Origin of the sequence: Brevundimonas sp. NPDC058933 (genome assembly GCF_049315965.1) — a bacterium.
Taxonomy (GTDB): domain Bacteria; phylum Pseudomonadota; class Alphaproteobacteria; order Caulobacterales; family Caulobacteraceae; genus Brevundimonas.
In genome coordinates this window covers 881,591-994,713 of sequence record NZ_JBMOSL010000001.1, presented here as the reverse complement: position 1 = coordinate 994,713, position 113,123 = coordinate 881,591, and the positions used below count along the sequence as shown (strand labels likewise).

105 protein-coding genes and 1 tRNA gene (2 of these 106 running past the window's edge) are annotated in these 113,123 nt (G+C 66.8%); 55 read left to right on the top strand and 51 right to left on the bottom strand.

The genetic code is table 11. The annotated features are described in order from the left end of the window. Positions 1 to 466, bottom strand: partial view of an NAD kinase gene (locus ACOZBP_RS04820; RefSeq protein WP_422675263.1) — the 5' portion only. Its footprint begins 314 nt before the window's first position; only the first 466 of its 780 coding nucleotides appear in the window; it begins with the start codon at positions 464 to 466; the stop codon falls past the left edge of the window. A gap of 31 nt (positions 467 to 497) precedes the next feature. Beyond that, positions 498 to 1,643 (bottom strand): DUF2336 domain-containing protein, encoded by a 1,146-nt coding sequence (locus tag ACOZBP_RS04815; protein ID WP_422675262.1) that lies wholly within the window; start codon positions 1,641 to 1,643, stop codon positions 498 to 500. A 164-nt stretch (positions 1,644 to 1,807) separates the two neighbouring features. Here ACOZBP_RS04815 and ACOZBP_RS04810 point away from each other — a divergent pair, with 164 nt between their 5' ends. The 4 genes from ACOZBP_RS04810 to ACOZBP_RS04795 all read left to right on the top strand — a co-directional run bounded on the left by ACOZBP_RS04810 (position 1,808) and on the right by ACOZBP_RS04795 (position 7,827). Then, positions 1,808 to 2,572, top strand: coding sequence for a class II aldolase/adducin family protein (locus ACOZBP_RS04810; protein ID WP_422675261.1), 765 nt, complete (start codon positions 1,808 to 1,810; stop codon positions 2,570 to 2,572). Continuing rightward, positions 2,569 to 3,348, top strand: a complete 780-nt coding sequence (locus ACOZBP_RS04805; protein ID WP_422675260.1) for a hypothetical protein — start codon at positions 2,569 to 2,571, stop codon at positions 3,346 to 3,348. The genes ACOZBP_RS04810 and ACOZBP_RS04805 overlap by 4 nt, the downstream gene beginning before the upstream one ends. A gap of 109 nt (positions 3,349 to 3,457) precedes the next feature. After that, positions 3,458 to 4,594, top strand: coding sequence for an efflux RND transporter periplasmic adaptor subunit (locus tag ACOZBP_RS04800; protein ID WP_422675259.1), 1,137 nt, complete (start codon positions 3,458 to 3,460; stop codon positions 4,592 to 4,594). Continuing rightward, positions 4,594 to 7,827: an efflux RND transporter permease subunit gene (locus ACOZBP_RS04795; RefSeq protein ID WP_422675489.1), complete on the top strand. Its 3,234-nt coding sequence runs from the start codon at positions 4,594 to 4,596 to the stop codon at positions 7,825 to 7,827. The genes ACOZBP_RS04800 and ACOZBP_RS04795 overlap by 1 nt, the downstream gene beginning before the upstream one ends. A 19-nt stretch (positions 7,828 to 7,846) precedes the next feature. Here ACOZBP_RS04795 and ACOZBP_RS04790 read toward each other — a convergent pair whose 3' ends face one another. Beyond that, positions 7,847 to 8,374, bottom strand: a complete 528-nt coding sequence (locus ACOZBP_RS04790) for a c-type cytochrome (protein WP_422675258.1) — start codon at positions 8,372 to 8,374, stop codon at positions 7,847 to 7,849. A gap of 161 nt (positions 8,375 to 8,535) precedes the next feature. Here ACOZBP_RS04790 and ACOZBP_RS04785 point away from each other — a divergent pair, with 161 nt between their 5' ends. Both ACOZBP_RS04785 and feoB read left to right on the top strand, forming a co-directional pair. Further along, positions 8,536 to 8,808 carry a FeoA family protein gene (locus ACOZBP_RS04785; RefSeq protein ID WP_422675257.1) on the top strand — a complete coding sequence of 91 codons (273 nt, stop codon included), beginning with the start codon at positions 8,536 to 8,538 and terminating at the stop codon, positions 8,806 to 8,808. Further along, a complete protein-coding gene (feoB, locus tag ACOZBP_RS04780) occupies positions 8,808 to 10,679 on the top strand; it encodes a ferrous iron transporter B (protein ID WP_422675256.1) in 1,872 nt (623 codons plus the stop codon). Before ACOZBP_RS04785 ends, feoB begins: the two co-directional genes overlap by 1 nt. A gap of 16 nt (positions 10,680 to 10,695) precedes the next feature. Here feoB and ACOZBP_RS04775 read toward each other — a convergent pair whose 3' ends face one another. The 5 genes from ACOZBP_RS04775 to ACOZBP_RS04755 all read right to left on the bottom strand — a co-directional run bounded on the left by ACOZBP_RS04775 (position 10,696) and on the right by ACOZBP_RS04755 (position 24,151). Further along, entirely contained in the window at positions 10,696 to 11,322 is a 627-nt protein-coding gene (locus ACOZBP_RS04775; protein ID WP_422675255.1) for a TetR/AcrR family transcriptional regulator, read from the bottom strand. Between the two features lie 193 nt (positions 11,323 to 11,515). Continuing rightward, positions 11,516 to 13,255: a ShlB/FhaC/HecB family hemolysin secretion/activation protein gene (locus ACOZBP_RS04770; RefSeq protein WP_422675254.1), complete on the bottom strand. Its 1,740-nt coding sequence runs from the start codon at positions 13,253 to 13,255 to the stop codon at positions 11,516 to 11,518. Beyond that, a complete protein-coding gene (locus tag ACOZBP_RS04765; protein ID WP_422675253.1) occupies positions 13,252 to 22,419 on the bottom strand; it encodes a YDG domain-containing protein in 9,168 nt (3,055 codons plus the stop codon). The genes ACOZBP_RS04770 and ACOZBP_RS04765 overlap by 4 nt, the downstream gene beginning before the upstream one ends. Then, positions 22,404 to 23,744, bottom strand: a complete 1,341-nt coding sequence (locus tag ACOZBP_RS04760; RefSeq protein WP_422675252.1) for a filamentous hemagglutinin N-terminal domain-containing protein — start codon at positions 23,742 to 23,744, stop codon at positions 22,404 to 22,406. Before ACOZBP_RS04760 ends, ACOZBP_RS04765 begins: the two co-directional genes overlap by 16 nt. 331 nt (positions 23,745 to 24,075) lie before the next feature. After that, a tRNA-Thr gene (locus ACOZBP_RS04755) sits at positions 24,076 to 24,151 on the bottom strand. Between the two features lie 51 nt (positions 24,152 to 24,202). Between ACOZBP_RS04755 and ACOZBP_RS04750 the strand changes: the two genes are divergently transcribed. Further along, positions 24,203 to 24,553: a DMT family protein gene (locus ACOZBP_RS04750; RefSeq protein ID WP_422675251.1), complete on the top strand. Its 351-nt coding sequence runs from the start codon at positions 24,203 to 24,205 to the stop codon at positions 24,551 to 24,553. On the opposite strand, the gene ACOZBP_RS04745 is transcribed toward ACOZBP_RS04750, so the two are convergent. Next, positions 24,554 to 24,991 (bottom strand): HIT family protein, encoded by a 438-nt coding sequence (locus tag ACOZBP_RS04745; RefSeq protein ID WP_422675250.1) that lies wholly within the window; start codon positions 24,989 to 24,991, stop codon positions 24,554 to 24,556. 116 nt (positions 24,992 to 25,107) lie between these two features. Between ACOZBP_RS04745 and ACOZBP_RS04740 the strand changes: the two genes are divergently transcribed. Continuing rightward, positions 25,108 to 25,464, top strand: a complete 357-nt coding sequence (locus tag ACOZBP_RS04740) for a phage holin family protein (RefSeq protein WP_422675249.1) — start codon at positions 25,108 to 25,110, stop codon at positions 25,462 to 25,464. 70 nt (positions 25,465 to 25,534) lie between these two features. Then, positions 25,535 to 26,104 (top strand): DUF2239 family protein, encoded by a 570-nt coding sequence (locus ACOZBP_RS04735; RefSeq protein WP_422675248.1) that lies wholly within the window; start codon positions 25,535 to 25,537, stop codon positions 26,102 to 26,104. Here ACOZBP_RS04735 and ACOZBP_RS04730 read toward each other — a convergent pair. Further along, on the bottom strand, positions 26,101 to 27,555 hold the full coding sequence (locus tag ACOZBP_RS04730) for a serine hydrolase (RefSeq protein WP_422675247.1): 1,455 nt from the start codon (positions 27,553 to 27,555) through the stop codon (positions 26,101 to 26,103). The genes ACOZBP_RS04735 and ACOZBP_RS04730 overlap by 4 nt on opposite strands. 266 nt (positions 27,556 to 27,821) lie before the next feature. Here ACOZBP_RS04730 and ACOZBP_RS04725 point away from each other — a divergent pair, with 266 nt between their 5' ends. Then, positions 27,822 to 28,292, top strand: coding sequence for a phasin family protein (locus ACOZBP_RS04725; protein WP_422675246.1), 471 nt, complete (start codon positions 27,822 to 27,824; stop codon positions 28,290 to 28,292). Between the two features lie 65 nt (positions 28,293 to 28,357). On the opposite strand, the gene ACOZBP_RS04720 is transcribed toward ACOZBP_RS04725, so the two are convergent. Continuing rightward, positions 28,358 to 28,900 carry a nuclear transport factor 2 family protein gene (locus tag ACOZBP_RS04720; RefSeq protein ID WP_422675245.1) on the bottom strand — a complete coding sequence of 181 codons (543 nt, stop codon included), beginning with the start codon at positions 28,898 to 28,900 and terminating at the stop codon, positions 28,358 to 28,360. A 139-nt stretch (positions 28,901 to 29,039) separates the two neighbouring features. Between ACOZBP_RS04720 and clpS the strand changes: the two genes are divergently transcribed. Continuing rightward, positions 29,040 to 29,369 (top strand): ATP-dependent Clp protease adapter ClpS, encoded by a 330-nt coding sequence (gene clpS / locus ACOZBP_RS04715; RefSeq protein ID WP_105564763.1) that lies wholly within the window; start codon positions 29,040 to 29,042, stop codon positions 29,367 to 29,369. A 12-nt stretch (positions 29,370 to 29,381) separates the two neighbouring features. Then, positions 29,382 to 31,682 carry an ATP-dependent Clp protease ATP-binding subunit ClpA gene (gene clpA, locus ACOZBP_RS04710; RefSeq protein ID WP_422675244.1) on the top strand — a complete coding sequence of 767 codons (2,301 nt, stop codon included), beginning with the start codon at positions 29,382 to 29,384 and terminating at the stop codon, positions 31,680 to 31,682. Positions 31,683 to 31,754: 72 nt separating this feature from the next. Here the strand turns inward: clpA and ACOZBP_RS04705 are convergent, their stop codons facing one another. Further along, positions 31,755 to 32,060, bottom strand: coding sequence for a CsbD family protein (locus ACOZBP_RS04705; protein WP_422675243.1), 306 nt, complete (start codon positions 32,058 to 32,060; stop codon positions 31,755 to 31,757). A gap of 177 nt (positions 32,061 to 32,237) precedes the next feature. Here ACOZBP_RS04705 and ACOZBP_RS04700 point away from each other — a divergent pair, with 177 nt between their 5' ends. Next, the gene (locus tag ACOZBP_RS04700) at positions 32,238 to 35,300 is read left to right on the top strand and encodes a DUF3857 domain-containing protein (protein ID WP_422675242.1); all 3,063 of its coding nucleotides are present in this window, start codon (positions 32,238 to 32,240) and stop codon (positions 35,298 to 35,300) included. Here the strand turns inward: ACOZBP_RS04700 and ACOZBP_RS04695 are convergent. The 3 genes from ACOZBP_RS04695 to ACOZBP_RS04685 are packed head-to-tail and all read right to left on the bottom strand — an operon-like array spanning position 35,282 to position 38,197. After that, positions 35,282 to 36,430 (bottom strand): GNAT family N-acetyltransferase, encoded by a 1,149-nt coding sequence (locus ACOZBP_RS04695; protein ID WP_422675241.1) that lies wholly within the window; start codon positions 36,428 to 36,430, stop codon positions 35,282 to 35,284. The two genes, ACOZBP_RS04700 and ACOZBP_RS04695, sit on opposite strands and share 19 nt — an antisense overlap. Continuing rightward, positions 36,427 to 36,885, bottom strand: coding sequence for a RidA family protein (locus ACOZBP_RS04690; RefSeq protein ID WP_422675240.1), 459 nt, complete (start codon positions 36,883 to 36,885; stop codon positions 36,427 to 36,429). Before ACOZBP_RS04690 ends, ACOZBP_RS04695 begins: the two co-directional genes overlap by 4 nt. A gap of 55 nt (positions 36,886 to 36,940) precedes the next feature. Next, complete coding sequence (locus ACOZBP_RS04685) at positions 36,941 to 38,197, bottom strand: DNA polymerase IV (RefSeq protein ID WP_422675488.1); 1,257 nt, start codon at positions 38,195 to 38,197, stop codon at positions 36,941 to 36,943. Between the two features lie 126 nt (positions 38,198 to 38,323). Here ACOZBP_RS04685 and ACOZBP_RS04680 point away from each other — a divergent pair, with 126 nt between their 5' ends. Next, a complete protein-coding gene (locus ACOZBP_RS04680) occupies positions 38,324 to 38,689 on the top strand; it encodes a response regulator (protein ID WP_422675239.1) in 366 nt (121 codons plus the stop codon). 6 nt (positions 38,690 to 38,695) lie between these two features. Further along, complete coding sequence (locus tag ACOZBP_RS04675) at positions 38,696 to 40,060, top strand: PleD family two-component system response regulator (RefSeq protein ID WP_422675238.1); 1,365 nt, start codon at positions 38,696 to 38,698, stop codon at positions 40,058 to 40,060. Positions 40,061 to 40,162: 102 nt separating this feature from the next. On the opposite strand, the gene rpmG is transcribed toward ACOZBP_RS04675, so the two are convergent. After that, positions 40,163 to 40,330, bottom strand: coding sequence for a 50S ribosomal protein L33 (gene rpmG, locus ACOZBP_RS04670; protein WP_003164451.1), 168 nt, complete (start codon positions 40,328 to 40,330; stop codon positions 40,163 to 40,165). Between the two features lie 135 nt (positions 40,331 to 40,465). On the opposite strand from rpmG, the gene ACOZBP_RS04665 reads away from it, so the two are divergent. Beyond that, a complete protein-coding gene (locus ACOZBP_RS04665; RefSeq protein ID WP_422675237.1) occupies positions 40,466 to 41,023 on the top strand; it encodes a hypothetical protein in 558 nt (185 codons plus the stop codon). 3 nt (positions 41,024 to 41,026) lie between these two features. Here ACOZBP_RS04665 and ACOZBP_RS04660 read toward each other — a convergent pair whose 3' ends face one another. From ACOZBP_RS04660 to rnr, 3 genes are all read right to left on the bottom strand, one after another. Next, positions 41,027 to 41,440: a DUF5990 family protein gene (locus ACOZBP_RS04660; protein ID WP_422675236.1), complete on the bottom strand. Its 414-nt coding sequence runs from the start codon at positions 41,438 to 41,440 to the stop codon at positions 41,027 to 41,029. Between the two features lie 4 nt (positions 41,441 to 41,444). Continuing rightward, positions 41,445 to 42,155, bottom strand: a complete 711-nt coding sequence (locus ACOZBP_RS04655; RefSeq protein ID WP_422675235.1) for an NUDIX hydrolase — start codon at positions 42,153 to 42,155, stop codon at positions 41,445 to 41,447. 178 nt (positions 42,156 to 42,333) lie between these two features. After that, entirely contained in the window at positions 42,334 to 44,661 is a 2,328-nt protein-coding gene (gene rnr, locus ACOZBP_RS04650; protein WP_422675234.1) for a ribonuclease R, read from the bottom strand. Positions 44,662 to 44,775: 114 nt separating this feature from the next. On the opposite strand from rnr, the gene ACOZBP_RS04645 reads away from it, so the two are divergent. Continuing rightward, on the top strand, positions 44,776 to 46,179 hold the full coding sequence (locus ACOZBP_RS04645; protein WP_422675233.1) for a pyridoxal-phosphate dependent enzyme: 1,404 nt from the start codon (positions 44,776 to 44,778) through the stop codon (positions 46,177 to 46,179). A gap of 4 nt (positions 46,180 to 46,183) precedes the next feature. Next, entirely contained in the window at positions 46,184 to 47,347 is a 1,164-nt protein-coding gene (locus ACOZBP_RS04640; RefSeq protein ID WP_422675232.1) for a cystathionine gamma-synthase, read from the top strand. Positions 47,348 to 47,361: 14 nt separating this feature from the next. Here ACOZBP_RS04640 and ACOZBP_RS04635 read toward each other — a convergent pair whose 3' ends face one another. The 6 genes from ACOZBP_RS04635 to ACOZBP_RS04610 form a co-directional block, all read right to left on the bottom strand. Beyond that, on the bottom strand, positions 47,362 to 47,622 hold the full coding sequence (locus tag ACOZBP_RS04635) for a hypothetical protein (protein WP_422675231.1): 261 nt from the start codon (positions 47,620 to 47,622) through the stop codon (positions 47,362 to 47,364). Positions 47,623 to 47,723: 101 nt separating this feature from the next. After that, entirely contained in the window at positions 47,724 to 47,936 is a 213-nt protein-coding gene (locus ACOZBP_RS04630) for a cold-shock protein (protein ID WP_184272626.1), read from the bottom strand. 267 nt (positions 47,937 to 48,203) lie between these two features. Then, the gene (locus ACOZBP_RS04625) at positions 48,204 to 48,416 is read right to left on the bottom strand and encodes a cold-shock protein (RefSeq protein ID WP_003167329.1); all 213 of its coding nucleotides are present in this window, start codon (positions 48,414 to 48,416) and stop codon (positions 48,204 to 48,206) included. A gap of 170 nt (positions 48,417 to 48,586) precedes the next feature. Continuing rightward, positions 48,587 to 48,832 (bottom strand): hypothetical protein, encoded by a 246-nt coding sequence (locus ACOZBP_RS04620; protein ID WP_422675230.1) that lies wholly within the window; start codon positions 48,830 to 48,832, stop codon positions 48,587 to 48,589. A 52-nt stretch (positions 48,833 to 48,884) separates the two neighbouring features. Further along, a complete protein-coding gene (locus ACOZBP_RS04615; RefSeq protein WP_422675229.1) occupies positions 48,885 to 49,592 on the bottom strand; it encodes a TorF family putative porin in 708 nt (235 codons plus the stop codon). A gap of 29 nt (positions 49,593 to 49,621) precedes the next feature. Continuing rightward, positions 49,622 to 50,548 (bottom strand): NAD(P)H-dependent flavin oxidoreductase, encoded by a 927-nt coding sequence (locus ACOZBP_RS04610; protein WP_422675228.1) that lies wholly within the window; start codon positions 50,546 to 50,548, stop codon positions 49,622 to 49,624. Between the two features lie 271 nt (positions 50,549 to 50,819). Between ACOZBP_RS04610 and queF the strand changes: the two genes are divergently transcribed. The 3 genes from queF (at position 50,820) to ACOZBP_RS04595 (ending at position 53,264) form a co-directional block, all read left to right on the top strand. Continuing rightward, positions 50,820 to 51,281 carry a preQ(1) synthase gene (gene queF, locus ACOZBP_RS04605; RefSeq protein WP_178828914.1) on the top strand — a complete coding sequence of 154 codons (462 nt, stop codon included), beginning with the start codon at positions 50,820 to 50,822 and terminating at the stop codon, positions 51,279 to 51,281. A gap of 64 nt (positions 51,282 to 51,345) precedes the next feature. Further along, entirely contained in the window at positions 51,346 to 52,395 is a 1,050-nt protein-coding gene (locus ACOZBP_RS04600) for a hypothetical protein (RefSeq protein ID WP_422675227.1), read from the top strand. 44 nt (positions 52,396 to 52,439) lie between these two features. Beyond that, positions 52,440 to 53,264, top strand: a complete 825-nt coding sequence (locus tag ACOZBP_RS04595; RefSeq protein WP_422675487.1) for a DUF817 domain-containing protein — start codon at positions 52,440 to 52,442, stop codon at positions 53,262 to 53,264. A gap of 173 nt (positions 53,265 to 53,437) precedes the next feature. On the opposite strand, the gene ACOZBP_RS04590 is transcribed toward ACOZBP_RS04595, so the two are convergent. Further along, entirely contained in the window at positions 53,438 to 54,034 is a 597-nt protein-coding gene (locus ACOZBP_RS04590; RefSeq protein ID WP_422675226.1) for a nitroreductase family protein, read from the bottom strand. A 45-nt stretch (positions 54,035 to 54,079) separates the two neighbouring features. Here ACOZBP_RS04590 and ACOZBP_RS04585 point away from each other — a divergent pair, with 45 nt between their 5' ends. From ACOZBP_RS04585 to ACOZBP_RS04575, 3 genes are all read left to right on the top strand, one after another. After that, a complete protein-coding gene (locus tag ACOZBP_RS04585) occupies positions 54,080 to 54,709 on the top strand; it encodes an NUDIX domain-containing protein (protein ID WP_422675225.1) in 630 nt (209 codons plus the stop codon). Between the two features lie 26 nt (positions 54,710 to 54,735). Beyond that, the gene (cysE, locus tag ACOZBP_RS04580; protein ID WP_422675224.1) at positions 54,736 to 55,557 is read left to right on the top strand and encodes a serine O-acetyltransferase; all 822 of its coding nucleotides are present in this window, start codon (positions 54,736 to 54,738) and stop codon (positions 55,555 to 55,557) included. 92 nt (positions 55,558 to 55,649) lie between these two features. Beyond that, on the top strand, positions 55,650 to 55,859 hold the full coding sequence (locus ACOZBP_RS04575; RefSeq protein ID WP_105564438.1) for a DUF3126 family protein: 210 nt from the start codon (positions 55,650 to 55,652) through the stop codon (positions 55,857 to 55,859). Positions 55,860 to 55,954: 95 nt separating this feature from the next. Here ACOZBP_RS04575 and ACOZBP_RS04570 read toward each other — a convergent pair whose 3' ends face one another. After that, positions 55,955 to 56,560 carry a hypothetical protein gene (locus ACOZBP_RS04570; protein ID WP_422675223.1) on the bottom strand — a complete coding sequence of 202 codons (606 nt, stop codon included), beginning with the start codon at positions 56,558 to 56,560 and terminating at the stop codon, positions 55,955 to 55,957. 82 nt (positions 56,561 to 56,642) lie between these two features. Between ACOZBP_RS04570 and ACOZBP_RS04565 the strand changes: the two genes are divergently transcribed. From ACOZBP_RS04565 to ACOZBP_RS04555, 3 genes are all read left to right on the top strand, one after another. After that, the gene (locus ACOZBP_RS04565; RefSeq protein WP_422675222.1) at positions 56,643 to 57,509 is read left to right on the top strand and encodes a 50S ribosomal protein L11 methyltransferase; all 867 of its coding nucleotides are present in this window, start codon (positions 56,643 to 56,645) and stop codon (positions 57,507 to 57,509) included. Between the two features lie 172 nt (positions 57,510 to 57,681). Continuing rightward, positions 57,682 to 59,508 (top strand): aminopeptidase P family protein, encoded by a 1,827-nt coding sequence (locus tag ACOZBP_RS04560; protein WP_422675221.1) that lies wholly within the window; start codon positions 57,682 to 57,684, stop codon positions 59,506 to 59,508. 72 nt (positions 59,509 to 59,580) lie between these two features. Then, positions 59,581 to 60,567: an aldo/keto reductase gene (locus ACOZBP_RS04555; protein WP_422675220.1), complete on the top strand. Its 987-nt coding sequence runs from the start codon at positions 59,581 to 59,583 to the stop codon at positions 60,565 to 60,567. Between the two features lie 60 nt (positions 60,568 to 60,627). Here the strand turns inward: ACOZBP_RS04555 and ACOZBP_RS04550 are convergent, their stop codons facing one another. Genes ACOZBP_RS04550 through ligA form a run of 3 tightly spaced genes read right to left on the bottom strand, consistent with a single transcriptional unit; the run spans position 60,628 to position 64,046 of the window. Further along, positions 60,628 to 61,050, bottom strand: a complete 423-nt coding sequence (locus ACOZBP_RS04550) for a DUF2147 domain-containing protein (protein WP_422675219.1) — start codon at positions 61,048 to 61,050, stop codon at positions 60,628 to 60,630. Positions 61,051 to 61,110: 60 nt separating this feature from the next. Continuing rightward, a complete protein-coding gene (locus tag ACOZBP_RS04545) occupies positions 61,111 to 61,713 on the bottom strand; it encodes a 3'-5' exonuclease (RefSeq protein WP_422675218.1) in 603 nt (200 codons plus the stop codon). A gap of 14 nt (positions 61,714 to 61,727) precedes the next feature. After that, positions 61,728 to 64,046, bottom strand: coding sequence for an NAD-dependent DNA ligase LigA (gene ligA, locus ACOZBP_RS04540; RefSeq protein ID WP_422675217.1), 2,319 nt, complete (start codon positions 64,044 to 64,046; stop codon positions 61,728 to 61,730). A 142-nt stretch (positions 64,047 to 64,188) separates the two neighbouring features. Here ligA and ACOZBP_RS04535 point away from each other — a divergent pair, with 142 nt between their 5' ends. Further along, the gene (locus ACOZBP_RS04535) at positions 64,189 to 65,151 is read left to right on the top strand and encodes a M28 family peptidase (RefSeq protein WP_422675216.1); all 963 of its coding nucleotides are present in this window, start codon (positions 64,189 to 64,191) and stop codon (positions 65,149 to 65,151) included. Further along, a complete protein-coding gene (locus ACOZBP_RS04530; RefSeq protein ID WP_422675215.1) occupies positions 65,148 to 65,696 on the top strand; it encodes a hypothetical protein in 549 nt (182 codons plus the stop codon). Before ACOZBP_RS04535 ends, ACOZBP_RS04530 begins: the two co-directional genes overlap by 4 nt. Positions 65,697 to 65,853: 157 nt before the next feature. On the opposite strand, the gene ACOZBP_RS04525 is transcribed toward ACOZBP_RS04530, so the two are convergent. Continuing rightward, positions 65,854 to 66,318 (bottom strand): peptidylprolyl isomerase, encoded by a 465-nt coding sequence (locus ACOZBP_RS04525; protein WP_422675214.1) that lies wholly within the window; start codon positions 66,316 to 66,318, stop codon positions 65,854 to 65,856. Between the two features lie 80 nt (positions 66,319 to 66,398). Between ACOZBP_RS04525 and ACOZBP_RS04520 the strand changes: the two genes are divergently transcribed. Then, the gene (locus ACOZBP_RS04520; protein WP_422675213.1) at positions 66,399 to 67,121 is read left to right on the top strand and encodes an RlmE family RNA methyltransferase; all 723 of its coding nucleotides are present in this window, start codon (positions 66,399 to 66,401) and stop codon (positions 67,119 to 67,121) included. Between the two features lie 130 nt (positions 67,122 to 67,251). Here the strand turns inward: ACOZBP_RS04520 and ACOZBP_RS04515 are convergent, their stop codons facing one another. Further along, positions 67,252 to 67,797, bottom strand: coding sequence for a DUF2061 domain-containing protein (locus ACOZBP_RS04515; RefSeq protein WP_422675212.1), 546 nt, complete (start codon positions 67,795 to 67,797; stop codon positions 67,252 to 67,254). A gap of 140 nt (positions 67,798 to 67,937) precedes the next feature. Here ACOZBP_RS04515 and guaB point away from each other — a divergent pair, with 140 nt between their 5' ends. The 7 genes from guaB (at position 67,938) to ACOZBP_RS04480 (ending at position 75,813) form a co-directional block, all read left to right on the top strand. Then, on the top strand, positions 67,938 to 69,395 hold the full coding sequence (gene guaB / locus ACOZBP_RS04510; RefSeq protein WP_422675211.1) for an IMP dehydrogenase: 1,458 nt from the start codon (positions 67,938 to 67,940) through the stop codon (positions 69,393 to 69,395). A gap of 69 nt (positions 69,396 to 69,464) precedes the next feature. Continuing rightward, entirely contained in the window at positions 69,465 to 69,857 is a 393-nt protein-coding gene (locus ACOZBP_RS04505; RefSeq protein WP_422675210.1) for an MAPEG family protein, read from the top strand. Between the two features lie 12 nt (positions 69,858 to 69,869). Then, complete coding sequence (locus tag ACOZBP_RS04500; RefSeq protein WP_422675209.1) at positions 69,870 to 71,303, top strand: RsmB/NOP family class I SAM-dependent RNA methyltransferase; 1,434 nt, start codon at positions 69,870 to 69,872, stop codon at positions 71,301 to 71,303. Next, entirely contained in the window at positions 71,300 to 72,034 is a 735-nt protein-coding gene (locus tag ACOZBP_RS04495) for a 5'-methylthioadenosine/S-adenosylhomocysteine nucleosidase (protein WP_422675208.1), read from the top strand. Before ACOZBP_RS04500 ends, ACOZBP_RS04495 begins: the two co-directional genes overlap by 4 nt. Further along, positions 72,031 to 73,593, top strand: coding sequence for a glutamine-hydrolyzing GMP synthase (guaA, locus tag ACOZBP_RS04490; RefSeq protein WP_422675207.1), 1,563 nt, complete (start codon positions 72,031 to 72,033; stop codon positions 73,591 to 73,593). Before ACOZBP_RS04495 ends, guaA begins: the two co-directional genes overlap by 4 nt. 290 nt (positions 73,594 to 73,883) lie before the next feature. After that, on the top strand, positions 73,884 to 75,137 hold the full coding sequence (locus ACOZBP_RS04485; RefSeq protein WP_372692914.1) for a tyrosine-type recombinase/integrase: 1,254 nt from the start codon (positions 73,884 to 73,886) through the stop codon (positions 75,135 to 75,137). A gap of 136 nt (positions 75,138 to 75,273) precedes the next feature. Then, a complete protein-coding gene (locus tag ACOZBP_RS04480; protein WP_372692901.1) occupies positions 75,274 to 75,813 on the top strand; it encodes a hypothetical protein in 540 nt (179 codons plus the stop codon). 259 nt (positions 75,814 to 76,072) lie between these two features. On the opposite strand, the gene ACOZBP_RS04475 is transcribed toward ACOZBP_RS04480, so the two are convergent. Next, a complete protein-coding gene (locus ACOZBP_RS04475) occupies positions 76,073 to 76,354 on the bottom strand; it encodes a helix-turn-helix transcriptional regulator (protein ID WP_228184604.1) in 282 nt (93 codons plus the stop codon). A 215-nt stretch (positions 76,355 to 76,569) separates the two neighbouring features. Continuing rightward, a complete protein-coding gene (locus tag ACOZBP_RS04470; protein ID WP_422675206.1) occupies positions 76,570 to 77,976 on the bottom strand; it encodes a hypothetical protein in 1,407 nt (468 codons plus the stop codon). A 146-nt stretch (positions 77,977 to 78,122) separates the two neighbouring features. Here ACOZBP_RS04470 and ACOZBP_RS04465 point away from each other — a divergent pair, with 146 nt between their 5' ends. Beyond that, on the top strand, positions 78,123 to 79,871 hold the full coding sequence (locus ACOZBP_RS04465; protein WP_422675205.1) for a ParB/RepB/Spo0J family partition protein: 1,749 nt from the start codon (positions 78,123 to 78,125) through the stop codon (positions 79,869 to 79,871). Further along, complete coding sequence (locus ACOZBP_RS04460; protein WP_422675204.1) at positions 79,871 to 81,844, top strand: NAD(+) synthase; 1,974 nt, start codon at positions 79,871 to 79,873, stop codon at positions 81,842 to 81,844. The genes ACOZBP_RS04465 and ACOZBP_RS04460 overlap by 1 nt, the downstream gene beginning before the upstream one ends. A gap of 114 nt (positions 81,845 to 81,958) precedes the next feature. On the opposite strand, the gene ACOZBP_RS04455 is transcribed toward ACOZBP_RS04460, so the two are convergent. The 6 genes from ACOZBP_RS04455 to lspA all read right to left on the bottom strand — a co-directional run bounded on the left by ACOZBP_RS04455 (position 81,959) and on the right by lspA (position 88,432). Further along, on the bottom strand, positions 81,959 to 83,896 hold the full coding sequence (locus ACOZBP_RS04455) for an FTR1 family protein (RefSeq protein ID WP_372692907.1): 1,938 nt from the start codon (positions 83,894 to 83,896) through the stop codon (positions 81,959 to 81,961). Positions 83,897 to 84,033: 137 nt separating this feature from the next. Further along, complete coding sequence (gene lpdA / locus ACOZBP_RS04450; protein WP_422675203.1) at positions 84,034 to 85,446, bottom strand: dihydrolipoyl dehydrogenase; 1,413 nt, start codon at positions 85,444 to 85,446, stop codon at positions 84,034 to 84,036. Positions 85,447 to 85,509: 63 nt separating this feature from the next. Further along, positions 85,510 to 86,769 carry a cytochrome P450 gene (locus tag ACOZBP_RS04445; RefSeq protein ID WP_419756332.1) on the bottom strand — a complete coding sequence of 420 codons (1,260 nt, stop codon included), beginning with the start codon at positions 86,767 to 86,769 and terminating at the stop codon, positions 85,510 to 85,512. A 110-nt stretch (positions 86,770 to 86,879) separates the two neighbouring features. After that, the gene (locus tag ACOZBP_RS04440) at positions 86,880 to 87,284 is read right to left on the bottom strand and encodes a MerR family transcriptional regulator (RefSeq protein ID WP_372692915.1); all 405 of its coding nucleotides are present in this window, start codon (positions 87,282 to 87,284) and stop codon (positions 86,880 to 86,882) included. An 84-nt stretch (positions 87,285 to 87,368) separates the two neighbouring features. Beyond that, positions 87,369 to 87,911 (bottom strand): MAPEG family protein, encoded by a 543-nt coding sequence (locus tag ACOZBP_RS04435; RefSeq protein ID WP_372692910.1) that lies wholly within the window; start codon positions 87,909 to 87,911, stop codon positions 87,369 to 87,371. Next, positions 87,908 to 88,432, bottom strand: coding sequence for a signal peptidase II (lspA, locus tag ACOZBP_RS04430; RefSeq protein WP_372692911.1), 525 nt, complete (start codon positions 88,430 to 88,432; stop codon positions 87,908 to 87,910). Before lspA ends, ACOZBP_RS04435 begins: the two co-directional genes overlap by 4 nt. 204 nt (positions 88,433 to 88,636) lie before the next feature. Here lspA and ACOZBP_RS04425 point away from each other — a divergent pair, with 204 nt between their 5' ends. Beyond that, a complete protein-coding gene (locus tag ACOZBP_RS04425; RefSeq protein WP_422675202.1) occupies positions 88,637 to 89,119 on the top strand; it encodes a hypothetical protein in 483 nt (160 codons plus the stop codon). A 223-nt stretch (positions 89,120 to 89,342) separates the two neighbouring features. On the opposite strand, the gene ACOZBP_RS04420 is transcribed toward ACOZBP_RS04425, so the two are convergent. Then, positions 89,343 to 89,678, bottom strand: coding sequence for a hypothetical protein (locus tag ACOZBP_RS04420; protein ID WP_422675201.1), 336 nt, complete (start codon positions 89,676 to 89,678; stop codon positions 89,343 to 89,345). A 141-nt stretch (positions 89,679 to 89,819) separates the two neighbouring features. Here ACOZBP_RS04420 and ACOZBP_RS04415 point away from each other — a divergent pair, with 141 nt between their 5' ends. The 9 genes from ACOZBP_RS04415 to ACOZBP_RS04375 all read left to right on the top strand — a co-directional run bounded on the left by ACOZBP_RS04415 (position 89,820) and on the right by ACOZBP_RS04375 (position 101,094). After that, positions 89,820 to 91,073 carry a TolC family protein gene (locus tag ACOZBP_RS04415; protein ID WP_040349348.1) on the top strand — a complete coding sequence of 418 codons (1,254 nt, stop codon included), beginning with the start codon at positions 89,820 to 89,822 and terminating at the stop codon, positions 91,071 to 91,073. Next, the gene (locus ACOZBP_RS04410) at positions 91,073 to 92,281 is read left to right on the top strand and encodes an efflux RND transporter periplasmic adaptor subunit (protein ID WP_040349349.1); all 1,209 of its coding nucleotides are present in this window, start codon (positions 91,073 to 91,075) and stop codon (positions 92,279 to 92,281) included. Before ACOZBP_RS04415 ends, ACOZBP_RS04410 begins: the two co-directional genes overlap by 1 nt. 11 nt (positions 92,282 to 92,292) lie before the next feature. Continuing rightward, positions 92,293 to 95,514, top strand: coding sequence for an efflux RND transporter permease subunit (locus ACOZBP_RS04405; protein ID WP_419756330.1), 3,222 nt, complete (start codon positions 92,293 to 92,295; stop codon positions 95,512 to 95,514). Continuing rightward, positions 95,511 to 96,113, top strand: a complete 603-nt coding sequence (locus ACOZBP_RS04400; RefSeq protein ID WP_372695266.1) for a cation transporter — start codon at positions 95,511 to 95,513, stop codon at positions 96,111 to 96,113. Before ACOZBP_RS04405 ends, ACOZBP_RS04400 begins: the two co-directional genes overlap by 4 nt. Next, positions 96,110 to 96,808 carry a methyltransferase family protein gene (locus ACOZBP_RS04395; RefSeq protein ID WP_419756328.1) on the top strand — a complete coding sequence of 233 codons (699 nt, stop codon included), beginning with the start codon at positions 96,110 to 96,112 and terminating at the stop codon, positions 96,806 to 96,808. The genes ACOZBP_RS04400 and ACOZBP_RS04395 overlap by 4 nt, the downstream gene beginning before the upstream one ends. Positions 96,809 to 96,958: 150 nt before the next feature. After that, the gene (locus tag ACOZBP_RS04390) at positions 96,959 to 99,025 is read left to right on the top strand and encodes a heavy metal translocating P-type ATPase (protein WP_419756383.1); all 2,067 of its coding nucleotides are present in this window, start codon (positions 96,959 to 96,961) and stop codon (positions 99,023 to 99,025) included. Next, a complete protein-coding gene (copM, locus tag ACOZBP_RS04385) occupies positions 99,022 to 99,465 on the top strand; it encodes a CopM family metallochaperone (protein WP_419756327.1) in 444 nt (147 codons plus the stop codon). Before ACOZBP_RS04390 ends, copM begins: the two co-directional genes overlap by 4 nt. Positions 99,466 to 99,579: 114 nt before the next feature. Next, positions 99,580 to 99,891 carry a hypothetical protein gene (locus ACOZBP_RS04380; RefSeq protein WP_422675200.1) on the top strand — a complete coding sequence of 104 codons (312 nt, stop codon included), beginning with the start codon at positions 99,580 to 99,582 and terminating at the stop codon, positions 99,889 to 99,891. Beyond that, positions 99,892 to 101,094 (top strand): acyltransferase family protein, encoded by a 1,203-nt coding sequence (locus tag ACOZBP_RS04375; RefSeq protein WP_134581248.1) that lies wholly within the window; start codon positions 99,892 to 99,894, stop codon positions 101,092 to 101,094. Positions 101,095 to 101,107: 13 nt separating this feature from the next. Here ACOZBP_RS04375 and ACOZBP_RS04370 read toward each other — a convergent pair whose 3' ends face one another. Continuing rightward, positions 101,108 to 101,611, bottom strand: coding sequence for a Fur family transcriptional regulator (locus ACOZBP_RS04370; RefSeq protein WP_419756325.1), 504 nt, complete (start codon positions 101,609 to 101,611; stop codon positions 101,108 to 101,110). Positions 101,612 to 101,801: 190 nt separating this feature from the next. On the opposite strand from ACOZBP_RS04370, the gene ACOZBP_RS04365 reads away from it, so the two are divergent. Continuing rightward, entirely contained in the window at positions 101,802 to 103,961 is a 2,160-nt protein-coding gene (locus tag ACOZBP_RS04365) for a heavy metal translocating P-type ATPase (RefSeq protein ID WP_419756324.1), read from the top strand. A gap of 19 nt (positions 103,962 to 103,980) precedes the next feature. Here ACOZBP_RS04365 and ACOZBP_RS04360 read toward each other — a convergent pair whose 3' ends face one another. Then, on the bottom strand, positions 103,981 to 104,409 hold the full coding sequence (locus ACOZBP_RS04360) for a DUF411 domain-containing protein (RefSeq protein WP_134581245.1): 429 nt from the start codon (positions 104,407 to 104,409) through the stop codon (positions 103,981 to 103,983). A 946-nt stretch (positions 104,410 to 105,355) separates the two neighbouring features. Between ACOZBP_RS04360 and ACOZBP_RS04355 the strand changes: the two genes are divergently transcribed. Then, complete coding sequence (locus tag ACOZBP_RS04355; protein WP_008261099.1) at positions 105,356 to 105,754, top strand: four-helix bundle copper-binding protein; 399 nt, start codon at positions 105,356 to 105,358, stop codon at positions 105,752 to 105,754. Positions 105,755 to 105,794: 40 nt separating this feature from the next. Here the strand turns inward: ACOZBP_RS04355 and ACOZBP_RS04350 are convergent, their stop codons facing one another. Beyond that, positions 105,795 to 106,199 (bottom strand): MerR family transcriptional regulator, encoded by a 405-nt coding sequence (locus ACOZBP_RS04350; protein WP_040349355.1) that lies wholly within the window; start codon positions 106,197 to 106,199, stop codon positions 105,795 to 105,797. Between the two features lie 62 nt (positions 106,200 to 106,261). Between ACOZBP_RS04350 and ACOZBP_RS04345 the strand changes: the two genes are divergently transcribed. From ACOZBP_RS04345 to ACOZBP_RS04335, 3 genes are read left to right on the top strand one after another with little or no spacing between them, the layout of a single operon-like run. Then, on the top strand, positions 106,262 to 106,648 hold the full coding sequence (locus tag ACOZBP_RS04345; RefSeq protein ID WP_419756323.1) for an MFS transporter permease: 387 nt from the start codon (positions 106,262 to 106,264) through the stop codon (positions 106,646 to 106,648). After that, positions 106,645 to 106,863, top strand: a complete 219-nt coding sequence (locus ACOZBP_RS04340) for a GDCCVxC domain-containing (seleno)protein (RefSeq protein WP_083793340.1) — start codon at positions 106,645 to 106,647, stop codon at positions 106,861 to 106,863. The genes ACOZBP_RS04345 and ACOZBP_RS04340 overlap by 4 nt, the downstream gene beginning before the upstream one ends. 35 nt (positions 106,864 to 106,898) lie before the next feature. Continuing rightward, on the top strand, positions 106,899 to 107,258 hold the full coding sequence (locus ACOZBP_RS04335; protein WP_419756322.1) for a bleomycin resistance protein: 360 nt from the start codon (positions 106,899 to 106,901) through the stop codon (positions 107,256 to 107,258). Between the two features lie 52 nt (positions 107,259 to 107,310). Here the strand turns inward: ACOZBP_RS04335 and ACOZBP_RS04330 are convergent, their stop codons facing one another. From ACOZBP_RS04330 to ACOZBP_RS04300, 7 genes are all read right to left on the bottom strand, one after another. Then, entirely contained in the window at positions 107,311 to 107,535 is a 225-nt protein-coding gene (locus ACOZBP_RS04330) for an ammonium transporter family protein (RefSeq protein ID WP_419756321.1), read from the bottom strand. A 10-nt stretch (positions 107,536 to 107,545) separates the two neighbouring features. Next, positions 107,546 to 107,932 (bottom strand): copper resistance CopC family protein, encoded by a 387-nt coding sequence (locus tag ACOZBP_RS04325; protein WP_278069300.1) that lies wholly within the window; start codon positions 107,930 to 107,932, stop codon positions 107,546 to 107,548. Positions 107,933 to 107,949: 17 nt separating this feature from the next. Next, positions 107,950 to 109,143 (bottom strand): copper resistance protein B, encoded by a 1,194-nt coding sequence (locus tag ACOZBP_RS04320; protein WP_419756320.1) that lies wholly within the window; start codon positions 109,141 to 109,143, stop codon positions 107,950 to 107,952. Beyond that, positions 109,140 to 110,951, bottom strand: a complete 1,812-nt coding sequence (locus ACOZBP_RS04315) for a copper resistance system multicopper oxidase (RefSeq protein ID WP_008264371.1) — start codon at positions 110,949 to 110,951, stop codon at positions 109,140 to 109,142. Before ACOZBP_RS04315 ends, ACOZBP_RS04320 begins: the two co-directional genes overlap by 4 nt. Positions 110,952 to 111,079: 128 nt before the next feature. Further along, positions 111,080 to 111,649: an RNA polymerase sigma factor gene (locus ACOZBP_RS04310; protein WP_008260971.1), complete on the bottom strand. Its 570-nt coding sequence runs from the start codon at positions 111,647 to 111,649 to the stop codon at positions 111,080 to 111,082. Between the two features lie 9 nt (positions 111,650 to 111,658). Further along, complete coding sequence (locus ACOZBP_RS04305) at positions 111,659 to 112,099, bottom strand: Spy/CpxP family protein refolding chaperone (RefSeq protein WP_008264166.1); 441 nt, start codon at positions 112,097 to 112,099, stop codon at positions 111,659 to 111,661. Beyond that, on the bottom strand, positions 112,096 to 112,374 hold the full coding sequence (locus ACOZBP_RS04300) for a hypothetical protein (protein WP_040349357.1): 279 nt from the start codon (positions 112,372 to 112,374) through the stop codon (positions 112,096 to 112,098). Before ACOZBP_RS04300 ends, ACOZBP_RS04305 begins: the two co-directional genes overlap by 4 nt. Positions 112,375 to 112,502: 128 nt before the next feature. On the opposite strand from ACOZBP_RS04300, the gene ACOZBP_RS04295 reads away from it, so the two are divergent. Next, positions 112,503 to 113,123, top strand: partial view of an acyltransferase family protein gene (locus tag ACOZBP_RS04295; RefSeq protein ID WP_422675199.1) — the 5' portion only. Its footprint extends 534 nt past the window's final position; the window shows 621 of its 1,155 coding nt (coding positions 1-621); its start codon is at positions 112,503 to 112,505; its stop codon lies beyond the right edge, outside the window.

The following is a 113,123-nucleotide window of genomic DNA, read 5'->3' as shown; positions in this document are numbered from 1 at the left end:
CGGGCGTGGCGACCATGCAGCCGTCGCAGCTCAGCTCCTCCAGGCGCACCTTGTCGTTGATGCTGATGCGCAGCTTGGCGCTCTGGCGAGTCTGTCGCAGCAGGGAGACCTCGTTGATGGCCAGGCCGCTGTGGACCTCGCCGCTTTCGACCCAGGCGTCCATCTGCAAGGGGTGGATGACCGTGCGGTCGGCCTCGGCGAGGCGTTCCAGAAGGTCGTCTTCCTCATAGTCGTTCATCAGGAACCCGACCGAGCCCCGGTTCATGCCGTAGACCGGGGTTCGGCGCTGCAGGTTGTTATGCAGGGTCTCCAGCATGAAGCCGTCGCCCCCGAGTGCGATGACGACGTCGGCTTCCGTCACGGGGACGGAACCGTAGCGTTTGCTCAGCCGCTCGCGCGCCGTTTCGGCTTCGGGGCGGTCGCTGGCGACAAAGGTCAGGGCGAGTGGGGCTGAGGAGGTTTTCACGAAGTCACGCAAGCGGAGCGGATCGCCCGTGTCAAACGGAAGCGTGGTCTGCATCGGCCATCAGCAACCGAAATTCATAGGCGGCCTGATCGGCGGAGCGCTCGGCCAGGCGCCAGGCCGAGCTGTCGGGATCGCGCGGGAAGCCTTTGTTCAGCTTGCGGATTTCAGTCAGAATGGCGGGAAATGCGGCGCGATCCAGCCCGACGGCGATACAGGCCAGGAAGAGCGGCCGGGCCGTGTCGCCGTCGAGCGCGCGACGAACCTGCGTCACTTCGAACCGTCCGAGCATCGCCAGGCCATGGGCGAAGACCCCCAGCTTTTCCTCTCGCAGGGCGCGGATCAGATAGGCGGGGCGCAACTGTCCGGCCGCATGCAGCTTGGCCGCCAGACGCGCATCCGAATCTTCCGGGGGCGCGTCCCAGTCAACGGCGCCGACCTGACCTCCTGCGGTCTCGCCTGCCGTGGTCCGGGCAACGGATCGGACGGCTTCCGCCAGTCGATCCGGGTCGATTGTGAAACGGTCGCTGATCGCCTGGCGCAGGGCGTCGCCGACCCACTGGTAAAGACGGAGCGCCAGAGCCTCGTCCAGGGAGGGGTGACGCGTCAACGGCGCGCGCAGGGCGGCCAACTGACGCGAATGGCCGACCAGGTCGGCGAAGACGGAGGCTTCGATCTGGGCGGTTCGATTCGTAGCCAGAGCCGTCATCACCGCAGGGTCAGCGCCCGCGATAATGGCGCGGGCCACCGCCGCTCCGATGTTGGGGCGCAACGCGACCTGAATCTGATGCTCGATCGAGCAGTCAGACAGAAGTTGCAGCAGGTCTTCGTCCAGCAGCAGCGGGCTGGCGGCGATCACAGGACGGGCGATCTCGATTTCGTCTGCCGCCAGCATGCGCACCAGGGCGGCGGGCGCCCATTCCACCCTGGCCAGCCGCTGAGCCAGGACCTGGCGGATTTCACGTTCTGCGCTGCGGGTCAGGGCGATGAAAATGTCGGCCAGGGCCTCGGGAGCGCCGCCGTGAGCGCCCGCAGACTCGTAGAGCCCCGCCACGCCCATCAGCAACCGGTTCTGATCGTCGGGAGAGCGCTTCTTGGCGAGGTCCAGCAACTGGTTCAAACCTGACAGGGGAACGGCTTGCGACGCGTGCGTCAGGTCTGGCGGAACGACTGTGGACACCGGCGGCTCCGCGTATTGAAGGACGGCCGCCCGGGCCGCGCCGCATAGTCATCCGGCGCGCGTGAAAACAGGGTTAACGAAAAGCTTCCGGGTCGAACGCGGGTCGCTTGACGCGACGCCGGAGCGGGGCGAGGTTCAACAGAACAACGATAAGGGAGGTCGTCATGGCGGATGGATCGGCGTCATCGCTGCAATCGCGAGTGTCGGAGGCCGAGTGGCAGGCGCGGGTGGAACTGGCCGCCCTCTACCGACTGGTGGCGCTTCACGGCTGGGACGACATGATCTTCACCCATATCTCGGCGCGCGTGCCGGGACCTGAGCATCATTTTCTGATCAATCCCTACGGCTGGTATTTCGACGAAATTACAGCCTCTTGCCTGGTAAAGGTCGATCTGGATGGCGTCATCGTTCAGGAGACGGCCAGTTTCATCAATCCAGCGGGGTTCACCATCCATTCGGCGGTGCACGCCGCGCGCGACGACGCCAAATTCGTCGTCCATCTTCATACGGTGAACGGCGTCGGCGTGGCGGCGCAGCAGCATGGTCTGTTGCCGATCAGCCAGAACGCCTGCCTGTTGCAGCATCAGGTGGCCTATCACGGCTATGAAGGACTGGCGCTGAACCATGACGAGCGTGAGCGGCTGGTGGCCGATCTGGGCGACAAGCCGCTGATGTTGCTGCGCAACCACGGCACGATGGCGGTGGGTGAGACGGCCGCTCAGGCCTGGGTCGGGATATTCTTTCTGGAACGGGCCTGCGCCCAGCAGGTGGCGGCCCTGTCAGGCGGACGCGAGCACGTGCTGATGGCGCCGGACGCTGCTCAGGCCGAGACGAAGGACCAGGGGCGAGGCATCGGTTTCATCTCTTCGCTCGCCTGGCCGGGCGCCCTGCGCCAGCTCGAGCGAAAATCACCGGGCTACGACGTGTGAGGGCGGTCGGGGGGCTGATCATCATTGGGGTGCTGGCGGGAGCTTCATCGCCCACGCTCGCCGGCAGCTGGAATCTGCCCAAGGGGCAGGGGCAGGCCATCGTCAAATACGAGGACATACGTGCCGACGAGCGCTTTGGCTCGGATGGCGGGACCGAGAGCCTGCCGACCGAGCGTGTCGACCGGGCGGCGTCGCTTCTCGTCGAGTACGGGCTGACGGACCGACTGACGCTGCAGTTCAAGGGCGAATGGCAGCAAGGGCGCGACGACTACGTTGAATATGAGGGGCAGGGCCCCATCGAGATCGGGGCGCGCTGGCAGGCCTATCGTGACGACGCCAATGTCGTGGCCGTCTACGCAGGCTACGCTCGAAACGGCGAAGGCCGAAATGCAGGCTATGCGCCGCCTGGCGTGGGCGACAGCGACTGGGAGGTGCGGCTGTTGGCCGGTCGCTCCATCGACGGCTCTGGTTCGAAATGGATGCCGCAACGCAGTTTTGTCGAGGCGCAGGTTGCGCGACGATGGCGTCAGGGCCTCCCGGACGAGGTTCGGGTCGATCTGACGGCGGGCGCTCATGTAGGCGAGGACTGGATGCTCATGGCGCAAGGATTTGGAGGCGCCGTGGACGGGGATGGCGCGCGCTGGCTGTCGGTGGAAGTCACGGCCGTGCGCGACTTTGGCGTCTGGAGTCTTCAGGGGGGATGGCGGCAGGCCCTGGCGGGGCGCGACACCCCCGTGGCGGGCGGACCGGTCATCGGCGTGTGGCGACGGTTCTGATCCGCTTTTCGCGACGGAAACCAAACAGCCGGCCGTTACAGATACTTTATTTGCGTAACGACCATGACCCGCTAAGCGGGACCGCTTGTTGTCGGGGAGACTGCGTCGCGTGTTCAAACGCCATTTTTTCATTATCGCGGCGGCGTGTCTGGTAGGGCTGATGGTCCTGGCGGCGGTGCTGAAGATCACCCTGACCGACGACAGCAAGGGTGGCGCTGGCGGTCCGGGGCGCGGCGGTCCCGGCGGCGGACGCGGTCAAGCGGTGGCCGAGGCGATCGCGACCCCGCGTGAGTTTGCTGACCAGATCCGGGTGCTGGGCGTGGCGCGCAGCAAGCGCTCGGTCAACATCACCTCGAACTCGACCGAGCTGATCACGCGCGTCATGTTCACGGACGGCCAGAGGGTCGCGGCCGGCACGCCTCTGGTCGAACTTCAGGCGCGAGAGGAAGACGCCGATCTGATCCAGGCTCGCGCGCAACTGGCTCAGGCCCAGCGCGAGTACGACCGATTCAAGATTCTGGCCGAACGCGGCGTGGCGCCGCGCGTGACCGCTGAAACCGCCGAAACGGCCCTTCAGACCGCCCGCGCCGCTGTGGCTGCGTCAGAAGCCCGTCGCGGCGATCGCGTGTTGCGCGCGCCCTTCGCAGGGGTCTTGGGTCTGACCACGGTAACCCCGGGAACCCTGATCTCGCCCGGATCGATCATCACCACCCTGGACGACACCAGCGCCATTCGCGTCGATTTCCCGCTGCCGGAACGCTATCTGGGCGTGCTGGAGATCGGTACGCCGCTGAGCGCCACGGCGGACGCCTATGCCGACGAAACCGTCTCTGGCCGCATCGCCTTGCTGGACACGCGCGTCAACGAGCAGACCCGCGCCGTCATCGCCCGCGCCGAATTCGCCAATCCCGGCAATCGCATCCGTCCCGGCATGATGATGCGGGTCGCCGTGCAGCAGGGCCGTCGTCAGAGCCTGTCGGTTCCCGAAGCCGCTGTTCAGTATGAAGGGCAGGGCGCCTTCGTTTATCGCATCGCGCGCGGCGAAAACGGCGCGACCGCCCAGCGTGTCGAGGTGCAGGCGGGCGCGGTCGAAGGCGGCTTCGTCGAAATTCTGTCGGGCCTCGACAACAACGACCGCGTGGTTGCGTCCGGCCTGAACCGTATCCAGCCGGGCGCGCCTGTCACTGTCGGCGGCGCGGGCCAGCAGAAGGTCGCCCCGGGCGCGGCCACGGCGGCCCGCAAATGATGCTGTCCGATGTTTCGGTCCGTCGTCCGGTTTTCGCGGCGGTCGCGGCCATTGTCCTGTGCGTCATCGGTCTGGCGGCCTTCTTCTTCCTGCCGGTCCGCGAACTGCCGGACGTCGATCCTCCGGTCGTTTCCGTCAGCACCTCCTACGCCGGCGCCTCGGCCGAGGTGATCGAGAGCCGGATCACTGAGCCGATCGAGCAGCAGATCGCCGGCATCCAGGGCGTCGAGCGCATCAACTCGACCAGCCGCGACGGCCGTTCCAGCGTCAACATCGAGTTCTCGCTGGACCGTAATATCGACGACGCCGCCAACGACGTGCGCGACCGGGTTTCGCGTGTTCAGGGCCGTCTGCCGGATCAGGCTGATCCGCCGGAGGTGGCCAAGGCCGATTCCGACAGCCAGCCGATCATGATCATGTTCCTGCGCTCCACGACGATGAATCGTCTGGAGCTGACGGACTATGCCGACCGCTACCTGGTCGACCGTTTCGCCACCGTGCCCGGCGTGGCCCAGGTGAACATCTTCGGCGAGCAACGCTACGCCATGCGCATCTGGCTGGACGCCGCCGCCATGGCGGCGCGCGGTCTGACGGTCAACGATGTCGAGACGGCCCTGACCAACCAGAATGTCGAACTGCCCGCCGGTTCGCTGGAGTCGGCGCAAAAGGATTACACCGTCCGCGTGGCGCGCACCTATGCGCGGCCGGCCGACTTCGCCCAACTGCCCATCGGCACGCGGGGTTCGGCGTCGACGGCGACGGGCGCCCAGAGCTCGGGCACGCTGGCGGCCGCCACCACGGCCATGACCAACGGCGTGACCGGCGCCCTGTTGGGCAACGCCGCCTATGTCACCCGCCTGGGCGACATCGCACGGATTGAGGAGGCGCCGGCTGAGGACCGCCGCCTGTTCCGTGGCAATGGCATTGACCAGATCGGCCTGGCCATCACCCGTCAGGCCCAGTCCAACGACCTGGCGATTTCCGAGGGCGCTCGCGCCCTGATGGAGCAGGTGACCCCGACCCTGCCGCCGGGCACGACGCTGGAAGTCGGGTCCGACAACTCGGTCTTCACCTCCCACGCGATTGACGAGGTCTGGATCACCATCGGCATTTCAATGGCGCTGGTGGCCCTGGTCAACTTCATCTTCCTGGGCAGTCTGCGGGCGGCGATCATCCCGTCGGTGGTGGCGCCCATCTGTCTGCTGGCGACCTTTATCGTCCTGGCCCCCCTGGGCTTCTCGCTGAACCTGCTGACCCTGTTGGCCCTGGTGCTGGCGATCGGTCTGGTGGTCGACGACGCCATCGTCGTGGTCGAGAACATCCAGCGTCGTCTGGATCATGGCGAGCCACCGCTGATCGCCGCCGAGCGCGGCGCGCGTCAGGTCTTCTTCGCCGTCGTGGCGACCACCGTGGTGCTGCTGTCGGTGTTCGCCCCGCTGCTGTTCCTGCCCGGATATGTCGGTCGTCTGTTCGTGGAACTGGCGGCGACCATTGCGGCGGCTGTGGCCTTCTCGGCATTCCTGGCGCTTACCCTGTCGCCGATGATGGCCTCCAAGATCCTGAAGCCGGCTCACACTGGCGGCTGGGTGGCGCGTCGTGTCGACCGGGCCATGGATGCGCTGAAGAACTCCTACGCCAACTCGCTCAACGCCCTATTGGGGCGTCGCATCGCCTTGGGCGGGGTGATTGGTCTGATCGTTCTGGTCGCGGCCGGAGCAACGGGCATCTTCCTGCATCTGCCGAATGAGTTGGTGCCGAATGAAGATCGGGGGCGCGTGACGTTGCGGATCGCCGGCCCCGAAGGCGCGGGCTTCGACTACACCCGCAGGATCATGCTGGGGCTCGAGCCCATCCTGGCCGAGTATCGTGACAGCGGCGAAGCGGCCAACTTCCTGATCTCCGCGCCGGGTTTCGGGGGTTCAGGCTTCAGTTCGGGCAGTGCGGTCCTCAACCTGGCCGACTGGTCCGAGCGCAAGCGTTCGGCCGATGAGATCGCTCAGGAGTTGAACGGCAAGCTGCGCAGTCAGACGGACGCCCAGGTCAACGCCTCCACCCCCGGCGCCTTCCAGCGCGGCGGCGGCAACTCCAACTCGGTCGAGATGATCGTGACGGGTTCCGAGTACGGGCCGATCTACAACTGGTTGCAGCCCATTCTTGCTGCGGCCCTCGAAAATCCGGGCCTGTCGCGGCCTCGCCTCAACTATGAGCCGAATGCGCCGCGCCTGCTGGTCGATGTCGATCCGCAAAAGGCGGCGGCCCTGGGCGTGTCGTCGCAACAGATCGGCCGTGCGCTGGAAACCATGTTCGGTTCGCGTCGCGCCACGACCTACATCAAGGGCGGCCAGGAATACGACGTCATCTTGCAGACCGACCGCGACAACCGTCGCAGCGTGGCTGATCTGGAGGCTCTCTATGTCTCGACCGGCGCGGGCCAGTTGGTGCCGCTGTCGGCGGTGGTCACCACCCAGACCTCGGGCGACACGCCTGATCGTCGACGGCTGGACCGCCAACGGGCGATTACCTTGCAGGCCGATCTGAACCCCGGAACGACCATTGACGACGCCGTGGCCTTCCTGAACGCAGAGGTCGCCAAGCAGCCTCAGGGCGTCGGCACGATCCGCTGGGGCGGGGCGGCGCGCGATCAGCAAGAGGCGGGCAGCGCCGTGGGCTGGGCCTTCGCCCTGGCCCTGCTGCTGGTCTTCCTGGTGCTGGCGGCGCAGTTCGAGAGCTGGATCACCCCGGCGGTCATCATGCTGACCGTGCCTCTGGCGGCGGCGGGCGGGCTGTTCGGTCTGCTGATGGCGGGCTCCAGCCTGAACATCTACAGCCAGATCGGCCTGATCATCCTGATCGGGGTGGCGGCCAAGAACGGCATCCTGATCGTCGAGTTCGCCAACCAGTTGCGCGATCAGGGACGGACGATCCGCGAGGCGATCATCGAATCCGCCAGCCTTCGTCTACGCCCGATCATCATGACCTCGATCGCCACCGCCTTCGGCGCCCTGCCGCTGATGCTGTGGCAGGGCGCCGGCGCCGGCAGCCGTCAGACCATCGGCGTGGTCATCTTCACCGGGGCGATGTTCGCCACCATGCTGACCCTGTTCGTGGTGCCGGTCATCTATGGCGTCCTGGCCCGCTTCACCAGGTCGCCGGAATACACCGCCCGCAAGATCGAGGAATGGGAGGCCCAGGAAATCGCCGAGGGCAAGACGCCGGACATGACGCCGGGTTAGGTGGCTCTGGGCTTGATCGTCAGGAAAGCGGGGCCGTCGCGGAAGCGGCGGCCTTCGCCGTTTCCGGCTTGAAGCCCGTCTCGACCTTCAGGAAGGCGATGACGTCGCGGCGGTCCGTGGCGTCGGGCAGGCCGGGATAGGTCATCTTGTTGCCGGGCAGGAAGGTGCGCGGGTTCTGCAGCCAGTGATCCAGCTTGTCCGCGTCCCAGCTGAAGCCCGCCGTCCGCATGGCGTGAGAATAGCTGAACTTGGCGTCGGACCCGGCCGCACGGCCAAAGACGCCATAGAGGTTGGGGCCCGTCATGTTCGGTCCACCCGGCGTGATCGTGTGGCAGGATCGGCAGCGGGCGAAGACGCGGCGGCCGTTTTCCAGATCACCGGCGCTGTAGGGAGCGGGCAGCGTCGCCAGCATCGCGACCTTCTCGGCCTCGGTCAGGGCGGGGGGCGGCGGGGCCTTGGGCGTTCCGGTCGCAGGCGGGGTGTTGTCGCCGCACCCCGAGAGGCCCATCGAGACGACGACAGCGGACAGGATCGAAATATTGCGCATAGCGGGCTCCATCGTATGACCTCCTTAAGCTGGACCGCGCGACTTGCCGATGGGCATTTGGTCCCAAGGGCGCGCGTTATCGCCACTGGACGCGCAAGGCGTGCGGCTGATAGTCGCTTTCATAAAGTATGAACGGCGCGACCGCCGTCGTAATGAGCGCCATGACCGACACCATCAAACTCAGCCAGGCCCGACGGGGTGATCGCGGCGTCATCGTTCAGGTCGGCGTCCAGGGCCACCACCATGAGCATGAGGCCGAACTGGAGCGTCGCCTGCTGGAGCTCGGCTTCGTCGAGGGCGCCCAGGTCGAACTGCTGCACGAAGGCCTGTTCGGACGCGATCCCATCGCCATCAGGGTGGACGACATGCGTGTCGCCCTGCGTCGGCATGAGGCGGCCAGTCTGACCATTCGTCTTGATGGGGGAGCCCTCTGATGGACATGGCCGTTCGCACCGCCCGTATCGCCCTGGTCGGCAATCCTAACAGCGGCAAGACCGCCCTGTTCAACGCCCTGACCGGCGCGCATCAGAAGGTCGCCAACTACGCCGGCGTGACCGTCGAGCGTAAGGAGGGGCGGATCACCGCCGCCGATGGCCGCACCCTGTCGGTGCTGGACCTGCCCGGCACCTATTCCCTGCGCGCCCGCAGTCTGGATGAGGAAGTCACCCGTGACGCGGTCCTGGGGACCCTGCCGGGCGAAACGCCGCCGGACGTGGTCATCTGCGTCGCCGACGCCACCAACCTGCGGCTGGTGCTGCGTCTGGCGCTGGAGCTGAAGCAGGTCGGACGGCCGATGGTGCTGGCCCTCAACATGTACGACATCGCCCAGCGTCAAGGTCTGAGGATTGACCTGGAGAGGCTGTCAGCCGAGATCGGCGCGCCGGTGGTTACGACGGTGGCGACCCGCAAGCGCGGCATCGCCGAACTGGTCGCCGCCGCTCAAGGACAGGCTGATCTGGCGGTGGGCGAGACCCACAGTGAATGGCACGCGCCGTCCGCCGCCGAAATCCGCGTCGCGCACCGCGAGGCCGAGCGCATCGTCAAGGCGTGCGTGCGTCCGCCCGAACGGCCGGATACCCTGACGGGCAAGATCGACAGCGTCCTGCTGCATCCGGTCGCCGGTCTGGCGATCCTGCTGGGCGTCCTGTTCGTCATGTTCCAGGCCGTCTTCACCTGGGCCACACCCGCGATGGACGGCATTGAGGCTCTGTTCGCCCTGGTCGGCGGCTGGGTGGCGGCGGTCGTGCCAGACGGCCTGCTGCAAAGCCTGATCGTGGACGGCCTGATCGGCGGGGTCGGCAGCGTTCTGGTCTTCCTGCCGCAGATTCTGATCATCTTCTTCTTCATCATCGTGCTGGAAGATTTCGGCTACATGGCCCGCGCGGCCTTCCTGATGGACAAGATCATGGGCGGGGCGGGGCTGCATGGCCGCGCCTTCATTCCGCTGTTGTCCAGCTTCGCCTGCGCCATCCCCGGCATCATGGCGACGCGGGTGATCGAGGCGAAGCGCGACCGCCTGACCACCATCCTGATCGCGCCGCTGATGACCTGTTCGGCGCGCATTCCCGTCTATGTCCTGATCATCGCGGCCTTCATCCCGAACGAGACGGTGTGGGGCTTCGTCAGTCTGCAAGGGCTGGTGATGTTCGGGCTGTACGCCAGCGGCATCATCAGCGCGCTTCTGGTCTCGGTGGTGATCCGCAAGGTCTTCTGGCGCGGCGCGGTCGAGCCCTTCATGATGGAGCTGCCCGCCTACAAGACGCCTGACATCAAGAGCGTGCTCTTCAATCTGTGGCTGCGCGCCAAGATCTTCATGCGTCGCGCGGGCAAGATCATCCTGCCGTTGATGATCATCGTCTGGGCGCTGTCGACCTTCCCCTATCCGCCGGAAGGCGCGACGGGACCGGCCATCGACTATTCGTTCGCCGGCATGATCGGCAAGACGCTGCAGCCTATCTTCGCGCCCATCGGCTTCAGTTGGCAGATGGTGGTGGCCCTGGTGCCCGGCATGGCCGCACGCGAAGTGGCCGTGGCGGTTCTGGGCACGGTCTACGCCGTCGCCGGCGCCGAGGAAAATGTCGGCGCCCTGGCTTCGGTCCTGTCCGCCGACTGGTCGTTGGCCACGGGTCTGGCCTTCCTGGCCTGGTATGTTTTCGCGCCTCAATGCCTCCCGACCATCGGCGTCGTGCGCCGCGAAACGGGCTCGCTGAAGTGGACCCTGATCATGGTGGGCTACATGTTCGGCCTGGCCTACCTGGGCGCCTTCATCGTCTACCATACCGCCGTAGCGCTCGGCGGCGGGTGAGAGGCCGACGGGGTCTTCAGCGTCCGGTCGTCAGCTTGACGACAATGTGCGCGGTCGTGTCGATAATGGCCTCCGCCGTGTCGGCGCGCCGCATCAGGGCGAAGCCGGCGGCGACCGATTCGACCAGGTTGGCCGTTTCATAGGACGTCAGGCGCGGGTTGAGGCCTTCGGGATGATATCCGCTGGCGCGCGCCTGGGCGATGCGCCGCTCCAGCGCGAGGTGAAGCCGTCGCAGTCGTCGGATGCGGCTCTCGGCGAAGGCGGGCTCGCCCTTGTCGGCCAGCATGTGTTCAACCCGCAGGACGGGCCCGTGCTCGTCCCAAAGGGCCAGGACCTCGGTGACATAGGTGCGCACCGCCTCAAACGCTCGGTCGCCAGACCAGTCGGCGTGGATGTGCGACGACAGCCGCTGGAAATCCTCGCCAGCCTCCTCGCACAGCACCAGAAGCGCTTCCTCGACGGATTTGAAATAGGTGTAGAAGGTCGGCGCCGACACTTGAGCGGCCTGCGCCACGTCCGCTGCGCGGATCTCTCCCAGGTGCCTCTGGGTCAGAAGGCCGCGGAGGGCGTCGACAATGGCGCGACGGGTGCGCGCGCCGCGTTTGCCGATCTTGTGGCCCAGCTTGTTGGTCGTCTCTGACATGGGAGAAGTGAGGCGGCCGGAGAGGGGAGGTGCGGACGAACAAGCCCGTTTGCTGGGGAGTGAACCCTGCGATCACCGCGTTTCACAGCCTTTCGCCGCCCTGGTCAAGCTCAAGGCTCGCGCGTGAGGCTCAACGTCAGCGGTCACGACCGCGCATCCGTCCGGGGGCTGACGATCGGATCGCCTGTCCGTCTCAGAATCCCATTGAAACCACGACGGCGGCCAGGGTGTGTCGATCATCGGCGCCGGGCGCGCGGCGCAGTTGGTGGCCGACTTCGAACTGGACGGCGAACGCGTCTTGGAAATTGTAGTGGATGTTGAAACCGACGCTGGCCAGTTCGGCGCCTGACTGAAGCAGGTCGGGAAAGGCCGTCCTCTGATCGACGTCCGCGTAGTCGAAAAATACGCCGAGTTGCAGACTGTCCCGAACAGGACTGTCGCGCTCCAACAGACGTACGAAGCTGAAGGCCGGCGCACGCAACTCCGTGCTCAGCAGGTAACCCTGACTGCCCAAGGCCGTGTTGCTGTCATAGCCGCGTACCGTCCCCAGCCCCCCGGCGCCGATCTGCTCGCTGTAGGGCAGGTTGGTGCTGGCGATCTGCGCCAGGCCGCGCACGATCCAGGTGACGTCGCCAGGCAGGCGGGTGGTTCGCGTGACCGTCAACCGATCATAGCCATAGGTCGCGTCGGAACCGGGCACGAGCGCTCGAATGTCTTCATCCCCGTTGTGCACGGTGACATTGCCTGGAGAGAAGACCGCGAGGTTCTCGATCTCCGTGCTTCCCCAATCGTCCGGAATCGACAGGCTGTAGATGAAGGGAAACTGCACAATCTCCACATTGGTGCGAAGTAGCCGGAATCCTTGGAATTCCAGATTGTTGTCGACGTTCTTGTAGTCCAGTCCGATCTGATAGGTCTGGCTGGCGCGGCCGATATCTTCCAGCCGGTGCGAGAATCGGCCGCTAAGCTGGGCTGAATGGCCCTCGCTGCCGAATCCGAATGCGATCTCGGGCTTCTGTTCCGCATAGGCGCCGAACAGAAGCAGGCGGGTGCCGCCGTGCATGGGAATGACGTCGCTGAACGAGTGCGACTGATACCGACCCGTGAAACTGCGTGTGTACTGATAGGAGAAGATCTGGCCCGCGCCGAAAAGATTACCGGCGTTGAAGCCTATGTTCCATTCGGCCCTGCCCAGGTTGGGAACGCCCTGGTTGTCATAGCCGCCGTAGACGCGGATGGGACGTTCGTCCTTCGCCTCGACCACGACGTCGCTATAGCCGGTGATTTCGCCGGGCTGGACCACCGCGTCGACCGCAAGGAAGGGGTTCTGGTTGAAGTCGTCCAGCGCCCGACGCATTCGAGGCAGGGTCAGAACCTCGCCCGGCTGGAGATTGCCGTAGCGCCTGATCAGGCTGTCCGAGAAATGATTGGCGCCCGAGACCCGGACCTCGCCCAGTCGGTATTCCGTCACGACGATCTGGACGATGCCGTTCTGGATATTCTGTTCCGGAACGCTGACTTCGAGAAAGGGGCGTTCGGAAGCGACGTAGGTTTCACGGACGGCCGCCGTGATCTGTTCCAGGGTCGATCGGGTCAGGGGGCGGCCGAGAAAGGGCGCCATGTCAGCGGCGAACCCTGGGCTTGAAAGGAGGGGCAGGCCCGGCGCAGCGACCTCGCCGTTCGGCACGTAGGACGCATCTACGCCCCGGGGCTCGAATGAGGCCAGGCCGGGCACAAAGACCAGTCCGTTGAGGGCGGGGGCAAGAACCGTCGGATCGTTCGCGGGAGGGGGCGGCGGGGCCGGGGCCTGCACCTGCGGGCTCGGTCGCGGCGCCGGAGGGACCGGAATGACGCGCTCGAAATCCTGCGCCCAGCCGACGGCGGGCGTCGCCATGAACGCGGCGGCCGACAGGAGTAGGATTTTATGTTTCAAGGCTGCAATCCGCCGAGGTTGATGGTTGCGGGCGGGGCCTGGAATCTCAGCGTCCAGCGCTTGTCCCGGTCGCCCTGGATGAGCACCTGATCGGTGGAATTCAGGACTGGAGCGCCGCTGGCTATTGTCTCGCTCGTTGGAGATTGCTCGATCGTCATTGGCGTGATCACCACCCCTAGATCGCCGAAGCCGTTGGTCCGGCCGAGATACAGCCCCTCTTCCGACGGATAGGGGATGAAGGTGCGAGGATTGCCGATGGTATAGGCGAGTTCCAGCGTCAGGCAGGCTTCGGATGGATCCGTCAGGCAGTCCGGCGCGATCGGTCCGGTCGACGACGTGATTTCCCCCGGACCCTCCGCCGTCGTCGGCAGGATGTAGTTGGACAGCAGGGTGCCGCTGTCGGCGACGAAGTTCGGATCGCTCAGTTGCGCGGTGACCGTTCGGGAGCCGGACGCCGCGCTGTCGTACTGGCCGACCGTCTGGGTGATGGCCGCGCCCTCGCCGGGAGCGAAGCCGGCCGTCGCATAATTCTCGGGCGTGAGCGTAGCGGTCGTTGTCCCGTCGAAGCGCTTGGATGGATAGCCGACGATGGATGCGGTCAGGATCGCGCGGTCGATCGTTCCGCCGCCGGCGGCCGATGTCGGCAACACATAGTTGGACAGAAGCGTGCTGGACCCCGCAGCGAAGTCAACGCCCGTCAGCGTGGCTGATACGCCGCGAGACCCCGCGTCCTTGCCGTCGTAGAGACCTCGATCCCGTGTGACCGAAACGACGTCGCCGCCCACCAGTCCGGTCAGCAGGAAGTTGGACGACTGGAGATAGGCCGTTGTCGTGCCGTCGTACGGCCGGCGAGGGTCGCCGATGATCGCCGCCACGAGAGCGGCAGGGTTGATCTGGCCCGCTCCGGACGCGCTTGTCGGCAAGACGTAGTTGGACAAAAGGGTGCCGGACCCTGCCGTGAAGTCGCTCGCGCCGAGGGCGGCCGTGACCGTGCGCTCGCCGGCGTTCCTGGAGTCGTAGACGCCCACGGTCCGGGTGATGGTCGCGCCCTGTCCTGCGACAAAGCCGTCGAGGGTATAATCGGCCGAGGTCAGCGTCGCACCGGCCGTGCCGTCATAGGTCTTGATCGGGCGGCCCGTGATGATCGCGGTCAGCATCGCCTGGTCGATCACGCCCGTTCCCGAAGCGATCGTCGGCAGGATGTAGTTGGAAAGCCGGGTCGATGCGGTCGGCGAGAAGTCTCCGTTGGCGAGCGTGGCTGTCACGGCCCAGGTCCCTGCGTTCGGCGACGCATACCGGCCGCTGGCCTGGGTCACCGAGCTTCCTTCGCCCGCCGCAAAACCGGAAAGGACAAAGTTCGAAGGCGTGAGCAGGGCCGCCGTCGAGGCGTCATAGGTCTTGCGGACGCCGACCAGCATGGCGGTCAGCTGCGCGGGCGTGATGGTCCCGAGGCCGACCGCATTCGCGGGGACGGCGTAGTTGGAGATCAGGGTGCCGGCGTTGGGCGCAAAATTCTCTGCAGCCAGATCTGCCGTGACGAGGTGCAGGCCGACGTTGGGGTCGGCATAGGCCCCCGATGTCTGGGTCACGGACGCCCCCTGGCCATCGAGGAAGCCGGTGACCCTGAAGTTGTCCGCACCGAGCAGGGCGGTGGTCAGCCCGTCGTAGGTCTTCGTGGGATTGTTGGTGATGACGACGTTGAGCGGGGCCGGCGTGATTGTTCCCGTGCCCGTCGCCACGGGCGGCAAGATGTAGTTGGACAGCCTGGTGCCGGGATCGGCCACCAGATCGGCGCTGCCGAGCGCGGCCAGGACGCCCCGCGTTCCGGCATTGGCTGAATCGTACAGTCCGCGCGTTTCGGTGACGGTTGCGCCCTGTCCGGCGACAAAGCCGCTGAGCTGGAAGTTGGATGCCGACAAGGTGGCCAGCGAATTGGCGTCGTAGACCTTGGTCGGGTTGTTGATGATCGCCGCAATCAGTTGTCGGGCCGTAATGATCCCCGGTCCTTCGGCGGTGGTAGGAAGGATATAGTTGGAGAGCAGCACGCCGCTTCCGGCGGAAAAATCGCCGCTGTCGAGCGTTGCCGTGATGTTGCGGACGCCGATATCGGGTGCTGCGTACATGCCTGCCGTCTCGCCGACCGTGACGGTCTCGCCCGGCGCCAGGCCGACAAGGCGGAAGTTGGCTTCCGCCAGCGTGGCCAAGGTCGTGGCGTCATAGATCTTGGTCGGCACGCCGATAATCCTGGCCAGCAACTGGGCGGGGTCGATCGTGCCCGCGCCAGATGCGGTGGTGGGCAGGATATAGTTGGACAGGAGGGTGCCGCTGTCCGCTGTGAAGTCACCGGCGAGGAGTGTCGCGGTCACGGAGCGCGAGCCGGCATTCTTCTGGTCGTAAAGGCCTTCAGCCTCGACCACTGTGGCGTTCTCGCCCGCGATGAAGCCGTTGAGCTGATAGTTGGCGCTGGTGAGGACAGCGCGGGTCGTGCCGTCGTAAGATTTCGTCGGGTTGTTGATGATCGCAGCGGTCAGGGCCTTGGGATCAATCGTTCCCGCGCCCGATGCGGTGGTCGGCAGCACGTAGTTCGACGCCAGCGTTCCACCGCCGAAACTGAAGTCGCCGGTGGAAAGCGTCGCGGTGACCAAACGGGGGCCTGCGTTCGGGGAATTGTAGAGGCCGTCGGACTGATCGACCGTGACGCTGTCGCCGGTGACGACGCCCAGAAGTTGATAGTTGCCGCTGTTCAGGAAGGCGGCGACGCCACCGTCGTAGATCTTGCTCGGATTGTTGATGATGGCGGCGATCAGCGCCTTGGGAGTGATTGTGCCGGCCCCGGTCGCGAGGACCGGCAGACTGTAGTTCGCCAGCAGGGTGCCGGTATCCGCCGTAAAGTCGGATGATCCCAGCGTGGCGACGACCGTGCGCGAGCCGGCGTTCGGAGAATCGTACTGGCCGCTGGCCTGAGTGACGGTCGCGCCCTCGCCGGCGATGAAGCCGGTCAGCTCATAGTTCCCGCCCGTCAGGACCGTCGCGCGTGTGCCGTCGTAGGTCTTGGTCGGATCGCCGATGATCGCGGCGGTCAACGCCTTCTGCGTGATCGTTCCCGCTCCCGATGCGCTGGTTGGCAGAATGTAGTTGGAAAGCAGGGTGCCGCCGTCGGCGGTGAAATCGCCTGCGCCCAGGTTCGCGGTGACCGTGCGGCCGCCGGCGTTCTTGCTGTCATAGGTTCCGACGGTCTGTGTAACAGCGGCGCCTTCGCCTGCGATGAAGCCGTCGATCTGGAAATTGCCGCCCGTCAGGATCGAGGCTGTCGCGCCGTCGTAGACCTTGGCAGGATTGTTGATGATGCTCGCGGTCAACGACTTGGGATCGATCACCGCCGAGATGCCCGTCGGCTGGATCAGTACGTAGTTCCCGGCGTCAACGCCTGTCAGCACGTAGCCGCTGGCGTTGACCAGGTAGCTGCCGACGTTTGCCGAGGGGAAGCTCGCGGTCGAGGCGGCGCTGTCGACCCCGAGATCGTCTGTGAGCAGCGTGCCCGCCACGACAGTCCCGCCATTGTCCAGCGTGAGATTGACCGTGCCGTCGTAGATCTTGGTCAAGGCGAGGACGCCATCCAGCGTGACGCTGGCGCTGGTGATCTCGCCGATGGTGTCTGTCAGGCTCGACGTGATCGAATAGTTGCCGGCGTCGGCGCCCGCGATCGCCAGGCCGGACAGGGACACGCTCTTGTTGATGCCCACATTCTTGTCGGCATAGCTTCCGCTGATGCCCGAGGTGTCGACCGTCACCACGTCGCTGCCGACCACCCCGCCCAAGGTGTAGGCCGACGCCGCTGTCGGCAGGTTGGTCAGGGCGTTGTAGACACGCTCGACCCGCAGCAGGGTCAGCAGGGCCTGGGTGATGTTCGCCGTCAGGTAGGTGGGTTGTGAAAGGATGTAGTTGCCGGCGTCCGCGCCGCCCAGGGTGTAGCCCGTCGTCGTCACAGGCTTCGCCACGCCGACGTTTCGGTCGTTGAACTGGCCGACGGTGGTCAGGACGAGGTTCAGATCGTCCGATCCCAACCGGCCGCCCAGGGTGGTGGCGGCGTTGTCGATGATCGCCGCCGTGTTCCCGTCGTAGACCTTGCTCTGTGCGACCGCGCCGATGACCGATGCGGGGGCAGGGGTGATGGCGCCGGCGCCGCTAGCGGATACCGGCAGGATGTAGTTGCTCAGCAGGGTGCCGGCGCCTGCGGTGAAGTCGCTTGAATCCAGAATGGCTGTGACCGTGCGCGAACCGGCGTTCTTGGTGTCGTAGACGCCTGCCGTCTCGGTGACCGTGGCGCTTTCGCCCGCGACGAAGCCGCTCAGGCTGTAGTCTGCCGATGTCAGCGTGGCCGTGGTCAGGGTGTCGTAGACCTTGGTCGGGTCGCCAATGATTGCGGCCAGCAGCTGCGCTGGCGTGATGACCCCTATCGGCGCCCCGACGACCCCGGGGGCGACGAAATAGTTTCCGGCCTGCGACCCCGTGAGGGCCAGGCCGTCCAGCGTCACATTGATGCCGCCCGAGACGACGCCGCCGCTCAAGGCGCCGCCGACGTTCTTGTCGCCATAGAAGCCGCTTATCGCGGCGGTGTCCGCGACTACGGCGTCGCCGCTGTAGACGCCGGTGAATCCGTAGGCCGAGCCCGCTGTGGGCAGGCCCACCGTGCCGTCGTAGACCTTGGTCACAGAGGTCAGGGTGATCGGCGCCGGGGTGATGTCGGCGGTCAGGCCCTGAGGCTGGATCAGGGTGTAGTTGCCCGCGTCCGCCCCTCCGATGGTGTAGCCGGATGCGGTCACGCCGATGCCGGTTCCCGCATTGGCGTCGACGAAGTTTCCCGTGGCGGAGCCCGTGTCGAGATCCACGACATCGCTGCCGAGCACGGTCTGCAGCCCGGCGCCCGTGCTATCCAGGACGGCGGCTGTCGTCTGGTCGTAGACCTTGTTCTGGGCGGTGACGCCGATAACCAGCAAATCAGCGGGCGTGATGACGCCGATGGCCTGCCCGAAGATGTCCGGCGAGATGATGTAGTTGGCGGCGTCAGCCCCCGTGATCTGGAGTCCGGCCAGGTTGATGACCTTGCCGCCGATGACGGTGTCGCCGCTCAGGGCGCCGCCGACGTTCTTGGTGTCATATCCCCCGGTGATCGTGCTGGTGTCGACCGTCACCGTGTCGCCGGTGAAGACGCCCGACAGGCCATACCCGCTGCTGGCGGACGGAAGGGCGGTGGTGGCGTCATAGATCTTGCGCACCCAGGCCAGCGAAAGGTTGGCTTGCGTGATGTCCGCGAACAGTCCGACCGGTTGAAGCACCGTGTAGTTGGCGGCGTCGGCGCCTGCGATGGCGAATCCGGCCGCCGTGACGGGGATGGCGGTTCCCACGTTCTTCGTGGCGAACGCTCCGCTGGCGCCGCCCGATACGACGCTGACCGCGTCGGCGCCGAGCACGCCGGAAAGGGATGCGGACCCGGTGTTCAGAAGGGCCAGGGTGGTGGCGTCGTAAACCTTGTCATTAGCGGTGACGTTGATCACCTGCACCTGGGCTGGCGTGATGGTTCCGGTGCCGCTCGCAGATGTCGGCAGGACGTAGTTGGCGAGATTGGTCGAGCCCGTGCCCGTGAAGTCGCCCGCGCCCAGCGTGGTCGTTACGGAGCGCGCCCCGACGTTCTTGGTGTCGTAAAGGCCTGCGGTCTGACTGACGGTCGCCCCTTCGCCAGAGACGAAGCCCAGCAGCTGGTAGTTGTTTGCGCCCAGGAGCGCCGCCGTCGTGGCGTCGTAGATTTTGGTCGGGTTGTTGATGATGGCGGCGTAGAGGGCGGCGGGATTGATCGTGCCGGCCCCGCTGATGCTGGTGGGGAGGCTGTAGTTCGACAGCAGCGTGCCGGCGCCCGCGACGAAATCCGACACGACCAGATCGGCGGTCACGATGCGCGCTCCGGCGTCGGCGGAATCGTATCGACCGTTCGAGGACTGGGTGATCGTCCCGCTCTCGCCGGCGATGAAGCCGCTCAGACTGTAGTTGCCGGCGGTGAGGTTGGCCGTCGTCGCGCCGTCGTAGGTCTTGGTCGGATTGCCGATGACGGCGCCGGTCAGCGCTCGCGGGATGATATCGGCCACGACGCCGGAGGGCTGGCTCAGCGAATAATTGCCCGAACCTGGTCCTGTCAGGGCGAAGCCGTTGATCAGAACCTGAAGATCGACGCCCACGTTCGTCTGGCGGAAGGCGCCGGATGCGCTTGTGGAGCCGAGCCCGACAAGGTCGCCCGCCAGAACGCCCTGGAGGCTGACGGCGGACAGATCGAGGCTGGCGGTCGTCGTCCCGTCATAGAACTTGTCGAGGGCCACGACATTCGCGACCGTGAGGCCGCGCGGCGTGATGTCGGCGCTCAGGTTCGCCGGCTGATTGAGAATATAGTTGCCGATATCCGCACCGGACACGGTAAAGCTGCTGGTCGAGACGGCAATATCGTCGCCCACATTCGCCGTGGCGAAGACGCCCGTCGAGGCGCCCACGTTCAGCAGGACGTCATCGCCCGCGACCACCCCGAACAGATCGGCCGAACCTGTGTTCAGAAGGGCCGTGGTCGTGGCGTCGTAGGTCTTGTTCTGGGCCGTGACGTTCAGGACGAATAGGGGGGCCGGGACGATCGTCCCGGGACCGAAGGCTTCAATCGGAAGGATGTAGTTCGACGCCTTGGCCGTGCCGAAGATGAACTGCGAGGGCGCCAGCGAGGCCAGGATATTTCGCGCGCCTGCGTTGCGGCTGTCGTAGACGCCGGTAACGACCGGAGAGATCGACACGGTCTCGCCCGCCACCAGGTTGTTGAACTGGAAGTTGCTTGGACCCACAAGCGCGAGCGTGGACCCGTTATAGATCTTCGTGGGGTCTCCCACGATCGAAACAGAGAAGGGCCGGCGCAGAATCGTCCCCAGACCGGTGGCGTCGGTGGGCAGATTGTAGTTGTCCAGGTTGGTGCCCGGATTGGCGATCCAGTCGCCAGAGTCGAGGAAGACCAGAACCGACCGCTGTCCCGCGTCCGCAAGGTCGTACTGGCCGACGGTTTCGGTGATCGTGGCGCCTTCGCCCGGGATGAAGCCCGACACGGTGTAGTCGGTCGGCGTGAGCGTCGCGATCGTGTTGCCGTCATAGGTCTTTGTCGGGTTGCCGGTGATCCCGGCGAAGATCCCTATGTTCGGCGTGATCCGCGTGATGGTTCCCGGACCCTGGGCGTTCGACGGCAGGACGTAGTTGGCGATGTTGGTGCCGGGATCGCCGTTCAGATAGGAGGCGTCGATCGCGGCCGTGATATTCCACACGCCGGCGTTTGACGAGGCGTACTGGCCCGCGGTCTGGGTGACGGTCGCCCCCTGGGTCCCGATAAAGCCGCTGACCGTGAAGTTCGAGGGCGTCAGGCTGGCGTTGGCGTTGCCGTCATAGCCCTTTGTCGGGTTGTTGATGATGGTGATGGACAGGATCGCCGGGGTGATCTCGCCCATGCCTGTAGCGGAGGTGGGCAGGATGTAGTTCGACAGGAGCGTGTTGGTCGCCGCGATGTAGTCCTGCGGCGTGAGGTCCACGTTCACGGCCCAGACGCCCACGTTTGCCGAGGCATAGGTCGCCCCGGCGGCCTGGAAGATCGAGATGCTTTCGCCGGGCGCCAGGTTGCTGAAGGTGAAATCGGTCAGGCCCGGGCGAGCCAGATTTGTGCCGTCGTAGATCTTGGCGGGATAGCCGGTGAGATCGACAGCAAGAGGACGGGCTGTAATGTCCGCGCTCAGCGGTCCGGTGCTGAGTTGCAGGTCATAGTTGCCGGCGTCCGGCCCGGTCAGGCTGATGCCGCTGATCGTGACGGGGATGTTCGCGCCGACATTCTTCGAGGCGAAAAGGATGGAGCCGCCGGGCGAAGCGACAGGGGTGATGCTGTCACCCTGGAAAAGGCCGGCGGCCGTGATGTTGGACAGGTCGACGGTCGCGGTCGTGGTTCCGTCGTACACCTTGTCGTTGGCTGTAATTCCGCTGATCACCAGATTGGCCTTGGTGATGTCGGCGGCGAGGCCGGAAGGCTGGGCGACGACATAGTTGCCCGCGGCGGAACCTGTCAGGCTGAAGCCGGTGGCGGCGACGGCGATGTCGCTTCCGACGTTCTTCGTGGCGAACGTGCCCGCAGCCCCGCTCGCATCCAGCGTCACATCGTCGCCTGACAAGGCGCCGAAAACGCTGACCCCGCTCGTGTTCAGCGTCGCGGTCGTGGTTGAATCATAGACCTTGTCGTTGGCGATTATGCCGCTCAACAAAAGCTGCGCGGGGTTGATCGTCCCGGCGCCGCTGGCGGATGTGGGCAGGACGTAGTTGTTCAGATCGACGCCGGCGCCGACGGTGAAATTGGTCGGGGCCAGCGAGGCTGTGACCGTGCGGGCGCCGGCGTTGACGGAATCGTAGGCGGCCGATGAGGCGCCGTTGATGGTCAGGGTCTCGCCCGCCGCCACGCCCGAGACGTCGAAGTTCGCGGTCGTCAGCGAGGCGGTGGCGGTTCGATTGTAGGTCTTGGTGGGATTGCCGATGATCGCGGCGGTCAGGATGGCCGGGGTGATGTCCCCTAAGCCTGAGATGGGGCTATTGACGGCATAGCCGTAGACAGGGATTCCGCCGTTCGTCGCCTGGAAATTGCTGCCGGTGATCGCGATTCCCGTGCCCGCATTCTTGCTGGCGTATGCGCCGTCCAGCGTCCATTGGTCGCCGCCGAGCAGGCCGGTGACGGTGGTGTTCGAACTGTTCAGGAAGGCGGTTGTCGTGCCGTCATAGCTCTTGGTGACCGCCCCGATCGTAACGTTGGCTGTCGGAGCGGCGCGGAAGAGGACGGCGTCGCCCGTCGTCGCCGCAGTGCCCGTGAACGCATACTGGTAGAAGTCCGGAACCAGCCCGCCCAGAGTCGCCGAGGCGGGGTCGTCGACCAGAACGAACCAGTTCGATGACGACGATATTGCGCCTGCGCCCGCCTGATTGTCGAAGGACGCCGCTGCTATGCCCACGCCCCCTGAGGCGGCGAGCGATCCTCCCGGAGCGATGGTCACGGTTCCCGCGACGCCGGCCAGTGCGGGAAGCCCCGTCTGAATGACCGAGGCCGTCACCGGCGCGGCCACGACGACATCCCCCCCGCGCTGAATGTGAACCAGCCGCCGCCGGAAATGGCGGCGTTGATGTCGAGGTTGCGGAAGGCGTTGAGCGTCAGGTCGCCTGCGCCCGTCCAGATGATGGGAGCCGCGACGGTAATGTCGCCAGCGCCGCCCGAGCCGCTGGCCGTCTCCTGAACCACGTTCGAACCGGCGTCGAGGCTGGCCACCATGGTAGAGGCGGCGGCGGCGTCGATGACAAGGTCGGTGGGGTCGAGCAGCCATTCTCCGCCCGCACCCGGCAGAATGGTCGCGGCGCCGATTTCGACCTTCAGGCCCGAGGTCTCGATGCGCCCCGGACCACCTGGCCCGCCGGCCAGAATAGAAACGCCGTCCGAGATGACGGTCTTGTCCGCCAGGTCGCGACCTTCGCCATAGGAGGATACGCCGATCAGGATCTCACCGCCCGCCGCGCCGCGCGCGTCGAGCACGGCGCCGGAAGCCAGGACGACGTCGCGGCCGTTGATGCCGATCTGGCCGCCGCCGCCGTCGATGCGGGTCGACGCCAGCCCGCCCTGCACGATGATCTCGCCCTTGGGGGCGGTCAGCCAGAGTTGGCCGTCGATGGTGCTGGAACCGGTGGCCTGGATCAGACCGTCGCGATTTCCGGCCAGGGTGTAGATGTTGCCGCCCGCCGCTTGCAACGAAACGGCTGCCGCGCGGATTCGCCCGTCCTGGGTGATGTCGCCGCCGCCCGTGCCGGTCGAGACGTAGAGGCCCCCGTCCTTGTCGTTGGTGCTGGCCAGCAACACGTCGTCGGCGGTCGCCAGTGTGGCGCGACCGTTGGCGGCCTCGATCGTGCCATGGTTTTCGATCGAGCGCGCGATCATCACCACGCTGCCGGATTTCGAGACGATGCTGCCCCGGTTGACGATCCCGCCCGCCGTTGATCCGGATACGGGGAGCGGACCGCCGGACAGGAAGGCGTCCATGTCCATCTGACGCGTGGAAGCGACGAAATCGCCGCCGGCGATGACCCGACCGCCGGCGCCGACGATCACCCCGTGCGGGTTCATCAGATAGACGGAGCCGGTCGACGACAACTGCCCGTCGATCTGGGAAATCTGGCCGCCGAGCACGCGGTTCAGCGTCGCTCCGTTTCCATTATCGATGGTGACGCTGTGGCCGGCGGCGATGGAGAAGGCGCGCCAGTCTATCACCCCTCTGGCGGAGCCCTGTCTGATCGCCAGGCTGGTGTCGGACGGTTGACTGATCACGCCCTGACCGGCGACGAACACGCCTCCCGTCGGCAGCGGCGCCTGCACCTGGGCCGACGCCCCCTGTGCGGACGCCAATAGTGCAAGCCCCAGGGTGGCGCTGGCTATCCTGAACGAACCCAGTAACCATAGTCCGCGAACATTCAGGGCCGTACTGCCAAGCCAGAAACGTCTGGGTGCGATTGACGGCTGCATGCTCAAGTCTCGCCTCACGATACTGGGCGATGCTATCCGACCCTCATTCTGGGTCTATCAGGTCAATCCCGGACGTCCGGTCGATAGATGAAGAACGGGGCGTCGACGCGACTCTCATCGTCGCCATGCATGGATGCTCATGAGGAAGGCGCGTTTCGGCCACCCTGGATCATCCGGAGGCGACGTCCAGGCCCAACTGGCGGTTCTGGGGGAATGGTGCCGGCTGCAGGAATCGAACCCGCGACATCCAGTTTACAAAACTGGCGCTCTACCAACTGAGCTAAGCCGGCCGTTCGCGCCTTATGCTGGCGGAATCTCTCGGACGCAAGCACAGTCCGCACATGCCGATGACGCCCTACCTCACGCCGATCATTTTGCTGGCCTTGTCCAACGTCTTCATGACGTTCGCCTGGTACGGCCACCTGAAATTTGGATCTAAGCCCTTGTGGATCGTGGTGATCCTGAGCTGGGGAATCGCCTTCTTCGAATACTGCCTGGCTGTACCCGCCAATCGTATCGGCCATCAGGTCTATTCGGCGGCCGAGCTGAAGACCATGCAGGAGGTGATCACCCTTGTGATCTTCGCCGTCTTCTCGGTGCTCTATCTGGGCGAGAAGCTGACCCTGAATCACCTGGTCGGCTTCTCCCTCATCGCAGGCGGGGCCTTCTTCATCTTCAAGGGGCCGCTCTGATCACTCCAGTTCGGCGGCGATCCGGGCGGCCAGGGCATTGAGCTGGTCCGCGTCGGCCATGGGCGCGTGGCCGTGGCCCTTCATGGCGCGGTCGGCCCAGCGCGGGATGATATGGAAATGCAGGTGGAAGACGGTCTGGCCGCCAGCCTCGCCGTTGAACTGCATCAGGCTCAACCCTTCGGGCTTCAACGCCTTTTCGACGGCGCGGGCCGTGCGCTGGACGGCGGCGGTCAGCTTGACGAGGGCTTGGGGTTCGATCTCCAACAGGTTGCGCGCCTGGGAGGTCTTGGACACGACCAGCACATGACCGTCGGACTGGGGAAAGACGTCCATGAAGGCCAGGACGTCATCGTCTTCCCACACCTTCACGCAGGGGATCTCGCCGCGCAGGATCCTGGCGAAGATGTTGTCGGGGTCGTAGGCGCCATGAAGGCTCATGGGGAGGCTCCGTCAAAGGTGTCGGCGCAAGGCTAGCAGGGCAGGGCGGATTTCGCACGGGAGCGAAACGCGATCTGATGCGCTATATGGTCAAGGTTCATCGGAGATGCCCTTCCATGCTGCGTTTCATCGTTCAGGCCATCGTCACCGCCCTGGGTCTTTGGCTGTCGGCCCGGGTCGTGCCCGGGGTGGACTTCACCTCTACCGGGTCCTTGGTCGCGGCGGCGGTGATCCTGGGGTTGGTCAACGCTATCGTGCGGCCGATCATGGTGGTCCTGACGCTGCCGCTGACGATCGTCACCCTGGGCCTGTTCCTGCTGGTCGTGAACGCGGCGATGATCGGTCTGACCGCCTGGTTCCTGGGAGGCTTCGCGGTGGACGGTTTATGGGCCGGGATCGGCGCGGCTGTTGTGACGGGCGTGGTCAGCTGGATCGCGGCCTCGCTCTTTGGCGAAGGCGAACGCGCACGCTAAAATAAGCCCGGATAATATTGACGCGTTTTTCCATCCGGATAAATCCTCGTGGCCTGTTAAGGAGACGATGATGCTGACAGAGAGTTGCACCGCTTTTTCTGGCGATCGCGTGCTCGCTTCGGGCGCGCCGTCCCGGGTCGTGGCGGCGGTCAAGGCTGCACATGACGCCGGCGAAGCGGTGCTGGTTTTCGACGACGCCGACGCTCGTATCGTCGAATTCGATCTGCGTGGCGATCCGGGCGATGTTCTGGCGCGGCTGCCGTCAGAGACGGTGCCAAAGCGCGGGCCGGGACGCCCCAGGCTGGGTGTGACGGCCCGAGAGGTCACCCTGCTGCCAAGACATTGGGCCTGGCTGGCGGCGCAGCCTGGCGGCGCATCGGTGGCGCTGAGGAAGCTGGTCGAGAACGCTCTGCGCGTCGCCGACGGCCCCGATCAGGTGCGTCGAAGTCGGGAGGCGGCCTATCGGTTTATGACCGCCGCAGCCGGGAACAGGCCGGGCTACGAAGAGGCGACCCGCGCCATGTTCGCGGGGAGCAAGCACGCCTTTGACGCCTCGGTCGAAACCTGGCCGGCCGACGTGTCCAACTACGCCCGGCGTCTGGCCGAGGGCAGTTGGAACAATGATCAGGGGGCCGACTAGCTCGGGCGAACGATCATGCAGGTGACGCGGCGCTCGCCCAGCGCCTGGCATGCGGCCTCGGCCGCGGCTTCAGTCATGCCGGTGAAGCGCGATCGATACCAGCCATCGGCGTTCTGGACGTCACGTTGCGCATCCGAGAATTGGGCCCGGAAGCGGCGGCTGACGTCGTTCAGCCAGTTGCGGGCCACGGCTTCGTCGCGGAAGGCGCCGACCTGAACGGTCCAGCGGCCTGCGGATTGACGGGCCGTCTCGCGCGTCGATGCGCGCACAGGTGCGGCGGTTGAGCTTGCTCGCCGCGCGGCGGTCGTCGCCGTGCCGCCATTCAGTGAGGCGGTCAGGCTTTCCGGCGTGCGAGGAGCCTCGGCGCGCTGCACCGGCGCCGTGGCGCGGGGCGTGCTTGCGGCCGCGCGAGCGGATGGCGGCGGGGTCACCTCGGTCGGAAGGCTGGCGGGGGGCGGGCCGGCGACATAGGCCACCGCAGTCGGGCCCTGAGCCTCGCCATCCTCATCCGCAGCGGATGCGTATTCGACCGGGGGGCTGGGATCGGCGCTGATGCCGTAGCCGCGTTGCTCGAAGAAGGTCTGCGCCACCTGGATGCGTTCACCCTGGCCGCGGCGGCGCTGGACCTCGAAGCCGGTGTCCATCAACTCGGCGACGTGGTCGTTGCGGCTCTTGGTCGAGCGACCGCCCATGACGATGGTGATGATCCGCTTGCCGTCCCGAACCGAGGAGGCGGCGAGGTTATAGCCAGAGGCGTTGGTAAAGCCGGTCTTGATGCCGTCGTAGCCCCGGCCGGTGGCCAGCAGGCCATTGGTGTTCCGGTAGTCTCGACCGTTGAAGTACCAGTCGTGCAGACCAAGGTAGCGGTAATATTGCGGGTAGTCCCGCATCACCGCGCGGCTGAGGATCGACAGATCGCGGGCGGTCGTCGCCTGGCGCGTGTCGGGCAGGCCGTTGGCGGTGGTGAAGCGGGTGTGGTCCATGCCCAGTTCCCGGGCCTTGGCCGTCATGCGGGCGGTGAACTGAGCCTCGGAGCCGCCGATGTGCTCGGCCAGCACTACGGCCATGTCGTTGGCGCTGCGTACTGCGGTGGCCTTCATGGCGTCTTCGAGGCTGATGGACTGGCCGGCGGCGAGGCCCAGCTTGGACGGCGGCTGCGAAGCGGCGCGGGGTGAAACGGTCAGATTATCCGTCAGCTTGATCTTGCCAGCTTCCAGCGCCTCAAAGGTCAGATAAAGCGTCATGACCTTGGTGATCGAGGCAGGATAGCGCCGGGCGTCGGCGAAGCGCGAGAACAGCACCTCCCCGGAGGCGGCGTCGACCACGATCGAGGCGTAGCGCGAGTTGTCGGAGGACTGGGCGACTGGCGGCGGTGCGCCGAGGGCGGGCGTAAGAACCACGCCGCCCAGAACAAGGGCGGCCAGGAAGCGACGGCGGAATGCAGCGTTCATGGTCAATCTACTAGCCTCGTCACTGTGGCGCGAAGACGACCCTGATCCCCGCGCATTACAAAGGCTAACATCGGAGCAGCGGGTTTCGAGAGGGTTAACAAGCTGTCAACGGAGTTGTGATCGGGACAGATGGAGCGGGGTGAACAGCGATCATATGTTGCGTTGCACAATTTTCACTTGAAGTCATTTCGCACTTGCACCATATGACCCTTGTCGCGATGGACGCCGTTCGCCGCGAGATCCTTTTTCGCTTCAGGAGAGTCCCAATGGCTGACGCCGCCGAGACTGTTAAGAAGACCGCCGAACAGACCACCGCCAAGGTTCAGGCCCAGGCAGAGAACATTCAGGCCGCTGGCGCCAAGGCCTTCCGCGAAGGCGTGGACAAGTCCGTCGCTTCGCTGACCCAACTGAACGCTCACGGCAAGAAGAACCTCGAGGCCGTGGTCGAGTCGGCCGCCGCCGCCCAGAAGGGCGCCGAGGCCCTGTCGCAAGAGACGCTCGCCTTCTCCAAAAAGAGCTGGGAAGACGGCGTCGCCGCCGCTCAGTCGCTGAGCCAGGCGCGCTCGGTCCAGGAACTGGTGGAACTGCAGACCTCGTGGGCCAAGTCGGCCGCCGAGGCTTATCTGGCCCAGTTCGGCAAGACGACCGAGATCCTCACCGCCTCGGTGAAGGACAGCTTCAAGCCGATCAACGAGCGCGTCACCGCGACCGTCGAGAGCTTCCAGGCCTCCCGCTAGGCCTGACGAGTTTCAGTAGGCGTACAATCAGGCCCCGGCGGAAACGCCGGGGCCTTTTTGCGTCCTCAGTGCGCAGCGTCGGATGCGGGCGCGTGGTCGATGCTGAAGGCGCGGGCCAACCGCCAATGGCCGTCTTCCAGCCGCCACAGCATGGAGAAGCGGGCGCGACCGACCAGGGTTTCCGGCCCGTCGCCCTGACGCTCATAGAAGAGATGACTGGCCTCCTCGACGGCGCCGACGCCGGGGATGGCGAAGACGCGCATCGAGCCGGGCACGAGTTCGCGGCGTGAACGCCAGGCGTCGGGGGCTTTTCGCGCTTCGCAGCCCTTGGCGTAGTCGGCGACGAAGACGGCCCGTGTCGCCGTCAGCCCGCCTCGGTCGTGGTAGAATTCCAGATCGTCTGTCACCAGATCAGCCAGGACCGCCGGATCGCAGCGGTCGAACATGGTGCCGAACAGAATTGTGTCGCGCTCGGCGATGATCGGCATCAGCTTCGCCTCGTCCGGGATGACGGGCGCAGCGGCAGGGGTCTGCGCCAGAGCCAGTGCGGCGATAAGTCCAGCGATCAGGGTCATGGGGGCGTCCATCGAGGCGAGTTCGAGGCTCATTGGTGCGATCCCGGCTCGTCGATGTCCCGAGAATCTTTGGTTAGCTGGGCTGCTCACGCACCCTGTGACTGGACGCCCCTACAAATCAGGCCATCATCACCTATCTGAGCTATCGACTCCCCCCGAAGACGGACAACGAATGCCTACGAGACGGCCAGGTGAACAAGGCGGAGGCGCAGGCGCCGCCGTCGTCACCGAGACAAAGCCGAAGCTTCAGCGGCCCTCGCTTTATCGAGTGCTGATCCTGAATGACGACTACACGCCTATGGAGTTCGTCATCTATGTGCTGGAGCGGTTCTTCCAGAAGAGCCGCGAAGACGCGACCCGCATCATGCTGCACGTGCACCAGCATGGCGTCGGGGTCTGCGGCGTCTTCACCTACGAAGTGGCCGAAACCAAGGTCGCCCAGGTGGTCGAGACGGCGCGCCGTCACCAGCATCCTCTGCAATGCACGATGGAAAAAGACTGAGAGGATCCTCCCATGCCCTCCTTTTCTCGTCCTCTCGAAGAGACCCTGCACCGCGCGGTCAGCTATGCGAACGAGCGTCGGCACGAGTACGCCACGCTGGAACACCTGCTGCTGGCCCTGATCGACGATACGGATGCGTCGGCGGTCATGGCGGCCTGCAACGTCGATCTCGGCGCACTGAAGAGCGCGCTGACCCTCTATGTCGACAACGACCTGGCCGCCCTGGCCACGGCCGACGGCGACGACGCCAAGCCCACGGCGGGCTTCCAGCGGGTGATCCAGCGCGCGGTCATCCATGTCCAGTCGTCGGGCCGCGAAGAGGTGACGGGGGCCAATGTCCTGGTCGCCATCTTCTCGGAACGCGAGAGCCACGCCGCCTATTTCCTGCAAGAGCAGGACATGACGCGCTATGACGCGGTCAACTTCATCGCCCACGGCATCGCCAAGAAGCCGGGCGCGACCGAGACCCGACCGGCCAAGGGTTCGCCCGAGGAGGCCGAGGACGCCGCCGCCGTCAAATCGGGCGGAGAGGCCCTGGAGGCCTATTGCGTCGACCTGAACGAGAAGGCCCGCAAGGGTAAGATCGACCCCCTGATCGGCCGCCACGCCGAGGTTGAACGCTCGATCCAGATCCTGTGCCGTCGGACCAAGAACAATCCTCTGCTGGTCGGCGATCCCGGCGTCGGCAAGACGGCCATCGCCGAGGGCCTGGCGCGCAAGATCGTCAACGGCGAGGTGCCCGAGGTTCTGAAGGACGCCACCATCTATTCGCTCGACATGGGGGCGCTGCTGGCCGGCACCCGCTATCGCGGCGACTTCGAGGAGCGTCTGAAACAGGTGGTCAAGGAACTGGAGACGCACGAGAATGCGGTCCTGTTCATCGACGAAATCCATACGGTGATCGGCGCCGGCGCCACCTCGGGTGGAGCTATGGACGCTTCCAACCTGCTGAAGCCGGCTCTGGCTTCGGGCAGCCTGCGCTGCATGGGTTCGACAACCTACAAGGAATATCGCCAGCACTTCGAGAAGGACCGCGCCCTGGTGCGTCGCTTCCAGAAGATCGACGTGAACGAGCCGACGGTCGATGACACGGTGAAAATCCTCAAGGGTCTGAAGACGACCTACGAGACCCACCACAAGCTGCGCTACACCGACGCCGCCATCCGCACGGCCGTCGATCTGTCGGCCCGCTACATCACCGACCGCAAGCTGCCGGACAAGGCCATCGACGTGATCGACGAGGCGGGGGCGTCGCAGATGCTGCTGCCGGAATCCAGGCGCAAGAAGGTCATCGGCCAGAAGGAGGTCGAGGCCGTCATCGCCAAGATGGCCCGCATCCCGCCGAAGTCGGTGTCCAAGTCGGACACGGAATCCCTGCGCGAGCTGGAGGCCGATCTGAAGCGGACGGTCTATGGTCAGGAACAGGCCATCGATCAGGTCTCCTCGGCGATGAAGCTGGCGCGGGCGGGTCTGCGCGATCCGAACAAGCCCATCGGCGCCTTCCTGTTCAGCGGCCCCACCGGCGTCGGCAAGACCGAGGTGGCCAAGCAACTGGCCGCCACGCTTGGCATCGAGATGCAGCGCTTCGACATGTCGGAATACATGGAGCGCCACACGGTCAGCCGCCTGATCGGCGCGCCTCCGGGCTATGTCGGCCATGACCAGGGCGGCCTGCTGACCGACGCTGTCGATCAGCACCCGCATTCGGTGGTCCTGCTGGATGAGATCGAGAAGGCCCACCCTGACGTCTACAACATCCTGTTGCAGGTGATGGACAACGGCGTCCTGACCGACGCCATCGGCAAGAAGGTCGATTTCAGGAACGTCATCCTGATCATGACCACCAACGCCGGGGCCGCCGACAACGCCCGCGCCTCCATCGGCTTTGGCCGGGGCAAGGTCGAGGGCGAGGACGACAAGGCCATCCAGCGCCTGTTCGCGCCGGAGTTCCGCAACCGCCTGGACGCCATCGTGGCCTTCAAGCCCCTGGGCGCCGAGACGATCCGCTCGGTGGTCGGCAAGTTCATGATGCAGCTGGACGCCCAACTGGCGGACCGCAACATCACCATCGAACTGACCGACGAAGCCACCGACTGGCTGGCCAAGAACGGCTTCGACGAGCTGTATGGCGCACGGCCTCTGGCCCGCGTCATTCAGGAACACATCAAGAAGCCGCTGGCCGACGACATCCTGTTCGGCCGCCTGACGCGCGGCGGACACGTCAAGGTCGAGCTGAAGGACGGCAAGATCGCCTTCGACATCACCCCGACCAAGGGCGCGGCGGTGAAGGAAGAGGAAGAAGAAACGGCCTGACTTCGATCAGGCTCCAAAAGAAAGGCCCGGGCATAACGCCCGGGCCTTTTTTGTCTGTGTTGCAGGCTTGCCTTAGCGGCGACGGCCCAGGCTGCTCAGCAGCACGGCCGCCCCGGCGAGGATGCCGGTGGTCAGCAGGGGTTTGCGACGAGCGAAATCCAGACCCTTGCGCGCAGGGTCCCGCAGGTCGGCCGGGGCCTTTTCGACCATGCCGTCCAGGCCGTCGATGACCCGGCCATAGGCGTCCAGCGCCTTGCCCTTGACCTCATTCAGCTTGCCTTCGACCTGCAGCTTGCTGTCGCCGGTCAGGCGGCCGAGGCCGTTCTGGGTCTTGCCCTGAAGTTCGGTTGCGACGCCTTCGATACGTTGATCGGTCATGGTGATTCCTGATGTGAGGAGGAGACTCACCTCCCAAGCGCATCGCTCTGTCGAGAGTTCCAATCCGCGCCAATCTGTCCTGCACAAGTTCTGGCGTTTCGCTTGTTGGACCCATGGCGCTTTGGTTGACCCATGCTACACGAGGACGACTATCGTTTCGATCCGGGGGGATCCGCCTTGTTTTTCCGTATGATGGTTTCGGCTGCCGCGCTTCTGGCGGCCTCTTCGGCGTGGGCTGGCGATCAGGTGGTCGTGGCGCCGACGGCGGGTTGGATTCGTTCGGCCGAGATCGATGCGCCTCGGGCCGTCGAGGAGACGGAGATCGGCTATCGCTATCGTCTGTATGACGCTCAGACTCGTTTCGAGGAGGGCCTGCGTCATTCCTATGTGCGCTATCGTATTCTGATGACCTCGCCGCAGGGCCTGGGCGACGGCGGGGTGATCGCGCTGGACTGGTCCGCCGACCACGAAGACCTGACGGTCCATCATGTCCGCGTCATTCGCCAGGGCGTGGTGATCGAGGTGCTGGACACCCAGCCTTTTGAAGTCCTGCGCCGTGAAAGCGGCTTCGAGAACTCGATGGTGCTGGGACTGCTGACTGCAGCGCTTCATCCGGCGGATCTGCGCGTAGGCGATGAACTGGATGTCGCCTTCACCGTCAGTCGGAAAGAGCCGGTTGCAGGCGCGCGCCCTGAAACCCTGATCAGCGCAGCCCTCAACACGCCGGTCGAACAGCTGCGGGTGACCGCTTCCTGGCCAGAAGCCTGGAACATGCAGGTCAAGTCCGCGCCGGGGTGGACCGTCCCGGCGCCGCGTCGCCGCGGGGGGTTTGAAGAGATCGTGGTCGATATGACGAACGTCGAGCCCTATTTCGTCCCGACCGACGCGCCGGCTCGCTTCTTCAGCGCTCGCGAGCTGGAGCTGTCCACCTATGGGGGGTGGGGCGATTTGGCGGCTTTGATGACGCCGCACTACGATCGAGCGGCCACTTTGTCTGACGGTTCCCCACTGTGGGCCGAGATCGCCCGTATCAAGGCGGCTCACGGGACCCAGCGCGATCAGGCTCTCGCGGCGCTGCGGCTGGTGCAGGACCAGGTGCGGTATCTTGCGGTCCTCATGGGGGAGGGCGGCTGGGTTCCGACGAATGCTGATGAAGTCTGGCGGCTGCGTCAGGGCGATTGCAAGGGCAAGACGGCTTTGCTGATGGCCCTGCTGCGCGGCCTCGGCATCCAGGCCGACGCTGCTCTGGTGACGACGACCGACGGCGACGGTCTGGAGGAAGGCCTGCCCCGTCTGCATGCCTTCGACCATGTTCTGGTTCGAACCCAGCTGGAAGGCGAAGAATATTGGCTGGATGGCACGCGCGCGGGGGATCGGGTGCTGGAACGGACGGCCTTTGCACCCTATCGCAACGCGCTGGTCCTTACGCCGGGTGCGGACGGGCTGGACGTCATCCCCCCGCTGCCTCAATCCACCCCCGTTAACGAGGTGGTGGAGATGGTGGACGCTTCGGCCGGGCTGTTCGCGCCCGCCGTACTGACCATGAAGACCATCATGCGAGGCGAGGCGGGAAGGCAGGCTGCGGCGACCATGCAGGGCATGGGGCCTGCGGCGCGCCAGCGACGGCTGGATACCCTGCGTGAGACGCTGGACGAGAAAATGAAAGAGGCGGTCGTGAGCGCCGCCTATGACGAGGCTGAGGCCGCCTATGTCATCACCGTCACTGGCAAGATCCCCGAGCTGCTCGGTTACGGCGTGGTCACGCCCGCCTATCTGCGTTTCAACGCGCCGGCTCTGAACAAGCGCACCGGTCTGGTTCTGCCCGATGTCCCCCACGTCACCGACTATCCCACCGCCTCGGCCGGAAGGGTTGAGTATCGCCTGCCGGAAGGCATGAGTTACAGTGTCTATGGCGGGCAGCTGACCTTTGACGCCATCGGACTACGGTTCAGTCGCCAGGCATCGATCGAGGGCGCGCGCATGACGGGGTACGCTACCGCCTCGGCGGCCGCCTACGAGATCCCGCACGAAGCCTATGAGAAGGCCCGCCTGACTGTTGATCCGCGTTTCGCGAAGCAGGCGACGATCTCGGTGAACGGCGTCTACGAACCCACGCCTGGCGATCGCGCCGCCTGGGCGGCGGAGGAGCTGGAAACTGATGCCGCAAAGCGAGCAGCAGCCTTCGAGGTCAGGGTTCGCGAACTGTCGGCCCTGGGTCTCTACGACGAAGCGGCAAGGGCGGCGGACCGTGCGATTGAGACGACGGCAGATCAGTCGGCCGTATGGGCTGCGCGGGCTGGTCTTCGGATTACGCGCGGGGACTTCGACGGCGCCGAAGCCGACCTGGATCAGGCCGAAGCGCTCGACCCCGCCAATGAGAGCCTGGCCTATGGGCGACTGAGCCTGGCCAGGGGAAGGGGCGACGCCCGGGAAGCCATCCTGGCCTATACGCGCCTGCTGCGCGTAACCCCGGGCGACGTCAATCTGTTGCAGGCACGAGCGTTTGCCTACTTCGGCGCGGGCCTGCCGGATCGCGCGGTCGCGGACATGGATGCTGCGCTGAAGGCTGCAGGCGACGACGCCAAGCTTTTGACCAAGGCGCAGAAGGTCAGTCTTCTGGGGCTCATCGGACGCGCTGAAGAGGCGGAAACCCTGTCTGTTGCGGTGCTGAACGAAGCGCCGGACCAGGTGTCCATTGTGGAATCGCGGATCGACTGGTTGCTGGAACAGAAGCGCGGCGCGGAGGCCGCGGTCCTGGTGCAGGGTCTGCAAAAGCGGGATCCGGGCGAAGTTGAATCAGCGACCCAGACCATGGTGGCCGGCCTGGCGGCCGCCGGCGATGCAGACGCGGCCATCGCCATGGCCCAAGCCTTCATCGCGTCGAACCCGGATCATCCCGACATGCTGAATGCGGGCTGCTGGATGCTGGCCTTGGCGGGCGTCGGCCTGGACCAGGCGGAGGCCTGGTGCGACGCTGGTCTGGCGGCGCAGCCCCTGTCGGGCGCCATCGCCGACAGCCGGGGACGTCTGCGGCTTCAGCAGGGGCGGCATGAAGAGGCCCTTGCCGACTTTGACTATGCGCTCAGTCGCCAGGCGGTCATGTCCCCCGCGCGCTATGGACGCGGTTTGGCTCTCATCTCCCTTGGTCGTGAAGAAGAGGGGCGAGCGGACCTGGCGTTGGCGCAGGGGCAGAGCCCGAGCGTTTCCCGCCTGTTCCGGACCTATTCGGGCACGCGATAAGGCGACAGGTCCAGCGTCATCGCCGCCATTTCCGCCTCGACCGCGGGGCGCTCGTTGTCGAGGTAGCGGGCGACCGGATCACGCAGGGCAGGGTCTGCGATCCAGTGCGCGGAATAGACGGGGGAGGGCAGGTAGCCGCGCGCGATCTTGTGCTCGCCCTGGGCCCCTGCCTCGACGCGGGACAGGCCGTGCGCGATGGCGAAGTCGATGGCCTGATAATAGCAGAGCTCGAAATGGAGAAATGGCACCTCCTCCAGCGCGCCCCACTGACGGCCATAGAGGGCGTCGCGGCCGATGAAGTTCAGGGCCCCAGCGATGGGCGTCTCGTCCCTGAAGGCCATGACCAGGGCGATACGGTCGGCCATGGTCGCGCCGACGCGGGCGAAGAAGTCGCGCGTCAGATAAGGCCGGCCCCATTTGCGGTCGCCGGTGTCCAGGTAGAAGTCGAAAAAGGCGTCCCAACGGGCCTCGGTCAGATCGGCGCCGGTCAGGACGCGGATGTCGAGCCCGGCCTGCGCCTCGCGCCGTTCGCGCCGGATGGTCTTGCGCCGATTGGACGACAGGACGGATAGAAAGTCGTCGAAGGTCTGATAGCCATCGTTGCGCCAGATGAACTGGATGTCGCGGCGCGGCAGCAGGCCCGCCTCGGTCATGGCGCGCCACTCAGGCTCGGTCGGGAAGTTGACGTGCAGGGACGAGACGCCCAGCCGCTCGACCAGGGTCAGCGCGCCTTGCAGCAGGGCCTCGCGCACGGTGGCTTCGTCCGTGCCGGGCGCGCTGAGGAAGCGCGGCCCCGTCGCGGGCGTAAAGGGCACGGCGCCCAGCAGCTTGGGGTAGTAGCGGCCGCCAGCACGTTGGTAGGCGTCGGCCCAGCTGTGGTCGAAGACGTATTCGCCCTGGCTGTGCCCCTTCAGATAGAGGGGCATGGCGCCGATCACGGCGCCGTCCTCGTCATGCAATGAGAGGTGGCGCGCCGCCCAACCCTGGGACGGGACGGCGCTGCCGGACGCCTCGCAGGCGTGCAGGAAGTCGTAGCAGACGAAGGGATCGCCGGTCGGGGCCGCGCAGGCGTCCCACGCGTCCCGGCCTATATCGGCGATCCCGTCGTGGACCTGAAGCGTGAAGCTCACTTCACCTCGATGATGGCGTCGATTTCCACGGCGAAGCCGAGCGGCAGCTTGTAGACGCCGACGGCCGAGCGGGCGTGCTTGCCCGCGTCGCCGAAGACTTCGACCATCAGGTCCGAGCAGCCGTTGATGACGGCGGGGATGGCGATGAAGTCGGGTCCAGCCTGGACGAAGCCGCCCAGTTTGACGATGCGGACGACGCGATCCAGGTCGCCGTCGACGGCGGCGTTGATCTGGGCCAGCAGGTTGACGCCGCACAGCCGGGCGGCCTCGGCGGCCTGCTCCGGGGTCACATCGACGCCGACGGTGCCCTTGATCCCGCCGTTTGCGTCGTTCGACAGCTGGCCCGAGATCAGGACCTGATTGCCGGTGCGGACATAGGAGACGTAGCTGGCGACCGGCTTGGCTGGCTCGGGCAGGGTGATGCCGAGTTCGGCGATGCGGGCGTGGATGCTCATGTCGGAGACTCCGTTGAGGGGATTGTGCGGGGTGTAGCGCGCCAGACGGGCGGCGTCATCCGGGCTTCTTGAGGGCGCGGCCCGCGACCACGGCGGCGGCGCCGAATTTCTCGCGCAGGGCGTCTATGGCGGTCTCGGTCTTCAGGGCGCGGGTCTCAGGTGTCGCGAACAGGCCGGCGGGGGCGGCGCCGGCCTCGGCGATCTCGGCCAGACCGATTCCGATCAGGCGATAGGGCTCGCCCAGTTCCGGCTTGAGCAGGTCGCGCCCGGCGGAAAACAGCACCCGCGCCGTCTGCACCGGCTCGGCCAGGGTGATGCGGCGAGTGACGATTCTGAAGTCGGCCTTGCGAAGTTTCAGCACCACGACCCGGCTGGCCACGCCGTCGCGCCGCGCCTTGGACGCCAGCTTCTCGCACAGGGGCCAGAGCTCGGCCTCCAGCGCCTCGGCCGTGGTCAGGTCGTCGTTGAAGGTGGTCTCGGCGCTCATGCCGCGCCGGTCGTGGTCGGGCCGCACCGGGCGGGCGTCGCGCGCGTGGCTGAGGTCGTAGAGGCGCAGGCCCGTCTCGCCATAGCGCCGGATCAGTTCCTTGACGTCGGCGGCGGCCAGATCGCCGACCGTGGCGAAGCCGTCGGAGCGCAGGGTGCGGCCGAACACAGGGCCGACGCCGGGCAGGATGTTGACCGGCCGCGAGGCCAGCAGGCCCTTCGCTTCAGTCGCGCCGATGACGGAGAAGCCGCGCGGCTTGTCCAGTTCGGAGGCGATCTTGGCCAGGAAGCGGTTGGGGGCCAGGCCGATCGAGACGGTCAGCCCGGTCTCTTCCTCGATCCATTTCTGCAGCCGGATCAGCTGAAACGCGGGCGGGCCGCCGTTGAGGCGTTCTGTGCCCGACAGGTCGATCCAGGCCTCGTCCAGCGACAGGGTCTGAACCAGGGGCGTCAGCTTTTCGATCGCGCCGACGATGCGCTGGCTCTCAGTCACGTATTTGCGGAAGTCGGGCTTGATGACCACGGCGTCGGGGCAGGCCTTCAGCGCCTTGTACATGGGCATGGCCGAGCCGACGCCGTGCAGGCGGGCGACGTAGCAGGCGGTCGAGACCACGCCGCGCTTGCCCCCGCCGATGATGACCGGCTTGTCGCGCAGTTCCGGCCGGTCGCGCTTCTCGACCGAGGCGTAGAAGGCGTCGCAGTCCAGATGGCCGATGGTCAGGTCGCCCAGTTCATCGTGAGCGATCACCCGGCGCGAGGCGCACGAAGAACACCGCTCGACCTTGCGGTCGGCGGTCCACAGGCAGTCGCGGCAGATGGCCTTCAGGCCCAAATGGAACTCCGGTTCGTCAGCTTCACCTCAACTTAAGACTGCGTGCGTCACAGTGCATCCGAAGAAGGCGAAAAGCCCTGCGCAACTGCGCGATTTATTGGCGAAACAGCCGGGTGGCGGATGTCCAAGAAAATCCTCATCGTCGAGGATAACGAGCTGAACATGAAGCTTTTTCATGATCTGCTTGATTCCCAGGGCTACGAGACCCTGCAGACCCGCGAAGGGCTGCAGGCGCTCGCGATCGCACGCCAGCACCGTCCCGACCTGATCCTGATGGACATCCAGCTGCCGGAGATATCGGGGCTGGAAGTCACCAAGTGGCTCAAGGACGACGAAGAGCTGAACCATATTCCGGTCATCGCCGTTACAGCCTTTGCCATGAAGGGCGATGAGGAGCGGATCAGACAGGGTGGTTGCGAGGCCTATATTTCCAAACCCATTTCGGTGGTGTCGTTTCTCGAGACGATCCGCAAGCATCTGGGTTAGGGCGTCATGAGCGCGCGCATCCTGGTGGTGGACGATGTCGAGACCAATGTCCGACTGCTCGAAGCCAAGCTCACCATTGAATATTACGACGCCCTGACATGCGGTGACGGGCTGACTGCAATCGCGCTGGCGACCTCGGAACAGCCCGATCTTATTCTGCTCGACGTCATGATGCCGGGCATGGATGGTTTTGAGACCTGTCGCCGTCTGAAGGAAGAGCCGAAGACCCGGCATATTCCCGTCGTGCTGGTGACGGCGCTGGATGGGCGGCATGACCGCATCCGGGGGCTTGAGGCCGGCGCCGACGATTTTCTGACCAAGCCGCTGGACGACGTCATCCTGATGGCGCGCGTCAAGAGCCTGACCCGCTTGAAGATGGTCATGGATGAACTGCGCGAGCGCGAGGAAAGCGGGCGGCGCGTCGGCGTCGACACCGCCGGTGTGGCCCGGTTGAAGGGCTCAGGCGGGCGGGTTCTGGTGGTGGATGACAATGCCTTGCAGGCCGCCAAGGTGGCGCAGGAACTGGCGGTCGAGCATCGCCCTGTGATCGAGGCTGACCCGATAGCGGCGCTGGAGGCGGCGCGGGGTCCCGTTGATTTGATGATCGTCAATGTGACGTCCGAAGGATTTGATGGTCTGCGCCTGATCGCTCAGGCCCGTTCCAAGGAGCCTACGCGCCGGTTGCCGATCCTGGCCCTGGTGGATTCCCAGGACCGGCCCCGGCTGCTGAAAGCTCTTGAGCTTGGCGCCAGCGACATTCTGACCCGCCCGGTCGATCCGGAAGAACTGTCGGCGCGCGTGCGGACCCAGGTGCGGCGTAAACGCTACGGCGACTTCCTGCGCGAAAAGCTGGATCACAGCCTGGAAATGGCCGTCACTGACGCCCTGACCGGCCTGCATAATCGTCGCTACATGTCGAATCAGCTTCAGGCCCTGGTGGCGCGCACCAATCGCGGCGGCGAGCCTGTGGCGGTGCTTGTGCTGGACATCGACCACTTCAAGGCGGTCAACGACGGCTTCGGTCATGACGCTGGAGACGAGGTCCTGCGGGAATTTTCAGTGCGGCTGGCGACGAACGTGCGTGCCGTGGACCTGCCTTGCCGATTCGGCGGCGAGGAATTCGTGGTCGTCATGCCTGGAACGACGCTGGAGGACGCCCATAGGATCGCCGAGCGGATCAGGCGCGATGTCGGCGCCGCGCCCTTCCGCGTCATGGAAGGAAACGCCCATCTGAACATCACAGTCTCAGTCGGCGTCGCCGCCACGACGGGCGTGGACGACACCCCGGAAGCGCTTTTGAAACGGGCGGATGAGGGCGTTTACGAAGCCAAGGCGTCCGGACGAAACAAGGTCGTCGCCCGCGCGGCGTGACCCGCCATTCTATTGATCGCACAACGAAAAACGCCCGACTGAAAAGCCGGGCGTTTTGAATTCTGCAATCAAGCGAACCCGAAGGTTCAGGCGGTTAGACCCTTACTTGATCTTGCCTTCCTTGAACTCGACGTGCTTGCGGACGACCGGGTCGTACTTCTTGACGACCATCTTTTCGGTCATCGTACGGGCGTTCTTCTTGGTCACGTAGAAGAAGCCGGTGTCAGCGGTGGAGTTCAGGCGGATCTTGATGGAAGCCGGTTTGGCCATCGGAATTACCTTTGCGACGGCGAAAGCCGCATGAAACGAGAGGCGCGGAACATACTCAGGCGCGGACTAAAGTCAACGCCCGCGATGTCACGTTGAGGATTGGCTTCTAGCGACTAGGCTGTCGGAATGAAAGCCATGACCTCGATCGCCCTAGCGGCCGCCGCCCTGACCCTGTCGTCCCTGCCGGTGTCGGCACGGGCGGACACGCCTCAGGACGCCTTCTTCAAGAACCTGAGCGCCCTGTGCGGCCAGAGATTCGAGGGCAGGGTGGTCACCACCGACGCCGCCGATTCTGATTTCGCCAGCCAGCGGCTTCTGATGCATGTGCGCGACTGCTCGGCGGAGGAGATTCGCATTCCCTTCTGGGTCGGGGCTGACCGGTCGCGCACCTGGGTGGTGACGCGCACGGCGACGGGCCTGCGGCTGAAGCACGATCACCGCCACGACGACGGCACGACCGACGTCCTGCACTGGTACGGCGGCGACACGGCGGGGCGCGGCACGGCCGAGCGTCAGGAGTTCCCGGTCGATCAGGAATCGATCGACCTGTTCAATGCGAATGACGCCAAGGTTTCGACCACCAACGTCTGGGCGATGGAGGTCCATCCCCGGCAAATGTTCGCCTATGAACTGCGTCGCGCCAACCGTCATTTCCGCGTCGAGTTCGACCTGAAGACGCCGGTCGCACAATAGGGGTTAGAGGGCCTTCCACGGGGTCAGAGGGCGGACGGTGGCGCAGGCCGGACCGCCGTCCTTGGCTCGACCGGGCAGGCGGACCTCCAGCGTGCGACCCTGGCGTGCGGCGTCCAGCAGGTCGGCGGGGATGTCGTGGACGTCGATCTTGGCGCGGCGGCTCCATGTGGGGCCGGGAAAGCCCGCGTGGGTTCCGATGCCGATATAGACGAAGCGCCGTTCTGGTCCCTCGCGTCGCACGAAGGGGCCGGTCAGGCGGTTGTCGTCGTTGAGCGTGACGGAAGCTTCCAGCGACAGCGAGGCCTCGGTCGCGGTTGCGGCGTCAATGGGTTCGCCATCCTTGCCCTGCAGGCTGTAGCAGACGCCCGGCACGGGATCCTGGATGGTCAGGCGCAGGGTGATGATCTGCTTGGCCACGGCTTCAGTCCCTGTGTTCGACCACATGCTGGCCGCGCACCATGCGCACGAAGGGCAGGGGACGGTCGGGGTGCGTCAGCCGCTCGGCCATTTCACCAAGCACAAAGCGGGTGATGGCTGGCAGGTCGAGCGCGCGGGCCTCGTCCAGCGGCAGCCAGGCGATCTCGTCCAGTTCGCCGGAGCCCTCGATCTGGTCGGGATCACGAAGGGCCTCGACCGGAGCCATGAAGAAGCGGGCGTCGAAGCGGCGCGTGCGGCCCGGCGGGGTGATGGCGCGGGCGATATAGGACAGGACCGACAGGTCGGGCAGGGCGCCCGCCTGGCGATATTCGCGCCACGGTCCGGCGACGGAAGCGGGCGGTGCGGGGCGGCCCAGGATCAGGCCGGTCTCCTCGAACGTCTCCCGCACGGCGGTCAGGGCCAGGGCGCGGGCGCGGCGGGCAGGCATTTCGGCCTCCAGCCGCCGGGCGACGTCGGACGACAGTTCGCCCGTCGCGGCGGCGGTGAAGTCGGATCGGTCGATGCGCCCGCCGGGGAAGACCCATTTCGACGCCATGAAGACATGGCCGGGCGCGCGTCGGCCCATCAGCACCTCGGGCCGATCTCCGCCGCGCGTCAGGATCAGGGTGGCGGCGTCCTTGGGCTTCTGGCCGCCGCCGGTGCGCGGGGCGTCGGCCAGGTCCTGAGCGGCGTCGAAGGGGGCAGCGGGCTTCATGAGCGCTGGTCCCGGTTTCCTTCTCCCCTCGTGGGAGAAGGTGGGCGCCGGAGGCGCTCGGATGAGGGGGAGGTGTCCACGCGCGCGACGGTCGAGGGGGAAGCAGGCCGCCCCCTCATCCGTCTCGCTTCGCGAGCCACCTTCTCCCACGAGGGGAGAAGGATGAAGACACCTTGATTCACTTGCGCTTGCCCTTGCGAACCCCCTTCAACCCGCCGGAAGGCTTGACGCCGTTGCGGGGCTTGGGACCGCCGGGGCGACCCTTGCCGCGCTTGGGCGGGCCGTCGCCGCCGCCTCGATCATTTCGGCCACGGATACCGTAACGCGGGGCCGGGGCGTTGGGGTCGCGCGGGTCCGGCTCGGAGATCATCTCCAGCACCAGACCGCCGGTGACGGGCGTGGCCTCCATCAGCTTGACCTCCACCCGGCGGCCCAGCGTAAACCGCTTGCCGGTGCGCTCGCCGACCAGGGCGTGGGCGCGGTCGTCGTGGGTGAAATACTCGCTGCCCAGGGTCGAGACCGGCACCAGGCCGTCGGCGCCCGTCTCGTCCAGCCGCACGAACAGGCCGAAGCGGGTGACGCCGGTGATCCGCCCGCTGAAGGTGGCGCCGACGTGGTCTTCCAGGAAGGCGGCGATGTAGCGGTCCATGGCGTCGCGCTCGGCCGCCATCGAGCGGCGCTCGGTGCTCGTCACCTGCTCGGCGATGGCCGTCAGTTCGGCGATCTCGCGGTCCGTCAGGCCGTCCGAGCCCAGGTTCAGGCCGCGGATCAGGCCGCGGTGAACGATCAGGTCGGAATAGCGCCGGATGGGCGAGGTGAAGTGGGCGTAGCGGTCCAGGTGCAGGCCGAAGTGGCCGACGTTGTCCGGCGAATAGACCGCCTGCATCTGGGTGCGCAGAACGACTTCGTTGACCACCTCGGCGTGGGGGCCGTCGCGCGTCTCGTCCAGCAGCTTGTTGAAGCGCCTGGTGGTCGGCGCTTCGCCCTTGTTCCAGGGCTTTCCGATGGTGTGCAGGAAGTCGGCCAGGTTGAAGATCTTCTCCTGGCTGGGCGCTTCGTGGACGCGGTAGATCAGCGGCGTGCGCGTCTTCTCCAGCGTCTCGGCGGCGCAGACGTTAGCCTGGATCATCATTTCTTCGATCAGGCGGTGGGCCTCCAGCGACTTGCGCGGCTCGATGGCGGCGATGCCGCCGCCGGGAGCCATGATGACGCGGCGCTCGGGGCTTTCGATGGCCAGGGGGCTGCGGCGCTGGCGGCCCTTCAGCATGGTCGAATAGGCGTTCCACAGCGGATAGAGGATGGCGTCCATGATCGGACCCGTCGTGTCGTCCTGCTGGCCGTCGATCGCCGCCTGGGCCTGTTCGTAGCTGAGCTTGGCCTGTGACCGCATCAGGCCGCGCAGGAACTTGTGCCCGGTCTTCTTGCCGTCCTTGTCGAAGATCATGCGCACGGCCATACAGGCGCGGTTCTCGCCCTGTTTCAGGCTGCACAGGCCGTTGGACAGGACTTCCGGCAGCATGGGCTCGACGCGGTCGGGGAAGTAGGTCGAGTTGCCCTTGTCGCGCGCCTCGCGATCCAGCGCCGAGTTGGGACGGACGTAGGCGGCCACGTCGGCGATGGCTACCCAGACGATCCAGCCGTCGGGGTTCTTCGGGTCCGTATCGCGCTCGGCATAGACGGCGTCGTCGTGGTCGCGCGCGTCAGCCGGGTCGATGGTGATGAAGGGAACCTCGCGCAGGTCCTCGCGCCCTTTGAGCGTCGGCAGGGCCTGATCCTCGGCCTCGCGCTCCACCTGGTCCGAGAAGCCGGTCGGCAGGCCGTGGGCGTGGATGGCGATGATGGAGGCGGCGCGGGGATCGTCCTCGCGGCCGATGCTCTCGAGAATCTTGCCGCGCTTGGGGCCGTAGCGATGGTCGCCCTTTTCGATCGAGGCCAGAACCAGGTCGCCGTCACGCAGATCGCCCGCCTGAGCATTGGGGATCAGCAGGACGTCCTTGGAGCGCTTGTCCACCGGCTCGACGCGGGTTTCACGCGCCGACTTGCGGATCACGCCCAGGACGCGGTTGGTCCCGGCGTCCAGCCGCTTGACCAGCCGGGCCTCCCAGCCGTCGGCGCCCTGCGTGAACTTGACCAGCAGGCGGTCGCCCAGGCCGGGCGCAGGCGTCTTGCCCTCGCGGTCGGGCAGCAGCAGGGCGCGTGGCGCGTCCTCGCCGCCCTTGACCAGTTCGACGTAAAGCTCGCCGTCCGCGTCGCGGTCCACCACGTCGGCCACGCCCACGGCGGGCAGGGCGCCGGCTTCGGCAAAGCCCTTGCGGCCGCGCTTGCCCAGGACGCCTTCGGCCTCCAGCGTCTTCAGCATTTCGCGCAGCTGGCGGCGTTCGATGCCCTTCAATCCGAAGACGCGGGCGATGTCGGCCTTTTCGGCCTCGCCGGCTTCGCGCAGGAAGGCGATCAGGGTGTCTCGGTCGGGCAGGCCCGCGGCGGGGCGTTTCGGCGTCTTGGTCATTGCGTCCTATGTAATGCGCTTCTGGGCAAATAGGTGAAAACTTGCGTGATTTGACCGCGAGGTCGGCGACGCCCAGCTTCCGCCCCTAAACACGCTGTTTTCGGAGCCTTCCGCATGTCGATGTCCGACGCCCCTGTCCTGATCCGCCCGGTGGGCTCGCTGCTGGACCTGATCGGCAAGACGCCGATGGTCGAGGTGACGCGGATCGACACCGGCCCCTGCCGCCTGTTTCTGAAGCTGGAGAGCCAGAACCCCGGCGGCTCGATCAAGGACCGCATCGCCCTGTCGATGATCGAGGCGGCGGAAAACGCGGGCTGGCTGAAGCCGGGCGGCACCATCGTGGAAGCCACGGCCGGCAACACCGGTCTGGCCCTGACCCTGGTCGGCAAGCAGAAGGGCTACAAGGTCCTGCTGGTCATCCCCGACAAGATGTCGAAAGAGAAGATCCAGCACCTGCGGGCCATGGGCGCCGACGTGCGCCTGACCCGTTCGGACGTGCCGCACGGCCACCCCGAATACTACACCGACATGGCCGAGCGCCTGGCCCAGCAGATTCCGGGCGGCTACTTCGTCAACCAGTTCGCCAACGACGCCAACACGGCCGCCCATTTCAAGACGACCGGCCCCGAGATCTTCGAGCAGATGGAGGGTCAGATCGACGCCTTCGTCGCCGGCATCGGCTCCGGCGGGACGATTACGGGCAACGCCCAATACTTCAAGTCGCAGGGCTCGAACGCCAAGATCATCCTGGCTGATCCGGTCGGCTCGGCCCTGGCCGGCCTGATCAATGAGGGCGTGGCCGGGCCGGACGGCAGCTATTCGGTCGAGGGTATCGGCCAGAACTTCATGCCGGACACCGCCGACGCCGATTTGATCGACGTGGCCTATTCGATCCCGGACTCGGAGGCGATCGCCACGGTGCGCGACCTGCTGCTGAAGGAAGGCATCCTGGCCGGGTCGTCGTCCGGCACACTGATCGCCACAGCCCTGCGCTGGTGCCGCGAGCAGACGGAGCCGAAGCGGGTCGTGACCTTCGTCTGCGACACCGGAGCCAAGTACCTGTCCAAGGTCTATAACGACGCCTGGCTGGCCGATCAGGGCCTGACCCAGCGCGAACTGCACGGCGACCTGTCGGACCTGATCACGCGCAAATACGCCAATGGCGACGTGGTGGTGATCGGCCCCGACGACACCCTGGACACCGCCTTCAAGCGGATGAAGGGCGACGGCGTGTCGCAACTGCCGGTCATCCAGGACGGCCGCCTGGTCGGCATCCTGGACGAGAGCGACATCGTCCACATCATGAACACCGACGAGATCACCCGTAAGGACCGCTTCGCCAAGCCGGTCTCCTCGGCCATGACGCGCGACCTCGACACGCTTCAGGTGACGGAATCCCTGGACGCCTTGATCCCGATCTTCGACCGCGACCGCGTCGCCATCGTGCTGGACGGCGAGACCTTCGTCGGCCTGATCGCCCGCACCGACCTGATCAACCACCTCAGCCTGAACCGGTAAGCCCATGTCGGACCTGAAGAACAGCCAGGGGTTCTCGACCCGCGCCATCCACGCCGGCCAGAAGCCCGACCCGACGACGGGCGCGGTGATGACGCCGATCTACGCCACCTCGACCTACGCCCAGGAAAGCCCGGGCGTGAACAAGGGTTATGAGTATGCGCGTGGCAAGAACCCGACGCGCGAGGCCTTCGAGGCCTGCATCAATGATCTGGAAGGCGGGGTTCAGGCCTTCGGCTTCGGTTCGGGCATGGCGGCGACCTCGACGGCGCTGGAACTGCTGGACGCCGGTTCGCACATCGTCACCGGCGACGACCTCTATGGCGGCTCGTGGCGGCTGTTCGAGCGGGTGCGGCGCCGGTCCATGGGGCTGGACTTCAGCTACATCGACCTGACCGACCTGGCGGCGGTCGAGGCGGCCATCACGGACAAGACGCGGATGCTGTGGGTCGAGACGCCCACCAATCCCCTGATGAAGCTGGCCGACATCGCGGCCCTGTCGAAGATCGCCAAGGCGCACAAGCTGATCCTGGTGGTCGACAACACCTTCGCCACGCCGTGGAGTCAGCAGCCGCTGGCGCTGGGCGCTGACGTGGTCATGCATTCGGCGACCAAGTACCTGAACGGCCACTCCGACATCGTCGCCGGGGTTCTGGTGGCCAAGGACGCCGAGATGGCGGCCCAGCTGAAGTTCCTGCAGAACTCCATCGGCGGGGTCATGGGGCCGTTCGACGCCTTCCTGGCCAACCGGGGTCTGAAGACCCTGGGTCTGCGCATGAAGGCGCACAACGAGAACGCCATGGCTGTGGCCCGCTGGCTGGAAGACCGGGCCGGTGTCGCCAAGGTCATCTATCCGGGCCTGATCAGTCACCCGCAGCACGAATTGGCGGCGCGTCAGATGAACGGGCGTTTCGGCGGGATGGTCACGGTGCTGATCGACGGCGATCTGGAGCGGACCAAGCGGGTGCTGGAGCGGGTGCGCGTCTTCACCCTGGCGGAGTCGCTGGGCGGGGTCGAAAGCCTGGTGAACCACCCGGCGATCATGACCCACGCCAGCGTGCCCAAGGAGGTGCGCGAGGCCGGCGGCGTCACCGACAACCTGATCCGTCTATCGGTCGGGGTCGAGGACGTGGAAGACCTGATCGCTGATCTGGATCAGGCCCTCAGCTGAAGCAACCCGGGGGATCAGGCCGTCTTGTCGGGCAGGGCGGTCTGATGGCCTGTCGCGGGCGGCAGCTTCTTCTTGGGGGCGGCGCGCTTGCGCACGACGACGGGCTTGGGCGTGGCGGCGATTTCGGCCAGGCGGGCGTCGATCAGCGGGATGATGTCGGAGGCGGTGGTGATCTGAACGGGCGAGCCATGCTCGACCAGGCGAGCGGCGTTGGCGCGCAGGGCCTTCAGGTCGCCTTCGTTCAAAGTCGGGATTCTATCGGCCAGGGAAGTCATGGGCGTCTCCAGATGGCGTCAGGGCCGGCGCGCATGCGGCCGGCCCCTCAGCGAGTAGAAAGCGATCTCGGCGGCCTGACGGCCGCCGACCAGGGCTGAAATCAGTCAGCAGCCTGAAGACGGCCGGCGGATTCTTTACCGCTGCGGCTGTCGCGTTCGATTTCGTAAGAGACCTTCTGGTTTTCGTTCAGCGAACCGAGCGAAGAAGCTTCAACGGCCGTGGCGTGGACGAAGACGTCCTTGCCGCCGTCATCCGGCTGGATGAAGCCGTAGCCCTTGGTGGAGTTGTACCATTTGACAGTGCCGGTAGCCATTTTCAGGACTCCCCGTTTGAGTGACCGCAGGAAGGATATCCTGATGGCCTGTCGGGTCTGAATGGGATCGGCTTTGGACCTCGGTGCGCGATGCAAAGGGCAGCAGCGTTTCGCAGAGAGATCGACAAGAGGAAGGTGGGCGCTTTGCCGCCCATTAGCAAGGGCAGGGGCGTAAAAGGCTCATTTGGCCGCACAAACGAAAACGGCGGCGACAGCCGAAGCCGTCGCCGCCGTTCGAAATCCGCGCCGAATGAACGGCGCGAGAAATCAGCCTTCGGTCTTCAGTTGACCAGCCGATTCCTTGCCCGAGCGACGGTCGCGCTCGATTTCGTACGAGACCTTCTGGTTCTCGTCGAGGCCACGCAGGCCGGCAGCTTCGACAGCCGAGATGTGCACGAACACGTCCTTGCCGCCGTCATCGGGTTGGATGAAGCCGTAGCCCTTGGTGGAGTTAAACCATTTAACAGTGCCGGTAGCCATTTTCAGGACCTCCGCTAGTCGTTGGCCAAAAGGAACATCCCTTCGGCCTGTCGGGTCTGAATGGATCGGCCTAGTCCTCGGTGCGCAGAGCAAAGGGGCAGCAGCGTTACGCAGAGAGATCGACGGCGATAAAATGGACGGCAATTGCGTCCGACGCAAGACCCCTTGGTTCAGGCGTCTTCTTCTTCTTCTTCGAGCTCCCCCTTGACGGAGGCGGCGGCGTCGCCCGCACCCCCGACGTAGTTCTCCTGGCACCGCTTGCGCAGGGCGGCGGTGATGGTGCCGCCATACAGGCTGTCCTGGATGCGGTCGTAGCCCTCGCTTTGCAGGGCCTGCTTGACGTCGCTGACCGTGCGGCAGGCGCCGCTTTCAGCCAGTTGATATGCACGTTCTAAGGTCGTCGGACGGAAAGTCATGCCTATAACCTAGGGACTTTCCGCCGATTAGCCACCGATGATCGCCAGAAAGTCAGAAGGCGAAATTGACCCCGGCCACCAGGGCGCCCTTGTACTGCTCGCCCGGAACGTCGGCGTCGGTGTCGTGCCAGCGCAGATCCAGCTCGACCTTGGGCGTCAGGGCGTAGGAGCCGCCGACGTTCCAGCCGGTGTAGTCGACGCTGTTGTCCTGATCGCGGTAGCCGACCTCGGCCGAGACGTTCAGCTTGTTGGTGAAGTCCCAGCCGCCGCGCAGGGCGACCCAGGTGAAGGCTTCGGTCGAGCCGGTGCTGTCGGGGGAATACTGCAGTCGGAGGCGCGCGCTGGCCGGGCCGATCGAGCGCTTCGTGTCGGCGGTGAACTCCCAGGCGTCGTGGTCGTAGCCGGGATCGGCGTCAAAGCGGTTCTTGTGGGCGACGCTGAGATCGAAATCGAAGCCGGCGAACTCGGGCCGCAGGCCCAGGGCCAGTTCGGATTCGAGGTTGGAGCCGCCCGCGTCGATGGTTTCCAGGCTGCCCGAAGCGTAGAACAGGCCGCTGGCGTTGGCCCATTCCGCACCGCCATAGACGAAGGGCTCGCCGTCGGACTTGGAGGTGTCCTTCGAGCGGTTGTCGGTCGCCGCCCCGGCCGAGAAGGACCACTTGCCTCCGCTCAGGCCCGCGTCCTGAGCGTGCGCCGTGGAGGCCAGCAGGACCAGGGGGGCGGCGGCGAGCAGGGCGGCGTTCGTCAGGGTGCGGAGCATGGGGGCCTCGTGAATGCGACGAGCCGCTCCTAGAGCCGCTTCTTGTCGAATTTATCACAGGCCTGTGAAAACTCGTCCGCCAACCGCGCGACAAGCTGGGCCGTAGTCGGGCTGTCGTGGATCGAGCCGGAGCCCTGGCCCGCGGACCAGACGGTCTTCCAGGCCTTGGCTTCCTCGCCCATGTCCAGCTTGTGTTCGGGCAGGGATTTCGGATCGATCTTGTTCTCGACCAGGGAGGGGGTCAGGAAGTTGGCCGGGATGCCCGAGACGGCGGGGGTATAGGTGATGTCGGCCGAGCCCGAGGCGACGATCAGGTCCTTGTAGTGCGGCTGGGCCGCGCTCTCGGTCGTGGCGATGAAGCGGGTGCCCATATAGGCGAAGTCGGCGCCCATCATCAGGGCTGCCGCCACGTCCTGACCGGTCGAGAGACAGCCGGCCAGGATGATGGTCCCGTCATAGAAGCTGCGGACCTCGTTGATCAGGGCGAAGGGGTTGACCACGCCCGCGTGGCCCCCCGCGCCATTGGCGACCAGGATCAGGCCGTCCACGCCCGCCTCGGCGGCCTTCCGCGCATGGCGGACATTGGCGATGTCGTGGAAGACCACGCCGCCGTAACCGTGCACCGCGTCCACCACGTCGCGCACGGCGCCGAGCGAGGTGATGATCAGCGGCACTTTTTCTTCGACCGAGACCATCATGTCGGCCATCAGGCGGGGATTGGTCGGATGAACGATGTGGTTGACGCCATAGGCTGCGGCGTCAGGCTTCAGCCGCGACTTGATATCCTGAACCCAGTCCCGATAGCCCTCGGTCGTGCGCTGGTTCAGCGAGGGGAAGGTGCCGATCACGCCCGCATTGCAGGCCTCGACCACCAGATCCGGGCCGGACACCAGGAACATGGGCGAGGCGATGACCGGCAGCTTGAGGCCGGACTGCAGGGAAGCGGGAATGGCCACGGATCGTTTCCTGGGATGGTTTCTGCGGGTTGTTTTAAGGGACGCTAACCGGGTGTCGCGGGGGAAGGCAATCGCTCAACTTTCTTCTCCCTCAAGGGGAGAAGGGCAAAAAAACAGAGTCCAATTCGTCTGAATCGTCTGAAATCCCCCTCGGGCCCATCCGTCCGCGATCCGCATCCTACCACGCCGGGAAGGGGCGCCAGGTCGATTGTGGAAACGCCAGCGCGGCGGCAGGATTTTCTTTGGCGGTGCAAGCGCCTAAATGGCGGGCATGACGCACTATACCGACAGCCTGTCCCAGCTCGGCGCCCAGACCGCCGCCCCGACCAATCCCGAAGAGGCGGTGCTGGAGCGGGTGCCCAATCCGCACGCCGACACGCTTTATGTGGCGCGCTTCACCGCGCCCGAGTTCACCAGCCTGTGCCCGGTGACGGGCCAGCCCGACTTCGCCCACATCGTCATCGACTATGTGCCCGGCGACTGGCTGGTCGAGTCGAAGTCGCTGAAGATGTATCTGACCAGCTTCCGCAACCACGGCGCCTTCCACGAGGACTGCACCGTCGCCATCGGCAAGCGCCTGGCCGACCTGCTGCAACCGAAATGGCTGCGCATCGGCGGCTACTGGTACCCGCGCGGCGGCATCCCCATCGACGTCTTCTGGCAGACCGGCGCGCCCATTGAGGGCGTTTGGCTGCCGGATCAGGGCGTCGCGACCTATCGCGGGCGGGGGTGAGGGGCACTGCTTCGGTTAGGGCCTAATAGGCGCTGTAATTTTTCCGAAATCTGGGGGGAGAGGAATGTTTCGGGCAAAGACCGTTTTTGTAATCGGGGCCGGTGCCAGCTTTGAGGTCGGCCTTCCAGTGGGCGATGATTTGCTCAAAACGATCGTAGATCTTACTCATTTTGAGTTCGATATCGGTCGTCAAACTAAAGGCGATCCTAATATCGTCGCTGCCTTGAAGATTGTCCTTAATGAAGGTGGTGGGGTAGAGCGATTAAACGCTCATCTCAGGGCGGGGCGGCAGCTAGGTCGGTCTGCCCTGCAAGCGCTATCTATTGATAATGTCATAGATGCCCTAGAGAACGATGAGATCGAACTTCTAGGAAAATTTGGAATTGCGAGAGCTATATTGAAATCTGAGGCAGATAGTCCTCAGTTTAGGGTTAATGCTGATACTCGCTCCGTCGATCTTAGAAAATTCAAAGATACTTGGTATTCCAGTTTAACAAAATTGCTGACGGAACAGGTCAAAAAAAGCGAAATTGATTCGCTCTTTGACAACTTACAAATTGTAAACTTCAATTACGACCGTTGTTTGGAACATTATCTACAGTATTCACTCTCAGACTATTATGGTGTTGGTGTTGATGATGTGCGAAACGTCATGGCGAATTTAACTGTTCATCGCCCGTACGGTCTTGTTGGGCGACTGCCTTGGCGGCAAGGTGACGGTCCAGGTGTCGAGTTTGGGCAGGGGGCGGCCCAGCAACTTGCAGAGGTCGTACCGGAAATCCGTACATTTACCGAGCAAGTTGAGGAAGGGGATCGGTTGAACGCAATCCGAGGCGCTATTGCCGACGCGGATCGGATTGTTTTCTTAGGATTTGCCTTCCATCGACAGAATGTTGCGCTGATCTCCAGTGAAGTGAGCGACCATGCTCAGATTTTGGCTACAGCTTTGGGGATATCATCTAGTGACCGGGCCGTGATTGAGAGCGAGTTAGCTGAGGCTTTTGGGTTTGCAGGAGATAGGAACGCTTCAAGTCGGGTGAACCTTGCGGTCGCCACTTGCAGCGAGCTGTTTAAAGATTATTGGCGCACTTTGACTGCGGCAGCGCCAGAGTGACCCCATCCCCCCGCCTCCCGCTCGAAGCCTGGGGCCGCCGCTTGATGGCTCGCGCGGAGGCGTGGGCGGATCAATCGCGGTGGCGGGGGTATGCCTATGAGTTCCTGTGGTTCGGGCTGAAGCAGGGGTGGGCCTGTCTGTTCGGCGGGGCCATGCTGGGGCTGCTGGTCGGGACGCATCTGCTGTGGCCGGTCATCTGGCCTGAAGGCGGGGCGCCGGTGGCGCGCTATGACGTGCTGGTGATCGGGGCGCTGATCATTCAGGGGCTGATGCTGGCCTTCCGGCTGGAGAGCTGGGAGGAGGCGCGGGTCATCTTCCTGTTCCACATCGCCGGGACGATCATGGAGCTGTTCAAGACCTATCACGGGTCGTGGCTGTACCCTGAGGACTCGCTGTTGCGGATCGGGGCGGTGCCGCTGTTCTCGGGCTTCATGTATGCGGCGGTGGGCAGCTATATCGCGCGGGTGCAGCGCATCTTCCATATCCGGGTGAGGCGCTATCCGCCGCTGTGGACGACCTGGGTTCTGGCGGCGGCCATCTATGTCAACTTCTTCGCCCATCACTGGCTGCCGGACGTGCGGATCGCGCTGTTTGCGGCGACGGCGCTGCTGTTCGGGGGGGGCTGGTTCTACTTCACCGCGGACCGGCGGCGGCGGTCGATGCCGCTGCTGCTGGGCTATGGGCTGGTGGCCCTGTTCATCTGGTTCGCCGAGAACCTGGGGACGTTTGCGCGGGCCTGGGTCTATCCGGGGCAGGAGGGCGGGTGGGAGATGGTCAGCCTGAACAAGCTGGGGGCGTGGTTCCTGCTGATGATCATCTCGGTGGTGCTGGCGTCGCTGGTGCACCGGCCGGAGGAGGAGGAGCGCTGACCTTCTCTTTCGTCATCCTCCGACGAGCGGAGCGAGATCGGGGGACCCAGCGGCGCCGAAGGCGACCTATACTGCAAGCGTGACGCGTGGAGCTTTCGCCCTGACGGGCGCCGCTGGGTCCTCCGGTCTGCGCCGCTGCGCGGCTTGCCGGAGGATGACGGAAGAGGGGGGCGTTAGGCCCTGCGCTCGACCTTGTGCGCCATGTTGGGGCGGGGGCGTTCCAGCGGGGGCTCCGTAACGGTGCCCAGGTGAATGAAACCGGCGATGGTCTCGCCGTCCTGGACCCCGAACAGGGCGACGGCGGCGGGGTCGTAGGCGTACCAGTCGGTGATCCAGCTGGCCGAATAGCCCAGGGCGTCGGCGGCGTGTTCGATGTTCATGCAGACGGCGCCGGCGGACAGCTGCTGCTCCCAGACCGGGACCTTGTGGCCCTGGATCGGGGTCGAGACGACCATGACGGTCAGGGGCGGATTGGCCAGCTTGGCCAGGACGGCCAGGTCCTTGTCGACGCGGCCCTGGCTTTCGGCCAGGACGGCGAGGGCTTCGGACAGTTCGGTGCGGCTCTGCGGGCCCAGAACCACGAAGCGCCAGGGGAAGAGCTTGCCGTGGTCGGGGGTGCGGGCGCCGAGATGCAGGATCTGCTCGATCTCGGCCTCCGACGGGCCGGGAACGCTCAGAAGTTGGGCCGAGGCCGAGCGGCGGTTCGCCAGGCGGGCCAGAACTTCGTCGGAGCGAACAGGCAGGGGCAGGGCGGCGCTGAGGTCGGTCATGCCGTCTAGCTAGGATTTCATCGCGCTCGGCGCCATAGCGGAGGGATGCACGATATTCCCGACATCAAGCCCCGCTGGGCCGAAGACCTGCCCGAACCGCCGAAATGGGTCAGCCACGGCGAGAGCCTGCTGGTGGATACGCCGTGGATGCGGGTGACGCGGCATCCGGCCACGGCACCGACGGGGGCGGCCGCCGACTATCAGGTGGTGCGGCCCAAGAATGTGGGGACCGGGGTCCTGCCGCTGCATGAGGACGGGACCGTGACTCTGGTCGGCCAGCACCGTTTCGCCCTGATGCGCTATTCCTGGGAGATGCCCGAGGGCGGGGCGCCGATGGACGAGGACCCGTTCGACGCCGTGCGCCGCGAACTGGCCGAGGAGGCGGGGCTGGCGGCGGAACACTGGCGCGCGGCCCTGGATGTCGACCTGTCCAACTCGATCACCGACGAGCGGGCCATGACCTGGGTGGCCTGGGGGCTGAGCGCGGTTCCGGTCGACCCGGACCCGACCGAGGTGATCGTGGCGGCGCGCGTGCCCTTCCGCGACCTGCTGGCCGAGATCGAGCGCGGGGCGGTGCGCGACAGCCTGACGGTGGCGACGGCCTACAAGGCCTATCATATGGCGCGGGAAGGCGAACTGCCCGCCGCGCTGGCGCGGGCCATGCTGGGGGCGTAGGATTGTCGTCTGAGAACGGAGGGCCGATGGGCAAGCTCGAAATCGTGCCGCAACAGCCGGACCTGTGGGCGCAGCTGCGCGCCGCAGCCGAGGACGCTGCGCGCGAGGAGCCGCGTCTGGCCTCGCAACTGAATGCGGTGGTGCTGGCGCACAATGATCTGGCGGGCGCGCTGAGCTTCCAGATCGCGCGCAAGCTGGGCGATGCGGAACTGGGCGCCATGTCGTTGCGCGAGGTGGCGCTGTCGGCCTTTGCGGCCGATCCGGGCATTCTGGCGGCGGCCGAAGCCGACCTGAAGGCGGTGCAGGATCGCGACCCGGCGATCCGGTCGCTGTTGCAGCCCTTCATGTATTTCAAGGGATTCCAGGCGCTGCAGGCCTGGCGCGTGGCCCATTGGCTGTGGGGACAGGGGCGCGACACCCTGGCGTTTCACTTCCAGAGCCGGATTTCGGAGCTGTTCCAGCTGGACATCCATCCGGCGGCGCGGATCGGCTCGGGCGTTTTTGTCGATCACGGCACGGGCATCGTCATCGGCGAGACGGCGGTGGTGGGCGACGAGGTGTCGATGCTGCACGCCGTGACCCTGGGCGGGACCGGGGCCGAGCGCGGCGACCGTCACCCCAAGATCGGGCGCGGCGTGTTGCTGGGGGCCGGCGCCAAGGTGCTGGGCAACATCACGATCGGCGACTACGCCAAGGTGGCGTCGGGCTCGGTGGTGCTGAAACCTGTGCCGGCCGGCTGCACCGTGGCCGGGGTGCCGGCGCGGGTCGTGGCCTGTCCGACCGACGCGACGCCGGCGCGGACCATGGATCATACCTTGGCCGACATCGCTTACGACTATGTGATCTGAGGCCGCCGCCTGTGGACGCCCGATACGCGGGCTTCCCATGAGGGGGCGCGTTCTTTAGGTTCCGCCGTCAACGACACCAACGAGGCTACCCCGTGAAAGAATCTGACCTGAAGCGCGTCGAGACGCACCTGAAGCGCACCTTCAACCACGGCGGCATCAAGGTGAAGGCCCGCAAGGTCGCCGACTCCGCCGAAGTCTACGTCGATGACGAGTTCATCGGCGTGGTGTTCGAGGACGAGGACGAGGCCGGCTCGTTCATGTTCGAGATGGCGATCCTGGCCGAGGACCTGCCGCAGGACTGAGGCCGAGCGTCCAGGGTTTCTCTGGGGCGGGCAATGAAAAAGGCCGGAGGGGCGAACCCTCCGGCCTTTTGTCGTTTCAGAACCTGAAGCCGGCGCTAGAGGCCGAACAGGCGGGCGAAGAAGCCCTTCTTCTTTTCAGGCTGAGGCGCAGCGGCGGCGGGCGCCGGTTGCGGCGCCGGAGCAGGCTTGGGCGCTTCGACCGGCTTGGGGGCAGGGGCGGGCGCAGCGACGACCGGAGCAGCGGCCGCCGGGGCGGCTGCGGGCTTGGGGGCCGCGACCGGCTTGGCGGCGGGCTTGGGCGCAGCAGCGGCCTTGGCGGGCGCAGCCTTCTTTGGCGCGGCGGCTTTCGGAGCGGCAGCCTTCGTCGCCACGGTCTTGGCGACGGCAGGCTTTGCGGCGGCCGACTTCGGCGCGGTCTTGGCCGGAGCGGTCTCGGGCTTGGCGGCTTTCGGCGAGGCGGCGGTGCTCTTCACCGCAGCGGCCTTGGGAGCCGCAGCCTTGCTGGCCGGCGCAGCCTTTGCGGCGACGGGCTTGGCTGCAGCCTTCGCCGGCGCCTTGGCGACAGCCGGCTTCGCGGCCGGCTTGGGCTTGGCGGCGGCTTTCGGCGCCGCAGCGCTCGACTTTGCCGCCGGTTTCGGCTTGGAAGCGGCAGGCGCCGCTTTCGGCGCAGCAGTTTTCGATTCAGACGGTGCTTTAGCCATGGATACCCCGACCCCTAAATGGACACGGGCGATCCGCACGCCCGCACTCGTTGCGATTCGTCATCATAACGGTGTTTGAGAAATGTCCGAGTCCGCTCTTCAGGTAATCGCACGCGGCGAGCGCAAGGCCGCCGAGGCCGCCGCCGCCGCGATCGACGCCAACCCCGTGCTGGAGAACGCGACCTACTCGATCCTGGAAGAGGACGAGGACAAGGGCGTCTGGCGCATCGACGCCTTCCCGACCACTGATGAAGAAGCCGAAGGCGTCGCCGCCATCCTGCGCGCCCAGGGCGAGCTGGAAGTGATCGTCGAGAAGCTGGCCGACGCCGACTGGCTGGCCATGAGCCTGTCGGGCCTGCCGCCGGTCGAGGCCGGACGCTTCTTCGTCTATGGCGCGCATGATCAGGGCAAGATCCCCGAGGGCCGGGTCAATCTGAAGATCGACGCCGGCGCCGCCTTCGGCACCGGCCACCACGGCACGACGGTCGGCTGCCTGGAAGCCTTCGACAATCTTCTGGCGACCGAGACCTTCGAGAAGGTTCTGGACGTCGGCTGCGGCACAGGCGTGCTGGCCATCGCCGCGGCGCGCACGGGCTCGCCCATCGCCGTCGGCACCGACATCGACGAGCCCTCGGCCCGCATCGCCAACGAGAACGCCCAGATCAACGACGCCAAGTGCGAATTCTATTTCGCCGACGGCCTGAGCGATCCGCGCATCGCCCAGCACGCCCCCTATGATCTGGTCTTCGCCAACATCCTGGCTGCGCCCCTGGTCTTCCTGGCTCCCGAGATCGGCGCCGCGCTGAAGTCGGGCGGCGTCGCCATCCTGTCGGGCCTGCTTCGCACGCAGGAGGAGCGGGTGCTGGAAGCCTATCTGCCGCTGGGCTTCGTGGTCGAGCAGACGATCCACCATGACGCGTGGACGGCGCTGCAACTGCGTAAGAAGTAGACGCGACCTTCTCCCTCCCCGTTTTGGGGAGGGTGGCCGAGCCGAGAGGCGAGGTCGGGTGGGGGCGCTTCGGCCGATCAAGCGTCACGCCCGGTATCGCCTGGCCCTCCCCACCCGGTCGCTGCGCGACCACCCTCCCCATGAAGGGGAGGGAGATGATACGGATGCATTCATGCGCCAGACATTCGACGAAACCACCGATCCGTCCTTCGGGGCCAAGCACCTGCCTCTGCTCCGCGCCGAGATGGCCAAGCAGGGCCTGGACGGCCTTCTGATCCCGCACGAGGACGAGCATCAGAACGAATACCTGCCCGACGCCAGCGAGCGTCTGGCCTGGGTCAGCGGCTTCACCGGCTCGGCCGGGGCGGGCGTGGTGCTGATGGACCGTGCGGCGGTCTTCGTCGACGGCCGCTATACGGTTCAGGCCAAGGCCCAGACGGACGCGGCCCTGTTCGAGCGGGTCGAGCTGAACAAGCTGGCCGCCTGGCTGGAGGGCCTGAGCGCCGGTTCGGTGATCGGCTATGACCTGCGCCTGCACAGCCCGGATGCGCTGGCGACGTTGCGCGCCGCCGTCGAGAAGGCCGGGGCGACCCTGAAGGCGGTCGAGCCCAATCCCATTGATCTGGCCTGGGGCGACGCCCGCCCGGCCCAGCCCCAGGCGCCGGTCGTGCCGCACGACGACCGCTATACCGGCGAGAACGCCGCGTCCAAGCGCACCCGCATCGGTCAGGCCATCAAGGCCAAGGGCGCGGAGGTGGCGGTGCTGACTTCGCCGTCGTCGCTGGCCTGGCTGTTCAACATTCGCGGCGGCGACGTGATCCGCACGCCCCTGCCGCTAGGACAGGCGGTGGTGAAGGCCGACGGCACGGCCCAGGTCTTCCTCGATCCCGCCAAGATCACCAACGAACTGCCCGGCTGGCTGGGCGACGCCGTGACGCTGGAGGCGCCCGAGGCGCTGCCCGCCGCGCTGGACGCCCTGTCGGGGCAAAAGGTGCTGATCGACCCGGCGGTGTCCTCGGCCTGGTATTTCGACCGGCTAGAAGCGGCGGGCGCCAGCATCGTTCGCGGCATGGACCCCTGCGCCCTGCCGCGTGCGCAGAAGAACGATGTCGAGATCGAGGGCAGCCGTCAGGCGCACATCCGCGACGGCGCGGCCCTGACCCGCTTCCTGCACTGGGTCGATACGGTGGCTCAGGCCGAACTGCCCAACGAGAGGGCGGTGGTCGAGGCGCTGGAAGGTTTCCGCGAGGCGACCGGGATGCTGAAGGACCTGTCCTTCGACACCATCGCCGGGGTCGGGCCGAACGGCGCCCTGCCGCACTACAAGCCGGTCGGGGCCAAGATCCGTCCGATGGAGGCGGGCAGCCTGCTGCTGGTGGACGGCGGCGGTCAGTATCTGGACGGGACCACGGATGTGACCCGCACCATGGCCATCGGCGAGGGCACGGCGGATCAGCGCCGCATGTTCACCCTGGTCCTGAAGGGCCACATCGCCATGGCGGTGATCCGTTTCCCCGCCGGGACGACGGGGCATCAACTGGACGCCGTCGCGCGCCAGCCGCTGTGGAACGCGGGCTTCGACTTCGACCACGGCACCGGCCACGGCGTCGGCTCCTATCTGGGCGTGCACGAGGGGCCGCAGCGCATCGCCCCCTACGTCAACACCCAGCCGCTGCTGACCGGCATGATCCTGTCGAACGAGCCGGGCTACTACCGCGAAGGCGAGTGGGGCATCCGTATCGAGACGCTTCAGGTCGTGACGGCGCCGGAGCCGATCCCAGGCGGCGAGCGGCCGATGCACGGCTTCGAGCAACTGACCCTGGCGCCGCTGGACCGCAGGCTGATCGACGCCAGCCTGCTGACCGCCGATGAGCGGGCATACGTGGACGCCTATCACGCCGAGGTCCTGGCCAAGGTCGGGCCGCTGCTGGCGGACGGCGTGCAGAAGGACGAGGCGGCGCTGGCCTGGCTGAAGGTGCAGACGGCGCCCTTGAACTAGGACTTGACGGCGCCATCTGGTGATGGTCGGCGGGACCGCCGCCGACCTCCTCACATCAGAAGGAATGCGCTCATGAAGACGCGCACGCTGGGCCTTGGCGGCCCCGAAGTCTCGGCCATCGGTCTGGGCTGCATGGGCATGAGCGCCTTCTATGGCGGCTCGAACGAGGGGCAGTCGATCGACGTGATCCACCGCGCGCTCGATCTGGGCGTGACCCTGTTCGACACGGCCGAAATCTATGGCCCGCAGACCAACGAACTGCTGCTGGGCAAGGCGCTGAAGGGACGGCGGGACGAGGCCTTCATCGCCACCAAGTTCGGCATCAACTACAATGCTGAGCGGACCGCTCTGGCGGTTGACGGCTCGCCCGCCAACGTCCGCCGCGCCATCGAAGGCAGCTTGAGCCGTCTCGGCGTCGATCACGTCGATCTCTATTATCTGCACCGCGTCGATCCCGACACGCCGATCGAGGAGACGGTCGGGGCGATGGCCGAACTGGTGACGGAGGGCAAGGTGCGCTTCCTCGGCCTGTCTGAAGCGGCGCCGGCCACGATCCGCAAGGCCCATGCGACCCACCCGATCACGGCGCTTCAAACCGAGTACTCCCTCTGGAGCCGCGAGCCGGAGGACGAAATCCTCGCTACCGTCCGCGAACTGGGCATCGGCTTCGTGCCCTACAGCCCCTTGGGCCGAGGCTTCCTGTCGGGCGAGATCCGGTCGATCGACGATCTGCCGGCTGACGACTTCCGCCGCACCAACCCGCGCTTCATGGGCGAGAACTTCCAGAAGAACCTGGACCTAGTGGCGGCTGTCAGCGCTATCGCCGCCGACAGGGGCGTGACGGCGGCGCAACTGGCCCTGGCCTGGGTTCTGGCGCAGGGCGAGGACCTGGTCCCAATCCCGGGCACGCGCCGGGTGGCGACGCTGGAGCAGAATATCGCCGCGACCGAGATCAGACTGACGCCGGAAGATCTGTCGCGGATCGAGGCGGTCTTTCCCAAGGGCGCGGCCTCGGGCGAACGCTACGCCGCCGCGGGGCGGTCGGCGCTGAACCGATGATGCGAAGACGCCTCCCTCGTGATCACGAGGGAGGCGTCTCGTTTGGGCCAGGCGCCTTGATTACTGGATCCGGGTCCAGGTCTGGGTCTTGCATAGGGGGGCGACGATGCAGCCGCGCAGACGCAGGCTGTTGTCGTTGGTCATGGTGATGGTGCCGCGATAGGTGCCGCCGTCCGCCGGATTGTAGACCGAGCCGCCGCGCCATTCGGTCGGGCCGCCGGTGAAGCCGGTCAGCATGGGCAGGTTGCGCAGGGTGCGATTACGCTGGCTGGCGTCCTTGTTGTTCTCGTCGCGGGCGGTGGGCTCGCGGCGGATATGGTCCGAGGTCACCAGAGTCCCGCACAGGGCCTGACCGCAGCGGGCGATACGCACCTGACCGCCATTGGTCGGCGTCTGCCAAAGGCCGGTCGGATCAGCCGCCAGAGCGGGCGAGGCCAGAGCGGCCAAACTTGCCGCAAGGGCAAGAAAGAGCGGAGATTTCATTGTTGTTTCCTCGCGTTATGGAGCGAGGCTGATCCTGTTTAGCGACAGAATCAAGGCGTCTCAGCGCGGCCGCTTGGGCTTGGCCGAGGAGCAGGGGCTGTAGCCGCCCGTGTGCAGACGTCCGAGGCTGATCCCTGTGGCCTTGGCCAGCGAAGCGGCGCAGACGGCTTCGTGCAGCCGCAGGGTCGCCAGCGCCACCGAGGCGCAGGCGAAGGCGTCTTCGGCGGCGTCGTGGTGTTTGAACTGGATGCCCAGCTCGGCGCACACATTGTTCAGCTTGTGCGAGGCGAAGTCCGGCCAGGTGATCTGGGCCAGCTTGACCGTGCAGAGGTAGTCGAACTCGGGATAGGTCAGGCCGTAGTGGTCGCAGGTCCCGCGAATGACGCTGACGTCGAAGGCGGCGTTGTGGGCCAGAACGGTTCGGCCTTGCAGGCGCGGGGCGATGGCGGCCAGGACGGCCGGAAACTCCTCGGCGTCCTCGACCTGCTCTGGGCCTATGCCGTGGAAGGCGATGTTGAAGCGGGCGAAGCGCATGCCCGGCGGGCGGATGTAGTGGTGCTCGACGGACTCGATCTTGCCGTCGTTGATCCAGGCGAGGCCGATGGAGCAGGGGCTGGCGCGTTGCTCGTTGGCGGTTTCGAAGTCGATGGCGACGGCTTGCATCAGGCGATCATCATTCAGGCAATGAGGGCCAACCACTCGTCCTCGGTCAGGACGGCGACGCCGTGTTTCTCGGCGTCCTTCAGCTTGGACCCGGCGCCGGGACCGGCGACGACGTAGTCGGTCTTTTTCGAGACCGAACCCGAGACCTTGGCCCCCAGGCTTTCGGCGCGGGCCTTGGCTTCGTCGCGGGTGAAGCGTTCCAGCGAGCCGGTGAAGACCACGGTCTTGCCCGCCACGGGGCTGTCGGTCGCAGGGGCGGCGACGTCCTCCACCGTGTCCAACTCGGCCAGCAGGGCGTCGACGACTTCGCGGTTGTGCGGCTCGTGGAAGAAGTGTGCCAGGGCCTCGGCGGCGACGGGGCCGACGCCGGAGACGCCCGCGATCTGGTTCAGGATCTCGGATGGGCCTTCGTTGCGCGCCACGGCGGCCCAGCGGGTCAGGTCGGCCCAGTCAGCGGAGATTTCCGCCAGCGAGCGGCGCGCGGGGGCGGCCATGCCGGGGAAGGCGAGGGCGATCTTCTGGTCCATCGGCGCGACGGGCCAGGGATCATCGGCAGGCGGCGTCGCCTCGGCCATCAGGGTCAGGACGCGCGGCGAGATGGCGTGGGTCGCGGCCAGCCTCTTCCAGTCGTCGCTGGCCAGACCGTTCGAGGCGGCCATGCAGGCGTCGCGGAAGGCGGTCCAACTGCCGAAGGCGCGCGAGAGGACGAGCGAGGTCTGCTCGCCGATGTCCGGCACGCCGAGGCCGAAGATCAGGCGGTCGAGGCTGATGGTCCGGCGGGCGTCGATCCCGGCGATCAGGTTGCGGACGCTGGTCTCGCCATAGCCGTCCTCATGGCGCAGCAGGGCCAGCTTTTCCTCGTCGCGGGCCAGGCGGAATATGTCGGCCGGCTCCTTGATCCAGCCGCGCGCGTGGAAGGCGATCAGCTGTTTTTCTCCAAGCCCTTCAATATCGAAGGCGCGGCGGCTGACGAAATGCTTTAACCGCTCGACGATCTGGGCGTCGCAGATCAGGCCGCCGGTGCAGCGGCGTTTGACCTCGTCGCCCTCGCGCACGGCTTCCGAGCCGCAGACCGGGCAGACGGTGGGGAAGGCGAAGGGGACGGCGTCGGCGGGGCGCAGGTTTTCGACCACGCCGACGATCTGGGGGATGACGTCGCCGGCGCGTTGCAGGATGACCGTGTCGCCGATGCGCACGTCCTTGCGGGCGATCTCGTCCTCGTTGTGCAGGGTGGAGTTGCGCACCACCACGCCGCCGACGGTGACGGGGTGCAGGCGGGCGACCGGGGTCAGGGAGCCGGTGCGGCCGACCTGGATGTCGATGCCTTCCAGAACGGTCGTGGCCTGTTGCGCCGGGAACTTGTGGGCGATGGCCCAGCGGGGGCTGCGGGCGATGAAGCCAAGGCGCTGCTGCCAGTCCAGACGGTCGACCTTATAGACCACGCCGTCGATGTCGTAGCCGAGGCGGGCGCGGTCGGTTTCCAGGCCGCGATAGACCGCGATCAGGCCTTCGGCCCCCTCGACGCGGGTGGAGCGGTCGTTGACCTGAAAGCCCCAACTGCGGAAGGCCTCCAGCGCATCGTGTTGCGTCTCGGCGAAGGGCGCCGAGGTCTCGCCCCAGGCGTAGGCGAAGAAGGTCAGGGGGCGCTTGGCCGTGATCCTGGAGTCCTTCTGACGCAGCGAACCGGCGGCGAAGTTGCGCGGGTTGGCGTAGGTGCGGCGGCCTTCCGCTTCCGCAGCGGCGTTGAAGGCGTCGAAGGCGTCGTTGGGGGCATAGACCTCGCCGCGGATCTCGATGACGTCGGGCCAGCCCGAGCCGGTCAGGGTCTGAGGGATGCTGTCGAGCGTGCGCAGATTGGCGGTGACATCCTCGCCGGTCTTGCCGTCGCCGCGCGTGGCCCCCTGGACCAGAACCCCCTTCTCATAGCGCAGGCTGGCCGACAGGCCGTCGATCTTGGGCTCGGCGACGAAGGCGATGGGCTCGTCGCCCGGCAGTTTCAGGAAGCGGGCGATGCGGGCGACGAAGTCGCGCACCTCGCCTTCGTCGAAGGCGTTGTCCAGCGACAGCATGGGCACGCCGTGGCGAACTTCGGCGAACTGGGCCGAGACGGGGGCGCCGACGCGCTGGGACGGGGTGACGGGGCTGGTCAGGGCAGGGAAGGCGGCTTCGATCGCCAGGGCGCGGCGCTTCAGCTCGTCATAGTCGGCGTCGGAAATCTCGGGCGCGGCGTCGGCGTAGTAGAGGGCGTCGTGGCGGGCCAGTTCGGCCGACAGCTGCGCCAGCTCCTCGCGGGCCTGGTCTTCGGTCAGGGGTTCGACGGGAGTTTCGGGCATGGGAATCGCGCAGTCAGCCTTGTTCAGTCGCGCTGTTTAGCACCGGCGGCGGCAGGATCGCAGCGCCCATGACAGAAACGTAATCTGACGCAGGGCGCGACGCTCGCTAGCGTCCCCCCGACTGATTTGCCCGGAGTTCTCCATGCGTCCCGTTCTCGCCAGCCTGACCGCCATCGCCGCCGCCCTGACGCTGGCCGCCTGTGAGACCACGACGCCGACCGAGACCGCGACCCCGCCTGCTGCGGCTTCGCCCGCCGACTATGCCCAGTTGATGGACGATCTGCGTATCCTGTCGGCAGACGACATGCAGGGTCGCGACACCGGCTCCGAAGGCGGCGCCAAGGCGCGGGAATACATCGTGGGACGCCTCGAGGCTCTGGGCGTCCAGCCGTCGCCGATGGGGCGGTTGCAGCCGTGGGAGATGCAGGGCCGAACGCGCGAGGGCGTGAAGACCTTCAATGGCGTCAACATCATCGGCGTCATCCCCGGCACGCGGGTCGCTGACAAATACATCGTGGTGACGGCCCACTATGACCACGTGGGCGTCAATGACGGGCAGGTCTTCAACGGCGCCGACGACAACGCCTCGGGCGTGGCGACCATGCTGGAACTGGCCAAGCGGCTGAAGGCCAATCCGCCCGAGCATAGCGTCCTGATCGTCGCCCTGGACGGAGAGGAGCGCAGTCTGCTGGGCGCCAAGCACTTCGTCGAGGCGCCGCCGGTGCCGCTGTCGTCGATCTCGATGAACCTGAATTTCGACATGACGGCGCGGGCCGACAGCGACGGCAAGCTGTGGGTGACGGGCACCTATCAGCATCCCTATTTCCGCCCGGTGCTGGAGCGGATCGCGCCGCGCGGGGCCGTGTCGCTGGCCTTCGGCAAGGACACGCCCGAGGACAAGGGCGCCGACAACTGGGTCGAGGCGTCGGACCACGCCGCCTTCCACCGCGCGGGCCTGCCCTTCCTCTATTTCGGCGTGAACTATCACGAGGATTATCACCGTCCGACCGATGATTTCGACAAGGTGGTTCCGGCCACCTTCCAGTCCTCGACCGAACTGGCGATCGAAGGGTTCCGCGCCCTGGATCAGTGGCTGGATCAATGATGAAGCGGACACTGACGGCTGGGGCTCTGACAGCCCTGATGGCGCTGTCGGCCTGCGACCGGCCGGCGACCGCGCCTGAACCGGCGGCGGCGTCCAGGGCAGCAGCCTTCGCCCACGACCTGCCCGAGGATGTGTCGGGCTATTACATCCCGACCGAAGAGGTGCGGATCGACAACTGGCGGCTGCACCACGTCTTCATGGGGCAGGCGCCCGACTTCATCGCCTGGGAGGGAGGGGAGCGTCCGGCGGGCTTTGCGCCGGTGATGATCGAGTTCGAGGACATGGTCGGCCCGCCGCTGGAAAGCGGGAACCGACGTCGGCTGCGGCTGATCCCGGCGGGTTATGATGTAACCGAGAGCCGGGTGCGGGTTCAGGCCCTGTCGGGGGGCTTGGGCGCGGTGTCGTTCGACGGAAAGCTCGATCAGGGCGCGCTGGCGACGGCGCGGCGCAATCTGGGAGACAGGGGCGTCGTCCTGAAGGGGACGCTCAAGGTCGGAAGCCGGACCTTTAACAACGTGTCGATGCGGTGGTGGGCAGGGGACTGAGGTCCGATGCTCTTTCCTCCCTGTCACGCAGTGATGGGGAGGTGGCGCGGCTGCGATAGCGGCCGTGACGGAGGGGGCGTCTCAACGGCTGTCGTTTGCGCCGCCCCCTCCACCACTATCGTGGTCCCCCTCCCCACAGAGTGGGGAGGAAAGTCGTTTAGGCGACGGTCGCCTTGACGATCTTGCCCGGAGCGCGGGGCGGCTCGCCCTTGGGCAGGGCGTCGACGTGATCCATGCCTTCGATCACTTCGCCCCAGACGGTGTACTGGTTGTCGAGGAAGCGGGCGTCGTCGAAGCAGATGAAGAACTGCGAGTTGGCGCTGTTGGGATCCGAGGTGCGGGCCATCGAGCAGACGCCGCGGACGTGCGGCTCCTTCGAGAACTCGGCCTTCAGGTTCGGCTTCTTGGAGCCCGAGGTGCCGGTGCCGGTGGGGTCGCCGCCCTGGGCCATGAAGCCCGGGATGACGCGGTGGAAGACGACGCCGTCGTAGAAGCCTTCCGAGGCCAGTTCGGAGATACGCTCGACGTGGCCGGGGGCCAGGTCGGGGCGCAGCTTGATGACGACATTGCGTTCTTCGCCGTCGCCGGTGTCCAGGGTGAAGGTCAGGGTTTGGTCGGCCATGAGGCTCTCCTTGCGTGGGTGTGGGCTAGAATTGTGCGTGGGTCATAGCGGCTGAACGCTGTCACGGCTATGTGGGAAGCATGACTGACGACGAAAAGCCCTCCGAGAAACCTCCGGAACGCCGCCGGATGGTTCGCCCGCCCACGGGCGGCACCGCCGCCGGGCGCGGCCTGGGCCAGAAGATGAAGACGGCCGACACCAAATCCATGTCGAGCCAGCAATGGATCAAGCGCCAGCTGTCGGACAAGTGGTCCGAGCGCGCGCGCGCCGAGGGCTGGCGCAGCCGCGCGGCCTTCAAGCTGCTGGAGATCGACGACCGTTTCCGCCTGATCAAGAAGGGCTCGCGGGTCATCGACCTGGGCGCGGCCCCCGGCGGCTGGATCCAGGTCTGCCTGGATCGTGGCGCGTCGGCAGTGGCCGGCGTGGACCTGCTGATGATCGAGCCGATCCCCGGCGCGACCCTGATCCAGGCCGACTTCACCCATCCCGGCGTGGATCAGCAGATGATCGACGCCATCGGCGGGCGGCCCGATCTGGTGCTGTCGGACATGGCGCACAACACGGTGGGGCACCGTCAGACGGATCACCTGAAGATCATCGCCCTGATCGAGATCGCCGCCGACTTCGCCATTCGCACGCTGAAGCCGGGCGGGAATTTCGTGTCCAAGAACTTCCAGGGCGGCGACGCCGGCGGGGTGCTGGCGCGGCTGCGCGAGGAGTTCGAGACGGTGAAGTACGTCAAGCCGGAATCGAGCCGCAAGGGCAGCGCCGAAGTCTTCCTGGTGGCGTTGAACAAGCGGTAGACCGTTTCGCGTCATCCCGGCCGGAGCCTCGCATCGCGAGGCGCAGAGCCGGGACCGCCCAAGGTTCTGACGTCTGCGTTTGTTGCGGTCCCGGATGGCGGCTGCGCCGCTTCCGGGATGACGGCAGGGGTCAGGCCGCCGCCGCCTCCGCCGCCCGACGCGCCTTCTTCGCCTCGATCCGGGTCCAGATGCGGTCGTGCAGGGTGAAGAAGACCGTCTGCACCAGCGGCTCCACCGTGCCGATGGCCAGAGCCAGGCGCCAGTCGCGGGTCAGGGCGAAGGCGACCAGAACCGCGACCGTGAAGTGCATCAGACCATAGGTCACGGTCTTGAAGGCGACCTGTTTCAGGCTGCGGGGCAGGGCGTGGCTATGGCCGTGATGGCCGTGGTGGTTGTGCGCGCGGTTCTGCTCGCGGGCGTTCATCAGCTCCAGACGGGCGGTGACGGCCTCGGCCGTCTCCTCCACCCCGGAGAGCATTCGACGCTGCTCGATCCGGTGCCAGACGCGGTCGTGGATCGAATAGGCGAAGGTCTGGAAGATGGGCTCGACCACGCCGACGGCGAGGGCGATGCGCCAGTCGCGCGTCAGGGCGAAGGCGACCAGGATGGCGACGATCAGGTGCATGAGGCCGTAGCTCGCGATCTTGAGCGCGAGACGGCGAGCTGTGCTGATCAAGATGCGAACCATTATCGAAACATGTGGCGGCTGCGGCTCAGGTTCAAGGCAATTCCTCTTATTCCTCTGATAGCTCCCGCTTGGGGTTGCGGTTCCCCGTCATCGGGCGTTATACGCGGCCCGCAAAACGGAGACTCCCCATGGAGATACGCGAAGGCCTAACCTTCGACGATGTTTTGCTCGAACCCGGCCCGTCCGAGATCATGCCTGCGATGGCGGATGTCTCGACCCAGCTGACGCGCAACATCAAACTGAACATCCCGCTGCTGTCGTCCGCCATGGACACGGTGACCGAAAGCCGCCTGGCGATCGCCATGGCGCAGGCCGGCGGTCTGGGCGTGCTTCACCGCAACATGACCATCGAGGAGCAGGCTGAGCAGGTCCGCACCGTCAAACGCTACGAAAGCGGCATGGTCATCAATCCGGTGACCGTCTCGCCCGACACCACCCTGGGCGAGGTTCGCCAGATCGTCGCCGCCAAGAAGATCACCGGCTTCCCGGTGGTCGATCCGGCGACGGGCAGGCTGGTCGGCATGCTGACCCACCGCGACATGCGGTTCGAGAGCGATCCGTCGATCAAGGCCTCGGCCCTGATGACCACGGGCGATCTGATCACGGTGCGCGAAGGCGCCGGTCGTGAAGAGGCGCGCAACCTGCTGCGCACCCGCAAGATCGAACGCGTCATCGTCGTGGACGAAGACTATCGCGCGGTCGGCCTGATCACGATGAAGGACATCGAGAAGGCCCAGGCCTTCCCGAACGCCGCCAAGGACGAGCAGGGCCGCCTGCTGGTCGGGGCCGCCTCGACCGTCGGCGACGCCGGTTACGAGCGCGCGATGGCCCTGGCCGAAGCCGGCTGCGACGTGGTGGTGATCGACACCGCCCACGGCCACTCGGCCTCGGTGGCTCAGGTGGTCGAGCGCATCAAGCGCGAGAACAACCGCCTGCAGATCATCGCCGGCAACGTCGCCACCTATGACGCCACCCGCGCCCTGATCGACGCGGGCGCTGACGCCGTGAAGGTCGGCATCGGCCCGGGCAGCATCTGCACCACCCGCATCGTCGCGGGCGTGGGCGTGCCGCAACTGACCGCCGTCATGGACGCCGCCCGCGCGGCCAAGGACAGCGGTTCGCCGGTCATCGCCGACGGCGGCATCAAGTACTCGGGCGACCTGGCCAAGGCCATCGCGGCGGGCGCCTCGGTCGCCATGATGGGCTCGATGTTCGCCGGCACGGACGAGAGCCCCGGCGAGGTCTTCCTGTACCAGGGCCGGTCCTACAAGTCGTATCGCGGCATGGGCTCGGTCGGGGCCATGGGCGCCGGCTCGGCGGATCGCTACTTCCAGAAGGAAGTCTCGTCCGAAAAGCTGGTCCCCGAAGGCATCGAAGGGCAGACGGCCTACAAGGGTCCGATCTCGCCGGTTCTGCACCAGATGGTCGGGGGCTTGCGCGCCTCCATGGGCTATGTCGGCGCCGCCACGATCAAGGACTTCCAGGACCGCGCCCGCTTCGTGCGCATCACCAATGCGGGCCTGCGCGAAAGCCATGTCCACGACGTGATGATCACGCGCGAGGCGCCGAACTACCGTCAGGGCTGACCCTGATCCGCTCCCGGTCTTCGGATCGGGAGCGGTTTTGTCTGTGACTGAATGCGGAGGGGCTAGGACGTGACGACCGAACTGACCTATCTGGCGACGACGCTGGTTCTGGCCCTGGTGCAGATCTTCTTGCCGGCCGGGGCGCGGACGCTGGAGTTCGGCTCCAAATGGAACGCCGGCGCCCGCGATCAGACGCCTATTTCGAAGAACCCCGTCGTCGGTCGCCTCGAAAGAGCCCAGACCAACCTCTACGAGACCCTGCCGCTCTTCATCGGCGCCGTCCTGATCGCCCACGTTACGGGGGCGGAGAGTGCTCTGACCCTGTGGGGCGTGGCCCTCTATTTCTGGGCGCGCGTCGCCTATATTCCGCTCTACGCCCTTGGCGTGCCCTATATCCGGTCGCTGGTCTGGCTGGTCTCGCTCGCGGGACTGATCATGATCCTCACGGCCCTTTTCATCTGATCCGAGACCCGATTGACCCCTGCAGCCCGCCTCGCCGCCGCCGCCTCCGTCCTCGACAGCATCGCCCACAGCCGCCAGCCGGCCGAGGTGGTGCTGAAGGCCTGGGGCGCCGCCAACCGTTATGCGGGGTCCGGGGATCGTCGCGCCATCGCTGACCGCGTCTACAAGGTCATCCGTGCGCGCAGCCGTCTGGTCTGGGCCATGGGCGGGCGTGAGGACGGTCGCGCCCTGGTCATCGGCTCGCTGTCGCTGATCGACGCCCTGCCGCTGGAAGAGATCGAACTGCTGCACTCGGGCGAGGGTTATGGCCCGCGTCCGCTGTCGAAACAGGAGCGGGCCCGCATCACCTCGGCGCCGGGCGAGCTGCCCGGTTGGGTCGCCGCCGGCCTGCCTGAGTTCGTGGTCGAGGACTTCAAGATCACCTTCGGCGATCGCTGGACCGAGGAAGCCCACGAACTGATGGCGCCGCGCGCGCCCATCGACCTGCGCGTCAACGTCGCCAAGACCACGGTCGCGGGCGTCGAGGCGGAGCTGACCGAGGCCGGCCTGTCCCCCGCGCGCACGCCTTGGTCGGCCGTAGGCCTGCGCCTGTCGGCCGAGCCGCCGCCCAACGTCCAGGCGCTGGAGGCCTTCAAGCAGGGCCATATCGAAATTCAGGACGAAGGCAGTCAGGTCGCCTGCTGGCTGACCGGCGTCGAGCCCGGCATGACCGTCGTCGACTATTGCGCCGGCGGCGGCGGCAAGACCCTGGGTCTGGCCATGCTGGGCCAGCCGGTCGTGACCAAGGCGCCCAAGGCTGAAGCCGAGGCCGCGCCGGTCGCCGTCTGGTCGCCGGTCGGCGGGGAGGGCGCTGCGCCCCAGCCCCAACACAAGCCCAAGGCCAAGCCGGTCGAGATCACCAGCACCATCCGACTGTTCGCCTATGACGTGGTGCAGAAGCGTCTGGACAACATCCGTCCGCGCCTGGCCCGCGCCGGCGTCACCGCCGACCTGCGCCTGCTGGGCCAGAACGGCGGCGGGGTCGAGGACCTGGTGCGTCAGGCCGACGTGGTTCTGGTCGATGCGCCGTGCAGCGGGTCCGGCACCTGGCGCCGTCGTCCCGAGGACGCCTGGCGTCTGAAGCCGTCAGAGGTCGAGCGCCTGCACGCCCTGCAGGTCCAGATACTGGACCGCGCTTCGGCCCTGGTGAAGCCGGGCGGGCGTCTGGTCTTCGTCACCTGCTCCATGCTGCGCGGCGAGAACGAAGCCACGGCCGACGCCTTCGAGGAAAACCACCCCGAGTTCGCGCCGGTCCCGGTGGCTGAGGCCCTGAACGCCGCGACCCTGACCGATGCGGCGCGCGAGCGTCTGGGCAAGCTGGCGGCGGGCGGTCATCGCCTGCGCCTGTCGCCCGCCTCGACGGGCACCGACGGCTTCTTCGCCGCCGTCTATGAGCGGACGGCGTGAGCGAGGGCCGTTCCGAAGACATCTATGGCCTGACGGTTTTGCCCGTCATGGCGGCGCCGGCTGAGTACGGCGCCGCCCTTCAGGCGCGGATCACGCCTCTGATCACCGGGATCGGCCCCGTCGAGGCGGCCATCGCCCTGACGGCGGCCCTGACGCGGCTGGAAGCCGAGGACGTTTTGCCGGACCTGATCGTGTCACTGGGCTCGTGCGGATCGCGCGACCTGGGCCATGCGGCGGTCTATCAGGCCTCGTCCGTTTCCTATCGTGACATGGACGCCAGTTCGCTGGGCTTCGAGAAGGGGCGCACGCCGCTGCTGGACCTGCCCGCCGTCCTGTCTCTGCCTTGCCCGATCCCTGGCGTGCCGACCGCGACCCTGTCGACCGGGGCCAATGTCGTCTCGGGCGCCGCCTATGACGCTATCGACGCTCAGATGGTGGACATGGAGACCTTCGCCCTTCTGCGCGTCGCCCAGACGTTCGGCGTGCCTCTGGTCGCCCTGCGCGGCGTCAGCGACGGCAAAAGCGAGCTGACCAAGCTGGAAGACTGGACCTCGACCCTGCACCACGTCGACGAGAACCTGGCCGCCGCCTGGGACCGTCTGGCCGAGGTGCTGACGACGCAGGGATTGGCGGCCTTGGCCCACGTCCCCGCCTCGCGACTTGATCCCGACGTCTTCACCCGTCAAGAACCCGCCCCATCAACGCCCGCTTCGGATTCTGAGCCCTCATGACCGCCCCTCACACGCATGAAGCCGTTCTCATCGTCGATTTCGGCAGTCAGGTGACGCAGCTGATCGCCCGGCGCCTGCGCGAAGCCGGCGTCTATTGCGAGATCCATCCGTTCAACAAGGCGGGCGAGGCGCTGAAGACGGTGGCGCCCAAGGCCATCATCCTGTCGGGCGGTCCCAACTCGACGACGGACGCCGACAGCCCCAGGGCGGACCACGCCCTGTTCGAGGCCGGCGTGCCGGTGCTGGGCATCTGCTACGGCGAGCAGACCATCTGCGCCGAGCTGGGCGGCAAGGTCGAAAGCGGCCACCATCGCGAGTTCGGCCGCGCCGAGATCGTCATCACCCGTGAAAGCCCGCTGTTCGCCGGCATCGGCGCCGTCGATCACCGCGAGACCGTGTGGATGAGCCACGGCGACCGCGTCACCGCCATCCCCGAAGGCTTCCACGTCATCGCCACCTCGGAAGGCGCGCCCTATGCCGCCATCGCCAATGAGGAGCGCAAGATCTACGGCGTGCAGTTCCACCCGGAGGTGATGCACACCCCGCGCGGCGCCGTGATCCTGAAGAACTTCACCCACGGCATCGCCGGCCTGACCGGCGACTGGACCATGGCCGCCTATCGCGACGAGCAGATCGCCAAGATCCGCGAACAGGTCGGTTCGGCCAAGGTGGTCTGCGGCCTGTCGGGCGGGGTGGACTCCTCCGTCGCCGCCGTCCTGATCCACGAGGCTATCGGCGATCAGCTGACCTGCGTCTTCGTCGACACCGGCCTGCTGCGCAAGGACGAGGCCAAACAGGTCACGGAACTGTTCCGAGAGCACTATAACATTCCGCTGGTGCACGTTGATGCGTCGAAGGAATTCCTAGGCGAGCTGGCCGGGATTTCGGACCCGGAAACCAAGCGTAAGACCATCGGCCGCGTCTTCATTGAGATCTTCGACCGCGAGGCGGGCAAGATCGACGGCGCCGAGTTCCTGGCCCAGGGCACCCTCTATCCCGACGTGATCGAGAGCGTCTCGGCCTCGGGCGGCCCGTCGGCGGTGATCAAGAGCCACCACAATGTCGGCGGCCTGCCGGACTTCATGAAGCTGAAGCTGGTCGAACCGCTGCGTGAGCTGTTCAAGGACGAGGTCCGCGCCCTGGGGCGCGAACTCGGCCTGACCGACGCCTTCGTCGGACGCCACCCCTTCCCGGGGCCGGGCCTGGCCATCCGCATTCCCGGCGAGATCACGCCGGAAGCGGTCGCCACCCTGCAAGACGCCGACGCCATCTATCTGGACGAGATCCGCAAGGCCGGCCTGTATGACGACATCTGGCAGGCCTTCGCCGTCCTGCTGCCGGTCAAGACGGTCGGCGTCATGGGCGACGCCCGGACCTATGAAAAGGTCCTGGCCCTGCGCGCCGTCACCTCGACCGACGGCATGACCGCCGACTTCTACCAGTTCCCCTGGGACATCCTGGCCAAGACCGCCACGCGGATCATCAACGAGGTCCGCGGGGTCAACCGGGTCGTCTACGACGTGACCTCCAAGCCGCCGGGGACCATCGAGTGGGAATAGTCCCGACCCTTCGGTAGCATTCGGTATCGCTTCCGAAACAGCCTCTAAAGGCCTGACAACATTGTGAATTCTGTCGAGACCCTTCGGAGCCATTCGGAGGGTCTTTTTCCGTTTTGTCGGACTGCGCGACGGTACGCGGCTGCATTGATCTGGCGGACTCGGGCTCATACCGTTGTGACATCGGGCCCCGCCCTGACGGTATTTATTCCCAGCAAGTCGTTGAGATAACTAGGAAAAAACCGTCTCGGCGTGACCGAATTCGAGGATCGACGGACAGAGGCGATTATACCGTGCTTACCGACACCGCACTGAAGAATTTGCGTCCGAAAGCAAGGGCTTACAAGATTACCGACAGGGACGGCATGTACGTCTATGTCTCGACGGGCGGCGCAATCTCATTCCGCTACGACTATCGCTTCAACGGCCGTCGAGAGACCTTGACGCTCGGTCGCTACGGTCGGGCCGGACTGACGCTGGCCCAAGCCCGCGAGCGGCTTATCGAGGTGAAGAAGGCGATCGCGGACGGGGTGTCGCCCGCAGTCGAAAAGCAGCGCGCCAAACGTCGCCTGAAGGAAGCTCAGGATTTCGCACAGGTCGCCCAAGGCTGGATGGACCGCGCGCCGATGGCGGACAGCACCCGCGACATGCGCCGGGCCATCTTCAATCGGGACGTTCTGCCAAAGTGGAAGAACCGCCTGCTGAGCGAGATCACACCTGACGACCTGCGGGCGCACTGCAAGACGATTGTGGATCGCGGGGCGCCCGCCACGGCGATCCACGTCCGGGATATCGTCAAACAGATCTACGGCTGGGCCATCCTCCACGGTGAGAAGATCGACAACCCTGCGGATGACGTGGGTCCGGCTTCGATCGCCACCTTCCGACCGCGCGATCGGTCACTCAACCCAGCCGAAATCCGGATCATGCTGATGCTCTTGGGTGAGGTGGCGACCCTGCCGACCATCAGGCTCGGCTTGAAGTTCATCCTGCTCAGCATGGTTCGGAAGAGCGAACTTCAGGACGGGGTCTGGACCGAGGTGGATTTCGACATTGCGGTCTGGTCGATCCCGGCTGCGCGCATGAAGCGCTCACGCCCTCACAACGTCTACCTCTCCACCCAGATGCTCGACATCCTCGTCGCTCTGAAGACCTGCGCCGGCAACTCGAAATACATCCTGCCGTCGCGCTATGACGCCGATGCGCCGATGTCGCGGGCGACTTTCAACCGCGTCACCAGTGCGATCGCTGAAAGGGCCGGAAAAGGTAACCTTCCGCTCGAGCCCTTCACCGTGCACGACCTGCGGCGGACGGCCTCGACCCTGCTGCACGAGATGGGCTTCAACTCGGACTGGATCGAGAAAGGGCTCGCTCACGAAGAGCGATCTTCGCGAGGCGTCTACAACAAGGCGGAGTTCGAGACCCAGCGCCGCCACATGGCGCAGGAATGGTCGAACGCCGTGGACGCCTGGGAAGCGGGCCGCGCCTACACGCCGGTTCTGACCGTGTCAGAGGTCAGCGCACCGCGTTTTGATCCGAAATTTTGAAATGCGTCGGGATGCCAGCAGAAAATGCAGGAAGCAGGACATGATCGACGCGCGGGATAAGGCTGCCGCCACCAAGCGCACGGCCGTCCGGCCGGGACTGCGCAAGCGGTCGCCGGACCTGTTGGGACTGTAGGCCATGGCCGGGCCGTATTTTCCGCCGCTGGAAGTCGCGGGGCAGACGCTCGCGTTCGACCATCTCGAGCCCTTCGTGCTGGAGATGGCCACCCAGTCGCGTCCGAACGGCGTGAAGATCGATGTCCGGTTCAGCAACCACTGCTTCAGTGAAACCTTCGACGCCGCCCAGCACGACGAAACTGCGGTCACGGTCTGGGATGGTCCGAGGCGGCGCGTCTTCTGTCCGATCCGCTATGGGCTGTCGCAGGCGCTCCCGCATATCCTGAAGGGTCTGCCGACGGCGCACGTCTATCAGACCCCGGAGGCGAACTTCCTGCGGATCGGCGTGCGCAACGACGGCGGAGCAGGGGACTACAGGGTCTTCTTTCGGGTCAAGCGCGGCGCCGACGCCGGCGTCGATCTCAAGCTCTTCGTGGAAAGCGCCTACAGCCCGGAGCCGGCGCAGGCGCTCGCCATCGCCCACATGAGCAAGGTTCGTTTCGCCGTCCTGATCGACAAGACGCTGAAAGGCGAGAAGCTGAAGTTTCACCGCAAAAGATAAGGGCGCCTGGAGGCGCCCTTATCAGAAGTCACTCGGTAGCCGCTTCCGGGATCGAAATCCCTATCTCGCTCACGCGTGGACCTCCGAAGAGGCGGGTGAGGCTGTTTCAACCGATCTGGCCTCGGGACGACATATAGCTCGCGGGGGTGAAGAAATCAATTATCGGCCATGGACGCCCCTGTCCCGTCGTCCGGGGCTCAACCATCCCCGGCTGAAGCAAGCTATGACCCGCTCGCCGCTTTCTGAATCGAGGCGCGGCTTACAGGTGCGGTCGGGAGGCGCTCGCCCCGTGGTGGACGGGGCGTGATCGGCGCAGGCGCACATCCGGAGCCTTGGCCGGCGTGACGGGGGTGCGGCGGCGTTTTTCCAGCCAGGACTGCACCTCCGACAGATCCCAGACCACGCATCGCGGCGTCAGTCGGAAGCGTTTGGGGAATTCTCCGCGCTGCTCCATCTCCCAGATGGTGCTGTCTGCGAGTGGCACCATCTGGCGCAGTTCCGGTTTCTTGATCGTTCGCGGGAGGGAATCTGAGCGGGCCATCTTTCGATCTCCATCGGCTATCCAGTCCGATAGAATCGAACCGAAACGCACCGAAGGCGAAACCCGACAGGATGCGATGTGACGTTTGCGGGACGAACCCGCCCGGACACTTCATCGCCGACCGCCGTAGACGAGGCCGCACCACACGCCGTTTAGGTCGAGGTTCAGCCGCCAAATCGTCGATGTGACGGCGGCAATCGGAACCTGACGGGGGGCTACCTGCCCGGCCTGATCGCACGGACCTTCTGAGCGAGACTGGGCCGGCCTGCCGCCGCTGCGCCGTCGACGAAGGCGTCCAGAAGGTTGGTCTTGCTGAAAACGTCGTCCAGACGCCCCATGGGTCTCCCAGAGACGCCGTACGTGCGCTGGGTTTGCTCGAGATTGGCGTCGTAGTGTTCGCCGTCTTCGCGGTTGCGCCCCAGGTAATACACCGTCTCAAGATCGGCGAGTTCCTCCGATGTCAGAAGAGCGGTCATCGCGGCATTCAGGCTCTGACGCCTTTGCTGATGCGTGGCGATAGCCTCCGGGTCCCGAGGGAAGAATGACGATCCGAGATCCGCTGTTCGGTCCTTGACAGGGTGAGCCTCTGCCCAAGCCGAAAGCGCTGCGACCGCCTTGTCGTCACTGAGGTGCTTCAGGGAGGTCTCAATCCCGACGAGCGTCGCCAGCGGACGCGAGTTTCGAATGGTCGTCAACGCTTGGCTGAACTTCCGACTCCCGAGACCAAAGCTCTCCATGACCTTTGCCTTGCGGTCGGAAAATTCGGCGTCGCCCCACCCGGAATGGGGCCCCACCATCGCCGCGACCCGCTTGAGATCCTCTCGTGAACACTCGCCGGTGTGTGCGCCGGTCAGGCGCTCCTGCTCGAGCTCCAGCACGCGGATCTTCATCTGACCCAATAGCGCTTCCAACGCTTCGATACTGGTCCTGATATGCGGGAGATTGACGACCGCGAAGCCGCCCAGGCTTTTCACGCCGGCACAGTTGCTGGCGTAACGCAGTTCCTGTCCGTCGTCGTCCACGGCCGCCAGGCTCGCCACATAGGGTTCGAGCTGAGCCACCAGATCCACGATCCGCGCGTCTCCGACCTTGGCGTCCCTCAAATGCGTCCACTGGGAGCGGATGTCGTGGTCCGGCTTGTGACGCTCGGCGACCATGCCGGCGTCATGCAGCCGGTTTATCGCGAACTTCAGGGACAGTTCGATCGCATGTCGGCAGTTGTACAGGATCGGCATGGCGAGAGAGTCCCGACTGCCGAACATCTTCTTGTCGATGACGGCCACAACGAGTTCGCGCGCAGCCTCGATGTAGCCGTCGATATAGGCCTCCTCGCTGCCCTGAACGCCGATACAGGCGTTCCAGAGCCCATCGGGGATCGTCTCGAAGAAGGGGTCGGGGTTTGGAGCAGGTTCGGGCTGGGCGACGTCGGTCATGAAATCCGAATGGGCCAACGTCGGCAAGTCGGCAAGCGCGCCGAATGTCGTATCGCAATCTTCGCTCCATCGAATACGACGATGCCCCTGAAGCGCTAAGGGCTCCGCCCTCGCGCGGGCCAGGGTGAAGCGGCTGCGCCGCCGGACCGGCCGGTCTCCCCGACCTTCCGCGCCGGCGATCGTCATCATGATCATCATCAAGGTCAGGCTTGTGCAGGTCGGGCGATCCCCCTCCGGCCGGTCCGCCCTGGCCCTTGCTACCCCGGTCTCGCCGACGGGCAGGGTTTCAGGCGCGCAGTTCGCGTGCCTGCAACCCATGCCCAAAGGAGGCAGACATGACTGCTCAATCCATCGAAACCGTCGCGACCGAGGCGACCGTCCCCGCGCATGGCGCGGAGATCACCGTGCCGCTGAACCGGCTCAAGCCTTCGCCGAAGAACGCGAGGAAGACGCCGCACAGCCCGGCGACCATCGAGGCCTTCGCGGCCTCGATCAAGGCAAAGGGGGTGTTGCAGCCGCCCGTGGTCGAGATCGAGCGGGACGGGGAGGGCGCCCCGACCGGAAACTACCTCGTAACCATCGGCGAGGGGCGCCGTCAGGGGCTTCGGCTGCTGGCCAAGCGCAAGGCGATCAAGCGGACCCATCCGGTGCGGGTGATCGTGGACGCCGAGAACGACGCCCATGAGATCAGCCTCGACGAGAACATGACCCGCGAGGCCATGCATCCCGCCGACCAGTTTGAGGCCTTCCAGCGGCTGGCCGCCGAGAAGGGCTACGGCCCCGAGGAGATCGCCGCCCGGTTTGGGGTGTCCGCCCATGTGGTGCGTCAGCGTCTCCGGCTCGGGTCAGCGGCTCCGGAGTTGATGGCGGCCTACCGGGCCGGGACGCTGGCGCTGGACCAGCTGACCGCCTTCTGCGTCAGCGAGGATCAGGACCGGCAGCGGCAGGTGCTGGAGCAGATCGGTCCTCATACCCCGGCCTACGCCATCCGCCGCGCCATGACCGAGGCCAAGGTGAAGGTCGATGATCGGCGCGTCCGCTTCGTCGGCGTCGAGGCCTATGAGGCCGAAGGCGGCGGGATCCTCCGCGATTTGTTCACCGAGGATGGCGGCGGCTGGCTGGAGGACGTGGTTCTGCTGGACCGGCTGGTCAGCGAGAAGCTGGCCGGGCTGGCTGACGAGGCGCGCGAGCGGGAAGGCTGGAAATGGGCGGAACCCGCCCTGGACTATCCTGACGTCTCGGCCTTCGGGCGGGTCTATCCGGTGGCGGTCGAACGGTCGGAGGCGGACGCCGCCGAGATCACGGCCCTGTCGGAGGAGTATGACCGGATCGTCTCCGAGGCGGGCGCGGAGGGGCTGTCGCCCGAAGCGGACGCGCGGCTGGAGGAGATCGACAAGGCCTTGCAGGCCTTCGGCCCTGACTTCGACTATGCCGCCGAGGCCAAGGCGCGGGCGGGGATCGTGGTGATGCTCGGCCACGACGGTCTGGCCCGTTTCGAGCGCGGACTGGTCCGGGCCGAGGACGCGGTGGCGCCGCCCCCGGAAGAGGACGCGGTCGAGGACGACGGTGGCGATGCCGACGCCGAGAGAGGCGGCCGCGCGCCGGAGCCGGAAGAGGTCGGGAGCGCCCTGTCCGACCGGCTGGTCATCGACCTCACGGCCCACAAGACCATGGGCCTGCGCGACGCGGTGCAGGCCGATGTGGGCGCAGCGCTGGCGACCGTGGTCCATGCCTTGGCGCTGCAGGTTTTCTATCCGGGATATGGCCTCTGGACGCCGCTTCAGCTTCGACTGTCCGTCAGCGGTCTGGAGCGGCTGGCGCCTGGGGTGGAGGACGGGCCTGCCGGTCGGCGCGTTCGGGGCCGGTGTGAGGCTTGGGGCGCGCGACTGCCCGAGCGGGCCGAGGACCTGTGGGGCGTGGTGTTCGAGTTGGCGCCATCGGACCAGTTGGACCTGATGGCCTGCTGCGCCGGGGTCGGCGTCTACGCCGTGCGCGATCCGCACGACCGGCGACCCGGCGCCTTGGCGCAGGCCGAGACGCTGGCGACGGTGGTCGGCCTCGACATGACCGGGGGACCGCGTTGATGGTTTTCCCGGAGCTCGGCCTGTCGGGCTATTCCATCGACGACCTGTTTCTGCAGCGGGCGTTGCTGGACGAGGTCGAGCGGCAACTCGTGAACCTCGTGGCCGAAAGCCGCGATCTCCACCCGGTCATACTGGTCGGCGCGCCCCTCCGTCGTGAGGGACGGCTGTACAATTGTGCGGTGGCTATGCACCGGGGGCGGATCCTTGGCGTGGTGCCAAAGGGCCATCTGCCCAACTACCGCGAGTTCTATGAAAAGCGATGGTTCGCCTCCGGGCGGGATGTGGAAGGCGAGATTACGATCGGGGGCGAGACCGTTCCATTCGGAATGGATCTGCTGTTCCAGGCCGACGACGTCGATGGCCTGATCTTTCATGTCGAAATTTGCGAGGATGTTTGGGCGCCCGCGCCGCCCAGCGACTTCGCCGCGCTCGCCGGCGCGCTGATTCTGACGAACCTGTCGGCAAGCAACATCGTGGTGGGAAAAGCCGACACGCGGCGAAGACTTTGCGAACTGCAGTCCGGCCGCTGTTGGGCGGCCTACATCTACTCCGCGGCCGGGTATGGAGAATCGACGACCGACCTGGCCTGGGACGGACAGGCCTGTATCTACGAGCTGGGGGCGCAGCTCGCGGAGACCGAGCGCTTCAGCCTGGGGTCCCAGATGGCCGTCGCGGACATAGACGTGGAACGGCTGCAGCTGGAACGTATGCGTACCGGCACCTTTAACGAGGCCGCGATCGCCAACGGGATGCCCGACCGGCGCTTTCGCCGGGTGACCTTCCATCTTGATCCGCCAGTTCACAACCTCGGCCTGCAACGACGCATCGACCGTTTTCCCTTTGTGCCCAACGATCCCTCCCGCCTCGACCAGGACTGCTACGAGGCGTTCAACATACAGTTGAGCGGGCTGGCCAAGAGGCTTGAGGCGACCGGAACAGCCAAGATCTGCATCGGCGTGTCCGGAGGGCTGGATTCCGCGCACGCCTTGATCGTCGCGGCCAAGGTCTTCGATCTGCTTGGACGTCCGCGCACGGACATTCTCGGGATCACAATGCCCGGCTTCGGCACGAGCGCGAGGACCAAGTCTAACGCCTACGCCTTGATGAACGGGCTCGGCGTGACCGTCGAGGAAATCGACATCAAGCCGCTCGCCCAGCAGATGCTGCAGGACCTGCGCCATCCGTTCGCGAGGGGCGAACCTGTGTACGACACGACGTTCGAGAATGTGCAGGCCGGGCTCCGGACAGACCTCCTGTTCAGGGCCGCCAATCAGCGGAACGGCATGGTGCTCGGCACCGGCAACATGTCCGAGCTCGCGCTCGGCTGGTGCACCTACGGCGTCGGCGACCAGATGAGCCACTACAACGTCAACGGCTCGCTCCCGAAAACCCTCATTCAACACCTCGTCCGTTGGACAGCGGCGAACCGCCTGTTCGACCCCGCGGTGTCCGACGTCCTGCTCGACATCCTGGCGACAACGATTTCACCGGAGCTCATCCCGCAGACGGCCGAGGGCGAGTCGCAGAGCACCGAAGGCAAGATCGGCCCCTACGAGCTCCACGACTTCTGGATCTACTATCTCACCCGGTTCGGGCTGCGGCCCTCCAAGATCGCCTTCCTGGCCTTGCACGCCTGGCAGGACGCCGCCGCCGGGCACTGGCCGCCGCGCTTTCCGGACGAGCAAAAGCGGGCCTACCCCATCGGGGCCATTCGCAGCTGGCTGGAGGTGTTCCTGCAGCGCTTCTTCGCCAATCAGTTCAAGCGCTCGGCCATGCCGAACGGACCCAAGGTCACAACAGGCGGTTCACTGTCGCCGCGGGGCGACTGGCGCATGCCCTCGGACGCTCATGGCCAGGTCTGGATCGACGAGCTGCAGCGCAACGTGCCGGAGGTTCTTGATCCCGCAAGCGACGATCTTCCTGCGAAAGAACCCAAGGCGCCGCCCGCCGGGGGCAAACCCATCGTCCGATAAGGCCGTCGCCCGGCTGCGAACTCCGGGGTCGGAGGGGCGGTTCAGGAACCGGAAGCCGGCGCCTGCCCATCCGGCGCCCGGCGGGGCGGAAGATTAGGTGAAGGGCTGGCGACCCTAGCCGATGTCCGCCGGCCGCGCGCCCTTCGGCGCCGCATGCCGGGAGAAGCCGACCACGAGGATGGCGATCGTCAGCAGCTGAACGGCGACGCCTTCGACCGTCGGGTAGAGGCCGAGGATTTCGATCCGGGGGATCCAGGCCAGCGGGTGGACATCGAGCCAGCCTGCCTCCTGCAACGCCGCCACCCCCTTCCCGACGAGGACGACCGACAGGATGGCCATGAGGATCGAGCTCAGGGAGAAGAACCGGCCGATCGGCAGGCGCTTGCTGTAGGCCAGCAGGGCCCAGGCCACTACGGCCAGGATGACCACCGCCGTCAGGGCGCCGGCCAGCATGCCGAGGTGGCCGCCTTGGCTCCAGATCGCCGCATAGAAGAGGATGGTCTCGAACACCTCCCGGTAGACCACGACGAAAGACAGCAGGAACAGGAACCAGGCTGACCGTTTCGACAGCGCGTGGGAGAGCTTGTCGCGGATATAGGTCTGCCAGGCGTCGGCGTGCGACTTGCCGTGCATCCAGATGCCCACCGAGACGAGCACGACGGCGGCCAGAAGCGAACCGAACCCTTCGGTCAGTTCCCGGCTGGCGCCGCTGATGGAGATGAAGAAGGTCGCGGCCGCCCAGGTGGCCCCGCCGGCGACCAGCGCGGCGACCCAGCCGCCGTGGACGTAGCGCAGCACCTCGGGCCGTTCGGCCTTCCTGAGGAAGGCGATCATCGCCACCACGATGAGAAGGGCCTCTAGGCCTTCGCGCAGGAGGATGGTGAAGGCCCCGAGGAAGCTGGCGACATTGTCCGCCTCCTGGGGCGCGAGGGCCCGCTCGGCCGTGTCCAGCAGGGCGTTCGCACGCGCGACCCGACCGGCGACCTCCTCGGCGGGCGCACCCCGGCTGATCGAGACGCGCAGCTCGGTCATGGCGGTCTCGACCCGGCGCAGCAGGGCGCCGTCCCGGGCGCCGAGGGCCGGCTCGATCGGCTCGACGCCGTCGAGGTAGGCGGACAGCGCCGCGTCGGTGGCGGCCTTGCGATCGCCCCGTCGATAGGCGGCCTCGCTCTCCGCCAGGCGCGTCCGCGCCAGGGTCAGCGTCGATCCGGCCGGGCGCGCCGCGGCCTCGGGATGACGTCGCAGATAGGCGGTCAGGGCCCGCGCCCGGGGTTCGCCGAGGCGGGTGGCCAGCTCGGCCGGCGTGGTCTGGGTGAGGGCTGCCAGGTCGGGGAAGGCCGCGCGGACCGCCGGATCGCCGTCCCACAGGCGCTTGCCCTCGGCGGCTTCGGCGTCGGTGAAGGCGAAGCGGCCGACATAGAAGGCCAGCGCCCAGCGGTCCTCGGCCGGCAGGTGCGAGAAGCTGGCCATCGCCGTGCCCTCCAGCCCCTGGTCGATCACCTGGTAGAGCCCGAAGACGCTGCGCTGGCGCGCGCGCTCCACGTCGGCGAAGGCGATCGCCGGCGGATCGAGCCCTTCGGCGCCGGGGCCGTCGGCGCGCCCGGTCACGCCGTGGCAGACCGCGCACTGCTCGGCGTAGAGGGCGGCGCCGCGGGCCAGGTCGGGCGGGAACGAAGGCGCAAGCGGGCTCGGATAGGCCGCCAGCACCGCGCCGGCCAGGGCCTTGGCCCGGGCGCCGACGACGGCCGGATCCGCCTTGTCCCGGATGGCCGCCTGCAGGCCCTCGGCGTCGCGCATCAGGGCGGCCTTGGCCGGGTTGGCCGGCAGGGCGTCCAGACGCGTCCGGATCTGGGTGCTGAACTCGATCATCTCGCCGTATTCGGCCGGGTTGACGACCTCGCCGTCGGCCACTGCGCCGGCGTAGTCGACCGCCACATAATCCAGCAGCCGCCAGGCGACCTGGGCCTCCGAGGCGGACGGCGCCTGGGCGAGGGCCGGGGCGGCCAGCCCTAGGGCGAACAGCAGGGTGAGCAGACGGAGCAGAGGACGCATGGGAGACCTAGTTGTGAGCGGCTCGCAATAGCATTCAAGCGACGCCGCTGTCGCGTCTAAACCGCGGACGCGCCCGGGCCCGCAGAGGCGGCCGCGATCGCGGCTTCCGGCGGGTCAGACCTCGTAACGCGCGGCCGTCAGAGGTGGATCGTGCGCTCGGCTACCGCCAGGCAGGCTTCGCGCAGGGCTTCCGGCAGGGTCGGATGGGCGTGGCTTGTCCGCGCCAGATCCTCGGCTGCCGCGCCGAACTGCATGGCGGCGACCGCTTCATGGATCAACCCGCCGGCTTCGGGGCCCAGGATGTGCACGCCGAGGATCTTGTCCGTCGCGGCGTCGGCCAGAACCTTGACCAGACCGTTCTTCTCCAGACGCGCCTTGGCCATGGCGTTGGCGGAGAAGGGGAAGCGCCCCACACGGTAGGCCACGCCGGCCGCCTTGAGGTCGTCCTCCGTGCGGCCGACCGAAGCCAGTTCCGGCCAGGTATAGACGACCGCCGGAATCGTTCCGTAGTCCACATGGCCCGCGCCCCCCGCCAGGCGTTCGGCCAGGGCGATCCCTTCCTCCTCCGCCTTGTGGGCCAGCATGGCGCCGCCGATGACGTCGCCGATGGCGTAGACCCCGTCGGCGCTGGTCCGGAACCCTTCGTCCACCGGAATAAAGCCCCTGCGGTCGGGCGCAATGCCGACCGTTTCCAGATCGAGCCCGGCGGTGGCGGGCCGTCGGCCGATGGAGACCAGCACGACATCGGCCTTGATGGTTCCTCGCGCGCCATCGCCCACGGGCTCGACGTCGAGGACGACGTCGTCGCCCTCCATCCGCGATCCGACCACCTTGTGCCCAAGGCAGAACTGGAAGCCCTGGGCCTCGAGCACCTTGTGCAGCGCCGCCCACATCTCCGAGTCGACGCCGGAGGCGATCCGGTCGAGCACTTCGATGACCGTGACCTCGCTGCCGAGCCGACGCCAGACCGACCCCAGCTCCAGTCCGACGTAGCCGCCGCCGATCACCGCCAGATGGCGCGGCGCCGCCGTCAGGCTCAGGGCGCCGGCGGAGGTGACGATCCGCCGCTCGTCGATGGGCAGGTCGGGCAAGGTCGCCGCTTCCGATCCGCTGGCGATGACCACCGCCTTGCGGGCCTGCACCTCGAAAGCGCCGTCCGCGGCGCGCACCTCCACCCGGTCGCGCGCCAGCAGCCGGCCGCGGCCCTGGAAGCGGGCGACCTTGTGCTTGCGCAGGAGGTAGGCGACCCCTTCGCCAAGCTCGGTCACCACCTTGCCCTTGTGCCGCATGACACCGTCAAGATCGGCCCGCACATTGTCGACCATGACGCCGAACGCTTCGAGACTGCGCGCCATCTCCAGCCGCTCGGTGGCCTGGAGCAGCGCCTTGGACGGAATGCAGCCGATGTTCAGGCAGGTCCCCCCGAGCAGTTCGCGGTCGTCGATGACCGCCACCGACAGGCCGAGTTGGCTCGCCCGGATCGCACACGGGTATCCGCCCGGCCCGCCGCCGATGATCACCAGGTCGTAGGAGGTCGTCGAACGGCTCATGGCGTCAGCCTTTGCTGCGAGTGGATGGGAGAGAAGGGCCCCGGCCAGCCCGAGGAACCGGCATCAGGCGCCCCCCTCATTGAGGGCCGCGTCGCGCGTCTCCATTCGGAACCCGCTTCCGGGGAGGGCCGGCAGGCGGCGGAAGTCGATCTCCAGATCCTGATCCGGCAGCCGGTAGTTCAGGTCGGCGAGCAGGCCGACGGCGCGCTCCATCAACTCCACGACGATCCCTTCGCCAGGGCAACGGTGACCGGTCGCCGCATCCCCACCGCCCTGGGGGATGAGACCGAACGGATCTCCGGAGCCGTCGCTGAACCGCTCCGGCCGGAACGCCTCGGGATCAGTCCAGTGTGCGGGATCGTGATTGGAGCCATAGAGGTCGAGGACCACCTGACGGCCCTCCGGGAAGACCAGGTCGCGCCAGCGAAACGGCGCGCGCACACGCCCGATCACTGCCGGGAAGAACGGATAGAAGCGTCGGACTTCCTGGACGAAGGCGCGGCGACGTCCGGGGTCGGCGACGGCCAGACGGGCCGCATCCGGGTGAGCCTGCATCGCGTGCGCCACAAACACGATGTAGACCGAGGTCGCGACAGTCGGCCGCAATACATTGGCCAGTTCGACCGCCGCCGTGTGGATCGGCAACGGTTCGCCGTCTTCGGCGCGGGTCCAGGCCCAGGCGTGGGCGGCCGTGTCCGGATCCGGCGACAGACGGCCGGCGCGAATGTCTTCAATGATCGAGCCCAGCCAGGCGTCGACGCGGCGACGCGCGTGCCTCGACCACAGATGCCGGGGGCCCCGCGATCCCGCCGCGTCGAACAGCGCCCTCAGGTGACGGACCCGCTTCGCTTCGTCGTGCGGCTCAAGCGGCACGCCGGCCCAGCCGCAGACAGCCCGCGTCAGCACCGGCTGCAGGGCGTCATAGAGCACGATGTCCTCCTCGCCGGCCCATTCGACGGTCGCGCGCCGCCACTCCGCTTCGAACAGTTCGCCCAGCCGCGCGACACGGGCTGGCGACATCAGGGAGATGAACACGCCCTTGCGGGCGCGGTGGGCCTCGCCGTCCAGTCCCTGAACGCCGCCCTCGCCGAGCAGCGTGCGGCGGACCGGCGCCGGCATGGCGCCCGCCCGCACGATGCGGGTCTCGTCATAGAAAATCCGCGCCGCCTCGCGGCCTCTCAGACAGGTCGTCTCCTTCAACGCCAGGCGGGTCTCGACGACGTCGGCGCCGGCCTGCCCGAACAAGTGGGAAAGGCGCCGATAAGGGTCCATCAGCAGGGCCAAGGTCTGGTCGCTGTGTCGCGAGGTCGGCCGATGCGTCATCAAATCCTCCAGAAGGACGGGTGGTCCGCGACGGGAGCCGTCAATCGCCTCAAAACGTCACGGTGGGCCAATGGCTCCGGGGTCTTTGCGCCTTCCGATCTTCCACAGGGTCAAGGCGGCGCGGACGGATCGTGCAACGCCTCGATCACCTTGCAGGCGGAGACCCGGCCCCCGGCGCATTCCGTCGTCATCCGTGAGAGTTCGCGCTGGAGGGCGCGGAGCCGGGCGATCTTCTGTTTCACATCGGCGAGATGACGTTCGGCCAGGGTGCTGGCCTCGGCGCAGGGCCGATCGGGGTGATCCGACAGATCAAGCAAGGAGCGGATCGAATCCAGATCGAAGCCCAACTGGCGGGCATGCCGGATGAATGACAGGCGGCGCTCCGCCGCGTCGTCATACATGCGCCGGTCGCTGGCGGTGCGCGGCGGCGCCGGGAGCAGGCCGATCTCTTCATAGAAGCGGATGGTCGGAACCTTGACGCCCGTGGCGGCGGCCAGCTTGCCGATGGGGCGCAACCCGGACGAGGCGGGAGAGGGGAGGGGCATCGCGTCAGCTCGCAACGGCGGGTGAAAGGCAGAAGTCGGCGGGGCGAGGAGGGGTCATCGGCCCAGCCCCATCAGCGCGAGGGCGATGCCGAAGGCGGCGATCGTGGAGGCGCCGGTGAGCGCCATGCCGAAGGCGCGGGCCGCCGCGCCCCGCGCGTAACCCAGGGCGAAGAACACCCGTCCGACCAGATAGAGGGCCACCAGCACCGGCAGCAGTACCATCTCCTCGCCGCGCAGCACGGTGGCGAGGACCAGGTGGGCGCCGACCGCCAGGACCGTCTGTTCGAGCGAGTTCTGCAGCACGGCGGCGGGCACCGCGAGCCTGGCGCTGGGCGCCGCGTAGGCGGAGCCGGGCCGGTCGGCATCGGACCGGAACCGGAGGCTGGCCACCACCCTCAAACACCCCGCGAGCCAGAGGAAGACCGGGAGATCCGCCTTCAGGGCATAGGCCAGGCGATCGGCCGTCGCCATGTCCCGCGCCGCGCCCAGAAGCGGCGGCGGGAGCCAGAGCCAGGCCGAGGCCAACGCTGCGACCGTGATGACGATCGCCGGCGCCGAGCGGACGGCGATCGCCTTCTGTTCGGCGGAAAACCTCATCGCGCCGCCCGTCCCAGGGTCGGGGACGCCGCGCGGCTGTCCGAGCCCCGGACGGTCAGGAGGAGCAGCGCGACGCCGCAGACAATGGCCGCATCGGCGAGGTTGAAGGTCGGCCAGTGCGCCTCGCCCCAATGCAGGTCGATGAAGTCAGTGACCGCGCCGAAGCGCAGCCGGTCGAGCAGGTTGCCGATCGCTCCGCCGGCGATGAGGCCCGCGGCGGTCGCCGTTAGGGCGCTGCGCGTGCGCCAGATCCAGGCGAGCAGGGCGCCGATGATCACGAAGGCCACGGCGCTCAGCGCCCATCGTCCCACGTCGCCCGAGCCGGCGAACAGGCCGAAGGTGACGCCGGGGTTGAACCCGAGACGCAGCGCGAGAAACGGCGTGAGGTCGATCGGAGCGTCCAGCTGAGCGCGCGCTGCGGCCTTGGCGGCCTGATCCACGACGGCGACCACCGCCGCGAGCGCGAAGGCGATCGTCTGCAGGCGGCGGGGAACGCGTCGGGTCGGGTGCATGGTGATCATGAAGCCTCCAATGGATTTCAACTGATTTTGGGCCCTCTAGTTACTAGAGGATCAAGCGGGTTTTATCTGACGGGCGTTTCTTTCATGGAAGCCATGCATTCTCGGCATGATCGTCTAGCCAATGGGAGATGCATGCTTCTCGCGAAAGGGTAATCCGATGACTGAACCCCCTCTCGTCCTGTGCACTTCCTCGCCCGGCTGCAGTTGCGGCGTGGCCTCCAGGTTCGACGGCGCCACCCCGCCTACCGGCGCATCCTGATGGCGGTGATCGCCGTCAACGGCGCCGCCTTTATGGCCATAGCCAGCGGCGCCTCCCTGCAAGGCTCGGCGCCCCCTGGGCGCCAATGTGCTCGACTTCCTGGCCGACGCGCCACCTACGGCATCAGCCTGGCCGTGATCGGACGTTCGGTCGCCGTGCAGTCCGGGGCGGCCAATGGCCAAGGCGCCAGCCTCGTTGCGTTGGTGCTGTTATTCCTCAGCTACGCGATCTCGCGAGCCACCTCCGGGGCGCCGTCCCGTGGCATCACCGGACTGGGCGCTCTGGGCTTCTTCGCCAACGCCCTGGCCGGCTTACTGCTGGTCCGCCACTGCGCAGGCGACTCCAACGTCCGCTCGCTCTGGCTATGCGCGCGCAACGACCTTATCCAGAGCCTGGCGTCGCGGCGACCGGCGGAGCGGTCTGGCTGACCGGTTCACGATGGCCCGACCTGATAGCGGCAGCGCTACTCAGGTGAAGATTGCGCATTCTGCAATCTCGATCCACCTGCAGACGCAGCGAAAGAATCGGACGCGATCAGCGTGCGCTCGCTTAAAGATCGCTCGACGTTGCTGAATAGGTCGAGATGGCCGACGATGCGCCACTCTCGGCCTTGCATGTCGACTTTCCCTCTCCCTCACCGCGGATTGGTGGTCACTCGAAACAGTCGCAGCCCCCGAACACTGTAACAGATTGCTTGATCGCCCGAATGAAAGTATCCACCAAGCGATGGCGTGGCCAATTGCGACATGGGCAAGACTGATACTGGCGGTGACCCTGGTCTCCGCCGTGTTTTTCGTCGCCCCGATCGCTGACGCCGCGACCTGCGTCCCGGAGACGGCATCGGCTCACGCCATGGTCGTTGAAGATGCGGGCGATGGCGACCAGGTCGACCTTGGCGCTGGGCACGGAGTCTGCACCCACGGCCACTGCCACCACAACGGAACTGCCCGTGCGGATGTCGCCGACCACATCGCGATGCAGATCCACGCGCGGCCTGTTCACGCCTTCCCCTCGAGTGATTTTCCGTCGTCGATCTCTCCCGACGGCCTGAAGCGCCCTCCCAGAGTCTGACCGGACGTCTGCGCCGCCGTGCGCGCGAACTCGTGTCAAATTTCTGGAAGATGAATCATGCCTCCCTCATATCGCAGGCCGCCGCGTTTCGCGGTCGGCTGCGCGTTGGCCGCATTCGCGGCCGTGCTGGCCAGTCCCGCTTGGGCTGACCCCGCGCCGTCCTTCGCCGAGCTGCTCGCCCAGCTGGGTCAAACCCCGGCCACCCTTGAAGCCGGCGCCCTGTCGGACGCCGCCGAAGCACGTGTCCGCCAGGCCCGTGCGAGGCCTAATCCGACGATCGCTCTCGACGCCGAGAACGCTTTCGGCACGGGGCCCTTCTCGGGCTACGCCAATGCCGAAACCACCTTGTCGATCAGCCAGGACCTCGAGCTGTGGGGACGTCGGACCGCGCGGGTCAATGTCGCCCGCGCGGAAGCCGGAACCGCGGCGCTGCAGCGGGATCTCGCCATCATCGACGCCGCCGGAAGGCTCGCTCAGGTCTATGCCGATGCGGAAGCCGCCCAAAGGCGGGCTGCTCTCGCGGAGGAAAGCCTCACCCTGACCATCGCCGATGCGAGGGCCGCCCTTGTTCTTGTCGAGGAAGGCCGTGAGCCGCTGCTGCGCGGCATCCAGGGGGAAAGCGAAGCGGCTGCGGCGCGTGCCTCTCGCGATGAGGCCGTCGCGGAGCGCGACGCGGCCTTCGCGCGGCTGACCGCAGTCGCCATGTTGGCGGCTCCGGTCACGACGATCGACACCAGCCTGCTGGACCTCGCACCTGCCGCGACCTTCGCTCCCCCGGCGGAGGCGCCGGCCGTTCGCGTCGCCGAGGCTCAGCGCGCGGCCGCCGAACGCCGGATCGACGTCGAGCGGATCCGCTCGCGTCCTGACATCAACGCCAGCGTCGGTGTCCGTCGCTACGAGATGGAGGACGCGACGGCGCTGACTTTCGGCGTCAGCATGCCGCTGCCCCTGTTCGACCGCAACCGCGGGAACATCGACGCGGCGCAGGCCGACTTCCGGGCTGCGGATGCGCGGCTCCTGGGCGCCCGCCAGGAGGCCCAGGCCGATCGCGCCGCGGCGCGGGCGCGCCTCGCGGCCTCTGTGAGCCGGGTCTCCGCCGCCGATGCAGGGGTGGCGTCTGCCGAGGAGGCCTACCGTCTGTCGCGGATCGGATCCGAAGCGGGGCGCATCTCCCAACTCGAGCTGCGGGTCACCCGTGCAGCCCTGATCTCTGCCCGAACTTCGGCCGTCGATGCGCGCCTTGCACGCGTCCAGGCCGAGATTGAACTTGCGCGCCAGGACGGCCGCGCCCCCTTCCAAGGAGCCCAATGATGCGCAAGCGCACATCCAACAAGACGTTGCTGATCGGCGGCGCCGCCGCCGTCGTTCTGCTTGGCGGAGGCGGGCTGTTCCTGCTCACGCGCGGGCCGGACGCCGCTCCAGCCGCCGCCGAGGGTGAGGCGGGTCACGCTGAAGAAGAGGGCGCCCATGCCGAGGGCGAAGCCGGCCACGAAGGCGAGGCCGAAGCGCCGGAAGGCTTCGTCGCTCTGAGCGCGGCCCAGGCCCAGGCCGCCAACCTGATCGTGGTCGGCGTCGGTCGGGGAGGGGGCGCCGAAACCCGGCTCTCCGGGCGGGTCGAGCCCATGGTCGACGCGCGCGCCGCTGTGGCGGCGTCCGTCGGCGGGCGGGTCGAGCGGGTTCTCGTAGCTCCGGGCCAGTCGGTCCGGATCGGTCAGCCCCTGGCGAGCGTCGTCAGCGGTGAAGCGGCGACGTTCCGCGCGGACGCAGACGCGGCGGCCGCCGAAACTGAAGTGGCGCGCCAGGCTTATCAACGCAACCGCAATCTGGCGGACCAGGGCGTTGTCGCCCGACAGGAGGTCGAGGCGTCCCGCGCGCAACTGCTCAGCGCCGAAGCCGGCGCCCGCGCGGCTCGCGCGCGGTCCAGCGCGGCGGGCTCGCCCAACGCTTCGGGCCGCCTCAGCGTCACCAGCCCCATCACCGGAGTCGTGACCAGCGTCCAGGTCGGACCGGGCGGCTTCGTCGCCCCTGGCGGCGTTGTCGCCGAGGTCACCAACCCGGCCAGGGTTGAGCTCGTCTTCAACGCGCCGCCTGCTTTGGCCGCCAATGTAAGGGCCGGGGCGCCTCTGCGGGTCAGCAGCCCCAGCGGCGACTTCGACGCCATCGTCACCGGCGTGGCCGCAGGCGCGGGCGGCGAAAGCGGCGCCACGGTCATTCGGGCCCGGCCGACGGGCTCTGTCCTCCCGCCGGCCGGTTCCGCCGTCACGGGGGCGATCGTGACGGGCGAGACGACGGGCGGTCTCACCGTGCCGACCGAGTCCGTCCAGACCGTCGACGGCAACACCGTCGTCTTCGTTCAGGTCCCGAACGGCTTCCAGGCCCGTCCGGTGCTCGCCGGTCGTCAGGCCGGGGGGCGGACTGAAATCCTGCGTGGCCTCACCGGGGCTGAACGGGTCGCCGGCACGAACGCCTTCCTCCTCAAAGCCGAGCTCGCCAAGGGCGAGGCCGAGCACGGTCACTAGGGGCGCACCGAATGTTCAAATTCATCATCGAACTCTCGGTCAAATTCCGATGGTTCGTGGTTCTCGCCACGGCGCTTGTCGCGGCCTACGGACTCCTCGAGCTGACACGGCTTCCCATCGACGCCGTGCCGGATATCACCAATCGCCAGGTCCAGGTGACCACGGTCGCTCCGGCGCTCGCGCCTGAACAGATCGAACGACAGGTCACCTACCCGATTGAAACCGCCATGGCCGGCATTCCCGGCCTGACCACGACCCGATCCCTCAGCCGAAACGGCTTCAGCCAGGTCACGGTCATCTTTACCGACCAGACCGACATCTATTTCGCGCGCCAGCAGGTCGCCGAACGGCTCGCGGGCGCCCGGGAGGCCATGCCTGACGGGGTGGAGCCGACCATGGCCCCGATCACCACGGGCCTCGGTGAAGTGCTGATGTGGACGATCGACTACAAGCCGTTCAACAGTCAGAACCTCGCCAAGCCTGGCGAGCCGGGCTGGCAGGCCGGCGGAGCCTATCTGACGCCCGAAGGCGATCTGCTCTCGACCCCGCAGCAGCGCGCCACCTATCTGCGTACCGTACAGGACTGGATCGTCGCGCCGCAAATGCGGACCGCCCCCGGTCTCGCGGGCGTCGACACCGTCGGCGGCTATGTGAAGGAGTATGCGGTCCGTCCGGACGCGGCGCGCCTTTCCGCCTACGGCCTGGGCATGGGCGACCTTATCCAGGCTCTTGATCGCGCCAACACCCAGGCCGGCGCGGGCTATATCCAACGCGCTGGCGAAGCTCTGACGGTCCGCACCGACGCCCTGGCCTCAACCGTGGAGGACCTGGCTCAGGCGCCGGTCGTCAACCGGAACGGCCTGATCGTGCGGGTCGCCGATGTCGCCACGGTCGAGATCGGCCAGGCTCCGCGCCTGGGCGGCGCCAGCCGTGACGGCCACGAGGCCGTGCTCGGTACGGCGCTGATGATCGCGGGCGGCAACAGCCGCACCGTGGCCCAGGCGGCCGGGGAGCGTCTTGAGGAAGTTCGCAAGACGCTGCCCGCGGGGATCGAGGCGGTAACGGTTCTCGACCGTAGCGCCCTGGTCAACTCGACAATTTCGACGGTGGCGCGCAACCTCACCGAGGGCGCGCTTTTGGTCATCGTCGTTCTGTTCCTGCTGCTCGGCAACATTCGTGCGGCCAGCATCACAGCGCTGATGATCCCGATCAGCTTCCTGTTCGCCGTCATCGGCATGAACCGGTTCGGCATCAGTGGAAACCTGATGAGCCTGGGCGCGCTGGACTTCGGCCTTCTGGTCGATGGCGCGGTCATCGTCGTGGAAAGCACCCTCCTGATGCTATCGCAACGGCGGATCGATCTGGGACGGGCCCTGACCCGTCGGGAACGCCTTGATGTCGCCGTGGCCGCAGCTCGCAAGATGGTCAAGCCGGCCGCCTTCGGTCAGCTGATTATCCTGCTCGTCTTCACTCCCCTGCTGATGCTTGAGGGCGTCGAGGGCAAGACGTTCGTCCCCATGGGCGCGACGGTCATGCTGGCGCTCGTCGGCGCCTTCATCTTCTCCTTCACCTTCGTGCCGGCGATGACGGCCTTGCTGGTGCGGGATCCCAAGAAGGTCGAGACCGACGAACACGGCCAGGCCCACGAACACGAAACCTTCCTGCTCCGCCACGCGCGGCGTTGGATCCAGCCGGCCATCCGCGCCGCCGTCGATCGTCCGAAGATCGTTTTGATCTCGGCGCTCGGCGCGGTCGTTGTCGGTGGTCTGGCTTTCTCGTCCCTGGGGAGGGAGTTCATCCCCACCCTGGACGAAGGCGACATCGCCATGCAGGCGCTGCGGGTTCCCTCGGCGTCGCTGGAACAGTCCCTCGCCATGCAGATGGCGTTGGAACGGGTCATCACCGCCCAGCCGGAAGTCGAGACCATGTTCTCCAGGACCGGCACCGCCGAGGCGGCCGTCGACCCGATGCCGCCCAACATTTCGGACAGCGTCATCGTTCTGAAAGACCGCAAGGACTGGCCTGATTCCGGTCTCGAGAAGGAAGCCCTTCTCGAGCGCTTCGAAGATCTGGCCAATCAGCAGATCGGCAACAACTTCGAGTTTAGCCAACCCATCGAACTTCGCTTCAACGAACTGATCTCAGGCGTGCGGACCGACCTCGCGGTCATGGTCTATGGCGACGACTTCGACACCATGCAGCGGGTCGCGGATCAGGTGGCCGGCGCGCTGCGCCAGACCACGGGCTCCGCCGACGTTCGCGTCGAACAGGCGTCCGGCTTGCCCACCCTGACGGTCAGCGTCGATCGGTTCGCGGCGGCCAGCTACGGCCTGTCCGCAGCCGACGTCTCCGAAGCGGTCTCGGCCGCCATCGGCGGCGCGGAGGCCGGCCGGATCTTCGAGGGCGATCGTCGCTTCGACGTCGTCGTCCGCCTACCGGACGATGCACGCAACGATCCGGCGGCGCTCGCGGCCCTGCCCATCGTCTCTGCGACGGGCGTGACCGTGCCTCTGTCCTCGGTGGCTCGCATCCAGAGCGCCGAGGGGCCGAACCAGATCAGCCGCAACGACGGCAGCCGACGGATGGTGGTCCAGGCCAACGTCCGCGGCCGGGATCTGGGCGGCTTCGTCACCGACGCGCAAGCGAAGGTCGATCAGATCCAGCTCCCGCCAGGCGTCCGCCTGACCTGGGGCGGTCAGTTTGAGAACCTCAAACGCGCCGAACAACGCCTGGGCCTGGTTATTCCGATCGTCTTCGTTTTGATCGGGGTGCTGCTGTTCATGGCCCTGGGGTCGTTCTCCGAGGCTGGGCTGGTCTTCGCCTGCGTGCCCTTGGCCCTGATCGGTGGAGCCTTGGCGCTTCTCCTGCGAGGGATGCCGTTCTCGGTGTCTGCGGCCGTTGGCTTCATCGCCGTCTCGGGTGTGGCGACCCTGAATGGACTTGTTCTGATGCAGGCCATTCGCGAGCGATTGCAGGCGGGGCTCGCGCCCCGGGACGCGGCGATCGAAGGGGCGTCCAGCCGATTGCGTGCGGTGTTGACGACAGCCTTGGTCGCCATCGTCGGCTTCATCCCGATGGCCCTCGCCCACGGCGCGGGGGCCGAGGTGCAGAAGCCTCTGGCGACTGTCGTCATCGGCGGCCTCCTGACCGCGACAGCCCTGACCTTGCTGGTCCTGCCGACCTTCGCGGCCAAGGCGGTGCGTCACCGCAAGGACGAGGGGGTGGAGGATTGATTGCTCGCACTCAGGATGACCGTCAGCAGCGACGCACGTTGCTGACGGTTCTCGCGCTCAACGCGGGCCTGGCATTAGCTCTTGGGATCGGCGGCCTGTCCGCCGATTCCAGCGCTTTGCTGGCCAACGCGGTGGACAACGCCTCGGACGCTGCTGTCTATCTGATCAGCTTTCTCGCGATCGGTCGGCCCGTTTCGTGGAAGCGGGGGGCGGCGCGCCTTTCGGGCGTCATGCTCCTCATCTTCGGCGCTGGCGTCCTTCTCGACGCGGGTCGTCGGTTCCTCATCGGGACCGAACCGATCGGCCCGACCATGATGGGGCTCGCGGTCGTTGCGGCGATCATCAACCTGATCTGCCTGCAGTTGATCCGCCGCCAGCACAGCGCCGACGTCAACATGAAGGCTGCTGAGACGTTCAGCTTCAACGACTTCGCCTCCAACGGAGGCATCCTCGTCGCCGGGGCGTTGGTGCTCTGGCTCGGCCAGGCGTGGCCGGACCTCGTCGTCGGCGTCCTCGTGGCCGCCATCGCGTTGAAGGGCGGCGTGGACATCCTGCGCGATGCGGCTAAGGATCGTCCGGATGAGGGGGAGGCGCAATGATGCCGCTCGATCCCTCCGACGACGTCTCGAGCGTCTCCAAACCCGCAAGCCCTGCTTCGTCCGGCTCATCACTTCCTGATGACGCCTGTCGATCAGCGGTCGATATCCAATCCGTTCAACGATGGCGCAAGGCGGGCATTCTCGTCGGGGGCCTGCTTCTTGTCGTCTGCGCGGCGCTCGTCACATCCTGGCCCTTGCTCGAACATCCTGTCGAGCATCTGGGCCTGATCGCCATCATGGTTTGCATCATCGGTCGGGCTTGGTGTTCCCTTTACATCGGTGGCCGGAAGAAACAGGAGATCATATCCGCAGGACCGTATTCGGTCAGCCGCAATCCGCTGTACGTCTTCAGCTTCATCGGCGCGTTTGGCATCGGCGCCCAGTCCGGCAGCCTTAGCGTCGGTTTGGTCTTCGGATTAGCCTGCTGGGTGGTGTTTCGCATCGTGGTCGGCCGCGAAGAACGCTTCCTCTCCGACGCCTTTGGACACGACTACCAAGCTTACCGTGAGCGCACCCCTCGGTTCCTGCCCAAGCTCTCCCTATGGCGCGACGAGGCGGAAATCATGATCCGGCCGGTATTCTTCGTCCGCACGGTGCGCGACGGCTTCGTCTTTCTCCTAGCGCTTCCGCTTTTCGAAGCGATTGAGCAGCTCCAGCGGCTCGGGGGCTTTAATGCCGTCGTGCCCGTGCCCTGAGGTCGGGAGAACCGGGATGACCACCTGCGAGCGGATCGCGCTGGAACCCGCTGGCCCGGCGCGCCTTCGCCCGTGTCGCTATCCCGCCCCCTCGATCGCGGCGGTCGCCGCAAGCAGCCGCGATTCCCAACCCGCAACGGGACCCTATTTATGACCAGCACAACACTGCCGGACCATCCCCACACCGAGTCCGAGGAGCACGATCACGGTGGCGTTCTAGGCTCCAATACGGAGCTGATCTTCGCCCTGACAAGTGGCCTTGCTCTGGGCCTTGGATTCGCCCTCGAGAAACTCGCAACGGGCCTTCCCGCTTGGATTCCCCTCGCCCTCTTCCTGATCGCCTACATCTTCGGCGGCTTTTTTACGGTGCGAGAAGCGTTCGAGAACCTCCGCCAGAAGCGCTTCGAGATCGATACCTTGATGCTCGTCGCAGCCGCAGGTGCGGCGGCGCTCGGGGCCTGGGCCGAAGGCGCTCTCCTGCTGTTTCTGTTCAGCATCGGCCACGCGCTCGAACACTACGCCATGGGCCGCGCCAAACGCGCGATCGAGGCCCTGGCCGAGCTTGCCCCCCGGACAGCCCATGTGCGACGCGACGGACAGGTCGTCGAATTGCCTGTCGAAGATCTGGTCGTCGGCGACACCGTGGTGGTGCGTCCAAACGAACGACTGCCCGCTGATGGCTTTGTCGTGGTCGGCACCACAAGCATCAACCAAGCCCCCGTGACCGGCGAAAGCATGCCTGTCGACAAGCAGCCCGTCGCGGATCCCGAGGCGGCGCGGGCGAGACCGGCCCAGGTCGGATCGCCGTCTCTCGTCTTCGCGGGCACCATCAATGGCTCAGGCGCCATCGAGATTGAGACGACCCGCACATCGAGCGACACCACCCTGGCCAAGGTGGTTCGGATGGTGAGTGAGGCCGAGACGCAGAAGTCGCCGACCCAGCGCTTCACGGACAGGTTCGAACGCATCTTCGTGCCTGTGGTGCTGGCGCTCGCCTTTGTCCTGCTGTTCGCCTGGGTCGTCGTCGATGAGCCGTTCCGCGACAGCTTCTATCGCGCCATGGCCGTGCTGGTCGCCGCGAGTCCTTGCGCGCTCGCCATCGCCACCCCGAGCGCCGTCCTATCGGGCGTCGCCCGTGCGGCGCGCGCCGGTGTCCTGATCAAGGGCGGCGCGCCGTTGGAGAACCTCGGCTCGCTCAACGCCATCGCCTTCGACAAGACCGGCACCCTGACCGAGGGACGGCCGCGGATCACCGACGTCATGACGGTGCGCGGGACGAAGGAGGGCGATCTTCTGGCGGTCGCTGTGGCGGTCGAACGGCTCAGCGACCACCCGTTGGCGGAGGCCATCGCGCGCGACGGTGGCGCACGCTTGCGCGATACGATCATCCCGGCCGCGATCGACCTCAAGAGCCTGACGGGCAAGGGCGTGACCGCCCAGCTGCACGGCGAGACGATCTGGATAGGGAAGCCGGAGATGTTCGGCGTCGATGGCGTAGCGCCGCTCGGCGACGAAACAACCTCTGTCGTCGCTCAATTGCGACTGCAGGGTCGAACCCTGATGGTGGTGCGACGCGGCACGCGCGATCTCGGTGTCATTGGGCTTCTTGATACGCCTCGCCCAGCGGCGCGGCCGACGCTGACCGCTCTTCGCGCCCTCGGCATCGGGCGAATGATCATGATCTCGGGCGATCACCAGAAGGCCGCACAGGCGATCGCCGGACAGGTCGGCCTGACAGAGGCTTGGGGCGACCTCATGCCCGAGGACAAGGTTGACGCCATCAAACGCCTTCGCGCTGACGGCAAGATCGCCATGGTCGGCGACGGGGTGAACGACGCCCCGGCCATGGCCACGGCGACCGTCGGTATCGCGATGGGCGCGGCTGGCTCCGATGTTGCGCTTGAGACCGCCGACGTCGCCCTGATGTCGGACGACCTGTCGCAGCTGCCCTTCACCGTCGGTCTCAGCCGACAGACGCGGCGCATCATTCTCCAGAATCTCTACGTCAGTCTCGGAATCGTCGCCTTCCTTGTGCCGGCGACGATCCTCGGCCTTGGCATCGGCCCTGCCGTGGCGCTCCACGAGGGGTCGACCCTGCTGGTGGTGTTCAACGCTCTGCGCCTGCTCGGCTACCACGACCGAACGGCGCCCATCCTTCCCAGTGCAATCCCGGCCGCCCCCGTGGCCCCGCCGGCTCTCTCGAGGACATCGTCATGAAGCGTTTCGGATGGATTTCCGTCATCGCCGTCTTTCTCGCCCTGTCGGCCTTCGCCTTCGGGATGATCTCGCGGCAAACCCGCGAGGTCCCTGCGGCGCCGTCGGCGGCTGACTCTCGCCCGAGCGACACCGAGGCAAGCCACGCTGGCGAGACCACGGACAGCCCATCGACTCGCGCCTATCGCGAGGCCAGCGCGAAGATGCACCAGGCCATGAGCATCAACTACACGGGCGACGCCGACATCGACTTCCTGCGCGGAATGATCGCCCACCACGAGGGTGCGCTCGCAATGGCCCAGGTCGCCGTCGAGCATGGCGAAGCCCGCGACGTGCGCAGTCTGGCCGATGAGATCATCGCGGCCCAGGAATCCGAAATTGTCCGGATGAGAATCCTTCTTGCGCGCCATGAGGACACGCCCGCGCCCAACGCAAGGCCCTGACGCATGGCCGGCAAACGCTTCACCGTGCGCGGCCGGAGCATTCGTTGGCGGGAAGGCCGCTATCGCCAACGAGGTAGGCGGCGGCTCCAGGCGCGCCCGCTGAAGCCACGGCCCGTGCTCGATACGCTCGTCGCCATCGGGGTCAGCCTGTTCGCAGGAGGCCTGGTCTTCTGCATGGCCCTTCTGCTGCTGGGCGCACACAAGGTGCCGCTGCATTTTGGGTACGGGGCCATTCTGGGCGGCGTGATCGGCTGCTCGTTTGTGTTTGGACCCCGCGATAGGCCAGGACTGATGGTCGTCGGAGGCTTGGTCGTCGTTTGGGTTTTGGGAACGGCCGTTCTCTACGCTTCGCGAGACCAGATCGTCCTGCGTCCACATGAGCACCGCAGCGCCGCCGCCGGGTCTGCGCCACGGAAGGCTGACTGAATGCCCGAAGCCGCGCTGACCGAGCCGTCGCCTCGCCCCATCCGGATCGCGCGCGGCGGCTGGCTGGACGCGCTGCGTTTTATCGTAGGGGCGCTGATCATCCTCTACCATTTCCGCGAGGCCGCGCCTGTGCCTCTCGGACAACTGCATCCAGTCTTCGAGCGCGGCTATCTGCTCACCGACTTCTTCATCATCGACTCCGGCTATGTCCTGGCCCGCATCTACGGTGATCGCCTCGCGTCCGGACAGGCCTCGCTGCGCGCCTATGCGCGCCAGCGCCTGCTGCGGGTCATTCCGGCCCACCTGGCGGTCAGCCTCGTTCTGGTGCTGCTCGTCGGCGGCGCCGCCCTGGCCGGGATCGCGCCCAGCAATCCGCGCTGGTTCGACTGGTCGCAACTGCCCGCGCAGGTGCTACTGGTCCAGGCCTATGGCGTGCCGGGCGGGCAGGGGTGGAACGCCCCGACCTGGACCCTCTCGGCCCTGATCGGCTGCTATCTCCTGCTGCCCTGGATCTGCCGCGCTCTGTGGCGCTGGCCGCCGGTCGCAGTGGTGATCGGCGCGACGCTCCTCGTCGTCGCCGCCGATATCGCCGCTTCGCTGTGGCTCGGCGATCCGATCTACCGCCTGCCGATGCGCTACGGCATCCTGCGCGCCCTGCCGCTCTTCCTGCTCGGGGTCGCGGCGGCCTTCTACGGTTCGCGGGTCTGTGTCGCGCCACACCGGGCCAGGGCGATCGGCCTCGCCGCCGCCTTCGCGCTCGTGGGGCTGCAGGCCTTCGGCGCCTTCAGCCTGCTGTCGCTGGGCCTGATGACCGTGATCATCTGGGCCGCCGGCGCCGTGCCGGTGCGCAGTCCTTCACGGATGATCGAGCATTTGGCCCTTATGTCTTTCTCGATGTTCCTCACCAATGAGGTGAGCCGCATCGTCTGGTTCGGCTTGCTCGACGCCTTGGGACAGGAGGCCTGGTCGTCCGACGTTCGCTGGGTCCTGTGGGCCATCGGCTTGGTCGGGGCGTTCGTGGCCGCCGCCGTGTTTCGCTACGGCTTCGACCGACCGGTCCAGACCTGGCTTAGTCCGTCCCGACGACCGGGGTCGACCCGAAGGTCGGCCGCCGCCACGGAACGGGCCGTGGAATTGGGCGGCCCCGGCGTCGCCGCGCCCGGGCGCCCGGGGCAGGCCGCCATCGACCCGCCCCGGGCTTGATCAGGGGCGCGGCTCAGTGCTTGTGGGCCCGGACCCCCGCGGCCGCCTCCGGCTCTGTCTGGGGGGCCAGATCCCGGGCCGCGCCGGGGCGCTGCGGGCGGCAGGCCGGACACAGACCCTGGCCTTCGAGCGTGATCCGTTCGATCTCGTAGCCCGCCGCTGTCGCGGCCGCGCCCAGCGACGCCATGCCGGACGAAGGGATCTGGCGACAGAAGCCGCAACAGTCGCACAGAAGAAAAACCGCAGGCGAACCGAGGCGTTCGGGATCGCAGGCCACATAGGCCTTGAGGCTGGAAAGACGATGGATCAGACCGTGAGTTTCGAGGAACTGCAGCGCCCGATAGACCGTAGCCGGCTTCGCGACGCGAGCATCCTGGTGATACGTCGCCACGAGATCATAGGCCTTAGCCGGAGCGCCCGCGACGAGCAGGAGCTCCAGCACCCTGCGCCGGGGGCGCGTCAGCTTATCCCCGGTGGCGGCGACGCTGGCGGCGGCAGCGTCCAGGGCGCGTTCCACCTGTGCGGCCGTTGGCGGCGCGGTCTCACGGTCGTGCGGACAAGGCGAGGTCATCGAGGGGCTGGGCCCGCCTCCAGGGTTCGTCGGACGGCGCTCTCCACTCCAAGGGAACGGCGGGCTCATTTTTTAGCTTGCACCTACAGTCGCTGGAGGAGGTAGCCTTGCCCTATAGAGATCACAAGGAACAGACATGACGGCGCAACCCCTCGAAAGCCGATACCGGGTCACCGGCATGGATTGCGCCAGCTGCGGCCGCAAGATCGACACGGCGATCCGCAGGCTGCCGGGCGTCGAGGACGTCTCGGTGGCGGTGCAGACCGGCGTGCTCAAGATCCGGCATGGCGGAGACCTCGCCGACGAGGCGGTCCTGCAGCAACTGCGCAACCTCGGCTACATCGGAGAAGCGGCCGCGCCGACGTCCGGAGCCGTCGCTGCGGCGGCGGGCCCACCTCCGGCGGCCGCCCGGGCCGGGGGCGCCCCGTGGTGGTGGACCGGCAAGGCCCGCCTCACCGCGCTCTGCGGCCTGGCGCTGTTGTCCGCCTATGGACTGGGCACGCTGTTCCCCTCCCTCGAACGATACGCCTTCCTCGCCGCCCTGGCCGTGGGGCTGATTCCGATCGCGTCGCGCGCCTTTTCGGCGGCGCGCCACGGCACGCCCTTCTCCATCGAAATGCTGATGACCATCGCCGCCGTCGGCGCCGTCTTCATCGGGGCCGCGGAAGAGGCCGCCGCCGTCGTCCTGTTGTTCCTGGTCGGCGAGATGCTCGAAGGGGTGGCGGCCGGACGCGCGCGCAAGAGCATCCAGGGGCTCGCCGCCCTCGTGCCCAAGACCGCCTTCGTCGAGGCGGACGGGGTGACCACGGAGGTCGCCGCCGAGACCGTGGCGGTGGGCGCGATCATCCTGGTCCGGCCCGGAGACCGCGTTCCGGCGGACGGCGAGATCATCGAGGGCGCGGGAGACCTCGACGAGGCCCCGGTGACGGGCGAGAGCGTGCCCAGGCGCAAGGTCGTGGGCGATCCTGTGTTCGCCGGCACGATTAACGGCGGCAGCGTCCTGCGGGTGCGCGTGACGGCCTCGGCCTCGGACAACACCATCGCCCGGGTGGTGCGTCTCGTCGAGGAGGCGCAGGAATCGAAATCGCCGACCGAACGCTTCATCGACCGCTTCTCGAAAATCTACACGCCGGGCGTGCTCGTGTTCGCCGCCCTCGTCGCGGTCACGCCGCCGCTGCTGTTCGGCGGGACGTGGAGCGAATGGATCTACAAGGGTCTCGCCGTGCTGCTGATCGGCTGCCCCTGCGCCCTCGTCATCTCCACCCCGGCCGCCATCGCCGCCGGCCTGTCGGCGGGCGCCCGGCGCGGCCTGCTCATGAAGGGCGGGGCCGTGCTGGAAACGCTGGGCAAGATCACGGCGATCGCCTTCGACAAGACGGGGACCCTGACCGCCGGCAAGCCCGTCGTCACCGACGTCGTCGCCGGAACGCGGGACGCCTCCCTCCTGCTGACGCTGGCGGCCGCGCTGGAAACGGGATCGAGCCATCCGCTCGCCCTCGCCATCCTCGCCCGAGCCGAGGCGGATAAGATCACGGCGCCACCGTCGTCGGCCACCCAGGCCATTGCGGGGGAGGGCGTAGAAGGCGAGGTCGGCGGCGAACGCATCTTCCTCGGCTCGCCGCTGGCCGCGGCCCGACGCGCGCCGATCACGCCGGCGCAGGACGCGACCATCGCCGCTCTGAACGCCGAGGGCAAGACGGTTTCCGTCCTTGTCGTCGAGGAGGGCGTCGCCGGCTTCCTCGCCATGCGCGACGAGGCGCGGCCCGACGCGGTTCAGGGGCTGGCTGACCTCAAGGGGCGGGGCATCCGCACCGTCATGCTGACGGGCGACAACCGCCGCACGGCGGAGGCGGTCGCAGCCGCGCTGGGCCTCGAGCCCCGGGCCGAGCTGCTGCCGCAGGACAAGCTGGTGATCGTCAAGGCGCTTCAGGCCGAGGGTCTGGTGGTCGCCAAGGTTGGGGACGGCATCAACGACGCCCCGGCCCTGGCCCAGGCGGATGTCGGCATCGCCATGGGCGGCGGCACCGACGTGGCCCTGGAGACGGCGGACGCCGCCGTCCTGCACGGCCGGGTCAGGGACATTCCCGACATGATCGCCTTGTCCCGCGGAGTGATGGGCAATATCCGGCAGAACATCACCATCGCCTTGGGCTTGAAGGCGGTGTTCCTGGTCACCACCGTGATCGGGGTGACGGGCCTGTGGCCCGCCATCCTCGCTGACACCGGAGCCACGGTCCTGGTCACCGCCAACGCCATGCGCCTGCTGCGCTGGACGCCGCGTCGTCAACCGTCGTGACTGCCGGCGGTGCGCCTTCTCAGGCCCCGTTGTGGCGACCGAACACGCGGGTCGAACCGTCGTTGAGGATCAGGACGGTCGCATAGGGTTCGCGCCCGGCGGCCTCCATGCCCGGCGAGCCCGCCGGCATGCCGGGCGCGCTTAGTGCGCGGGCGGCGGGGCGTTCGCCGAGCAGCCGCTCGACATCGCTCGACGGAACATGGCCCTCGATGGCGTAGGCGCCGACCACCGCTGTGTGGCACGAGGCGAGGCGGTCCGGAATGCCATGCCGGGCCCGGATCGGGGCGAGATCCTCGCGCTCGACGACCTCGACGTTCCAGCCCGCCTGGCGCATGTGGGCGATCCAGCCGCCGCAGCAGCCGCACCATGGCGTCTTGTAGGCGATCATCCGTTTCGGGGGCGCGGCGAGGGCCGGGCCGGCCACGGCGACCAGGGGCAGGCCGAACACGAGGGTCCGGCGGGACAAGCGCGGGCGAGTTTGAACCAAAGTGAGCGCTCCTTGGGAGTCCAAATCCCACCATGGCGGGCGCGGGCCGGTTTGGCGACGGGCGCAGTTGTCGCGCCCTGACCTGACGTCGCCCAGGCGTTGAGCGCCGGCTAAGTCCGCCCATATCGCAGCGGAACCTCTGGTAGAAGGCCCGCACCCGCCCGGGCAGGACACAGCCCCCTGCTCGGCCGGCCCGGCCAAGCGAATCCGTTCGCCTGAGGCGCCCGGGGTCTCGCAACCATGCCTTCGCTGACGTATCGCGACCGTACGAGGCCGGTCACGCAAGCGCTGATCCCCGTGGAATGGTCATGGGCGACGGGATTGAGGAGCCGGCGGAAGCCGGAGGCGAAGCGTCCGCTGCGGCGAACCGTGGCGTCGAGAGCTAGCCCGCCGACGCTTGCGGGGCCCCGAAGGCGCCAAAAACTGCATGTGAGCGGCAACGGCCTCCGCCCGGCCGTATAAGGCGCAACACGGCGCGCGCGACCAACAGGCTGACTTTTCGCGCGGGCCCGCTCGCGAAGACGAGCCTTCGGCCCTCGAGGGCAGCGAGGACGAGGCCGGCCCGGCGCGCCCGGGCCGACGCATTACGTCCCTGGCTCAAGACCAGCGCCTCTCTGTTCCGGAGCCCGCCGACCCCACAATCTCGGTTGCGCCGCCGATTGTAGATGAACTCGCGGGCAAGTGCGGAGATCCAAATCGCAAGCGGTTCAGTGATCCGTGGTCGAATGCATGTGAGCTTGAGGTCGCCGGCCGGCCCCTGATGTCCGGTCCACCGCATTTCCACATGATCTCGGCTCGGCGAAGTACGGGTTTGACGAGGTCGGGAGGCGTCGCCGTTCGGAACATCGTCCCGGCGCCGGGGTTGGATCCCGATCACCCGAGGGAGCCTCCGATGCAAATCCAACCAATGATCAGCACCCACCCCGACGTACGCGGCAGCGTGAACGACAGCCTCATTCGCGCGATCGAAGCGGGCTACGGCTGCGCCGCCGTATGCCGCATCTGCGCTGACGCCTGCCTGGCCGAGGAGATGGTCAGGGACCTGACCCAGTGCATCCGGCTCGATCTCGACTGCGCCGATGTCTGTCTGGCTACGGCCGGGCTCGCCGTGCGGCGCGCCGGCAGCAACGAGGCCTTGATCAAGCGCATGCTCGAGACCTGCGCCGAGGCTTGCGCCGACTGCGCCATCGAGTGCGAGAAGCACGCCGAGATGCACGAGCATTGCCGTATCTGCGCCGAAGAATGCCGGCGTTGCGAAGATGCTTGCCGCGAGGCGGCCGCGTCGATCAGGCCTTCACGGCACTGAGGCTGACCGCTGTCATCGGCACAGGGTCGTAGCTTCGACGCTAGCTCGAGCCCAGCTCATCAATCACCGGGCACCTAACCCGTCCGCCTTCACTGCAGTCGGCCACAGCCTGCCTCAGCACTTTCCGTAGCCTCTGCAGATCCTCGATCTTGGCGTCCACGCTGGCGATGTGGTCTTGGGCCATGTCGCGGACTTCGCAGCACGCCTGAACGCCCGGCTCGCTCAGCGCGATCAGGCGCCGAATGGCGTCGATGCCGAAGCCCAGTTCGCGCGACCGGCGGATGAAGCGCAGACGCTGGGCGTGTTCCGGCTCATAGCTGCGGTGGCCGCCCTCGGTCCGGGCCGGCGCGGGCATCAGCCCGATACGTTCGTAGTAGCGCACCGTTTCCAGGTTCACCCCGGCGCTGTCAGCGAGGCGCCCGATCGTCAAACTTCGTGCGGACATGGCTCTTGATCCCGTAGCGGCTACGGGTTGTAGCCTGTAGCAGAAATCGAACGGGAGGTCCTATGGCCATCGATTACGACCGGCCCCGCATGCCCGAGGTCGCCATCAGCGCCTCGGCCGCCCTCGGCGGTGTCGCCTCGGTGTTCGCCTGGGCCGCGTGCTGCGTGTTGCCTCTGGCTCTGTCCGTGGCGGGCGTATCCTTCGCCGGCGCCGCGGTCATCGCGGGTGCGCGGAACTGGCTGACGCTTCTGGCCGCCGTCATCCTGGCCGCGGGCTGGCTGCTGCATTGGCGTCGCCTGCGGATGTGTCGGAAAGACGGGGCCTGCCGCCACCCTTCGCGGCTCGCCTTCTGGCTGCTGGTGATCGCCAGTCTGCTGATCGTCCTTTCCATGGCCTGGCAGCCGTACATCGAGCCGTGGGTCATGCCGCGACTGGCGGCCATGCGATGACCCGGGCCATCGTTCTAGACTCGACGCTGACCTGCCCGGATTGCGGTCATGTTGCGACGGAGACCATGCCCACCGACGCCTGCATCTGGTTTTACGATTGTCTCGGCTGCGGCGTGAAGCTGAAGCCCCTACCCGGCGACTGCTGCGTGTTCTGCTCCTATGCCGACGTGCCGTGTCCGCCGATCCAGGTAGATGGCAAGGGGTGTTGCAGCTAGGCTACGGCGGCATTGCTGCATTCCCGGAGTTCGCCGTGACCGACCACGCCACGCCCAACCTACCGTCGCGGGATTTCGAAGTTACGTCCCAGTTCTACACTCGACTGGGCTTCGACCAGGACTGGCGCGACAAAGGCTGGATGATCCTGAAAAGAGGCGGTTTGACGCTGGAGTTCTTCCCGCATCCGGACGTGGATCCGCTGACCAGCAACTTCGGCTGCTGCCTGCGGCTGGACGACCTGGACGGGTTTTACGCAGGGTGCGTCGTTTCAGGATTGCCGGAAACCAGCTGGGGCCACCCCCGCCTGCACGCGCCGAAGCTTGAGGAGTCGGGACTGCGGATCGGCGCGCTCATCGACCCGGACGGAAACTTGATCCGCCTTATCCAGAACTGAGGCGTCCGGCGGCTCCCCCACGGGAAACCGCCGGAAACCATCGATGCGACGATCAGTTGTGGTCGGCGTGGCCCTGAGGCGCGGGCGTATCCGACGGCGCCGGGGCGGGCGGCGTCGGCTCGGGCGGGGCGGGCTCGGTCTTCATCTCGTCGCAGCAGCTCATGGCGGCGTCCGCGGCCATGTCCTTGCAGCACTCGCAGCCCTCGGCGGCGAGGGCCGCGCCGGCGCTCAGGGTCACGATCGCGCCGGCGGCGGCCAGCAGGTTGGAAACTTTCATCGTCGTTCTCCTAGTGAATCATGAAGCTGACGGAGCCGGACATCTTGTGACCGTCCGGGCCTTCGGCGGTCCAGGCGGCAGTGTAGGTGCCCGGCGCGAGGCGCGGAAGAGCCACGCCGACGGTGGCGGCGGCCGGTGCGGCGGGGACAGTGACGTCGACCGGAGCCTGCCCCTCGGCGGAGAGGGCGACGGTCTTGAGGACCATGGCGTGGGGGAAGGTGACGCTGAACCGCTCGGGCGACCCCTGGGTCATCGCGCCATTCGCAGGGACGGTCGTGATGCCAGATTGGGGCACAGCGGCCTGGGCCGGCATAGCGTGACCCGCATGCGGGTCCTGGGCGGCGGCGGCGCCAGCGAACGCGAGGGCGGCGGTGACAACGAGAGTGCGGATCATCATGGGGTGGTCTCCTTCGGTTAGAACCAGGCCTTGAGGCCGACGACGAAGCGGGTGTCGTCGGTCTCGCCGCCTCGGGCCTCGATGTAGTCGGCGGTATCGCCGAACGCGCGGCTCCACTCGATGCCGACATAGGGGGCGAACTCCTTGCGGAATTCGTAGCGCAGTCGCAGGCCCGCCTCGATCGAGGACAGGCCCGAACCGATCTCCAGTTCCGGAATGTCGCTGGCTGAAGCGTCGATTTCGAGGCGGGGCTGAAGGATCAGGCGCTGGGTGATGCGCTGGTCGTATTCGGCCTCGACGCGGGCGGTCAGGTCGCCGTCGGTCGACAGGAAGGCGGCGGCGTCGACTTCCCACCAATGGGGCGCCAGGCCCTGCAGGCCGAGGACCAGATGCGTGGTGTCCTCGCCGTCGGGCCGGAAGTCCTGACGCACGCCGGCCTGAACGTCCCAGAAGGGCGTGACCGCGCGGCTGTAGAGCGCCTGGACTTCAGCCTCCTCGAGCTCGCCGCCGAAGTCGCCTTCGCCCTCGGACTTCCACCAGAAGCGATTGATGTCGCCGCCCGTCCAGCCCTGGACGTCCCAGAGGTAGGTCTCGCCGTCGTCGCCGAAGCCGGCTTCGAGGCGATCGAGAATGACGGCCGTGGTGCGGACGTCGCCGTTTTCGTGAATCAGGGTCCGGCGAGAGGCGGCCATGGCCTCGGCGCCGAAGACGAGATCGGCGGCGTGGGCAGGGCCGGCCAGGGCGGCGGCCGGGAGCGGGTCCTCCGGAGGACGGCCGGGATTGTCGGCGCTGGTCGCCACATCGGGCGGCCCCATGCTCATGGTCGACATGTCATGCCCGGCGTGAGGGTCGGTCTGCGCGGGCGACATGGCCGACATGTCGTGGCCCGCGTGCGGATCAGCCTGGCCGGGCGTCGCCGCCGGCATCTGGTGTCCCGCGTGCGGGTCTACGGGCGCGGGCTGCGCCGGCATCTGGTGGCCTGCATGCGGATCCGCGGCGGGCGGCGTCTGCGCGGGCGGCATGACGTGACCGGCGTGCGGATCCTGCGCCGGTCGGGCCGGCGCCTGTGGCGTGGGCCGCGGTGCTGGCGCGGGGCGTGTCGGCGCCGCGGTCGCCGGCATAGTGTGGCCCGTGTGAGTGTCCTGGGCCTGGGCGCTGAAGGCGCTGACGGCGAGCACCAGCGGGGCGAGGGCGACGGCGAGGCGGCTCATGACGCGGCTCCGTCCATGGGCCGCACCGTCACAACATTGAACATGCCGGCGTGCATGTGCATCAGCATGTGGCAGTGGAAGGCCCAGTCGCCGGGCGCGTCGGCGGTCAGATCGAAGGTCACCTTGCCGCCGGGCGCGACGTTGACCGTATGCTTGAGGGGCTGGTGACCGGTGGGTCCGCCGGTCACCAGTTCAAAGAAATGACCATGCAGATGGATCGGGTGGGCCATCATGGTGTCGTTGACCAGGGTCACCCGCACCCGCTCGTTGCGCTCGAAGCGGATCGGTTCGACCAGTTCGCTGAACTTTCGGCCGTCGAAGCCCCACATGAACCGCTCCATGTTGCCTGTCAGGTGGATCTCCATCGTCCGAGACGGGGGGCGCGGGTCCTTGTTCGGCTGGAGCGACACCAGGTCGGTGTAGACGAGGACGCGATGATCGACTGTAGTGAGACCGATCGGACGCTCACCCAGACGGTTGGCGGGATCCATGGCGATCGCATCGACGCCGACGCCCACCGCCATGTCGGGCGGAGCGTTCTCGGGATCGCGCATGTTCATGCCCGACATGGACATCCCGGCCATCTCGCCGGCCGCGGGCGCGTTCTGGGCCGGAGCCGCGTGGTCCATGCCGGCCATCGCGCCATGATCCATACCGGACATGTCGGCCATCGCGCCGTGATCCATTCCGCCCATGCCCATGTCGCGCATGGTGAGGTTCGGGACCTCTCGCAGGGGAGGGACCTCGGCGGTCATGCCCAGGCGCGGCGCCAGGGTCGCCCGGCCCATGCCGGACCGGTCGATGGCTTCGGAGACGATGGTGTAGGCGCGGTCCTCGGTCGGCTGGACGATGACGTCGTAGGTCTCGGCGACCGAAATCTGGAACTCGTCCGTCTCGACCGGGCGCACGTTCTCGCCGTCGGCCTGCACCACGGTCATCGGCAAGCCCGGGATGCGAACGTTGAAGATGGACATGGCCGACGCGTTGATGATGCGCAGCCGCACCCGCTCGCCGGGCCGGAACAGGCCGGTCCAGTTCTCCTGCGGTCCATGGCCGTTGATCAGATAGGTGTAGGTCGACCCGCTGACGTCGAGGATGTCGCGCGGGTCCATCCGCATCTGGCCCCACATGCGCCGTTCCTCCAGGCTCATGCGGTCGCTGCCGTCCATGAGCCCCGCCAGCGTGGTGCGCTGCTGGTTGAAGTAACCCGGGCTCTTCTTCAGCTTGGCCAGGATTTCGTGCGGATGCATGAAACTCCAGTCCGACAGGACCAGCACATGCTCGCGGTCGTAGGCGACCGGATCGGCGCCCGCCGGGTCGATCACGATTGGGCCGTAGTGACCCATCGCCTCCTGTAGGCCAGAGTGACTGTGATACCAGAAGGTGCCCGACTGCTTGATCGGGAACTCGTAGACGAAGGTCTCACGGGCCTTGATGCCGGGGAAGCTGATGCCAGGAACACCATCCATCTGGAACGGGACGAGCAGGCCGTGCCAGTGGATTGAGGTGTCCTCGTCCAGCGTATTGGTCACCGCTAGCCGGACGTTCTGGCCTTCTCTAAGGCGTAGCAGCGGCGCCGGCAGAACGCCGTTGATGGTCACCGCATGGCCGGTGCGGCCGCCCACGGTGAAGGGCGTGTGTCCGACGGTCAGGTCGATGTTCGGTCCCGTCAGCGTCGGAAGATCCGCCCGCAGTCCCGCCGATCCGGTTTGCGCCCAGGCGGGGAGCAGACCCTGCAGGCCCAGCAGCCCGCCGCCGGCGGCTGCGCCACGGAGAAGCGTTCGGCGATCGAGGCGGGGCGTGGACATAGGCGAGAAATTCCTTGGTCGGGCTATTCAGCCGTTCGTTCAGATACGCGGCCGGGCGGCGTATCCCTCGCGTCAGGATGCCGCAGACGTCGGGATTGCAGCTTGTGCATCTTCCCATCAGGGCAAGGTCAAGCGTTTCCGCCGGAAGCTTGGGCCAAAGCCGCCGTCAAGGTCTTGCGGGCGCGGGCGACGCGGGTCTCGACCGCCTTGGGCGTAATACCGAGGATCGAGGCGATCTCGGCGTGAGACCGTCCCTCGAGCGTGGCGAGCAGAAGCGGCCCCTTCAGGGCGTCGGGAAGGTCCCGCAAGGCGCGTTGCAGAGCTTCGGCCCTGCGCTGATCGTCCAGCCGTGTCTCGGGTGACGGCGCATCGTCGCCCACCGCCGCCGCCTCGGGCGCCTCCAGGCCCATGACGCCGCGCACAACCCGGCGGACCGCGCGCCGCCGGCCCCAGTCTCGACATTTGTTGAGGGCGATGGAGCGAAGCCAGACGTCGAACGGCCGCGCCGGATCATACCGCCGCAGGGCGAGCCAGGCGGACGCATAGCTTTCCTGAAGCACGTCATGCGCTTCGGACTCGTCGCCGACATAGCGGCGCACGAACCGGTAGAGATCGGCCTTTGTGGCGGCCATCAAGGCGGTGAAGGCGGCCCGGTCTCCGGTCGCCGCACGGGCCTCGATGCTCTGCTCAGCACACACGCGCGCCGCTTAGCCGGCGTCGTCGTGCAGGGCCTCGACGACCGCGGCGTCGAACACCTCGGCCTGCGCCGGGGTCAGGACGGATCGCATCTCGAACACATGGGTGATTGTCGCCTTCTGCAGATCGCCCATGGCGGCGTGGAAATGATCGACCGCGGCCTGGACCTGGGGCGTGTCGCCGTCACTGGCGGCGATGGCGGCCGCCAGTTCGCGATTGGCCGCGCGCACTTCCGCTTCGAGCGCCGGCCGCAGAGCGGCGAACCGGGCTTCGACCACGTCGAGCCGTCGATCCTGCTCAGGGCTCAGGTCGAGTTTCTCATGGACGACGCTGTGCAGGCTTGGCGGCTGCCGCTCCCGCATGACCCAGGTCGCGCTCGCCCAGGTCGCCGCGCCGCTGGCCAGCGCGGCCAGGATGGCCGTGATGACGATCGACTTCCAGGAGGCTCTCATCCCCGAACGTCCAGGCCGGAGAGAGGCGACAAGCCCGCCGAGACGGTGAAAATCCGCATCTCGGACGGCTCCGGCCGTGGAGCCATGAGCATCAGCCCTCCGTTCGCGACGCCGATCACCAGAGCGAGCGCAACGGCGGCGACCCGGACCTGACCCATGCGGGCGCGCTCCCTGCGTTCGCCGATCCGCACCCAGACCGCGTCTTCCATGCCGACCAGCCGGCCGGCGTCGCCCGGCCCGACCGCTGCGATCAGTTCATTCATGTCGTCAGTCATTGCGCACCTGCGTCACGCCCCATCTGCCATACGCGCCAGCCTTCCGGTCCCCTCACGAGGGGACGAGCCGTCGCCCGCGTAGATACCAGAGAACGACCGGGACGCGCCCTGTCGTCCGGGGAAAAGACGTGAGCGACAGATCAGGGCCCACGCGGGTTCCATTCCCCGACGTGCTCGATCAACTCACGGGCGTGAGGTTCTTTCTCGCCCTCGGCGTCGTGCTGTTTCACTTCCAGCTCTACTGGACGCTCCCGGCGGAGAGCGCGGGCTTGCTGAACCGCGCGCGCCTGGGCGTGGATGTCTTCTTCATCCTGTCGGGCTTCATCCTGACCCACGTCTACCTGCAGGGAGACCGGGCCCCGAACTACGGTCGATTCCTGGCGGCGCGCCTCGCCCGGATATATCCGGCTCACCTGTTCATCCTCCTGGCCATGCTTGGGCTGGTGCTGATCGCGCCTGTGTTCGGTGTCGGGCTGGAGCCTGGCCGGTTCAATCCCGTCGACTTCGCGGGCACCCTTCTGCTCGTCCAGGCGTGGTTCCCGCGAGAGAGCATGGCGCTCTGGAACGGACCGGCCTGGTCGCTGTCGGCGGAGTGGTTCGCCTATCTGGCCTTCCCCGCCTATGCCGCCCTCGCGCTCCGGCTGCGGGCCAGGCCGTGGGTCCTGATCGCCCTCGCCATGCTGTTGTTCGTTGCCCTTGACGCCTTCTACCGCGCCTGGTTCGGCCGGATGTTGCCTCGGGCTGAGGAC

Coding starts and splice junctions, on each gene's coding strand:
- ACOZBP_RS04535 (WP_422675216.1), top strand. CDS start 64,189: ATGCGTCCCGTTCTCGCCAGCCTGACCGCCATCGCCGCCGCCCTGACG.
- ACOZBP_RS04525 (WP_422675214.1), bottom strand. CDS start 66,318: ATGGCCGACCAAACCCTGACCTTCACCCTGGACACCGGCGACGGCGAA.
- ACOZBP_RS04705 (WP_422675243.1), bottom strand. CDS start 32,060: ATGACCGATCAACGTATCGAAGGCGTCGCAACCGAACTTCAGGGCAAG.
- lpdA (WP_422675203.1), bottom strand. CDS start 85,446: ATGAGCCGTTCGACGACCTCCTACGACCTGGTGATCATCGGCGGCGGG.
- copM (WP_419756327.1), top strand. CDS start 99,022: ATGAAGCGTTTCGGATGGATTTCCGTCATCGCCGTCTTTCTCGCCCTG.
- feoB (WP_422675256.1), top strand. CDS start 8,808: ATGGACATGGCCGTTCGCACCGCCCGTATCGCCCTGGTCGGCAATCCT.
- ACOZBP_RS04415 (WP_040349348.1), top strand. CDS start 89,820: ATGCCTCCCTCATATCGCAGGCCGCCGCGTTTCGCGGTCGGCTGCGCG.
- ACOZBP_RS04585 (WP_422675225.1), top strand. CDS start 54,080: ATGCACGATATTCCCGACATCAAGCCCCGCTGGGCCGAAGACCTGCCC.
- ACOZBP_RS04565 (WP_422675222.1), top strand. CDS start 56,643: ATGTCCGAGTCCGCTCTTCAGGTAATCGCACGCGGCGAGCGCAAGGCC.
- ACOZBP_RS04810 (WP_422675261.1), top strand. CDS start 1,808: ATGGCGGATGGATCGGCGTCATCGCTGCAATCGCGAGTGTCGGAGGCC.
- ACOZBP_RS04550 (WP_422675219.1), bottom strand. CDS start 61,050: ATGAAATCTCCGCTCTTTCTTGCCCTTGCGGCAAGTTTGGCCGCTCTG.
- ACOZBP_RS04355 (WP_008261099.1), top strand. CDS start 105,356: ATGATCAGCACCCACCCCGACGTACGCGGCAGCGTGAACGACAGCCTC.
- ACOZBP_RS04405 (WP_419756330.1), top strand. CDS start 92,293: ATGTTCAAATTCATCATCGAACTCTCGGTCAAATTCCGATGGTTCGTG.
- ACOZBP_RS04350 (WP_040349355.1), bottom strand. CDS start 106,199: ATGTCCGCACGAAGTTTGACGATCGGGCGCCTCGCTGACAGCGCCGGG.
- lspA (WP_372692911.1), bottom strand. CDS start 88,432: ATGATCACCATGCACCCGACCCGACGCGTTCCCCGCCGCCTGCAGACG.
- ACOZBP_RS04320 (WP_419756320.1), bottom strand. CDS start 109,143: ATGAGCCGCCTCGCCGTCGCCCTCGCCCCGCTGGTGCTCGCCGTCAGC.
- ACOZBP_RS04365 (WP_419756324.1), top strand. CDS start 101,802: ATGACGGCGCAACCCCTCGAAAGCCGATACCGGGTCACCGGCATGGAT.
- ACOZBP_RS04340 (WP_083793340.1), top strand. CDS start 106,645: ATGACCCGGGCCATCGTTCTAGACTCGACGCTGACCTGCCCGGATTGC.
- ACOZBP_RS04390 (WP_419756383.1), top strand. CDS start 96,959: ATGACCAGCACAACACTGCCGGACCATCCCCACACCGAGTCCGAGGAG.
- rnr (WP_422675234.1), bottom strand. CDS start 44,661: ATGACCAAGACGCCGAAACGCCCCGCCGCGGGCCTGCCCGACCGAGAC.
- cysE (WP_422675224.1), top strand. CDS start 54,736: ATGGGCAAGCTCGAAATCGTGCCGCAACAGCCGGACCTGTGGGCGCAG.
- ACOZBP_RS04645 (WP_422675233.1), top strand. CDS start 44,776: ATGTCGATGTCCGACGCCCCTGTCCTGATCCGCCCGGTGGGCTCGCTG.
- clpS (WP_105564763.1), top strand. CDS start 29,040: ATGCCTACGAGACGGCCAGGTGAACAAGGCGGAGGCGCAGGCGCCGCC.
- clpA (WP_422675244.1), top strand. CDS start 29,382: ATGCCCTCCTTTTCTCGTCCTCTCGAAGAGACCCTGCACCGCGCGGTC.
- ACOZBP_RS04600 (WP_422675227.1), top strand. CDS start 51,346: ATGTTTCGGGCAAAGACCGTTTTTGTAATCGGGGCCGGTGCCAGCTTT.
- ACOZBP_RS04595 (WP_422675487.1), top strand. CDS start 52,440: ATGGCTCGCGCGGAGGCGTGGGCGGATCAATCGCGGTGGCGGGGGTAT.
- ACOZBP_RS04785 (WP_422675257.1), top strand. CDS start 8,536: ATGACCGACACCATCAAACTCAGCCAGGCCCGACGGGGTGATCGCGGC.
- ACOZBP_RS04750 (WP_422675251.1), top strand. CDS start 24,203: ATGCCGATGACGCCCTACCTCACGCCGATCATTTTGCTGGCCTTGTCC.
- ACOZBP_RS04445 (WP_419756332.1), bottom strand. CDS start 86,769: ATGACGCATCGGCCGACCTCGCGACACAGCGACCAGACCTTGGCCCTG.
- ACOZBP_RS04740 (WP_422675249.1), top strand. CDS start 25,108: ATGCTGCGTTTCATCGTTCAGGCCATCGTCACCGCCCTGGGTCTTTGG.
- ACOZBP_RS04395 (WP_419756328.1), top strand. CDS start 96,110: ATGATGCCGCTCGATCCCTCCGACGACGTCTCGAGCGTCTCCAAACCC.
- ACOZBP_RS04315 (WP_008264371.1), bottom strand. CDS start 110,951: ATGTCCACGCCCCGCCTCGATCGCCGAACGCTTCTCCGTGGCGCAGCC.
- ACOZBP_RS04620 (WP_422675230.1), bottom strand. CDS start 48,832: ATGACTTTCCGTCCGACGACCTTAGAACGTGCATATCAACTGGCTGAA.
- ACOZBP_RS04560 (WP_422675221.1), top strand. CDS start 57,682: ATGCGCCAGACATTCGACGAAACCACCGATCCGTCCTTCGGGGCCAAG.
- ACOZBP_RS04480 (WP_372692901.1), top strand. CDS start 75,274: ATGGCCGGGCCGTATTTTCCGCCGCTGGAAGTCGCGGGGCAGACGCTC.
- ACOZBP_RS04305 (WP_008264166.1), bottom strand. CDS start 112,099: ATGAGAGCCTCCTGGAAGTCGATCGTCATCACGGCCATCCTGGCCGCG.
- ACOZBP_RS04795 (WP_422675489.1), top strand. CDS start 4,594: ATGCTGTCCGATGTTTCGGTCCGTCGTCCGGTTTTCGCGGCGGTCGCG.
- ACOZBP_RS04655 (WP_422675235.1), bottom strand. CDS start 42,155: ATGAAGCCCGCTGCCCCCTTCGACGCCGCTCAGGACCTGGCCGACGCC.
- ACOZBP_RS04475 (WP_228184604.1), bottom strand. CDS start 76,354: ATGGCCCGCTCAGATTCCCTCCCGCGAACGATCAAGAAACCGGAACTG.
- ACOZBP_RS04625 (WP_003167329.1), bottom strand. CDS start 48,416: ATGGCTACCGGCACTGTTAAATGGTTTAACTCCACCAAGGGCTACGGC.
- ACOZBP_RS04790 (WP_422675258.1), bottom strand. CDS start 8,374: ATGCGCAATATTTCGATCCTGTCCGCTGTCGTCGTCTCGATGGGCCTC.
- ACOZBP_RS04730 (WP_422675247.1), bottom strand. CDS start 27,555: ATGAACGCTGCATTCCGCCGTCGCTTCCTGGCCGCCCTTGTTCTGGGC.
- ligA (WP_422675217.1), bottom strand. CDS start 64,046: ATGCCCGAAACTCCCGTCGAACCCCTGACCGAAGACCAGGCCCGCGAG.
- ACOZBP_RS04675 (WP_422675238.1), top strand. CDS start 38,696: ATGAGCGCGCGCATCCTGGTGGTGGACGATGTCGAGACCAATGTCCGA.
- ACOZBP_RS04545 (WP_422675218.1), bottom strand. CDS start 61,713: ATGCAAGCCGTCGCCATCGACTTCGAAACCGCCAACGAGCAACGCGCC.
- ACOZBP_RS04530 (WP_422675215.1), top strand. CDS start 65,148: ATGATGAAGCGGACACTGACGGCTGGGGCTCTGACAGCCCTGATGGCG.
- ACOZBP_RS04680 (WP_422675239.1), top strand. CDS start 38,324: ATGTCCAAGAAAATCCTCATCGTCGAGGATAACGAGCTGAACATGAAG.
- ACOZBP_RS04555 (WP_422675220.1), top strand. CDS start 59,581: ATGAAGACGCGCACGCTGGGCCTTGGCGGCCCCGAAGTCTCGGCCATC.
- ACOZBP_RS04435 (WP_372692910.1), bottom strand. CDS start 87,911: ATGAGGTTTTCCGCCGAACAGAAGGCGATCGCCGTCCGCTCGGCGCCG.
- ACOZBP_RS04330 (WP_419756321.1), bottom strand. CDS start 107,535: ATGAAAGTTTCCAACCTGCTGGCCGCCGCCGGCGCGATCGTGACCCTG.
- ACOZBP_RS04640 (WP_422675232.1), top strand. CDS start 46,184: ATGTCGGACCTGAAGAACAGCCAGGGGTTCTCGACCCGCGCCATCCAC.
- ACOZBP_RS04520 (WP_422675213.1), top strand. CDS start 66,399: ATGACTGACGACGAAAAGCCCTCCGAGAAACCTCCGGAACGCCGCCGG.
- ACOZBP_RS04345 (WP_419756323.1), top strand. CDS start 106,262: ATGGCCATCGATTACGACCGGCCCCGCATGCCCGAGGTCGCCATCAGC.
- ACOZBP_RS04690 (WP_422675240.1), bottom strand. CDS start 36,885: ATGAGCATCCACGCCCGCATCGCCGAACTCGGCATCACCCTGCCCGAG.
- ACOZBP_RS04665 (WP_422675237.1), top strand. CDS start 40,466: ATGACCTCGATCGCCCTAGCGGCCGCCGCCCTGACCCTGTCGTCCCTG.
- ACOZBP_RS04735 (WP_422675248.1), top strand. CDS start 25,535: ATGCTGACAGAGAGTTGCACCGCTTTTTCTGGCGATCGCGTGCTCGCT.
- ACOZBP_RS04725 (WP_422675246.1), top strand. CDS start 27,822: ATGGCTGACGCCGCCGAGACTGTTAAGAAGACCGCCGAACAGACCACC.
- ACOZBP_RS04615 (WP_422675229.1), bottom strand. CDS start 49,592: ATGCTCCGCACCCTGACGAACGCCGCCCTGCTCGCCGCCGCCCCCCTG.
- ACOZBP_RS04455 (WP_372692907.1), bottom strand. CDS start 83,896: ATGCGTCCTCTGCTCCGTCTGCTCACCCTGCTGTTCGCCCTAGGGCTG.
- ACOZBP_RS04300 (WP_040349357.1), bottom strand. CDS start 112,374: ATGACTGACGACATGAATGAACTGATCGCAGCGGTCGGGCCGGGCGAC.
- ACOZBP_RS04465 (WP_422675205.1), top strand. CDS start 78,123: ATGACTGCTCAATCCATCGAAACCGTCGCGACCGAGGCGACCGTCCCC.
- ACOZBP_RS04570 (WP_422675223.1), bottom strand. CDS start 56,560: ATGGCTAAAGCACCGTCTGAATCGAAAACTGCTGCGCCGAAAGCGGCG.
- ACOZBP_RS04325 (WP_278069300.1), bottom strand. CDS start 107,932: ATGATGATCCGCACTCTCGTTGTCACCGCCGCCCTCGCGTTCGCTGGC.
- queF (WP_178828914.1), top strand. CDS start 50,820: ATGACGCACTATACCGACAGCCTGTCCCAGCTCGGCGCCCAGACCGCC.
- rpmG (WP_003164451.1), bottom strand. CDS start 40,330: ATGGCCAAACCGGCTTCCATCAAGATCCGCCTGAACTCCACCGCTGAC.
- ACOZBP_RS04630 (WP_184272626.1), bottom strand. CDS start 47,936: ATGGCTACCGGCACTGTCAAATGGTACAACTCCACCAAGGGCTACGGC.
- ACOZBP_RS04635 (WP_422675231.1), bottom strand. CDS start 47,622: ATGACTTCCCTGGCCGATAGAATCCCGACTTTGAACGAAGGCGACCTG.
- ACOZBP_RS04775 (WP_422675255.1), bottom strand. CDS start 11,322: ATGTCAGAGACGACCAACAAGCTGGGCCACAAGATCGGCAAACGCGGC.
- ACOZBP_RS04460 (WP_422675204.1), top strand. CDS start 79,871: ATGGTTTTCCCGGAGCTCGGCCTGTCGGGCTATTCCATCGACGACCTG.
- guaB (WP_422675211.1), top strand. CDS start 67,938: ATGGAGATACGCGAAGGCCTAACCTTCGACGATGTTTTGCTCGAACCC.
- ACOZBP_RS04745 (WP_422675250.1), bottom strand. CDS start 24,991: ATGAGCCTTCATGGCGCCTACGACCCCGACAACATCTTCGCCAGGATC.
- ACOZBP_RS04375 (WP_134581248.1), top strand. CDS start 99,892: ATGCCCGAAGCCGCGCTGACCGAGCCGTCGCCTCGCCCCATCCGGATC.
- ACOZBP_RS04590 (WP_422675226.1), bottom strand. CDS start 54,034: ATGACCGACCTCAGCGCCGCCCTGCCCCTGCCTGTTCGCTCCGACGAA.
- guaA (WP_422675207.1), top strand. CDS start 72,031: ATGACCGCCCCTCACACGCATGAAGCCGTTCTCATCGTCGATTTCGGC.
- ACOZBP_RS04720 (WP_422675245.1), bottom strand. CDS start 28,900: ATGAGCCTCGAACTCGCCTCGATGGACGCCCCCATGACCCTGATCGCT.
- ACOZBP_RS04470 (WP_422675206.1), bottom strand. CDS start 77,976: ATGATGACGATCGCCGGCGCGGAAGGTCGGGGAGACCGGCCGGTCCGG.
- ACOZBP_RS04410 (WP_040349349.1), top strand. CDS start 91,073: ATGCGCAAGCGCACATCCAACAAGACGTTGCTGATCGGCGGCGCCGCC.